Source organism: Acidobacteriota bacterium, from assembly GCA_016716715.1.
Lineage (GTDB): Bacteria > Acidobacteriota > Thermoanaerobaculia > UBA5066 > UBA5066 > Fen-183.
In genome coordinates, this window is record JADJVE010000007.1 from 1 (window position 1) to 112,806 (window position 112,806).

Sequence of the window (112,806 nt, forward strand, 5' to 3'; positions counted from 1 at the left end):
CGAAGCCGCTCGGCGATTTCCGCGTCTTCAAGGTTCGGAAGGACGTGACCCGGTCGGCGCGCTCGGGCCAGCCCCACGACTTCTTCGTCCTCGAGTGCTCCGACTGGGCGAACGTCATCGCGCTCACCGATTCTCGTGAAGTCGTCCTCGTCCGGCAGTTTCGCGCCGGGACTCGCTCGGTCACGCTCGAGATCCCGGGCGGGAGCGTCGAGAAGGGGGAGACCGCGGCCGCGGCCGTCCGCCGCGAGCTGCGCGAGGAGACGGGCTACGCGGCGCGAGCGTGGAAGCGCATCGGCGTCGTCCACCCGAACCCCGCGATCCAGGGGAACCGCTGCTTCACGTACCTCGCGACGGGCTGCCGCAGCGTCGGCGACCTCATGCCGGACGAGGGCGAGGACCTCGCGGTGGAGCTCGTCCCGCTGCGGAAGATCCCGGGCCTCATCCGGAAGGGCCGCATCACGCACTCACTGGTGATCGCGGCGTTTCACTTTCTTTCCCTTCGCTGAGACTTCGCGGTCCGGGACGGTGACGGGCCCGGACCCGTCCAACGCGAATGCGACGCGCGCGAGGCGGGTTGGGGTCTCGGCCTCCAGCCACGTCACGGCCCGGCGGTCCCGCGTGAGGGCGAGGGAGCCCGGCACGGGCAGCAGTGGCGAGTGGAGGATGCGGCGCGTCACGGCCGCCTTCGGCGCGTCGGGCCGCGACGTGACGACGAGGGCGAGGTCGCCAATCTGTCCCTCGATGCGCACGACTGCGGCCCCCGGCCCCTGAGAGAGCCAGACTTCCTGCGGGAACGGAGCGGCGCCGGAGCCGCGCAGGCGCCGCACGGCTTTCGCCGCCTCCCGAAGGCGCCGGGCCTTGGCCGGGTCGGGCTCGAGCGCCTCGAGCCGTTGGCTCGCGTCCGTCAGCCGGCGGTCGAGCGCCGTCAGGTCCTCCATCTTCCCGGCCGCGAGGAGGAGGCGCGCGAGATCGGGAGCCGCGCGTTCCAGGCGGCGCGACACGCCCTCGGCGACCCGTGCGGACTGGACGGATTCCGCGAACGTCAGCCAGGCGACGGCTTCCTCCCACTTCGCGATCAACGTGACGCCGGGCAGCGGAAAGCGCGCCCGCAGGGCGCCGGCCAGCGCGCGCTCGCGGAGGTCGAGGAGCGGCCCGGAGGCGTCGGCGGGGATGTCGCCGAGCGCCCGGCGGAAGGCCTCGCCGTCGTAGACCCGGATCTTCCTGCCGAGCTTCGGGTCAAACGGCGCCGTGAACCCGACGCCTTCGGGCGCCGAACCCGGCCGCGGCGCGAGGCGTTCGGCCGTTTCGCCGAGGAGGACCTCCGCGCCCGGGTCGGGCGTCCCGTCGGCCCGCAGCCGCCCCGCGCCCCGCGCCAAGAGCGCCGCCGCGAGCGGCAGCCGGGTGTCGTCGGCCGCGAGGTAGCGGCCGACGACGACGAGATTGCGCCCTCCGTCCGGGCCTGTGAAGAGATCCTCGCCGGCCGCGAGAAGGCGTGCTGAGGCCAGCGCGGCGAGGAGAGGCAGCAGGAAACGGCGGCGGCGCGACATGGCGGCCTCAGTCCGCCCGCTTTGCGAGCGCCGACTGGCCGTTTGCCACCCGCTTGCCGGCCTCCTTGCCGAGGATGTCGGCCGTGAGGTTCGGCATCACGATGACCTGCACCTTGTCGCCGAGCTTCTCGGCGAGCGTCTTGTTGACCCACGTCGGGTTCTTCTCGATGAGCTCGACCTCGCGCTTGAGGTTCTCGAATTGCGCGAGCGAGGTCTGCCGGATGGCGAAGGCTTCCGCCTCCGAGAGCGTGCGGCGGCGCGAGGCTTCGGCCTCCGTCTGGATCTTCATCGTCTGCGCGGCCGATTCCGCCTCGCGCAGGCGGCGCGCCTTCTGCGCGTCGGCCTCGAGCTCCTGCTGCTTGATCGCCTTCTCCTTGAGCGGGAGGATGTACGTCATCGCGTCGGACTCGGCCTTGGCCTCGATGAGCCGGCGGTTCGCGGCGGCTTCGGCCTCCTTGTCCGAGCGCGCCTTGCGCGCTTCGGCCTCGAGGCGCTGCTGCTCGACCTCCTGCTTCTTGAACCGGAGGTTCGCCTCGGTGCGCTCGACGAGCTGCGACTGCTCGAGGAGCGCGAGGCGCCCGCGCTCGAACTCCACGGGAAGCTTGAGGTCCCCGACGAGTACGTCCTTGAGGATGATCCCGGCCTCGGCGAGGCGCTCGCCGGCCAGCTTCGTGGCCCGGGCGGCGAGCTCCTCCCGCTTGCTGGCGAGAAGCGACGGGGCGTCGTACTCGGGCGCGAGGGAGCGGAACGCGGACGCGAGAACCGGCCCGACGACCTCGGCCCCCGGGTTCGCGGGCAGGCCTGCCCAGCGCGCGAGAAGCTGGTTGCGGTCGAGCGCCCAGCGCGCCTGGATCACGAGCCCGACCGCGAAGCCGTCCCGCGTCGGGACGGTGAAGGTGGCCGAGGACCCGGAGAGGAGCTGGTCCGAGACGCGCATGCGCGTCAGCACGTAGAACGCTCGCGGCAGGAAATGGCTGCCCGGCGCCACGATCCTGGTCCCGCCCGTGAACTTGCTCACGACGAGGCCCGCCTCGCCGGGGGCGACGGACTGGAAGCTGCGCTCGGTCCAGCGCGCGCCGGACCAGACGGCGAGGACGAGCGCCGCGCCGAAAAGCAGCGGGCGCGCCGGCAGGCGCCGGATCCAGAGAAGGAAGAGGGGGAGAGGAGGCTCTGAAGGGTTCGGAGGGTTCGGAGAGTCGGGAGGATCTCGAGGGTCGGGAGGATTCTGGAAGATGTCGCTCATGTCGTCTCCTTCGCGGCGGGGAGCCGCATGTGAAGGAGCAATCCACGAAAGGTGCCAACGAACGAACGCGCTCCGGCGTGCCCCAGCCGCTGCGGCTTATATTCCTATTCGCAGAAATCTTCTCCGAATCGCATAATGTGATTGCGCCGAGGCCCGCGTGGGCAGGGCGGGACGAGGCGGCACGCGTCGTGAAATGGGCGAGGGCAGGCGCGAGAACACCCCGCGCCGGGAGGTTCACATGGTCCGCCGCTACGTCGCCCCGATCCTCAGGCTCCTCGCGTTCCTCGGACTGCTCGCGTCCCCGCTCCTCCTCGCCGCGATCGCGCGCGCCGAGGGCGCGGAAGCGGCCGCTCTCAAGGGCACGCGCCTCGTGGCCCTGCGCTCGGTCGTCCTCGCGGACCGCCCGGACGACCGCGTCGCCCGCGGCGGGCGCGTCGCGGCCAGCGCTCCCGCGACGCTCCTCGAGCGCGTCGGCGGCAAGGTGCTCGTGACGTCACCGGGCTGGGGAGGCTCCGTCGCCGTGAAAGGCTGGGCAGACGCTTCGGCGTTCTTCGTCCTCGACGATCCCCAGACGAAGGCCGAGGATCTCGTCCGGAACGCGCGCCTCCTCCTCGACTCGCGCGACCGGCCGGTCCTCGCTGCGGCCTACCTGGGCGAAGCCGTGCGGCGTGAGCCGGCCAACGCCGACGCCTGGGAGTTGCTCGGCCACGCCGGCGAGCTGCTCGCGCAGGGCGCCCGCCGCTCCGAGGACGGCCGCGCGCCGTCGTCGATCCTCGTGGCCGGTCTGTGGAACCTGAACGTCGTCTCCGCCGGCGACGGCGCCACGTTCCGCTACGACGGCGAGGCCTACCGCCGGGCCATGGCTCTCGCGCCTCCGGCCGATCTGGCCGAGCGGGTGCGCCTGCGCCTCCTGACGGCGTGCGGCTCGATCGCGGACGCGCGCGGCGTCTTCGACCCGAAGGCGGCCTCGCGGCGCGAGAAGGACCTCGGGGAGTTCCTGGCGTCGTTCCCGGCCTCACTCCGCCGGACGGCGCTGCAGCTCGAGCGTGCGCGGCTTCTGACGTCACTCGCCGAAACCGCGATCCGGACGGGCGACTCGGAGAACTTTCCTCTCTACCGCGACGCGGCCATCGAATCCGCATCGGAGGTCTCCTCGACGGCGACGGACGCCTCGCGCCGCCGCGCCGCCGACCGTCTCGTCGCGCGCCTCACGAAGTCGCTCCCGAAGCGGGTCGTCTCCGAGAAGCCCGTCGTTTCGGCGGGCGGCCTGAGGGCGCAGTTCGTCTCGAAGGGCGGCGCGACGCTCCTCGTCGTGACGAGGCCGGACGGGAAGGACGCGATCCAGCCGTTCACGGTCGTGGGCGCCGATCCGGCGAGCCTCACGTTCGACTCCTCGGGCAGGAGGCTCGTGTGGGACGAGGCGCCGGTCTCCGGCCGCCGCCGGACGCGCCTGCTCGACCTCGCCCGCGCCAAGGTGTTCGACCCGGCCGCGGCCGCCGAGCCGGAGATCCTCGCGACGGGCGGGGCGAGCGCGCCGGACGCCGGAAACGCGGATCGCTACACGACGTCGCTCGGCTTCTCGCCGGACGGCCGGCTGCTCCTCGTCGTCTGCGAGGGATTCACCCCTGACGGCACGCGCATCCCGAAGCGCCACGTTCTCTGCGACGTGGAGGGCGGCAGGCGGCCCGTCTTCGTGGACCGGCCGTTCTCGGCGCCCGGCGTCGTGGACTGGTCGCGGCTCGCGCAGATGGGCGATCGGCTGAGCGGATAATCCGGGACGATGACGAAATCGCACGAGGTCGAGGACCGGAGGCTGCGGCGCAAGACCGCAGCCTTTCGGTTGAAGCACGACGTGGGGAAGGCGCTCCGGTGGAGCGCTCCGGAGGAACGAGAGACGGATCCCACGGCGCTGCGCGCGCGCCTCGCCGCCGACCTCCTGTCCCCTGCGAGCGGTGGCGCCGCGCAGAGGGACGTCGTGAAGAGTTTCTTCGAGTGGAAGAGGGAAGAGGGTGCGATGTTCGATTCGAGTGACGCCGACCTGCAGGCGCTGGAGGTTGCGATGACGACCGTCGCGCGCCTCGCTCCGGACCTTCTTCCACTCAGAGAAATCTCCTTCTCCTCTCTTCAGTCCCTGGATTCAGCGTGCCTCGAGGCGTCGCGGGCCTGTACGGCGTTCTACCGGCGAGTTGCCGTGGAGGAGGGGCCGGAGGTCCTGCGGCCGCTCGGCGGCCTCGGGGGCGGATCGTGAAGGGCGGGCTGCGGCTCCTCGTCGTCGACGACCAGCCCCGCACGGCGGAGCTGTTCCGAAAGTTCGCGCCGGACCTCGTCCTCGCGGGCCCGTCGGAATCGAAAGCGTTCGCCGCGAGCTGGGCCGAGGCCGAGGCCGCGCTCGCGCGAGGCGGGCGCCTGCCCGACGCCGTCGTCCTCGACCTGCGCTTCGACATCGCCGACGAGGAACTTCTCCCGGACAGGAGGCCGCTCGGCGAGTCGGCCGCGGGGAAGCGCGAACGCCGCGAGAGGCGGGACCGCCAGGGCCTCTACATCCTCGAGCGCCTGCGCCGCCGCGCGCCGGACCTGCCCGTCATCCTGACGACCGCGCACGAGGACATCCCGTTCGAGGACGAGGCGCGTCGCCTGCGTGCCGACGCGTTCACGTACACCGTGGGCGAGGACGAGACGACGGGCGAGGGCCTCGTCCGCGTCGTCAAGCGCGTCCTCGCCGACCGCGACGCGCCGCTCTCGACGGGGCGCTTCTTCTGGGGCCGCGGCCCTGCGATGCGCGAGCTGAGGCGGCGGATCGCGTCGCTGGCGCCGACGCCGCTGCCGCTCCTCGTGACCGGGCCGACCGGCTCGGGCAAGAACTTTCTCGTGCGCGAGGTCCTGCACCCGCTCTCGGGCCGCAAGGGGCCGCTCGTCTCGTTCGACTGCGCGACGGTGCCCGACACGCTGCTGCAGGCCGCGCTCTTCGGCTCCGTGCGCGGCTCGTACACGGGCTCGGTGGGGGACCGCCCGGGCGTCTTCGAGGCGGCGGCCGGCGGGACCCTCTTCATCGACGAGATCGAGAACCTCTCCCTCGACGCGCAGAAGTCGCTCCTCACCGCGCTCAACGACGGCGTGATCCGGCGCGTGGGAGCGACGGCGTCCGTGCCGCACACGGCCCGCATCGTCGCGGCGTCGAACGTCGACCTGCGAAAGAAGGTCGAAGGCGGGACGTTCCGCGCCGACCTCCTCATGCGCCTGAACCCCGCGCTCGCCCTCGCGCTCCCGCCGCTCTCCGAACGGACGGAGGATCTCGAGGATCTCGCCGACGACCACGCGGCGGCGTTCTTCGCCGACCCGGGCCACCGCGCCGAGATCCTCGCGCAGGTGCGCGCGGCCGGCGCGCCCGAGCCCGAGAAGGGCGACGCGTTCGAGCTGGCGCGCGGCGACGAGGAACTCTCGCGCAGCCGCGCGCCCGTCGTCTTTTTCCTCCCGCACAAGGCGTGGGCCGCGATGGCGAAGCACCCGTGGCCGGGCAACCTCCGGCAGTTCGGGATGGTCCTGTCGGATCTGCTGGCCGCCACTCTCTACGGGAAATCGGCGGCGTCTCTCGACCGCGCAGAACGCGTCATCTTCGCATTCGAGAACCGGCTGCTGTTCGACCTCCTCGCCGAGGCGCGGCAGGAAGAGGCCGATCCCGGCCGCGAGGACGTCCTGACGCTGCCGCGCCCGAAGGTCGCGAACGTCGAGGACTACCGGCGGGAGCTCGAGCGTGCGGCTTTCCGCCAGCTCTTCCACGAATGCCACGGCGACTTCGCGCGCATGGCCGAGCGAATGACGGGCTCGGCCGCGGACGAGAGGGCGGTGCGCCTGAGGTTCAACAAGCTCGGCCTCTCCGCGCGGCAGGAGGGCTGACCTCCGTGCTCGGCCCGGTGCTCGCGCTCGCGCTGGCGGCGGTCCCCGCCCCCGCCGGGTGCGAGGACGACGCCGAGCATCTCGCTCAGGCCGCGGCGGGGCTCGTCGCGGCTTCGCCCCGGGACGCCGAAGCGGTGGCGCAGGCGCGCGACTTCCTGCGCCGGGCAAGGCTCTCCACGCTCTGGCCGCCGCTCTTTCTCACGCTCCGTGCCGCCGACCTCGCGGCGGCGGCGGGGGACGTGGACGACGAGGCGCGGCTCCTGCAAGCGGCGGCGCGGGAGGCGCCGGATCTGCTCTCGGCGCCTGACCGCCTCGTTCTCGCCCGCCAGGCCGAAGCCCGCGGCGACCGCCGCGACGCGATGCTGCAGTACGGCCACGTCCTCGCCGCGCAGGGCCGGCGCGGCCGGCCGGCGGGAACGTGGATCGGCGAGCGCATCCGCCGCCTCGACGCCGAGGAAGAGGCGAAGGGCGTGCCCGTGCGCCCGGGCTTCGCGCCGCCCTCGGCCGACGCGCGCGCCGCCTTCGCCGAAGGGAAGACGTTTCTCGCCCGCGGCGCGACCGCCGGAGCGCGGGGCGCGTTCCGGCGCGCCCTCGGAATCTCGCCCGGGTACGTGGAGGCCGCCCTTGCGCTCGGGACGCTCGAGGAACGCGAGGGGCGCGATGTCGAGGCCGCGGCGGCTTTCCGGACGGCTCTCGCGGCGGACCCGGACCGGTTCGACGCGGTGCTGGCGCTCGCGAACCTGCTCTGGAACGAGCCCGATCGGCCGGCGAAGGAGGAGTCCCTCGCGCTGCTCGACCGGGCGATCGCGCTGAGGCCGGAGATGCCGCGCCTCTTACGCGAGGCCGCGGATCGATGGGCCGCGTGGGGTGATCCGGCGCGGGCGCTGGAGCGGCTGGACGCGTGGCGGGCCACCGCGACACCCGCGGGCCGCCAGGCGACGGATCCGCTGCGGGAGAAACTCGTCGCGAGCCTGGCGCGGCCCGCGGGACACGCGGCCGGAGACGGGCCCTTCGCCGAGACCTCGCCCGCGGCGCCGTCCTTCCGGCTCGCGCAGGTGTACCTCCGCCGCGGCGACGCGTCCGGGGCCGAGCAGGCGCGCCGCGAGCTCGAAGAAGCCGTCCGTCTCGATCCCGCGTTCGTGCCGGCCTGGGAGCTGCTCGCGACCGTGCGCGGTCAGGGCGGCGACACCGCGGGCGCCGAGGCAGCGCTGACGAGGGCTCTGGAGGTGGACCCGTCCCGCGCGTCTTCGTGGGAGCGCCTCGCGGCCCTCCTCGAGCCGCTGCCCGGCCGAGGCGGCGACGCGACGGCCGCGTGGCAGAAAGCCGAACAGGCGGGCTCGCGCGAGGCGATGTGGGCGCTGGGTCGCCGGGCCGCGTCCGACGGGAGAGAGCTCGAAGCGGTCCGCTGGTGGCGGCGTTACGTCGCCGAGGCGCCGGACGGCCTGCATCTCGACGAGGCGCGCGCGGCCGTGGAGCGGATGGACCGGCGATTCCAGACGCTGCGCGGCGGGGGAATCGGCCTCGTGGCGTTCGGCGTCGTCCTCGGGGCCGGGCTGCTCCTCAGGCGGCGCCGCGGCCTCACGCTGGCCGAGTGGCTGCGCCGCGATCCCGGAGCCACGCGCGAAGTGCGGCCCGTCCTCGGCCGGCTGTCGCACGAGGTGTTCAAGCATGGCGGCCTGCTGCTCGGCGGCGCCGAGGAACGCCTGGGATCGGGCGACGACTTCCGCCCCAGCGCCGAGATCCTCGCGGCCCGTCTCTACGGCTCGGGCGCGGGGCCCGGCCTCGTGGCCGAGGGACGCGCCGCGCTCGACGACCTCGCGGCGCTCGCGCGCCGCCATGGCGCCGCGCTGAACCTCAAGCACAAGGACCCGGTCTTCGCTCCCGTCGCCGCGGCGCTCGACGCCCTCGACGCCGCGCACGACGACCTCGCGTCGCTCGCGGCGGGCCGGACGCTGCCCGCCCGGCGCCGGTCGTCGCTCGCCTCGCGCCTCGGCCGGGCGGCCGAGGCGCTGAATGCCCGCACGGCGCAGGATCTCAACCGGCTGCTCGACTCGGCCGGCTCGATGCAGGCGTCGTGGGAAGCGCTCGAGGCCCTCCTCGCCTCCGTGGCTCGCGAGAAGAAGCTCCCCGCCCCGGCGCTCGAGCCGATGGGGCTCTTCGCGGAGGCGGGTGCACCGCTGCGCGTGAAGCTCCCGGGGGCCGAGTGGGAGACGATCTTCCGGAATCTCTTCGCGAACGCTCTCGAGTCGCCGCGTCTCGGTCTCCTCGCCGAGCAGCGGCGCGATCCCGTGACGGGGCAGGCGCAGGGGCGCTTCGTCCTCTTCGACGCCGATCCCCGCCCTCTGACGGCCGAGATGATCCGCGGGCGCGCCGCCGAGCGCGGCCTGGGCGTCGTGGCCGACACCGTGAGGCGCTGGGACGGCGCCGTCGACGTCGTGCCCGGCATCTCCGGCTACGCGAAGGGCGTCGCCGTCGAATTCGCCGTGGTCGAGGAGACCTCGTGACGGCCGCGCGAATCCTCGTGGTCGAGGACGGGCGCGAGTACGTGGACGGTTTCGCGCGCCTCGCGGACGCGAAAGGCGCGGACGCGGCCTTCGTGCGCGCGGGCAGCCTGACCGAGGCGCGCGAAGCGCTGGCGCAGGGAAAGCCCGACGCGGTCTTCCTCGACGTCGTCTTCGACCGGACGCCGGAAGCGGAACTGGCGGGCGACCTCGACGCGCTCGTCGCGCGCCACGGCGGCGACCGCGCCCGCGCCGTCCGCCACCTCGCAACGCACCAGGGGTTCTACGTCCTCGACGCGCTCGCGGACGCCCTCGCGGGCATCCGCGTCGTCCTCGCGTACGACTTCACGGGGGAAGAAAAGAGATTGGCTTCGCTCCGGGAGCGCTTCCCGGCGCCTCGGTGGACTGCCTGACGGGGGCTTCTCTCGGCACCGCCCTAGAGGATCTTCTTAGATCTCGGTGAAGACGAAGCGCTTCAGGACCTGGATGCGGGCGTTCGCGTGCTCGGGGTCCATGAGCCAGATGGCGCCGGCCACCGACGACAGCAGCGAGTTGCCGTCCTGCGGCGTGAAGCAGAAGCCCACGATCTCCTTGCCTTCGTCGGCGACGGCGAGAGTCGGTGTCGAGATGACCGTCTGCGACAGGATGCGGCCGTAATACCCGTGGTCGCGGCCGAACGAGAAGACCTCGTTCGCGCTCTTCCTCTCCGTGAGCGCGACGAGCGGGTTCGCCTTGAGGCGCTCGAGGACGTGCTTCTTGTCGGTCTTGTCCTTCAACTCGAAGTTGAACCAGACCGAGTGCATGTACTGCGTGTTGAGCTTCAGGGCCGAGGAGAAGACCTTCGGCTTGAGGTGCAGCGTCTCGTACAGGTGGAAGACGTCGTGCGCGTGGTGCGTCCCGAACTCGTCGTCGTCGTGCTTGGAGAACGTCGGAGCGGGGGAGTAGTCCTTCGTCTGGGAGATGTCGTTCGACCGGCGCATGCAGACGAACTGCGCGCGCTCCATCGTGAGCTTGCCGAGGTCGTCCATCCCGAGCGTCTTGATCAGGATCGCGAGGTTGTGCGTGTTGCACGAGACGATCTGGAGAAACTTGTCTTCTCCGGGGATGAGCGCCGAGTCGTTGATCCCGCGCGCGTACATCTTCCCGAACCCGAACTCGGAGCCCTGCGCGAGGAAGCCCGCGGGGCCCTTGAGGTTCTTGTACACCTGCTCCTTGTTTTCGTTGCCCGCCGGCGTGCAGTCCAGGACGACCGTCGCGCGCTCGAGCGCCTCCTGCGCCGTGTACGAGATCTTGTGGCCGAGGGCCTCGAAGTCGGCGACCTTGTCGTCTTCCGCGGCCAGCAGCGCGCCGCGCTTCATGAGGTGGTTCACTTTCGCCCGCTCGGTCTTCATCGGCGTGCGCTTGTGAAAGGTCACTTCGTCGATCCCGAGGTGCTGCTTGAAGTCGGTGAAGAGCCCGATGAGGGGCTCGCCGATCGTGCCGGTGCCGACGATGTGGACGATGTTTTTCATGTGCCGCTCCTGCCGCGATGGTCCTGGGGAGGCGAAGTTTATAGGAGCCCCCGTGCTAAGGTCGTTGCACGTGACAAACGCCCCGGACGCGACGCTCCAGACCGTGTCGATCCCGGGCCCCGCGGGGCGGCTCGAGGGGCTTCTCAGGTCCCCGGCCGCAACCGCAGGCGCCGCGGTCGTCGCCCATCCCCACCCCCGGCACGGCGGGACGATGCACACGAAGGTCGTCCAGCGCACGGCGAAGCTTCTTTCGAGCCGGTTTTCCCTCGCCGCGCTGCGCTTCAACTTCCGGGGAGTCGGGACGTCCGAAGGGACGTACGACGACCTCCGCGGAGAGACGGACGACGTCGTCGCGGCGGGAACGTGGATGCGCGGGCGTCAGCCGAACGGGCCATTCGTCGTCTCGGGCTTTTCCTTCGGGTCCCTTTGCGCGCTCCACGCGTCTCCACGTCTCGCTCCCGACGTTCTCTTTCTGATTGGACTGCCGATCGACCGGTGGGACGGCGCGGCGCCCGCCGCGGAGCCCTGGCGCGTCGTGTGGATCCAGGGCGAGGACGACGAGTTCAGTCCCCTCTCGAAGGCCCGGAGCGTCGCCGGCGCGCGCGGCTGGACGTTTCTCTCCGTGCCCGGCGCGGACCATTTCTTCGCGGGGAAGCTGCACGAGTTCGAGAAGACGGCAGGCGACGCGCTCGGGCAAGCGCTCACAGGAGTCTGATGGTCGAAGAGAACGAGAGAGATCTGCTCAGAAAGGTCGCGTCTGCGGCCGTCGCGCGCGCGATGGGCCTGCGCGGCGCGCTCGCGCCCGCCATCCCCGAGGGGAGCGCGCTTCTCAGGCCGGCGTCCGTCTTCGTCACCTGGGTGAAGGACGGACGCGTGCGCGGCAGAAGCGGAGCGGCCGCCACGGCATCGCCTCTTCACATCCTCGTGGAGCAACACGCGGTAGAAGCGCTTCTCCACGACCCGCGCGTCCCACCCGCAACCGCGAAGGAACTCCCGCGCTACACGCCACAGATCTCCGTTCTCTCCACCTTCGAAGAAATCCTCTCTTCCTCCGAAGTCCTCGTGGGGACGCACGGAGTCGTTGCCGAGAAGGGAAAACGGTGGGGAGTCGTCCTGCCGCAGGACGCGGAAGGGCTGAGCTGGGACGCCGACCGCCTCCTCGGGCAGGCCTGCCTGAGGGCGGGCCTGCCCGAGGAAAGCTGGAAGTCGGCAGGGTCGGTCCGTCTCCGCCGGTTCACGGCCGAGACGTTCTGACGCCCGCCGGGGTTACTTCTTCGGGGCGGGAGCGGCCGCGGCGGGCGGCGCGTCCTTCTCGATCGAGAGGAGCTGGACCTCGAACACGAGCGTGGCGCCGCCCTTGATGCGCGGCGGGCGGCCTTCGTCGCCGTAGGCGAGCTCGGACGGGCAGACGAGACGGGCCGAGCCGCCTTCCTTCATGAGCTGCACGCCCTGCGTCCAGCAGGGGATGACGCCGTTGAGCGGGAAGGTGACGGGCTCGTTGCGGTCGATCGAGCTGTCGAAGACGGTGCCGTCGATCAGCGTGCCCTTGTAGTGGACCTTGACCTTGTCGGTCGGCTTCGGCGTCGCGCCGGTGCCCGCCTTCGTCTCCTTGTAGACGAAGCCGGACGCCTGCTTCTTCGCGCCGGGCTGGGCCGCTTCCTTCTCGAGGAACGCGGCGCCGGCCTTCTTCTCGCCCGCGGCGGCGGCCGTCATGCGGCTCTTGGCGAGCTCGTTCAGCTTCGGGCCGTACGTCTCGATGTCGACTTTCGGCGTCTTGCCGAGGACGCCGTCGGAGAGCCCCTGCGAAACGACCGCGAGCTCCGCGGCGGAGAGCTTGAAGCCCATGAGGTTGCGGGAGATGACGAGGCCGAGCGCGTAGAGCGTCTTGTCGGCTTCGCTCGCGGGTGCGCCGGCGACGGCCTTGGCCGGCGCTTTCGGGGCCGCGGGCTTGGCGTCCTGGGCGGCGGCCGGGAGCGCCAGGGACAGGGTGAGACCGGAGGCGATGAAGAATCGCCGCATGTGTGTGTCCTCGCTTTCTGTGGTGGGCGGCCGGCTGGGCGGCCGATCCGGGATGGTAACCCCGTCAGGGCCGGCTGAGAACGAAAAGCAGCAATCCCGCGGCGACCGAGGCGTTCAGGGATTCGACGTTTCCTCCGAGCGGGAGCGTGAGCCGGCGGTCGAGCGCGATTTCGAGCTCGGGCGAGATCCCGTGCCCCTCCGAGCCCAGGACGAGGACGAGGGGACGCACCTTCGCGGCGGTCCCCGGCGGCTCGCCGCCGTGCGCCTCGGCGCCGGCCAGGGACGCGCCGAGCGCGCGCGCCCACGCGATCGCGTCGGAGGGCGCGACGCGCGGGACGATCGGCACGCGCAGCGCGCTGCCGGCCGACGCGCGCAGCGCGCGCGGCGAGAACGGCCATGCAGAGCCCGGCGTCAGGACGACGCCCGTCACGCCGAACGCCTCGGCGCAGCGCACGATCGCGCCCACGTTCGCGGGGTCCTGGATTCCGTCGAGAAGCAGGAAGAGGGGAAGAAGAGGAAGAGGAAGATTTCTTTGAAGGTGAAAGAGAAGAGAGTTGCGCCAGAGTGCGGTGGGGGGGCGGCGCGAGAGCCACGACGCCTCGCGTCGACGGGAGATCCGAGAGTCGCCTGAGAACGCGCGGGGATACGACCGTGACGGGCGCGACGGGCGCACCGGGCGCGGCGCCGCCGGCCGCATCGGCTCCTTCCCCGCTTACCCTTCTAAGAAAATCTTCTTCTTCTTCTCTTTCGTCTGGTCCCGCCTCGACGAACACCTCATCGAGCGCGACTCCCGCGTCGAGCGCCTCCTCGACCATCCTCTTTCCCTCGAGGAGCATGCGGTCGCCTTCGGCGACCGCGCGGACGGCGGCGGCGATGCGCGGGTTCGTCGGGGACTCGATGCGGGGCATGCGGGCGGAAGTCTAGCCCGCGTCGTGCTTAAATCCCGCTCGATGAAATCGGAGATCGGGGCGGCCGGGGCGGCCATCGTCGCAAAAGCTTCGCCGCTGACCGCGCTCTGGACGTTTCCGTCCGTGCTGTTCTCGGCGTTCCTCGTCGCCTGGGGCGCCGAGGCTGCGCAGTTCCTCGTGTCGCAGGGGCTCGCCCTCGCGATCCTCGCGTGGCTCCAGACGCTGCCCGAGTTCGCGGTCGAGGCCGTCATCGCGTGGGAGGCCGGGAAGGATCCCTCGAAGGTTCACCTCGCGATCGCGAACTTCACGGGCTCGATTCGTCTCCTCGTGGGCCTCGGCTGGCCGCTCGTCTACTTCGTGGCCGCGTACTTCGCGCGACGGACGGGAAAGCGCAAGACGTGGATCGCGATCGAGTTCGACGACGAGCACGCGCTCGAGGTCATGGGCCTCCTGCCTCCGCTCGCGTGGTTTGCCGTCATCTGGTGGAAGGGCTCGCTCGGCCTGTGGGACGCCCTGATCCTCTCGATCTGCTACTTCGCCTACCTCTTCGCTCTCCTGAGGCTCCCGCCGCGCACGGGCGACGTCGAGGAGATCGAAGACCTGCCGGCGGTGTCGAAGTGGGCGCTGCGCCAGGGGCCGGGCCGGCGCGGCTGGGCGATCGCCGGGATCTTCGTCGTCGGCGGACTGATGCTCGTCGTCTCCGCGCATGCGTTCGTCGAGTCGATGCTCGCGCTCGCGATCGCGGCGGGCGTCGCGCCGTTCGTCTTCGTTCAGTGGGTCGCGCCGTTCCTCTCGGAGTTTCCCGAGAAGCTCTCCGCGTTCAACTGGGCCCGCCAGATCACGAAGGCGCCGATGGCCGTGATGAACCTCGTCTCGTCCACGATCAATCAGTGGTCCATCCTGACGGCCCTCATCCCGGTCATCTACTCGTTCTCGCGGGGGACGCCGTCGGCGATCGTCTTCGACGAGCACCAGCGCGTGGAGATCCTGCTCACGATTCTCCAGAGCTTCCTCGGCTGGCTTCTCCTCGTGAACCTCAATCTCCAGGCGTTCGAGGCGGCCATCCTGTTCGTGTTCTGGTTCGTCCAGTTCGCCGTGCCGTCGACGCGCGGCACGATGCTCTACGTCTACGCGGCGTGGTGCGGATTCGAGATCCTGATGATCGCGATCGGCCGCCGCAATCCGCGGGCGATCGGCGCCGCGTGGAGAGTCCTGAGGGGCCAATGAGATTTGCGAGCCGCGCGTCCCGCGTCGCCGCGTCGGCGACCCTCGAAGTCATGAGGACCGCCGCCGCGCTGCGGGCGAGCGGGGTGGACGTCCTCGACCTCGGCCCCGGCGAGCCGGACTTCCCGACGCCCGACTTCGTGAAGGCCGCCGGGATCTCCGCGATCCAGTCCGGTTTCACCCGCTACACGGACGCGTCCGGCACGCCCGAGCTGCGCGCCGCCATCGCGGAGCGCTACGCGCGCGAGTGGAAGGCTCCGTGGGGGCCGGCCGACGTCGTCGTGACGAACGGCGGCAAGCAGGCGCTCCACACGGCGATCCTCGCGCTCTTCGAGGAGGGGGACGACGTCCTCGTCCCCGTCCCATACTGGGTGTCGTTCCCGGAGATGGTCACGCTCGCCGGGGCGCGCCCGGTCTTCGTCCCGACGTCGCAGGAGAACGGCTTCCGCCTCACGGCATCGGACGTCGAGGCCGCGGCGACGCCCGCGACGCGCGGAATCCTCGTGAACTCGCCGACGAACCCGTCGGGCGCCGTCATCGAACCCGCCGAGATCGAGAAGATCGTGCGCCTGTGCGCCGCGCGCGGCTGGATGTTCCTCTTCGACGAGTGCTATGACCGGTTCGTCTTCGAGGGCAGGCACCTCTCGGCAGCCGCGCTCGCCGCCGAATTCCCGGAAACGGTGGTCCTCGCGGGCACGTTCAGCAAGACGTACGCGATGACGGGCTGGCGGGTGGGTTACGCGTGCGCCGCGAGGCCCGTCGCCGAGATGATCGGCCGGATCGTCGGCCACGCGACGTCCAACGTGTGCTCCGTTGCGCAGGCCGCCGCACTCGAGGCCCTTCGCCGCCCCGACGAGAGCGCGAAGGCGATCGAGAGGATGCTGGCCGAGTACCGGCGCCGCCGTGCGTACCTGATCCCGGCGCTGAACGCGCTGCCGGGCTTCCGGTGCACGCCGCCCGGCGGGACGTTCTACGCATTCCCGGACGTGTCCGCCTGGTACGGGAAGACCGTCGGCGGTGTCGCGGTCACGGGCTCGGCGTCGTTCGCGAAGGCGCTCCTCGACGGCGCCGCCGTCGCCGTGACGCCCGGCTCGGCGTTCGGCGAGGACCGCTGCGTCCGGATCTCCTTCGCGACGTCCATGGAGCGCCTCGAGGAGGCCCTGAAGCGGCTCCGCGGCGTCCTCGGTTGACGCCCGCTCAGCGGTAGACGACGTCGGAGGCGGCCGCCGGCCGGGAGGGCGCCTCGACCATGACCTTGTTTCGGCCCGCTTCCTTGGCCGCGTAGAGCGTCGCGTCGGCGCGTGCGACGAGCCCCTCGAGCGTCGAGTGCTCGAACGGCGGCACGTGGACCGCGATGCCCGCCGAGATCGTGATCGGCCGGGCGATCCGCGGGGGCTCGAGCGACGCGACGGACTTGCGGAGGCGCTCGAGCGCGCGCACGGCCGCGACGGCGTCGGCCTCGACGAGCAGCAGGACGAATTCCTCGCCGCCGTAGCGGCCCGCGAGGTCGATCGCGCGGATCGTGCGCGTGATCGCTCCCGCGACGGCCGAGAGCGCGGCGTCGCCCGCCGGGTGCCCGTGCGCGTCGTTGAAGGCCTTGAAGTGGTCGAGGTCGAGCATCGCCACCGCGAGCGGCCGGCCCGTCCGCTCGGCGCGGGCGATCTCCGCGCGCGCCCGCTCGCGGAACGCGGCGCGGTTCAGGAGGCCCGTGAGAGGGTCCGTCGTGGCCCGGGCGAAGAGCCGGCGCTCCTCGTCCGCGACCGTCGGCAGGAGGAGCACCGTGAACAGGATGAAGCCCGCGCCGAGCGGCGGGACGACGGTGCGCGCGAGGAGAAACGCGTGCCGCTGGGCCGTCTCGGCAAGGCCGGCCAGCGCGAGGACGCTCGCGGCCGCGAAGAGAAACGCCCGGGTCCGGCGCGAGCCCTGGCCGAGGTCGTAGAGAAGCCCTGCGGCGAGGGCGGCGACGAGGACCGCGGACGCGTTGTCGAGCGCGTGGGGCCTGTCGGGCCGGACGATCGGGAGGACGAGGACGGCCGCGGTCGCGAACGCGAGAGCCGAATAGAGCGCGAGGGTCCGCCGGGCCCGGGAGGCGACCACGAGCGTGAGCGCCACGAGCCCGAAAGCGGCCGCCGTGAGCGCGCAGAAAAGCGCGGCAATCTGCCCGGCCGAGAGCGTCATGTTGGAGACGATTCTACGTTCGGCGTGCCATCATCGCGGGGGAGAATCCCATGAAGCGACTCGTTCTCATGGCCGCCGCGGCGGTCCTCTTTTCAGCCCCGCCCGCGACCTCTGCGACCTCCTACAAGCTGCCCCCGAAGGAAGTCGTTCAGATGCTCGACGCCCCCGGCCCGCCGCAGGCGCGGCTGAGCCCCGTCGGCGATGCGGCTCTCCTCGTCGAGATCGAGCAGAACCCGCCCCTCTCCGTCGTCGCCGAGCCGTTCCTCAGGCTCGCCGGCGTGCGACTCGTGCCGGCACGCGGCGCTCAGCAGCACCTCCTGTCGGCGTCCGGCCTCACGGTGCTCTCCCTTCCGGAAGGCCGGAAGACCCGAGTCGTCCTCCCCGCGGGCGCGCGTATCGGGATGCCCGTGTTCTCTCCGGACGGCAACGTGTTCGCGTTCACGCGCGATACCGACGACCGGACGGAGCTGTGGCTCGGCGAGACGAAGTCGGGCGCCGTCTCCTCCGTGGCCGGGGTCCGCGTGAACGACGTCGCGGGCGAGGCCCTGCATTTTTCGAACGACGGGAAGACCCTGTGGATCCTCGCGGTCCCGCAGGATCGCAAGCCGGCGCCGCCCGAGCCCGCGGTGCCGCAGGGGCCGGCGATCGAGGAGACGGCCGGGAAGACCGCCCCGACGGCCACGTTCCAGGACCTCCTGAAGAGCTCGCGGGACGAGGATCTCTTCGAGCACTTTGCGACGTCGCAGATCGTGAAACTGGACGTGGCGTCGAGGCGCTCCGCGGCCGTCGGCGCACCGGGCCTCTTCACGCGTCTCGACCCGTCTCCGGACGGGCGGTATCTCCTCGTGGCGCGGATGAAGCGGCCGTTCTCGTACCGCGTCCCGTACCGCGAATTCCCCCACGCCCTGGAGATCTGGGACGGGGCGGGCCGCGTCCTGCGCGTCGTGGCCGATCTCCCGCTGGCCGACCAGACGCCGCGGCAGGGCGTCCCGACGGGTCCGCGCCACGTCGAGTGGCAGCCCATGGAAGAAGCTTCGCTCTTCTGGACGGAGGCCCTCGACGGCGGCGACCCGCTCCGGAAGGTCCCGTTCCGCGAATCGCTGCGCACGCTGCGCGCCCCCTTCGCGGGCGACGGGCGGGAAGTCCGCCAGCTCGTCCACCGGCTGCAGGGCGTCGAGTGGACCGTGACGCCGGGAACGGCGGTCGTGACCGAGTTCGACCGCAGCCGCCGCTGGCGGACGACGTCGGTGATCGACCTCGACAACGCCTCCACGCCGGCGCGCGCCCTCTTCGACCTGTCCGCGCAGGACGCGTACAAGGACCCGGGCCGTTTCGTCACCGGGACGTCGCGCCGCGGCCGCCGGACGATCCTGCAGGAAGGCGTCGTGGCGTTCCTCTCCGGCGAGGGCGCGACGCCGGACGGCGCCCAGCCGTTTCTCGACGCCGTGGACCTTTCCAGCGGGCAGACGCGCCGCCTCTTCAAGTCGTCCGGCGACGCGCTGGAGCGCTTCGTGGGGTTCCTCGGGGAGAACCGGACGAAGATCGTGATCCGGCGCGAGAGCCCGTCCGAGCCCCCGAACCTCTGGCTGGTCGACCTCGCGCAGCACACGCGCGCGAAGCTCACCGACTTCAAGGACCCCGCGCCGCAGTTCGCCGGCGTGAAGAAGGAGATCCTCAAGTACACGCGCGCCGACGGCGTCGCCCTCTCGGGCACGCTCTACCTGCCCGCGGGCTACGAGGCCGGCAAGCGCCTCCCATGCCTCGTGTGGGCGTATCCGCTGGAGTACTCGGACGCCGGCACGGCCGGGCAGGTGCGCGCCTCGCCGAACTCGTTCACGCGGCCCATGGGCGCCTCGCCGCTCTTCTTCCTGACGCAGGGTTGGGCCGTCCTCATGGATGCGACGATGCCCGTCGTCGGCGACCCCGAGAAGATGAACGACACGTACGTCGACCAGATCACGGGCGCCGCGAAGGCGACGATCGACGCGCTGGACGCCCGGGGCGTCGTGGACCGGAGGAAGGTCGTCGTCGCGGGCCACAGCTACGGCGCGTTCATGACGGCGAACCTCCTCGCGCACAGCGACCTCTTCGCGGCCGGCATCGCGCGCAGCGGCGCCTACAACCGCACGCTCACGCCGTTCGGCTTCCAGACCGAGCGCCGCAGCCTCTGGGAGGCGCCCGAGACGTACCTCAAGCTCTCGCCGTTCATGGTGGCGGACAAGATCAAGGCGCCGCTGCTTCTGATCCACGGCGAGGCCGACAACAACTCGGGCACGTTTCCGATCCAGTCCGAGCGCCTCTACGTTGCGATCCAGGGCACCGGCGGCACTGCGCGCCTCGTACTCCTCCCGTTCGAGGGGCACGGTTACCGGGCGCGCGAGAGCGTGCTCCACACGCTGGCCGAGATGCTGGACTGGGGCGCGCGCTGGACGGCGGACAAGCCGGCGTCTCCGCCGAACTAGGGCTTCGGCGGGAACGCCTTCGCAAGGAGGTGCTTCTGCACCTTCCCGAGGGCGTTGCGCGGCAGCTCCGGCAGGGCGACGACGTCGCGCGGCTTCTTGTAGTCCGCGAGGTGCTCCGCCGCGAAGGCCGCCACCTCGGCGCAGGCCGCGCCGGGCTCGCAGCCGTCGGCGAGAACGAGCGCCGCGGCGATCCGCTGGCCCCAGACGCGGTCCTCGAGGCCGACGACCGCGGCGTCCTTCACCTTCGGGTGGCGCCGGAGCACGTCCTCGATCTCCCGCGCGGCGATCTTGTAGCCGCCGCTCTTGATGACGTCCACGGATTTGCGACCCACGATCGTCACGGATCCATCCGGCGCGCGGCGCGCGACGTCGCCCGTGAGGAACCAGCCGTCGCGGAACGACGCGGCCGTATCGGCCTCCCGGCCCCAGTAGGCGCTCATCATCCCGTCGCTCTTCACGACGATCTCGCCCAGCTCGCCGTCGGCGGCGTCGCGTCCGTCGTCGTCCACGATGCGCACCGAGCTACCCGGCGTCGGACGACCCACGGTGCCCGGCCGGCGCTCTCCGCCGTAGGGGTTGGAGAGCGTGAAGAGCGTCTCGCTCATCCCGTAGCGCTCGAGGATCGCGTGACCCGTCTTCGCGCGGAACGCCTCGAAGTCGGCCGCGGGCAGGGGAGCGCTGCCGGCCGTGAAGAGGCGGGCCTTCCGCAGCGCGGCGGCGGCTTCCGGATGCGCGTCGAGGTGCTCGAGCAGGCGGACGTACATCGTCGGCACGCCCATGAAGACGGTGGCGCCCTCCCTCGCGAAAGCCTCGACGACGCGCGCAGGATCGAAGCGGGGCTCGAGGAGGAGCGTCAGGCCGTTGACGAGCATGCCGGTTACGCCAAGGACGAGGCCGTGGACGTGAAAGAGCGGCAGAGCGAGCAGCAGGCGATCCTCGGGCGCGAAACGCCAGAGGCCCGTCACGGACGCCGTGTTGTCGGCAAGGGCTCGGTACGACAGAGCGACACCCTTGCTCTTGCCTGTCGTGCCCGACGTGTAGATGAGTGTGGCGATGTCTTCGTCTTTTCGGGGAGGAACCGAAGAGAAGATTCTCTTAGAAGGTGAAGAGGGGGAGGGCCCCGTGGCGGGGAACGCATCGGCCACGGAAAACACGTGGCGCAACCCCGGCAGCTCTTTCATTCTAAGAATCTCTCTTAGAACCTCGGTGCTCTCTTCACTCTCGGCTCCCATCAGCACCGCCACCGCTCCGGAGTCCTCGAGGATGTGCCGCGCTTCGTCGGCCTTGTAGCGCGTGTTGATCGGGACGTGGATGACGCCGGACTGGAGGTGGCCGATGAAGGCGGCAATCAGCTCGGGGCACGTCTCCGCGAACACCGCCACGCGGTCGCCGCGGCGGATGCCGAGGGACTCCAGGTGGGCAGCGTAGCCGCTCGCCCACCGGTGCATCTCTTCGAATGAGTGAGAGCGGCCGCCCCACACGACAGCCGGATGCGCCGCGCGGCGCGTCAGCGAGCCGAGAAGTCGATCATGGGCGCCGCCGGTGGTCATGCCCTCTTCACCTTCTAAGAAGATCTTCTTCTTCTCTTTCTTCTCTTCAGACCGACGCATGCCCGAGATATCGCTCGCGGACGCCCGGGTCCGAGCGGAGCTCTGCCGAACGCCCCGCAAGCGTGATCGTGCCGGTCTCCATCACGTACGCCCGGTCCGCGAGGGCCAGGGCGTGTTTCACGTTCTGCTCGACGAGGAGGACGGTCACGCCCCGCGCCCGGATCTCGCGCAGCGTCGCGAAGACCTCGCGGACGAGGAGGGGCGACAACCCGAGCGCCGGCTCGTCGAGGAGGAGGAGCCGGGGCTGCGCCATGAGGCCGCGGCCGATCGCGCACATCTGCTGCTCGCCGCCGGACAGCGTTCCGGCCTTCTGGTGGATGCGGCGCTTCAGCACCGGGAACATCGCGAAGACCTCCTCGAGCGTCGCGTCGCCCTTCGCGCGCGCCACGCGAGGGTAGGCGCCCATCCGGAGGTTCTCGAGGACCGACATCCCCGGCCACAGCTGGCGGCCTTCCGGGACGAGGACGAGGCCCCGTGCCGCGAGTGCATGGGCCGGAGAGCCGCCGACGTCCGCCCCGTCGAAGACGATACGGCCCCGGCGCGGGGCGAGGAGGCCGGCCACGGTTTTCAGCGTCGTGGACTTCCCCGCGCCGTTCGCACCGATGAGCGTCACGACCTCGCCCGGCTTCACGCTGAACGACACGCCGCGGACGGCCTGCACGTCCCCGTAGAAGACGTCGATTTCCTCGACGGCGAGGAGGCTCACGACGCGGCCTCCTCGTCGCCGATGTAGGCGGAGATGACGGCCGGGTCCGCGAGGACGCCGTGCGGCGGGCCCTCGGCGATCTTCTCGCCGAAGTTCAGGACGAGGATGCGGTCCGTCACCCCGGCGACCGCGTGGACGTGGTGCTCGATCATGAGAACGGTCACGCCCGCGTCGCGGATGCTCCGCACGAGGGACATCGCGGCGACGATCTCTGAGGGGTTGAGGCCGCCCATGACCTCGTCGAGGCAGAGGCAGGCGGGCTCGGCGGCCAGGGCGCGCGCGATCTCGAGGCGCTTGAGGTCGCCGATGGGGAGGGTGGCCGCGAGATCTCGCGCCCGCGAGGACAGGCCCGTGCGCTCGAGAACCTCGGCCGTGCGCCGCCGCGCGTCGCCCCCCCGGCGCCTTCCCGCGCCGAAGTGCGCGCCGATCGAGACGTTGTCCTCGACGGTCATGTCGCGGAACGGCCGAACGATCTGGTGGGTCCTGACGAGCCCGCGCCGGACGACGGCGTGGTTCGGGAGGCCGTCGGTGCGCCGGCCGCGGAAGCGGATCTCTCCGGCGGTCGGCGCGAGCGCGCCCACGAGGCACGAAAAGAGCGTCGTCTTGCCCGCGCCGTTCGGTCCGATCACTCCGTAGATCTCGCCGGGTGCGACGTCGAACGACACGTCGTCGAGCGCGGTCAGGCCGCCGAAGCGCTTCGTGAGGCCGCGGACGGAGAGGAGCGTCTCAGGCGGCACGCGCGGCCTCCGCCGGGGCAGCGGGCGTCCGGCGCACGCGCGCGACGAGGCGGCGCGCGAGCCCGACGAGACCCTTCGGCTCGTAGAGCATCACGAGGATGAGGAGTCCCCCGTAGATGAAGAGGTACGAGTCGCGGAGCGCGGGAACGGAGAGCAGCTTGATCTGGAGCGTCGAGAACACGATCGCCCCCAGGACGGGCCCCGCCACGGTCCCGACGCCGCCCACGATGGGCGCGAGGACGATGGCGAGGCTCAGCCGGAAGTCGAAGACGGAGCCGGGCGCGATGTACTGGAAGTTGATGGCATAGAGCGACCCCGCGAGGGCGACGAGCGCGGCCGACAGGGCGTGCGCGCCGAGCTTGAAGCGCGTGGAGTCGACGCCGAGCGACTCGGCGGCGTCGATGTCCTGCTTGATCGCCGCGAGCGCGTGGCCGAACGCGCTTCTCCTGACGAGCGCCGCGATGACGACCGTGACGATCGCGAGCGCGGCCATGGCCTCGTAGTTGAGCGTGAAGTCGAAAGAGCCCGCGGGCATCCTGAGGCCGCTCGACCCGCCCGTGAACGAGACGCTCGAGGCGACCACGCGGACGGCCTCGCCGACGCCAATCGTCGCGATCGTGAAGTACGGGCCGCGCAGGCGGAACGCGGGAAGGCCGATCACGACCGAGAACAGCGCCGCGAGGACGGCGCCGAGCGGCAGCGTCCAGAACGGGTTGATCCCCTTCAGCGACAGAAGGACCGTCGTGTACGCGCCGATCCCGAGGAACGCCGAGTAGCCGAGCGAGACCTGGCCCGCGAAGCCGCCGAGGATGTTCCACGCCGAGGCGAGGATGACGGCGAACGCGAGGTTCCAGACGTCGTTCAGCGTGCCGCGCTCGAGGAAGAGGGGCGCCGCCAGCGTCCAGACCGCGAGGGCCGCGCCCGCGGCGAGCGGCAGCCGCTTCACTTGAACACCGCCCTCACGCGCGCGGCGAGGCCCGGCAGGCCCTGCGGGAACGCGACGAGGGTGACGAAGAGGAGCGTGAAGCTCGCAGCGTCCTGCAGGGAGGTCGGCAGCGTCGTCCACGAGCCGAGCCCGTTCTCGAGGAACGCGAGGACGAGCGCCCCGGCCGCGACGCCGGTGACGCTCTCCATGCCGCCGAGGACGATGATGCAGAACGCCTTCAGGAGGAAGCTCCGGCCGAAGTCCGGCGTGAAGGCATAGAGCGAGGACAGCATCCCGCCCGCCACACCCGCGAACGCCGTCCCGAGGCCGAACGCCATCGCCGAAATGCGGTCCGCGTCCACGCCCGCGAGGAGGGCCGCGTCGCGGTTCTGCGTCACGGCGCGGATCGCCTTGCCGAGGTACGTCGCCTTCAGGACGACGTTCAGGAAGACGAGAGACAGAACGCTCCCCGCGAATACGAACAGCGACGGCACGCCCACCCGCACGCCCAGCACGGGCACCGATTTCATCGTGTAGGACGTCAGGATGGACTGCGTGTCGCCCGTCCAGATCACGTACGCGAGGTTCTGGAGGACGAGCCAGACGCCGAAGAGCAGCAGGAGAGACTCCATGGACGGCGTCGACCCCGAGCGGGGGAGCCGGCGCACGACGAGCCGGTAGAGGACGACTCCGATCAGGAAGAAGAGCGGCCCGACGACGAGAAGCGAGAGGAACGGGTCGAGGCCGAAGCGCGTAAAGAGCGCGAGCGTCGCGTAGGCCCCGAGCATCATCAGGCCGGCGTGCGCGAGGTTGATGATGCGCATCACCCCGTAGATCACCGCGAGGCCGTACGCCATCGTCGCGTACAGCGCCGCGGAGATCACGGTGTTGACGAGGACCCCGGCAATGTCCTGCAAGAGGCCCCGAGATTAGCAGGCTAGGCGAGGCTCGCCGCGTCGATCACGAAGCGGTAACGCACGTCGCTCTTCATCATCCGGTCGTAGGCCTCGTTGATCTTGCCGGCGGGGATGACTTCCACGTCGGCGGTGATCTTCTTCGCGGCGCAGAAGTCCAGCATCTCCTGCGTCTCGGCGATCCCGCCGATCATGGAGCCCGCCAGTTTCTTGTTCCCGAAGATGACGGACATGGCGGAGATCCGGGCGGGCTCGGGCGGCACGCCCACGACCACCATGGCGCCGCCCGTCCGCAGCATCCCGAGGTGGGCGTCGAGGTCGTGCGGGACGGAGATCGTGTCGATGATGAGGTCGAACCGTCCGGCCAGCTTTTTGAACGTCCCTTTGTCGCTGGTGAGCTCGAACGCATGCGCGCCGAGGCGCTTCGCGTCGGCTTCCTTCGACCGCGACGTCGAGAGCATCGTGACCTCGGCGCCCATCGCGGCGGCGTGCTTGACGGCCATGTGGCCGAGGCCGCCGAGGCCCACGACGCCGACGCGGTCGCCCGGCTTGCAATTCCACTGGCGCAGCGGCGAGTACGTGGTGATCCCGGCACAGAGGAGCGGCGCGGCGGCGGCGAGGTCGAGCCCGGCGGGCACCTTCACGGCGAAACGCTCCTTCACGACGACGCGCTGCGAGTAGCCGCCATAGGTCGGCGTCTTGCGGTCCATCTCCGTGCCGTTGTACGTGAACGCGGCGCCGCCGAGGCAGAACTGCTCGAGGCCGCGCTTGCAGGGGTCGCACGCGAGGCACGAGTCGACGAAGCAGCCCACGCCGGCGAGGTCTCCGGCCTTGAACTTCGTGACGCCCGGACCGGTCCGCGACACGCGTCCGACGATCTCGTGGCCGGGGACCATGGGGTAGATCCCCTTGCCCCATTCGTCGCGCACCTGGTGGATGTCGGAGTGGCAGACGCCGCAGAAGAGGATCTCGATCTCGACGTCGGTGGCGCCGGGCTCGCGGCGGTCGATCGTGAGCGGGACGAGAAGGGCGTTCGGCGCGGGCGCGCCAAAGGCACGGACGGTTGAGGACATGGATTCTCCTTGTGGGCTCTACGCCGCCTGAGGGCGGCCGGATGGAGAGTCTAGCGGGGCGGCCCGAGCGTCCGGACGTAGCGCGCCGTGGCGACGGCCGCGACGAGGGTGGGCGCGACGAGAACGATGAGAGAGACGGGCAGGAAGACGTCCGGCGGGAACGGCCTGAGGACGTAGAGCGCCCATGCCGCGAGCACGCCGCAGAGGCACGCGACGATCAGGCGACGCCCGAAATACGCGTTGGCGTCGTACCAGATTTCTTCGCTCGAGAGGGTGGCCCGGGTCCGGAATCCGTACACGACGTTGGGCGGCACCTTCCCGAGCGCGAGCGGAATCGCCACGAGGATCAGGACGATCGAGAGCCCTAGGACCGTGAAGAAGCCCTTTTCGAAGACGGTCATTCGACGCCTCTACTCCTTCTTCGGCGGTCCCGGCGGCTGGGGCGGCTGGTCCCGGTGCCACCAGGCGTCGGGCGCGGCGGGCTCGGGCTGCAAGGGGCCGACGTTGTCGGCGGACACCTTCGCGAAGATGAAGTTCTCGGACGGAACCGGCTCGCCCGCGAGGCGCCGGAGCATCGCGAGCTGGCCGGCGTGCGTCATCGCGTCCGAGAGCGGCCCCTGCAGGAACTGCTCGTCGGAGATCCGGGCCACGAGCAGGGGATCCGTGAAGTCGTCGCGCAACGCCTCGAGCGTCGCGTGGAAGCGGGCGACCTCGTCCTCGAACGTCGCGAGCCGCGGCGGAGCGAAATCGCCCCCGTGGAGCATCGTCCGCGCGTAGCCGACGACGCCGGTCATGTGCCAGACGAGCTCGTGCGGCGTCCGGACGTTCACGCCCGCGCGGAACTCCCCGAAGCCGGCCGGAGCGCCGCGCAGCGCCTTCTGCGCGCGGTAGGCGAGGGCCCCGAGGAAGTGCCGCAGGAGGCGCCGGGACTCGGTCACGCGCCGACTCTAGCGAATCGGGCGTCCCTCACGCCATGAGGGCCTTGATGTGCTTCGACACGGCCCTCAGCTGCGCCGCGTCGGCGCCGCCGAGGACGGACCGGACGATGGGCGCCATCACGCGGACGGCCCCCGACACTCCGAGGCTCGCCGTCTGCCGCGCGACGAAGCCCAGCTTCGCGTCGGCGACGGCTTTGAGGAAGTAGTGGTCCATCCCGGACTCGGTGAGCGTGAGGACGAGCGCGCACAGGTCGTCCGCGTGCCGCGTCGGATCGGCGTCGCCGTCGATCTTCGTCAGGATCTTCAGCGTGCGCGAGCGCAGGGCGGGTGGGAGAGGGAACCGGAGGGACGTCTTCGATGCGGGCATTTGCCTCCTCACTTAAGTTCGAATTCGACGAGGACTCCACTCTCCTTGCCATCGTTGACGAATGTGTGCGTGACCGCCGCCTCGACCCAGTGGAGGTCGCCGGCCTTGACCGGATGCGCCATGGAGGCGTTATCGGGCGACGTCATGCGCAGGTTCATGTCGGTCGCGGCGACGAGCAGGTACGGGCGCGCGTGGGTGTGCTGCGCCGAACCGGCGCCGGGCGCCAGCTCGTAGCGGTAGACGCGCATCTGCGGGTTTTCCGCCGCGGGCGCCGAGATCGGGGGCGCCGCGGCACCGGCTGGCCGCTTCAGGATCTGCACGTCGATGACGTCGAACAGCGTGGTCCCGACATTCCTGACCCGGTGCGTGAGCGCCTTGGGCTCGTTGTTCCGCGCCGACACGAAGCCGGCAGCCCTGGATTCGGGCGCGCCCGCCGGCATCCCGGGGCTGTCCGACGTCACGGTCGCCCTGCTCAGGCGGACGGCCGCGTCGTCGTGGGCGTGGATGTGCATCCCGGAGGCCTTTCCGGGCTCGAGGGTCACGCGAAAGGCCTGGACGTAGTCGTTCTTCAGGACCGTCCTGTGTTCCGGCTCCTGTTCGACGGGAACCGCGCCGTCCGGCGCTGGCGACGCCGCGGCTGCGGCGGCGATCAGGGCGATGATGGCGACGTTCATCTCTTCGCTCTCCTCGAGGACTTCGATTTGCCAGAGCTGTTCAGGTCAACCGCCTGGCGAAAGAGCGCTTTGAAGGCGGACCCGTCGACTTTCTCTCCCTCGTGGATGTCGATCGCTCGGCGCGCGTTTCCGTCGAGGCTCGAGTTGAAGAGACGGGCCGGATCCTTCAGGGACGCGCCCTTGTGGAAGGTGAGCTTCACGACGCTCTTGTAGGTCTCGCCCGTGCAGATGATGCCGTCGTGCGCCCAGACCGGAGTGCCCATCCACTTCCACTCCTCGACCACGTCCGGGTCCGCTTCCCTGATGAGCTTGCGCATTCGGCCGAGGGTCTCCCCGCGCCAGTCACCGAGTTCGGCGATTCTCTTGGAGATGAGCTCCGATGCCGACTTGTTCTGGCTCGAACCCGACTGCTTCATGAGCTATCCGGTCTTCAAAGGCCCGGCGATCTTGTAGGTGCTGAAGTTGATGCCGGACGGGAATGCTTTCGTGCTGACGAGCTCGAACGAGCGTGGCGGGGTTCCCTCGGCAAAGAAGCGCTTCCCCGTGCCCAACAGGACCGGATAGACGGCCAGCAGGACTTCATCCGCAAGCCCTTGTTCGAGCAGCGGCGATGTCAGCGTGGAGCTACCCGAGAGGACGAGGTCCGGGCCGTCCTGCGCCTTGATGCGGCGAATGCCCTCGACGATGTCCGGTCCAAGGCCCTCGAACGGGCCCCATTCGAGACTCTCGGGGCGGTGAGTCGCGACATATTTTTTTGCCGCATTGAGGACGTCCGCCATCGGACTGCTCGGCGCCTTTGGCCAGAAGCCCGACCAGATGTCGTAGGTGCGACGGCCCAGCAGCAGATCGAAGCTCCCGCCATACGCCGCGAGCATTGCATCCCGGCCAGCGGGGGTCCGATAGGGCGCGGTCCAGTCGCTGTAGGGGAAATCGTCGTCGTCGACGGAATGCTGGATCACGCCGTCCAGCGAAATGTGTTCGATGATTCTGAGCTTTCTCATTTGAGTCTCCGCGCCGTCACTTCGCTGGCTTCCGGCGAGGCCGTTTCATCGCCGCAGTCGACTTGATGATCAGTGTGCCACGACCCCTGGAAGGCAACGGAACACTGGCCCGGTCAATCGTAGCGGCGATCAGCGCCTCTACATCCGGATGCGCCAACTGTTTTGCAGCCTCCACCCGGATGAAGCGGGTCTGCCTACCCGATCCCATCAGGAGCTTCTTCGGGTCGGGCAATTGAGGTCCATGCATGAAGTACAGACGCACACCGTCGGCACGCGCGGCGGTTGAGACGATCGAGTCCACGCCGCGATCCGTCGGCGAATACGCGATGACGAGGGAGGTGCCGTAGTCGTACACCAGCTCGTTGGCAGCTGGCAGTCGCTTACGCACAGCGGATCGGACCGAGCGGATGAGCCGCTGGTCCCTGGGATCGAACCTCTCGATGAAGGACCGAAGGCGTGCTTCCGGTGTGCCCTTCGCGCTAACGGAGCCGGCCGCCATCTCTTCCTCCAGATTCATGTACGGAGTGCTGCAAGAGTTCCGCCCAACGCTCTGGCTCGGCGGCGGGACGCGCAGCGAACCGTCCGCTGCAACCGGTTGTCACGCGGGGCAAGCCCGCACGCCGCCGCGCAGCACCAAAGACTTCGAACGAGACAGTGTCGCAGGTTGATTCCCCATCGGCCGAGAGGTTTCGGCGACTTGGTCTGCTATGCGTCATCGTATGCTCTCTCCAGTGCCGCCACGTCCAGCTTTACCATCTTCATCATCGCTTCCATCACACCCTGTACCTTCTTTGGATTCTTGTCGCTGATGAGCTCCATGAAACGCCCGCCGCGACTGCCAAGTGATGCCGAATGCCGGATCGGTCAGCGGCCACACTGCGACGGGGGGCCGCCCGGCGCTGACCAGCTTGTTCCAGTACTCGTCAACTTCTTCCTGATCTTCGCAGTCGACAAAGAGCGAGATACCTTCGGAGAATCTGAAGTACGGGCCGCCGTTGTAACCCATGAAGGACTGACCACCGATGACGAATTCGGCGGAAGTGATTGGGCCGTCTTTACCAGTGCGGGCGACGTTCTTTATCTCAGAGCCCGGGAATGTGGTGGTGTAGAACGCCATTGCCGCTTCGGGGTGGGCCGTGGAAAGGCAAGGGGGGTCTCACTTGGACATCCGTGTGTCTCCCTTTGTTGGGGTCTCCGCCTCAACGATATCGAGTTCAGCGGCGAGAAGGAAGGAGCGCAGCGACTGACGCCGAGATGGGATGAGAAGGCCGGTCTCCCCGACGCAGTCGGAAGATCCGCTGCAAGGGAAAAAGGGCTCGAGGCCCAGAAGGGAGACCGGCCGTGAAGAAGCGTAGCACCGGGAATGGGGCCGAGGTGACGGGAGCGTGGACGGCGGGGATGGACCTGGGGGATCGGACGAGCCACATCTGTGTGCTGGACGAGGGAGGGAGGGTGGTCGAGCGGGGCAAGGTGCCGACGACGCAGGAAGGGATGCGGAAGCGGTTCGAAGGAGCGGCACGAATGCGAATCGCCATGGAGGTGGGTACGCATTCGCCGTGGGTGAGCCGGCGTCTGAAAGGATTTGGGCACGAGGTGCTGGTGGCCAACCCGCGAAAGACCCGACTGATCTACCAGAGCCGCGGAAAGCAGGATGCTGTGGATGCCGAGGCGCTGGCGAGGATCGCGCGGCTGGACCCGAAGCTCCTGTACCCCGTGGAGCACCGTCCCGAAGGCGTCGCAGAGGATCTGGCCGTGCTGCGCGCGCGCGACGTGCTGGTGAGAACACGGACGCAGCTCGTCAACCACGTCCGAGGAGCGGTGAAGGCCACGGGACACCGGCTGAAGAAATGCTCGGCTCGGACATTCTCGGAAAAGGCCGTGGACGAGATTCCCGAGGAGGTCGGCGAAGCGTTGTCGAGCGTCGTTGCGACGATCGAAGCCGTGTCGAAACAGATCCTGCAGCTCGACAAACGCATCGCCGAGCTGGGGAAGAAGAAGTACCCGGAGACGGCGCTCTTGAGGCAGGTGGGAGGAGTGGGCCCGATCGTGGCGCTGGCCTACATCCTGACGCTCGAGCATCCAGGCCGATTCCGTAAGAGCCGGGCCGTCGGGCCGTACCTCGGGCTCGTGCCGGCGCGAAGCCAGAGCGGGGAGAGCGACCCGCAGCTGCGCATCACGAAAGAGGGAGACGCGTTCTTGCGCCGCCTGCTGGTTCAGTCGGCGCAGTACGTCCTCGGCCCATTCGGGCCGGATTGCGATCTCAGGCGAGCCGGCCTTTCGTTGTCGGCTCGTGGAGAACGCAACGCGAAAAAGCGGGCCGTCATCGCCGTCGCACGAAAGCTGGCCGTGCTGTTGCACCGGCTGTGGAAGAGCGCGGAAGTCTATGAGCCGCTGCGCAAGGCCCGTGCACTCCAGGACGCGACCGTGGCGGCGTAAGCAACCAGCGAAAGGGAACAGCAAGAGGATCCGATCAAAGTGATATCCCCATTCGAGTCAACGCCCCGTCAGGGCAACTGCGCAGCGGACTCTGGTCCCCACGGGCTTCGGCCCGTGACGGAAACACCGACGCCGAGATTGCAGCGCCCTCTCGGACTAGACCCCCTCATGCACCAGGCCGAAACGACGCGGCCCACACGAGTGCGAATGGAAGCGCGGCGAACAACTCGAGCTTCGGGACTCCCGGCGATCTCAGCCTCTGTTGACTACGACCGGCCTTCTCATGGAAGTCCGCTGCAATGAGGTGTTAGGCGGCAGGCCGCACGCTAGTCGCTGCAAGGGGATCGCGTGAAGGGTACAGAAGGCGACTCGGGCCCGTTATTTGGCCAGGGAGTAAAGGTCTCCCAGCAAGCACGGCACAGGGCCTCGTAAGAGAAGTCATAGAGCGTGTGTACAGGGCTGTTGCGCAGATCGGCAATACAGGTTTGTCGAATCCACTCGGACGTGTTGATACCGGGGGCGTAAGAGAAGCCGAATGTAGGCTCGCCCGGGCACTGTGTCGGCGGGAACGTGAGTAGGCCTCTGAGGTCGGCGACGAGGCACCTCAGGCGAGTCGCATCGTCGGGCAAGAGCGTGCCTTCATACAGACCATCGGGAATGCGCCAGTGGTGGGTTGTGCCTAACCTCACCCTTCCAGAAATCAGGATCGTTACATCGAACGCGGGCCCGTTACGATCGAACTGGTTGATAACGATGTGGCGGAGCGGGCAAGGCTGGGGCGAAGACGAGGGTGCCGAGCTCATGAGTGCGGCAGAGAGAATGAGATACGCGTTGAGGAACATTCTGGGGGTCTCTTGGCGCCTAACGATATCGAGTTCAGCGGCGAAGAGGAAGGAGCGCGAGCGACTGACGATGAGTCCGCTGCAATGAGGTGTTAGGCCGCTCCTGGCCGGGTGTGCCGCCCGGGAGGCTACTAGGCTCCCGCGCTACCGAGCGCGAGCCTATTGACGGAGGGCACGAAGCCACTCGCCTGATAGGACGAAGCGTGGAAACGTGACCCACTGCTCCAGGAAAATGCGAGAGATGGCATTTGTGGGGCCCGTGAAGGGCTCGGGTGGAACCTGCTCTTGTTTGTGGCCGCGCCCCTGCAGGGCCACTGAGACGACCATGATGACAAGGGAGACGGCTCCTAGAAACCATGAGCGTGAAAGGAGTGCCACCACAAGGCTGACGTTCCCGAGGAGAAAGAGCGGCACTACGACGATGTGAATTAGGAGATTGGTATGCGAGCGGTGAACACGGGGATAGCCAGCCCACTGCCAACGAAGCAACTCCGTGACGCCCATACCCCTCCAGCTCTTAGCGGCCTAACTAGTATTAGACGGCAACCGGGTATCCATATCTAGTGACGTTTCCACGGTTTTCGCCCGGATGTATGTGCAGGTAGTGATATTTCTGTCTCCATATCTGTAGACTTTTTAGGGGTATGCGGACCGAGGAACGCGATGCGGGTGGGCTCGATCCCGAGGCCTAGCGCCCGGTCGTACCGCATGCGCCAGCGCGCAGCCTTCGGCACCCACTTCCCGCCCACGGCCCGGATCTTCTCCCTGAGATCCGCCTCCCACGATTTCACGTCGACGTGTACGTTCCGCCTTGGCGAGACCTTCCACGGAGCCGTGGCCACGACGATCTCGACGGTGGTGAAGCGGGTCGGGGGCGTGTCGCTGTAGCGATAGCGGACCGAGATCAGGCGGTCGCCGTAGTCGCGAACGAGCTTGGCCGTTCCCCGGGTGCCCGGCCGCATCGTGCAGCCGACGGCGCTGTCGAAAATGCTGTCGAACTGGCCCATGTCGCCTCCCCGCCGTCAGCGCCCCTTGCACCACTCGTCCGGCAACGCCTTGATGAAGCGCGTCACGACGACGGTTCGCTCGGCGCCGTCACCCTCCATCTTCGGGCGGTCGAGGATCGAGCCCTCGAACGTGACGTAGAGCTTCGCGCCGGGCTCCTTCACGGTTTTCCGGTAGCCCCTCTCCATCGCGACGAAGTCGGCTTCCATCGCGACGGGGTAGCACCGCGAGGTGCGGCACTCGGTGAAACGTGCGGCGTCCGCCATGTACGTCATCTCGCCGGCGAGATTCAGCGTGAGGTCGGCGGGCCGCAGGGTGCCATCGCTCTTCAGGGCGTAGGGGAGGCTCGACACGATTGGCCTGCCATCGATGTCCAGCGCGCGGAGCGTGTCCGGGCCCGTGATCTCGACCTGCAGCGGCATCTCGCCGCCACGCGAGAGGACGAGTGCCTTGCGCTCTTTCTCAATACGCCACGTCCCGATCTCGTCGCGAACGGCGCTGCGGCCGAGCCATTCGCGGTGCAGGTGGAAGACGCCGTCCGGCCAGACGTCGAGGTGCCAGCGGACCGCCTCGCAGTCGGCGCAGGGGAGATCCCCGGTGAACGTGGCCGGCAGGTGCAGGCCGTGGGGGGCTGCGGGCGTGGGCGGCCCCCCCGCGTGCGCGGCGCGGAGCAGCGGCGCGGCGAGGAGAAGCGTCGCGACCACCCCGCATGCCGAAAGCGCGCGCCGCGCCGGCGTTCTCCTAGAATCCATCCGTCACCTCACGAGGGAGCCCGGGGCTTCGTTCGAAAAACCATACCAGACGGGTGAACGGGCCGTCATCGCGCGTTCGCCGGAGGGGAACGAACATGACGAGGACGCTTCTCTGTGCTCTTCTGCTCGCGACGGTCCCGGCGGCAGCCGCGGATGCGCCCGGCCTGAAGGGCAGCTGGGTGCTTTCCGGCCTGGCCGGGCAGACGCTCGTGACCGGCTCCACGGTGACCCTGCGCTTCGACGGCACGCGCGCCCTGGGCAGCGACGGTTGCAACCGCTACACGGCTCCGTACACGGCGTCGGCCGGCGCGCTCAAGGTCGGCCCCAGCGCCGCGTCCACGCGGAAGGCGTGCCCGCAGGACCTGATGGACCAGGCCTCGGCGTTCCTGGGCGCGCTCACGCGCGCGAACGCGTATCGAGTCGAGTCCGGGCGGCTGCAGCTCACGGCGGACGGAGCCGTCCTCGCGACGTTCGCGCCCCAGCCGCGGTCGCTCGCCGGCACCTCGTGGCGGGTGACCGGGTACGACAACGGCAAGCAGGTCTTCACGAGCGTCCTCGCCGGGTCGAACCTGACGATGGAGTTTTCCGCCGACGGCAAGGCCGCCGGCTCGGCCGGCTGCAACCCCTACAGCGTCCCGTACAAGGCGGAGGGGGAAAAGCTCTCCCTCGGGCCCGCCGTCACGACACGGAAGATGTGCGCCGAACCCGAGCGCGTCATGGAGCAGGAGCAGCTGTTCCTGAGGGCGCTCGAGACGGTGGCCTCCGCGCGCGTGGAAGGCGACCGCCTCGAGCTGCGCACGGCGGACGGCGCGCTGGCGGTGACGGCGATGAAATCCTCCAAGTAGCGAGGCGAGCCCAAACGGCCTGGTCCCTATCAGGGAAGGCGGGTTCGCCCTGGTATCGGGGGCTCGGCCGGCCGAAGGCATTTCCGCAGGCTCGCGTCGAATGCCGCACCCATCGCGTCCATGGACAAGTGGGCTTCCACGAGGCGCCGGGCGTTTGCCGCGACACGCGCGCGGAAGGGCTCGTCCGCGAGCACGCCTCGCAGGGCCTGAACGACGGAGTCGGTGCGATGGACGTCGTAAGCGGCGCACGTTTCTCCCGGCCTGATCAATCGGGCGGACGGTGCGGCCGCCGAACTCGCGACCGGCAGCCCCGCTGCGAATGCTTCCATGAGAACGAGGGCCACCGGGTCGTCGAAAACAGAGTGAAAGAAAAGGGCGTCGTGCCGGGCGTATTCCGTTGCGAGCGCCGCCCTCGGAACCGGTCCGCGCAGCGTCACGACGTCGTCCAGGCCGAGTTCGCGGACCAGCTTCTCGATCAGCGTCCGGTAGGCCGGCGAACCCTGCGCGGCGATCGCGGTCACCGTCGCGCCCGGCAGGAGCTCGCGGAGCGCCGGCAGCGCCTGCAGGAGGAGGTGCAGGCCCTTCTCGGGTGACAGCCGGCCCACCCAGAGGATGCGGTTGCCGCCCGGCGCCGGCCGCGGCTCGGCCGGAGGCAGTGGGACGCCGAAGTAGATCGTCTCGGCGCGGGCATCGGGGAAACCGGCGCGCACCGCCTCGGCGCGCCACCCCTTGCTCGCGAAGATGGCCCGCGTGAGGCTGGCGGGCTTCACCGGGCGGAACATCCCGGGAGCGCGGCTCGCGCCGAGGTAGAGGGCCGCAAGGGCGCGGCCGGCCGCCCAGCCGGACCCGCGCAGCTCGTCGGCGAGCGCGCCCATGCTCACGACGACGAAGGGCCGCGCCTTGGCCGCCGCGAGGTCTCCTGCGAGCCGGCACAGGCCCGGGGGCGCGCCGTCGGCGTGCACCATCAGGACGTCGAAGTCCTCCGCGAGGATCTGACTCCCGGCGGCCTTCAGGTTGCGCGAGAGGGAAACGTAGTGCTCGCGGGGCATCGCGATGCGGGACATCAGCCGCCGCAGGCCGACGGGAACGGAGTGGAACCAGGCGCGCAGAGCCGGCGAAAAGGCGTGACCGCGGCTGAGGCGCGAGTGGAGCTGCGGGCTCTCCCAGCCGTCCGCCGTCCGGACGCGCCACCCGCGCTCCTCGAGGAGCGTCCGGATCTCCTCGACCACGAGGCTCTGCCCGCCGACGATGCCCGGGTCGGCGGGGACCGCGAGCATCAACAGGCGGGGCGGGGTCACGGCGGCGTCAGGCCCATGAGGGCCCGGGCCTCGGCGAACGTCGCGAGGGGGCGCTCGGCCGCGCGCGCGAGGTTCGCGACACGCGCCACGAGCCGTTCGTTGGTTGCAGGGTCGCTCTTGCCCGCGTCCATGTAGAGGTTGTCCTCGAGGCCGGTGCGGACGTGCCCGCCGGCCAGGACACCGAGCGCGTTCATCGGGAACTGGAAGCGCCCGATGCCGGCGGCCGACCAGAACGCGCCCTGCGGCAGGCGCTCGACGAGGAGCGCGAGGTTGAGCGGCGTCGCGGCGAGCGTCCCGAGGGAGCCGAGAATCAGGTTGAAGACGAACGGGGGCTTCAGGACGCCGCGGCCGATCAGCACGCGCGCGTAGTCGAGCATGCCCGTGTCGAAGACTTCCAGCTCGGGAACGATGCCGCGCTCCAGCATCTCACCGGCGAGCTGCTCGATCATCTGCGGCGAATTGACCGACGCCTGCTTTGGAAAGTTCATGGAGCCGAGCGTGAGCGAGGCCAGCTCGGGTTTCAGGCTGCCCTCGAGCGTGAGGGCGGCGCGTCGAGCCTCGAAGGTGTTGTGCGTGCGCCCGCTCGTCGTGACGCACACGATCGCTTCCGGCACGGCCTCCTTCAGGCGGGCTGCGATGTCCGAGAAGACGTCGGCGCGCGGCGAGGGGTCCTCGTTCGCCTCGCGTGCGTGCACGTGGAAGACGCGCGCGCCGGCCGCCGCGCCGCGGGCCGCGTCGGCGGCAATCTCCCCGGGCGTCAGCGGCACGTGCGGGCTGTCGGCGCGCCGGGGGACCATCCCGGTCAGCGCGAGGCCGATGACGAGCGGAGACTGCGCGGGCGGCCTCACAGGCTCCTCACGCCGGACTTCGCGACGACCGCCGGAACTCCCGTCACGAGGACGCCCGGCGGCACAGGCTTCACGACGACGGCGCCCGCACCGACGACGGCGCCGGCGCCGATCGAGACGTGGTCGCGCACGACGGCGCCGACGCCGACGTACGCCGCCTCGCCGACCGTCACGCCGCCCGCGATGTTCGCGCCCGGCCCGATCGTGCAGAACGGCTCGAGGCGCGCGTCGTGCCCGATGAGCGCCCCCCGGTTGACGATGACGTTCGGGCCGATGACGGAGCCCTGGGACACGATGACGCCCGCGTTGATCACGCAGCCGGCTTCGACGCGAGCGCGGCGCGAGATCACGGCGGACGGATGGACGATGGACGCGGGGAAGTGGCCGCGGGCGGTCATCGTCTCGACGAAAGTCCGGCGCTGGGTGCTCACGATGCCGGCCACGATGGCGCACGCGCGAAGCGCGTCGGGCACGTCGTCCACCCAATGGACCGGCAGGCCGGCGTGGCTTGTTCCGGCCGCCGGTCGCTCGAGGCTGACGACGAAGCCGAGCGGCTCGTAACCGCCCGCGGCCTCGGCGATGTCGAGCGTTTCCGTGGCGAAGGTGCCGCTGCCGAGGATCAGGAGCTTCTGAGGAGCCATTGGCAAGGAGTCCTTTTCTTTCCGCCGGGAGTCAGGCGCGCGGCCGCGAAGGCCGCGCGGGCACGCCCGCGATTATCCAGTAGGGCTCGTGGAGACGCGTCACGACCGCGCCGGCGCCGACGACGGTGCCCTCGGCGACGTCCGCCAGGACGACCGCGCCCGTGCCGATCCAGACGTCGTTTCCGATGCGGACCTGCACGGGTTCTCCGGGTTGCCGCGTCATGGGGATCCCGCCGCGCGCAATCCCGTGCTGCCGAGCCCCCTGCGCGACGTTCACGTTCGTGCCGAGCATCACGTCGTCGCCGATGTCGGCATTCATGAGAGCGCTGTACGGCCCGATCGTCACGTCGTTTCCGACGCCGGTCTCCGGCCGCCAGATGACCGCCATCCATCCGATGGAGAGGCCCCGGCCGCAGCGCCGGAGGGTACGGCGGTACCAGTGCCGCCGCAGCCAGATCCCCGGGGATCCGGGCGCGAGGGCGAGAACGCAGCTCCCGGTCTCGAAGCTCACGAGACGGAGGCGATAGAGGGCGACGAGCGCCAGGGCGGGGAGAGCGCAGGCAGCCTCGGCGGCGCGCGCGAGCGCGCGGCGCGACGTCAAGCTCCCGCTCCGGGAGCGGGGGCCCGGAGCGCGACCCACAGGGTCCGCCACTCGCTCGGGCGCGCGCTCGCAGTGGTCCAGATTCCCAGCGTGCGTCTTGCGAGGGCCACCATCAGCGCATTCTGGACGACGAAGCCCATCGCAACAGCGGATGCGGCGCCCGGGGCCCCGAACGGAGGGGTCAGGGCGAAGAGCAGGATGAGCGTGAGGGCGCTCCCGAGGAGCGACGCCCGGAGGACACGCGCCTGGTGTCCCGACATCAGGAGCGTCGTCGCGGCGAGGCCGGAGAGAGAGTTGACGACGTAGCCGCACGAGAGGATCAGCACGAGCGGGAGGCAGGCGCGGTAGGGTGCGCCGAAGAGGGCCGTCAGAAACCACGCGCCGCCGATCGCGAGAGCGATGGCCCCGGTGGCTACGAGCGCCCCCGTGACGGTCGCAGCGCCGCGCACGAGGCGCTGCAGTCCGGGCAGATCGCCGCTTGCGTGGAGCGCCGCGGCGCGCGGCATGAGGAGCGTGCGCGCCATGGCATCGGGCTGGAGGAGGAGCATCGCGACGCGGCTCGCGATCCCGTACACGGCGACTTCGGCGCGGGGGCGAAACGCGCCGAGGACCCAAAGGTCGGCCTGGCCGAGCACGAGCCAGAGGCCGGTATTGAGCCAGACCGCGCGCGATTCACGCCACCACCAGGAGAATGGAGACGGGGCGGTCGGCGCCGGCGTGAGATGCCGGCACAGAGCGAGGCGCCCATAAGCGGAAGCGCCGGCGAGTCCGAGGGCGAGCGCGGCGATTGCTCCCGGGACGGCCAACGGAGGACGGAGGGCATCAAGGGCCCAGATCGCAGCGAGCCCGAGCCATCCGCCGAACAACTCGCTCAGGAGCGCCGCGGCCCGGAGATCACCGAACCCGCGCAGGAGCTCCGCGAGAAGACCTGAGACGGCCAGCGCAACGATCAAGCAGGCCGCCGCCATAGCCGCGGATATCTCGCCCGTTACGAGCGCGGCGGCCGCGAGGAATGCCGCGCTCGCCGCGAGGCCGCCGCGCAAGCCCCAACCGAGGGCCGCGTGAGCGAAGTCGCTCGCCTCGACGCTCCGCCCGTTGCGCCGGCTGACGGCGATGTGGCGCAGCGCGACCGGTCCCAGCCCGAACGAGGCCAGGACCCCCATGGCCGCGGCTGCGCTGGCCCAAAGAAAGTAGCTTCCGAGCTGGGGTGCGGGCAGGAGGTGCGCGAGCGTCGCATTCAGGGCGAGCGCCGAGAGCAGGGCCGACGCCCTGCCCAGCAGCACCCATCGGCTGTCCGTCACCCAGGCGCGCACGGCCATCGTCTTCAGGTCGGCCGCGGCGGAGAATGGACGCCGCGGAGCGGCCTCACCCCTTCGGGATCGGCGCGACCGGCGGGCCCGTGCGGGCGTCCTTCGGCCAGACGAGGTCGAGCTTGCCGTTCGCCTTGTTCTGGGTGACGACGAAGGGAAGGACGGCCTGGCCGGTCTTGCTGAACTTGAAGACGCCGCCCGGCAGGATCGAGTCCTTGATCTCGAGCGACGCGAGCGCGGAGCGGATCGCCTCCGGCTTGAGCGAGCCGGCCTTCTTGATCGCCGTGAAGATCGCGCGGACGGTCTCGTACGCGCAGGCGTGGTACCACTGCGGCGTCGTTCCCGTGGCGGCCTTGTACTTCTCGGTCCACGCCTTGACCTGCGGGTAGGGCAGGAGGTCGGACCACCAGCCGCTCGCGAAGATCCAGTCCGTGGCTGCGCCAAGGCCCTTGCGGGCGGCCTCGTCCGAGCCGCGCGCGCCGTACGTGACCATGAGGTGGTAGAGGCCCATCTGCGTGTACATGCGCTGCATCGAGATGTAGTCCTCGAGGTGGGCGTCGCACATGAAGAGGTCGGCCTTGGCCCCCTGAACACGCGTCAGCAGCGGCTTGAAGTCGGGCGCGTACATCTCGAAGCTCTCGTCGAGCGCGACCGAGAACTCCTTCGGGTGCGCCTTGGCGAAGTCGTGGATGCCCTTCTGGAAGTCCTTGCCGTGCTCGGTGTTCTCCCAGACGATCGCGATCTTCAGCGGCGGCTTGAGCTTGCCCTCCTTGACGAGGTCCGAGAGGAATTCCATCTGCGTCGTCGCCAGGTTCTCGACGGGGGAGAGCGTGCCAAAGACCCACTTGCTGCGCCCGTAGATGCTCGTGGCGCCCGCGCCGCCCGCGACGTAGGGGATTTCGTAGCGGTCCGGGACGACGCTCTGGGCCTGGACCAGCTGCGAGCCGTAGCCGCCGACGACGGCGTGGACCTTCTGCTGGGCCATGAGCTGCTCGACCAGCTGGGCGCTCTTGCTGGCCTCGGACGTGTCGTCCAGGAGGCGCAGGTCGACCTTCATCTTCTTCCCGCCGACATCGAGGCCGCCCGCGTCGTTGATCTCCTTGACGGCGTACTCGGTGGCCTGCTTGTAGGCGCCGCCGATCTTCGACTCCTTCCCGGTGACGGGCAGGACGGCGCCGAGGCGGATTTCGTCCTCGGCGCGGGCCGGGAAGGCCGCGAGAAGCGCGGCGGCGAGGACGGCGAGAAGGCGTGAGCGGCTATTCGGCGTCATCGAATCCTCCAGAACGGAACCGCCCCTCGTGGAGAGGGGCGGGGGGTTTCAGTCGGACGGCGCGGACGCGCCGGGGGTCAGAAGTAGTAGGCCTGCATCTGGACCGTGACCTGGTCCGTGATGAAGTTCGACGAGCTGGCGGGGCAGGGCGACGTGGCGACGGCGCACTTCACCGAGACGCGCTGCCACCAGATCTTGATGTTGAAATTGCTCTCGGACTTCGTGTACGGGTAGTAGTTCACGCCGAACGCGAAGCGGCTCTCGTTCTTGTACTCGTTGACGGCCTGGGTGAACGTCTTCTGCTCGTAGCGGGCGATCGGGGCGATCTTCAACTTCTTGAAGTAGGCGCCGGCCTCGATCTGGAACGTGCTCTCCTCGGGGAGGGCCGTCAGGAACGTGCCGCCGTTCGCGTACTGGTACTGGATCGTGGACTCGAACGAGCCGACGGGCACGGGGAAGTCGAGGTACATGTCGGCCGACGCGTACCGGTAGTCGCCCTGCGTGTCGTAGGCGCCGCCGATCGCGAGGATCTTCTTGTTGCCGTAGTTCACGCCCGCGTAGGAGGGCAGGTTGTAAACCTCGGTGTCGAAGAAGTTGTACTGGAGCCGGTTCACGAAGCGCGGAGAGTTCTTCACGCCCGGCTGGCGGAGCCCCGACACGATCGCCGAGCGGTACTCGAGGCGGTCGCAGAGGAACCAGCCGCGGAACATGACGCCGGTGTCGCGGCCGGACTGGTTCTGGAGGGCGGTGCTCGTGAGGAACGCGTAAGCCGAGAGGTCGAGCATGAACTGGTTCGGGCTGCTCTTGAGGCCCTCGCGGCTGATCGGCGACCGGATCGCGCCGAACTGGACGTTGAACTCCTTCGCGAGGCGCCACTCACCGACCGCGTCGAGGAGGTTGAACCCGGTGCCGGGAGACTTGGTGCCGGTCGTCGAGCCCGCGGCCTGCGTGGACTTGCCGAGGTTGAGGTTCTCGGTCTCGGCGAAGAAGAACAGGTTCTTCGCGACCTGCCCGCCGATGATGAACCGCAACCGGCGGATGAACAGGTTCTGCTGGAACCCGTTCGAGCCGTCTCCGGTCGCGTTGATGGTCTCGGTCCAGTCCGCCTGAGGCTGGATCAGGAATCCGAGCTTGAAGTTGACGTTGTCGTTGACCTTGACCATGGCCTGCCCGTGAGCCGGGAAGGCTGCGCCGATCAGGGCGAGGAGGGACGCAGTGACGAGAACGGAAGCGAGCCTCCGGGGTGCGGGGTGCGCGCAAATCGGCATGAGAACGAGTCTCCTCTTCGGCCGGTCGTTAGGCGTGGGTAAAGCATAGTCCAACCGGGCGACCTGTCAATCATTTGCCGGAGGGACCTGCGCATTTACGCGCAGAGAAATACGACCGCGAGCAATCCGGCCGCGAACGAGGCCAGACAGGCCGCCACGACCCCCGGCCAGCCCCACGCCTGCCAGGCGAATCCGGGCAGGACGGAGCCGAACGTCGCCCCGAGGTAGTAGAACGTCGTGTAAAGGGCCCCGGCGCCTCCCTTCGCCTGCCGGGCGGAGGCATTTACGAAGGCTGGGGCGGTGCCCTGGACGAGGAACATGCCGACGCAGAGGGCTACGAGGCCGAGGACGACGGCCGGCAGCGAGGCGGCGAGGGTCGAGAGAACCGCGGCGGCGGCCACGAGGAAGCCGGCGGCCATGATCGCCCGGCGCCCGAACCGCTCCGACGCACGGCCCGCCAGCCACGAGGTTGCGATTCCGGCCACGTAGACGAGGTAGACCCCCGAGACCTTCGCCGTGGAGAGGCCGAACGGCGGCGCCGTGAGGTAGTACGGCAGGTACGTGAAGATCGCGATGAACCCGAAGAAGACCGTGAAACCGATCACGAGGCCGCCGGCGATCCGGCGGTCGCGGAGGTGCCCGGCCATTTCCCGGAACGCGCCCGCCAGCGAGCGGGCGGGGCCGGGCGGCGAGGCCGGAAGGTGGATCGCCATGCCGAGCGCGGCGACGAGCGTCACGGCGCCGAAGACGAGGAAGGGCGCGCGCCAGCTGAAGTGGCTCGCGATCCACCCGCTCGCGACGCGGCCGGTGAGCCCGCCGAGGGCGGAGGCGGCGACGTAGCTGCCGACGGCGGGCCCGAGGGCGGCGCCGGCGTAGGCGTCGCCGATGTACGCCACCGCCACCGCGGCGACGCCCGGCATGAGAAGGCCCTGCAGGGCGCGCAGGCCGACGAGGACCGGGAAAGAGGGAGCCGCAGCGCAGAGCAACGTGGGCACGGCGAGGGCGGCGCAGCTCGCGACCATCACGGGCTTGCGGCCGAAGGCGTCCGCGAGGGGCCCGTAGGCGTTCGAGACGAGCGCGATCATGAGGACCACGACCGAGACCGTGAGGGCGGCCGTCGGCGCCGTCACCCCGAACTCGTGAGAGAGCAGGGGGAGGATCGGCTGCGTGACGTAGAGGTCCGCGAACACGGCGACGGACGCGAAGAAGAGGGCGAGGAGGCGCATGGAGGTCGAATCCATTCTCCCTCGGCGCCGTCGCGGCTGCCGCCGTAAACTGGACCTGACGAGACGAAGGAGTCCGAACATGCTCGCGCAGAAGAAGATCGCCGTCATCGGGTCGGGAACCATGGGCCGGAGCATCGCCTCGGGCCTGCTGCGCTCGGGGAAGGTCAAGGCGCAGGCGCTGCGCGCGACCGCGCGCACGAAGGCCAGCGCGGAGAAGGTCGCGAAGGAGTTCGGGTTCCCGTGCACGACGGAGAATACGAAAGCCGCCGCGGACGCCGACATCGTCCTCCTGTGCGTGAAGCCGAAGGACGTGGCGAAGGCCGTCGAGTCGATCAAGGGCCGGCGCAAGAAGCCGCCGCTCGTCATCTCGATCGCGGCCGGAATCAGCACGGGCTTCATCGAGGGCCACTTCGGCGACGCGACGCCCGTGCTGCGCGCCATGCCGAACACGCCGTGCCTCATCGGGAAGGGCATGACGGTGCTCTCGAAGGGGAGCCACGCGACCGACGCGGACGTCGCGCTCGCGACGGAGATCTTCGAGCCGCTCGGAAAGGTCCTCGAGCTCGAGGAGAAGCACATGGACACGGTGACGGGCCTTTCGGCGAGCGGCCCCGCCTTCATCTACATCATCATCGAGGCGCTCGCGGACGGCGGCGTGATGCGCGGCCTGCCGCGCAGCGTCGCGACGACGCTCGTCGCCCAGATGACGATGGGCGCCGCCGAGATGGTCCTCACGACGGGCCGGCATCCGGCCGCCCTCAAGGACGACGTCACGACGCCCGCGGGCTGCACGATCGCCGGCATCCTCGCGCTGGAGGACGGGCGCATCCGGTCCGTCCTCGCGCGCGGCGTCGAGACGGCGGCGAGGGTGGCGGGAGAGCTCGGGAAGTAGCGGGCGTCAGGCAGTCTCGTCGAGGATCGCGAGGGCGACTTCTTCGACGGCGGCCGCGACGGCGGGCGTGACGCGGTCGCCCGGGTCGACGCGCTCGGCCTCGATGCCGTAGACCGTGAGGGAGGCGGGAAGACGGCCGAGGACGCGCGCCGTCTCGATGCCCTCGGCGACGCCGGGGGAGTGCGACGAGATCCAGCCCACGTCGCCCGGGACGGGGCCCTCCGTCGCGTCGAAGCGAAAAACCGTCCCCGGCGGATGGCCGGAGCACAGCGCGTCCACGACGACGACGTGGTCCGCCGGACGCCAGTGCTCCATGAGGGAGAGCCCGTCCTGCGTGTGCTCGACGGCGCGCACGCCGCGACAGGCGCTGAGGCGGCGGGCCGCGAGGAGGCCCGCGGCGTCGTCGCCGCGGAAGTCGTTGCCGACGCCGATCACGAGGAGCGGCACGTCAGTCCCTGTCGATCTTCAGCTTGAGGAAATGCGTCGCGCAAGAGATGCACGGGTCGTGGTTGCGGACGACCTGCTCGCAGAGGAGCGTCAGCCGGTCTTCCGCGAGGTCGAGGTGGTTCTGGACGAAGCCGCGCAGGTCGGCCTCCATCGCGCGCAGGTTCTGCGCCGTGGGCGGGACGATGCGTGCCTCCTTGATGAGGCCGTCGCCGCCGATGCGGTAGCGGTGAAAGAGCAGGCCGCGAGGCGCCTCGGTGGCTGCCGCGCCGACGGCTTCGCGCGGGACGACTTCGACGAAGGAGGGCCCGGGCGGCTCGTACGTGCGCAGGATCGCGAGCGCCTCGTCGATGGCCCAGAGCGTCTCGACGCAGCGCACGAGGATGCTCTTGAAGGGGTTCCGGCATTCCCTGCCGAGCCCGGCCTCCTGCGCGGCGGCCTGGATGGCCGCGGGAAGACGGTCGAAGTTGAGGGTGTAACGGGCGAGCGGCCCGGTCTGGATGATTCCGCCGCCTTTCCTCCGCGCGTGCAAGGCATTGGACCTCTGAACGTGCTCTTCCTCGAAGTGCTGCTCCCACTCGGACGCGGCGATGTCGAGGCCCTCGCTCGAGACGATCCGCCCCTCGTTGAGCGGGTACTCGGACGAATGGCGCAGCGAGACGAGCTCGTGGTGAAGGTCGAGGTCGGGGAACGTGAACCCGGAAGCCCACTTGAGGAGAGCGACGGCCTCGCCGCGCGCCGTCTCGAGCTTCGGGACGAGCGGCGCGAGCTCGGCGGCCGACGGCGCGCGCCAGAAGCCGCCGACGCGGACGTTTACGGGGTGGATCTCGCGCCCGCCGACGGCCGTGACGATCTCGTTGCCCGCCTTCTTCAGACGCAGGCTGAGCGTGACCGCCTCGGGGTGGTCCTTCGCCATGTGGAGGGCGCTCTCGTAACCGAGGAAGTCGGGTGCGTGGAGCATCGCGGCGTGGAGAACGTGGCTCTCGATCCACTCGCCGCAGTAGAGAAGGCGGCGCAGCGCGCGTACGCGCGGGCCGGGGTCGGCGCCGCAGGCGGCCTCCATCGCGTGGACGGAGCTCATCTGGTACGCGACGGGGCAGATCCCGCAGATGCGCGCGGTGAGATCCGGCGCCTCGCCGAGGGCGCGGCCCTTGAGGAACGCCTCGAAGAAGCGCGGCGGCTCGTAGATGTCGAGCCTGACTTCCTGAACCTTTCCCGCGCGCACCCGCACCTTGAGGCCGCCCTCGCCCTCGACGCGCGCGAGGGCGTTCACCGTGATCGTCCGGACCTTACTCATGGAGCTCGCTCTCCTTGCGGAACGCCTCGGCGCTCGCGTTGAACGAACGGAACGCGCGCACGAGGGCCGGCGGCGGCACGCCGAGCTCGCCCCAGAGCGCGGCGAGCGACGCGGTGTTCGGCGACTCCATCGGCCCGAAGCAGGCGAAGCAGCCGCGGTGGTAGGAGGGGCAGAGGGCGTCGCAGCCCGCCTGCGTGACGGGCCCGAGGCACGGCGTCCCGGACGCGACCATGACGCACGGCGTGCCGCGGCGCTTGCACTCGAGACAGACGCTGGAAGCCGGGGTCACGGGCTTGCGCCCCGCGAGGTACGCGCTCACGACCTCGAGGAGCTGGACCTTGCTGATGGGGCAGCCGCGCAGCTCGAAGTCGACGAAGACGTGGTCGCGGATGGGCGTCGACTTGCCGAGGACCTCGAGGAACTGCGGCGAGGCGTAGACGGCCTTCGCGTAGTCCGCGACGTCCGTGAAGTTGCGGAGCGCCTGGATCCCGCCCGCCGTCGCGCAGGCGCCGATCGTCACGAGGAACTTCGCCTGGCGGCGGATCTTGTGGATGCGCTCGGCGTCGTGCGGGGTCGTGATCGAGCCCTCGACGAGGACGAGGTCCCAGGGCCCCTTTCCGACGGCGCGCGAGGCTTCGAGGAAGTTGTCGATCGAGACGGCGCCCGCGACGGCGAGGAGCTCGTCCTCGCAGTCGAGGAGCGAGAGCTGGCAGCCGTCACAGGACGCGAACTTGAAGACGGCGAGCGTGGGCTTCGCGTTCTCCATTCAGAGCTCCCGCCGGGACATGAGGTCCCAGACGTCGACGCAGGGGAAGACCGGGCCGTCCTTGCAGATGAACTTCGGCCCGCACTGGCAGTGCCCGCACAGACCGACGCCGCACTTCATGTTTCGCTCGAGCGAGAGCCACACCTTCGCGGCCGGGACGCCCCGGCGCTCGAGCTCGAGGACCGTGAACCGCATCATCGTCTCGGGTCCGCACACCATCGCGACCGTGTTGTACGGGTCGAAGGGGACGCGGGGGATCAGCGTCGTGACGACGCCGACGTTGCCGCGCCAGTCGCCGATCGCGCGGTCGACCGTCACGTGGACGTCGAGGTCGAAGTCCCCGCGCCACTCCTTGAGCTGTTTGCGAAAGAGGATGTCGTCGGGGGTGCGGGCGCCGTACAGGAGAACGACGCGCCCGTATCGCTCCCGGTGGGAGAGGATCTCGTAGAGGGCCGGGCGGAGCGGGGCGAGGCCGATGCCGCCGGCCACGACGACGACGTCGCAGCCTTTTGCGTCCTCGACCGGCCAGCTCGTCCCGAACGGGCCGCGCACGCCGAGCGCGTCGCCGCGCTTGAGCTTGCCCATCCCTCTCGTCACCGCACCCACGACGCGCGTCGTGTGGACGAGCCGCTGCGGAAACGCCGGGTCGCCGCTGATCGAGATCGGCACCTCGCCGATCCCGAAGACGTAGAGCATGTTGAACTGGCCGGGCGCGAACGGGAACGCGCCTCCGCCCTGCGGGAGGAGCTCGAGCGTGAACGTGTCGGCCGTCTCGCGCTGCGTGCGCTCCACGACGTACGGGACGGGCTGCATCGGGTCCGCCGGCGGCCGCGGGGCCGCGGCGACGGGCCGTGGCGCCTCGAGGACCGAGCTCACCGATGCCTCCCGGCCGGCTCGGTGGCGTAAACGTCGAGGAGCTGGAGGCGCGTCGCGTCGAGGCGCTGTCCCACGATGTCGGCGAAGCTCTTGAGCAGCTCGTAGCCGAGGTCGTGGTCCTCCTCGCACTTCTGCCTCAGGCACCGGCCGTCGAGCGCGATGACGCGCGTGAGCTCCTTGGCCTGCGCGCTGAAGCGCCAGCGGTACGGCGGCACGAGCCAGGACCAGCCGAGGATGTCGCCCTCGCCGATGGTCTGGATCGTCACGGTGCCGCGCGGCGGGGCACCGACCTCCACGGCGACCTTGCCGTGCCGGACGATGAAGAACATGTGCGCTTCCTCGCCCTCGCGGAACAGGAACTGGCCGGCCTCGAAGCGCTCGTTCCGCGCGCACCCCGCGACGGTCCGGATGTGCGCGGGCGTGAGGCCCTTGAGGAACGGGTGTTCGGCGAGCAGGGGGTCGAGTGCTTCCATCGTTTCCTCCGTCAGGCGGCCGGCGCGGGCCGGGCCTCCTGGAGAACGCGGGCCTCTTCCGTGAGGTCGATCCCCACGGGGCACCACGTGATGCAGCGGCCGCAGCCGACGCAGCCGGTCTCGCCGAACTGGTCGACCCACGTCGCGAGCTTGTGCGTCATCCACTGGCGATAGCGGGCCGACGGGCTGCGCCGGATGCTGCCGCCGTGGATGTAGGAAAAGTCGAGCGTGTGGCACGAGTCCCACCGCCGCCAGCGCTCGGCGGACGCCCCCGTCAGGTCCGAGGTGTCCTCGACGGTCGCGCAGAAGCACGTGGGGCAGACCATCGTGCAGTTCGCGCACGAGAGGCACCGCTCCGCGATCTGCTCCCAGCGGGGACTGTCGTTGCTGGCGGTCAGGAGATCCTTGAGGCCCGCCGTGTCGAGCGTACGGCCCATTCCGGCTTCGGCGCGGCGGGTCGCCGCACGGGCCGCTTCGATGTCCTCGGGCTTCGCGGGGCGCGAGTCGATCCGCTGGAGGAGTTTCGCGCCCCGATCGGTGCCGAGCTCGACGAGGAACTCGTGCCGCCCGCTTTCGAGGAGCTCCGTGAGCGCGAGGTCGAAGCCGCCGGCGGCGCGCGGACCGGTCCCGAGCGAGGAGCAGAAGCACGTGCCCTCGGCCTCGCCGCACTGGACGGCCACGATCAGGGCTTTCTCGCGTCGCGCCCGGTACGCCGGGTCGGAGTACGGCCCCTCGAGGAAGACGCGGTCCTGGCGGGCGATCGCGGCGAGATCGCAGGGCCTCACGCCGACGAAAGCGTCGGGCCGGGCGTCGGCGGCGCGGCTCTCGACGTGAAGCGCCTTCTTCTGGCGGGTCACGCCGAAGAGGCGAAGGGAAGCGGGGAAGAGGAACTTTTTCCACGCGTGCGGCCCGACGGTGTAGCCGAAGAGCGCTCCGTCGCTGCGCTTTCGGAGGCGGTAGCGGCCGTTCGTCTGTTCCTGTCCGACCCCGCTCGGAAGCCGGGCGGCGGAGGCGATCTCGTCGTAGACGATCGCTCCATCCTTTACGGTCGGCCCGAGGACCCTGTAACCCGATTCCAGGATGACGTCGAGAAGCGCAGAAATCTCTTGCGCCTCGACCACGCGGGACGAGGCGCCGGGCGCCTCCTCGGAGGCATTCATGCAGGACCCTCCTCTATAGAGATGGGGCGGCCCGGAATGGGTGTCAAGGGAGCGAGATGCTTCGGGGCACCTCCCGCGGTTCTATGATCGACGCGAGCTTCGGGAGGTCTTGAATGAAGGACTCCGTCTCGTTTCGCCTCAACGGGAAACCCGTCCAGCTCGACGTCGACCCCGAGCGCTCGCTGCTCTGGGTCCTGCGCACGGACCTTGGCCTCACGGGGACGAAGTTCGGCTGCGGCGAGAGCCTCTGCGGCGCCTGCACGGTCGTCGTCGGCAAGGAAGCGGTCCGGACCTGCCTCCTGCCCGTGAAGGCGGTGCGCGGCAAGGACGTCACGACGATCGAGGGCCTCGAGAAGAACGGAAAGCTCCACCCGCTCCAGGATGCGTTTGCGGACACGGGCGGGCTGCAGTGCGGCTTCTGCACGCCCGGGATGATCATGAACGCCTACGCGCTGCTCCTGAAGAACCCCAAGCCCTCGCGGCCCCAGATCATCGCGGGGATGGAGGACAACCTCTGCCGCTGCGCGGCTCACCACCGGATCGTTCAGGCCATCGAGAAGGCGGCAGCGGGAGGCGCGTCGTGAGCGGCGCCCGGCCTCCCCTCGTGATGCCGCCGACCCCTTCGGAGACTTCCTTCAGCCGCCGGCGCTTCATCCGGCTCGTCGGGGGCGGGATCATCGTCCTCTTCAACGCGGACCTGTCCGATCTCATGGGCCAGGAGACGCGCACGCGCGGATACCCGACCGACTTCAACGCGTACCTGAGGATCGCGGCCGACGGCCGCGTCACCGTCTACACCGGGAAGATCGAGATGGGGCAGGGCATCGTCACGTCACTGGCCCAGATGGCGGCCGACGAGCTCGGCGTCGCGCTCGCGTCGATCGACATGGTCATGGGCGACACGGCCCTCTGCCCGTTCGACAACGGGACGTACGGGTCGATGTCGACGCGCTTCTTCGGCCCGGCGCTGCGCGCGGCCGCGGCCGAAGCCAGGGCCGTGCTCGTCGTGCTCGCGTCCGAGAAGCTCAAGGTGCCGAAAGAGGGGCTCCGCGTCGAGGACGGCGCCGTGTTCGCGGCCGCGGACCCGAAGGCCCGCATCACGTTCGGCCAGCTCGCGAACGGCCAGAAGATCGTCAAGACGCTCGACGGCAAGGCCGTCCCGAAGTCCGTCGCCGAGTTCCGCGTCATGGGCAAGCCCACGAAGCGCCTCGACGCACGCGCGAAGGTGACCGGGAAGGCGCAGTTCGCCGGAGACGTTCGGCTGCCGGGCATGCTTTACGCAAAGGTCCTGCGCCCGCCGGCCCACGGGGCGACGCTGAAGACCGTCGACACGTCCGCCGCCGCGCGCGTCCCGGGCGCCGTCGTCGTGAACGAGGGCGGGCTCGTCGCCGTCCTGGCGCCCGATCCGGAGACGGCCGAGAAGGCGTTCGCCGCCGTCAAGTCCGACTGGGACGTCCCGAAGCCGGAGTTCGACGACCGGACCGTATTCGACCACCTCCTGCAGTCCGGCGGTGCGGGACAGGAGTCCGAGCGGAAGGGCGACCTCGCCGAGGGCGAAAAGTCGGCCGTCTCCCTCTTCGAGGGCAAGTACCTGAACGGATACGGCGCCCACGCCGCGATGGAGACGCACACGGCGCTCGCGCAGCTCGAGAACGGCACGATGACCGTGTGGAACTCCACGCAGACGCCGTTTCCGAATCAGGCCGCGATCGCGCAGGCGATCGGGTTCGCGAAGGAAAACGTTCGCGTCATCACGCCGTTCGTCGGCGGCGGATTCGGCGGCAAGAGCGGCGGCGGCCAGCAGGCCATCGAGGCCGCGAAGCTCGCGAAGGCCGCCGGGAAACCGGTGCAGGTGTGCTGGACCCGCGCCGAGGAATTCTTCTTCGACGCGTTCCGCCCGGCGGCCGTCGTGAAGATCCGGTCGGGTCTGGACGCGCAGGGCAGGATCTGCCTGTGGGACTACGGCGTCTGGGCCGCGGGCTCCCGCGGCGCCGAGCAGTTCTACGACGTCCCGAACAACCTCATGCGGACGTACGGGCGATGGGGCGGCGACAACCCGAAGATGCACCTCTTCGCGACGGGGCCCTGGCGCGCGCCGGGGGCGAACCTCAACGTCTTCGCACGCGAGTCGCACCTCGACGTGATGGCCGCCAGGGCGAAGATCGACCCGCTCGAGTTCCGGCTGAAGAACACCTCCGACAAGCGCATGCGAAGCGTCCTCGAGGCCGCGGCGGCGCGCTACGGCTGGAAGAAGGCCGCCGGGCCGTCGGGCCGCGGCGTCGGGATCGCCTGCGGCATCGACGCCGGGACGTACGTCGCCCTCGTGGCCGAGGTGAAGGTCGATGCCGCCAGCGGGCGCGTCCGTGTCGTGCGGATCGCGTGCGCTCAGGACATGGGCATCGTGATCAACCCGGACGGCGCGACGATGCAGATGGAGGGCTGCATCATGATGGGTCTCGGCTACGCCCTCACGGAGGAGGTCCGCTTCAGCGGCGGACGGATCCACACGCGGAACTTCGACACGTACGAGATCCCGAAGTTCTCGATGATGCCCGCGCTGGACACCGTGCTCGTGAAGAACGACGAGCTCTCGCCGCAGGGAGGCGGCGAGCCCGCTCTCGTCCCGGTCGGGGCGGCCATCGCGAACGCCGTGTTCGACGCGACGGGCGCGCGCCTCACCGAGATGCCCATGACGCCGGAGCGCGTGAAGACGGCGCTGGCCGCGGTCAGACGCCCAGGTACGCCTCCTTGACGTGCGCGTCGTTCAGGAGGTCTTTCCCCTTGCCCTCCAGGACGATGCGCCCGTTTTCGAGCACGTAGGCCCGATCCGCGATCGCGAGGCTCTTGAAGACGTTCTGCTCCACGAGGAGGACCGTGACGCCGGCGTCATGGACTTCCTGGATCACGCGGAAGATGTCCCCGACGAGGATGGGGGAGAGGCCGAGCGACGGCTCGTCGAGCATGAGGAGGCGCGGCCGGGACATGAGGCCGCGGGCGATGGCGCACATCTGCTGCTCGCCGCCCGACATCGTGCCGGCCGCCTGTTTCTCCCGCTCCTTGAGGCGCGGAAAGATGCCGTAGACCTTCTCGAGCATCTCGGGGCGCGTCTTCTTCGCCTCGGGCGTCAGGGCGCCGAGGAGGAGGTTCTCCTTGACGGTCATCTCGGGGAACAGCCGCCGCGCCTCCGGCACGTGGGCGATGCCGAGCCCGACGAGGTCGTAGGGGGCGCGCGTATGGAGCGCCTGCCCCTCGTAGGTCACGGCGCCCTTCTTCGGCCTGAGGATCGAGGAGACGGTGTTCAGGCTCGTCGTCTTGCCCGAGCCGTTCGCGCCGATGAGGGCGACGATCTCGCCCTTCTGGACGTTGAAGGACACGTCCCAGAGGACCTGGACGTCCCCGTAGAACACGTCGACGTTCTTGACCTCAAGCATGCGCGGCTCCCAGGTACGCCTCGATCACTCTCGGATCGTTCGCGACTTCCTGAGGCGTGCCCTGGGCGATCCTCTCGCCGTAGCACATGCAGAGGAGGCGCTGCGAGATCGACATGATGACGCGCATGTTGTGCTCGATGATGAGGATCGTGACGCCGCTCTCGTGGATCTTGCGGACGATCGAGATCGTCTTTTCGACCTCGGCGGGGTTGAGACCCGCGAAGTTTTCGTCGAGGAGGAGGAGCTCCGGCTTCGTCGCGAGGGCGCGTGCCATCTCGAGCCGCTTGCGCATCCCGAGCGGCAGGCTTCCCGCCGTCCGGTCCCGCCAGGCCTCCATCTCCGTGAACGCGGTGGCCTCGAGCGCCATCGCGCGGGCCTCGTCCCGGTGGTCCGTGCGCGAGAACGCCGAGACCATGACGTTCTCGAGGACGGTCAGGCGCGCGAGCGGCTTGACGACCTGGAACGTCCGCGCGAGGCCGCGCCGGCAGATCTCGTAGGGCTTCAGGCCGTCGATGCGCTGGCCGTTGAAGAGGATCTCGCCTTCCGTCGGGGCGTAGAAGCCGTTCACGACGTTGAAGACGGTCGTCTTGCCGGCGCCGTTCGGGCCGATGAGCCCGAAGATCTCGCCCTTCTCGACCGTGAAGGTCATGTGGCCGACGGCCTGGAGGCCGCCGAAACGCTTCGTGACGTCCTTCAGCTCGAGGAGGCTCATGCGGCCTCCTTCAGCGGGCCGCCGGCCGGTGGGGCCGCGAGACGCCGCTTCCGGCGCTGGAGGGTTTCCCGGAGCGTGCCGACGATGCCCTGCGGGAAGAAGATGATGATCACGATGATGAGGAGGCCGAAGAAGACGAGGTGCCCGGACTTCAGGTACGTGCGGAACACCTCGGACATGAGGATGTAGATCGCGGCGCCCACCGCGGGTCCCCACGTCGTCGCGACGCCGCCGAGCATCGTGACGAGGATCATCATGACCGAGATGTCGTGGATCGAGAACACGATGCCCGGGTCGATGAACCCCATGTAGTTCATGTAGAAGCTGCCCGCGACGCCCGTGAAGAACGCGCTGAGGAGCAGCGAGATCAGCTTGTACTTCGTCGCGTTGATCCCGAGCGATTCGGCGCAGTCCTGGTCCTCGCGGATCGCGAGGAAGTAGAAGCCGAGCTTCCCGTGCATGACGAACCGGATGAGAGCCATGCTCACGGCCGCGAGCGCGAGGACGATCCAGTAGTACCAGCTCTTGGAATTGAAGGCCGGAATGAAGAGGATTCCCTCGGCGCCGTTCGTGAGCTGCTTCCAGTTGAGCGCGATGAGGCGGAGGACCTCGGCGAGCGCGAGGACCGAGAGCGCGAAGTACGGGCCGCGCAGCCGGAAGCAGATCCAGCCGATAACGGCCGAGGCGGCGGCGGCCGCGAGCCCGCCGAGGAGGAGGCCCCACCAGGCGGCGGCCGGGGACATCCCCGTCTTCACGAGGATGCCGGTCGTGTAGGCGCCGATTCCGAAGAAGGCGGCGTGCCCGAAGGAGACCTGGCCCGTGTAGCCGCCGAGGAGGTTCCAGCTCTGGCCGAGGACCGTCCAGAGGAGGCAGAGGATCAGCATGTGGAGGACGTACGGGTTGCTCACGACGGCGGGGACGACCGCGAGGAGCGCGAGGCCGCCGAGCGACAGGAGCGTGGCGCGGCTCATCGTCAGGCCCTGCCTTTTCCGAGGAGCCCCTTGGGCAGGAAGATCAGGACGAGGACGAAGATGATGAAGCCGAACGCGTCCTTGTAACCGAGCGAGACGTAGACGGAGCCGAGCGATTCGGCGAGGCCGAGGACGACGCCGCCGAGGACGGCGCCCGCGACGTTTCCGAGGCCGCCGAGGACTGTGATGATGAAGGCCTTCAGCGTGAAGGGCCCGCCGATCTGCGGAAAGAGGTAATAGACCGGAGCGAGAAGCGCTCCGGCCGCGCCCACGAGGGCGGAGCCGAGGCCGAACGTGATGTACGTGATCCGCTTGGTGTTGACGCCCATGAGAGACGCGGCGCGGGCGTCCTGCGCCGTCGCGCGGATCATCCGGCCGAGGTCCGTGTAGCCGAGGAACAGGAACAGGGCGCCCCCGAGGGCGAGCGCGATCGCGAACGCGACGAGCATCGGGAAGCTGAAGGAGAGCGAGATCGTCTGGCCGGCCATCTTGACGTCCCAGTAAATCGTCTTCGACGCGTAGGAAACGGGGACGGAGCGGTAGTCGGCGGTGAATGCGAGGAGCGCGAGGTTCGAGAGAACGAGGCCGATGCCGACCGTGAGGAGCACCTGGTTCTCCGGCAGGATCGACTCGGCCTCCATGACCGGCGCGATGAGCCATTTCTGGAGCATCGCCCCGAGGACGAAGAGGGCGGGGATGACGATGAGGAGCGAGACGTACGGGTCGATCTTCCCGATCGTGAACGCCCAGAACGTGATGTACATGCCGACCATCATCAGCTCGCCGTGCGCGAGGTTGATGATCTTCATGACCCCCATGATGAGAGACATCCCGAGCCCGATCAGGGCGTAGAGGCCCCCGAGCAGGATCCCCGAGATGAGGACCTGCGCGAGCAGCTCGATCTGACCGGCGACCTGTGGCGTCACGGCATCACTCCCGTCGGCGCCGCCGCGTTACTTGCGGTCGCGCCAGCGCGGCGCCGGATAGACGTACGGGGCGGAGGCGAGGGCCTTCGGCCACACCGTCTCGAACTTCTTCTTCTGCCACTGACCGACGAGCGTCTCCATCCTGTTCTGGTTCGTGAACTTGTCCCAGGCCTGGAACTTCACGGGGCCGAAGGCGGTCATCATGTCCGTCGCGGCCAGCGCGTCGCGCAGGTCGTCGCTGGACATGGACTTGGCCCGGGCGAGGACGTCGGCGAGGACGAAGGCCGTCGAGTAAGCCTCGGCGGCGTGATAGCTCGGCGCCTTCTTGTAGAGCTTCTGGAAGTTCGCGTCGAACGCCGCGGCGCCCGGGTACTTCACCTGGGGCGTCCAGAGCGAGGCGGACATGCAGAACTCGGTCGCGTCGCCGGCATTCTCGAGGAACTCCGGAAGCGTGTGGCCCGCCGCGCCGCCGATGAAGGCCTGGGCGTTGAGGTCGAGCTCCTTGGACTGCCGCATGAGGAGCGAGGCGTCCATGAGGTACGACACCATGTAGACGATGTCGGGGCGGAGCGACTTGACCTTCTGAAGAATGGGCTTGAAGTCGACGGCGCCGGCCTGATAGCCCTCGGCGAGGACGACCTGCATGCCGTGGGATTCGGCGTACTCCTTCATGGACTTCGAGGTCGAGGTCCCGAAGTCCGTGTTCTCGAAGAGGATTGCGACCGACTTGGGCTTGGCGACCTCCTCGAAGAAGGAGAAGACGCCCTTGGCGTAGAGGCCCGCGGGCGAGTTCAGGCGGAAAATGTACTTCCAGCCCTGCTGCGTGATCTTGTCCGCGGCGCCGGTGTCGACCAGGTAGGGGACCTTGTACTTCTCGGCGATGCCGGCGACGGCGTACGAGCACTGGCTCGTGTACTCGCCGACGACGATCGGATACTTGTTGATCGTGATGAACTTCTCGACGATCGCCGAGGCGGTGTCGGGTTTTCCGCCGGAGTCCTGGATGTCGAAGGCGAGCTTCGTTCCCTTCACGCCGCCCTTGGCGTTGATCTCGTCAGCCGCCATCTGGTAGGCCTGCTTCTTCATCTCGCCGAACTTGGCTTCGGCGCCGGTGAGGGGGAGAGGCACGCCGACGGTGAAGGTCTTGCCCTGCGCGAGGGCCGGGGACGCCGAGAACGCGGCAAACGCCGCGACGGCGAGCACTGAGAACATGCGCCGGTTGGTCATGTAAGGCCTCCTCTTGAGTTTTCGGGTTCCGAAGCGACACCGTTATGTCGAGATTCGTTCTCGAACGCGATGATTCGAATGAATCAGATTGCGGCCCAAAAGATGCGCCGGGGCACGGGCCCCGGCGCGGAGAGAGGCGTGGGCCCCGGCGAAGGGACCCGGCCCCGGGAATCAGTCGGCTTCGACGCGGGCGTCTCCGTAGGCCTTCGTGAGCTCGGCCTTGAGGATGTCCGGCTTCGGGCACTCGACGCGCATGATCAGCTCGCGCTTGCCGGCCGGGACCTTCGTGTTCGAGGCCAGGATCGACAGGATTTTGCCGCCCGCCGTCCGGCAAAGGTCGGCGACCTCGCGGATCGAGCCGGGCTTGTCGGGGATCAGGAGGTCCACCCGGAGCCGGCCCTTGCCGACGCCCGTGATCTCCACGAGGGCGCGGAAGACGTCGCCCTCGGTCAGGATCCCGACCATGTTGCCTTTCGCGTCGAGGACGGGAAGGCCCTCCACGCGCTTCTCCATCATGATCTGCGCGGCCCGCTCGATCGGGGTATCCGGCGTCACCGTGATCGGCTTCTTCGTCATGATGTCGCCGATCTTCAGCTTGTCGAGGACGTAGTGGAGCTCCCAGATGTCGAGCGTCGTCGCGCGCGAGGGGGAGACGTCCTTGAGGTCGCGGTCCGAGACGATGCCGACGAGCCTGCCGTCGCCGTTGACGACGGGGATCCGGCGGATCTTCTTCTCCTTCATCAGGTGGATCGCCGCCGACAGCGAATCCGTCGCCTTCAGCGTGATCACCTTGGCGGTCATCCATTTTTCGACGCGCATGCGGGGTCCTCCAGACGTGCGCCATTACGCTCCCCGGAGCGTGATCCCGGCGATAGTTCGTTTGAATCAGGCGCCGGCGGAGGGAGCGGCGAGGCCGAACCGCTTCTCGACTTCCTCGGCGGGCTCGGGGCGCGCGAAGAGGTAGCCCTGGACGTCCTCGCAGGCGAGGGCGGCCAGCAGGGCCGCCTGCTCCTCGGTCTCGACCCCTTCGGCGGTCACCGCGAGCCCGAGGTTCCGCGCGATGGACACGACCGTGGCGACGATCGCGTGATCCTTGTCGTCGGTCGTCATCCCGGCGACGAAGGACTGGTCGATCTTGAGGCGGCGGATCGGGAAATGCTTCAGGTAGTTCAGCGACGAGTGGCCCGTCCCGAAGTCGTCCATCGAGATCTGGATCCCGAGATCCGCGAGCTCGGACAGGACCCGCCCCGTGTGCGCGACGTCGTGCATCGCGATGGACTCCGTGATCTCGAGGTCGAGGACCGAGGGCTCGAGCCCGGACTCCCGGACGATCCGGCGCACGTTCGCCGCGAAGTCGCGCTGCTGGAACTGGCGCGGCGAGACGTTCACGGAGATGCGCATCGGCGGCACCCCGGCCGCCTGCCACGCCCTCAGCTGCTCGCACGCCCTCCGGAGGACCCATTCCCCCACGCGCGCGATCAGGCCGACGTCCTCGGCGAGCGGGATGAACTCGCGTGGCGACAGGATGCCCTTCTCGGGGTGCCGCCAGCGGACGAGGGCCTCGACGCCGACGATCGAGCGGTCGCGCAGCCGGAGGATCGGCTGGTAGTGAAGGACGAACTCGCCGCGCGGGAGCGCACGCCTCAGTCCCGACTCGAGCGCGGCCCGCTCCTGGGACTGCTCCTGCATCTTGCGTGTGAAGAACTGGAAGCTGTTGCGCCCCGTCTCCTTCGCGCGATACATCGCGGTGTCGACGTTGGTGACGAGCGTCTCGGCGTCGGGGCCGTCGCCCGGGTACATCCCGATGCCGATGGACGCCTCGATGAAGAGCTCGCGCTTCTGGACGAGAAACGGCTCGGCCAGGATGCCGAGAATCTTCCGCGCCATTCCGCCCGCGTCCGATTCCCGGGTGATTCCGTTGAGGAGAAGAAGGAACTCGTCGCCGCCGACGCGGGCCACCGTGTCGTCCTGCCGAATGCAGCGGCGGAGCCGGTCGGCGACCTTCACGAGAAGCTCGTCGCCGGCCGAGTGGCCGAGCGTGTCGTTCACGCGCTTGAAGTGGTCGAGGTCGAGGAACATGACGACGAGCGACTGCCGCCGGCGCTGCGCATGCAGGATCGCGAGCGAGAGCCGGTCGTTGAACAGAACCCGGTTCGGGAGGTCCGTGAGGGCGTCGTGGTTCGCCTGGTGCCAACGCTGCTGCTCGGCGCGCTTGCGGTCCGTGATGTCGATGAGGCTGCCGTCCATCACGGTGTCGCCACCCGGCTCGTCCATGAGGCTCTCGTTCGCGAGCACCCACACGGGGCTCCCGTCCCGGCGCCTGAGGCAGATCTCGAAGTTCACGAGGACGCGCTGCTGTTTGAGGCGCGAGACGAAGGACTCCCGGTCGCCGGGGTCCGAGTAGAGGTCGAGCGCCGTGATCTTGAGGACGTCCTCGCGGGACGGGTAGCCGAGGATGCGCGCGAAGGCCGAGTTGCAGTCGAGGATCTTCCCGTCGAGGGTCGTGCGATACAGGCCCGCGAGATTCCGTTCGAAGAGGAGGCGGTAGCGCCTTTCCGAGGCGGTCACCGCCGAGTCGCGCCGCTTGAGCACCCGCGCGACGAAGACGGACGCCGCCACGCCGAGCCCCACGAGGAGCAGCGTCATCGCCCCGACGGCGACGAGAAGGCGCGTCCGGAAGGCCCGGGACGCCTGCCCGAGCGTTCCGGAAAACGAGTCCTGGACGACGGCGCCCTGGTCGTTGAGGCGTTCGAGGCGAAGGTCGTACGCAGCGCGGGCCTCGGGAGTGAGCCGTCCGGCGACGACGTCCTGGTGGATGACGATGCCGAGCGCCTCGAGCTCGTCGACAACCGCGTCGCCGCGTTCCCAGATCTGGAGCGCCCGCTGGATGTGCTCCGTGTCCCGGAAGCGGCCGAGGATGGCCACCATGTCGTCCGCGTCCGCCGGGGAGTTCAAGCCCTCCAGGAACCCCTGGAGCGCAGCATGCGGATCCGGCATCGCGCCCGACATCGCCTGGCGCGCCTTCCGGTCCCCTCGGGGCACGGCGAGGCGGGCGTTGAAGCTGCGGTAGTAGGACTCGTCGCCCGTGTCGAGGTAGCGAGCGAGAAAATAGACGGCGTCCTTCTGCGCCTTCGACCAGGTTGACTGGCCTGAAACGAACGCCCGGATGCCCGAGAGAGCCGCCATGCCCGAAAGGCCCGTCGCGAGAATCGCCGCGATGATCGAGACGAAAAGGACGACGAGCAGCGCGACGAGGCGCGACGCCTGCGCCGGGGAGTCGCCCGGAACCAGCCCGGAGCGCGGTTCCGGACTCGCGGGAGACGTATCGCGGGGCACGCGCGATTATAGGGAGGGGGAGCCGGGAGCCTCGCCGACGTTGAGGCCCATCGTTCCGAACATGCGGTCCTCATACCGGGCCGACGAGAGCCCGGCCCGTTCCATGAGGTCCCGGACGCCGCGCTGCGCGGGATAGCGCTCGAGCGATTCGGGAATGTAGCGGTACGTGTCCGGGTCGCCGTGGAAGAGCCAGCCGACGACGGGCATGGCGCCCCTCAGAAACCCGCCGTAGAGCGATTGCGTCACGGGGTTCGCGGGCTTCCCGAAGTCGAGGACGACGACCCGGCCTCCCGGCGCGAGGACGCGCCGGACCTCGCGAAGGCACTCGAGAGGGTCCGCGACGTTCCGCAGGCCGTAGCCCATCGTGACGGCGTCGAAGCTCGCGTCGGAGAACGGCAGCCGCAGCGCGTCGCCCTGCGCGAACGCGGGCGCTCCGGCTGCGGCGGCTCTTCGCGCACGGGCGACGCCGAGCATCGGGAGCGTGAAGTCGAGCCCGAAAACGCGCGAGCCGGCGGCGGCGCCGGCTCCGGCGAGGAACGCGAGGTCGCCGGTGCCGCAGCAGAGGTCGAGGACGCGGACCGGCCCCGTGCGGCCGGCGAGCGCGAGATCGACGGTGTCGCGCTTCCAGAGACGGTGGAGGCCGAGGCTCATCACGTCGTTCAGGAGGTCGTACCGCCCGGCCAGCCGCGAGAACATGGCCCGCACCTTCGGGCCGCGCTCGGCGTCGTACGAGAGATACTTGTTCGCCACGGAGGGATTGTAGGTGGAGCGCTTTCTCGTCGACGGCCCCGCGCGCGCGCCGCTCACGCTCGTCCTCGCGCACGGCGCGGGGGCGCCGATGGACTCTCCGTTCATGAACGCGGTCGCGGCCGGCATCGCAAAGAACGGCTTTCGAGTCCTGCGATTCGAGTTCCCCTACATGCGCGCCCGGCGTGACGAAGGGCGGAAGAAGCCGCCGGACCGCGGACCGGTCCTCGAGCAGGCGTGGCGCGACGCGATCGGCGAGGCGGCCGGGAAGAAGGGGCCGGCCTCCGTCGCGATCGGAGGCAAGTCGATGGGCGGGCGGATCGCGAGCATGGTGGCCGACGAAGCGGGCGTGGCCGGTCTCGTCTGCCTCGGGTACCCGTTCCACCCGCCGGGACAGCCGGAAAAGCTCCGCGTCGCGCACCTCGAAGGGCTCGAAACCCCGACGCTGATCGTCCAGGGAGAACGCGACGCCTTCGGAACCAGGGACGAAGTCTCCCGCTATCCACTTTCAAAGAAGATCCGAATTCTCTTCCTCCCGGACGGAGACCACTCGTTCAAGCCGCGCGCGGCGTCCGGGCGGACCGAGAAGCAGAACCTGGACGAGGCGGTCGCCCTCGTCAGCGGATTTCTCGGGTCTCTCCGATCCGCATGACCCAGGCGCGGTCGTCGGCGTAGGCGTCGGCGCGGGCCGCGGCCCGGAAACGCACCGGCGGCTCGAACGGAGGCTCGTCCGTGAGGACGATCGTTCCCCAGTGCATCGCGACGAGCGTCGAGGCGCGGATGTCGCGGCCGGCGGCGACGGCTTCCTCCGGGTTCAGATGAACGGACTTCATGATCGACGCAGGCTCGTAAGCGCCGATCGGCAGGAGCGCGACGTCGAACGGACCGTATTCCGCTCCGATGTCGGCAAACACGGGGCCGTACCCCGTATCGCCCGCGAAGTAGAGGCGGAGGGACGGCGAGACGATCGACCACGAGGCCCAGAGCGTCGCGTTCCGGTCGAAAGGCGTGCGGCCCGAGAAATGGATGCTGGGGAGGGGGAGGCAGAGGAGAGAGACCGAAGAGGAAGATTTTCTTAGAAGGGTGCCCGAGCCCCATCCCAGCTCGCGGACATCCGAGTACCCCCGCGACGAGAAGAACGAACCGAGCCCCGAAGGCACGACGGCGGCGGCGCTCCATTGCCCCCCCTCTTCACCTTCAAAGAAATCTCTCTTACGGACCTCTCGTCGAGGTGGTCGTAGTGGTTGTGGGAGATCACGATCGCGTCGATTTCGGGGAGGTCGTCGATTGAAAGGCCGGGCGGGACGTAGCGCTTCGGGCCGAGGCCGGCGATCGGGCTCGCGTAGTCGGACAGAAACGGGTCCGTGAGGATCGTGAAGCCGCCTGTTCGGATGAGGAAGCACGCGTGGCCGAGCCACGTGAGGCTTTCGGGACCTGCGGCGGCCAGCATCGCCCTGGCCTCGCCGGCCGGGACGACTTGGCCCGCGGGCACCGCCGGCGGCCGGTCCAACGCGCGGCGGAGGAAGAACGGAACGAAGTCGGAGAGGCCGGCCGTCTGGCTCGGGCTGCCCTTGGGGTTCCGAAAACGCACGCGGCAGGATACCGGCCCGCCCGCGGGTTAGCATCACGTCCGTGCGTCGGGTTCTCGCGGCCGCTCTCCTCGCGGCGTCGTCCTTTTCCTCCGCCGCGCCGGAAGCGTTCGACGAGAAGGCCGCCGGCCGGTTCGCCGACCTTGCGCTCGCGTGCGTTCACGAAGGAGTACCCGAACAAGATCGCGCACACGATGATCGGCGACGAGGACGCGAAGCCTCCGCGCGTCCTGACGCCGGTCTTCTACGGCTGCTACGACTGGCACTCGGCCGTGCACGGCCACTGGCTTCTCGCGCGGCTCGCGCGAACGTTCCCGGCGGCCCCGTTCGCGCCGCGCGCGCGTGCGGCGCTCAAGGCGTCGTTCACGCCGGAGAAGGTCGCGGGCGAGGTCGCGTACCTCTCCGCTCCGGGCCGCGCGACGTTCGAGCGGCCCTACGGACTCGCGTGGCTCCTGCAGCTCTCGGCGGAGCTGCGCGGGTGGGACGACCCCGAGGCGAGAGCATGGGCGAAGACGCTCGAGCCTCTCGAGAGCGCGGCCGTGCGGCGCCTCGCCGACTGGATTCCGAAGCTCGCATACCCGATCCGCGAGGGCGAGCACGCGCAGACCGCGTTCGCGTTCGGGCTCGTCCTCGACTGGGCGCGCGCGTCGGGCGACGCGGCCATGGAACGCCTTCTCTCCGCCCGCGTCCGGGACCTCTACGCAAAGGACCGGGCCTGCCCGATCGGGTACGAGCCGTCGGGGCAGGACTTCCTCTCGCCCTGCCTCGCGGAAGCCGACCTCATGCGCCGGCTCCTCGCGCCGCCCGCGTTCGCCGGCTGGCTGCTCGCCTTCCTGCCGGGCATTCCGGGCGACGGCGGCGCCGCCTGGCTGCCGGTCGGGACCGTGACCGATCCGACCGACGGCAAGCTCGCCCACCTCGACGGCCTGAACCTCTCCCGCGCCTGGATGCTCGACGGGATCATGTCTGGGCTCCCGCCGAAGGACGGCCGCCTGCCGGCCCTGCGGGCCGCGCGCGAGGCCCACGCCGCGGCGGGCCTCGCCGCCGTGACCGGCGCGCACTACGAAGGCGGCCACTGGCTCGGGACGTTCGCCGCCTACTTCGCGACGCGGCGCGGGATCGCGGAGGCGGCGCCATGACCGCGGCGACGCTCGCGCTCCTCTTCGGCTCGGCCGTGGGAGCCGGGATCATGAACGCGCTCGCTGGCGGCGGGACGCTCCTCACCTTTCCGGCCCTCCTCCTCGCGGGCGTGCCTGCGATCCGCGCCAACGCGACGTCGACCGTCGCGCTCGTGCCCGGCGCCGCCGCGAGCCTCGCCGGATACCGCCGCGAGGTGGGCGCGCACTCGCGCTGGCTCACGACGCTCCTCATTCCGAGCCTCCTCGGAGGCGCGATCGGCTCCGTGCTCCTCCTCATGACCCCGGAGAAGATCTTCGAGCGTCTCGCCCCGTGGCTCGTTCTGTTCGCGACGCTCCTCTTCTTCTTCCAGATCCTGTGGGCGCGCCGCCGCCCCGAGGCGCACGCGCCGGAGCCGTCCTCGTGGGCGCTCGCGTCGGTCGCCCAGTTCTTCGCGGCGATCTACGGCGGGTACTTCGGAGCAGGAGTCGGGATCGTCATGCTCGTGATCCTCGGGGGGCTCGGCCTCACGGACATCCACGCGATGAACGGGCTCAAGAACTTCTTCGGGATCTGCATCAACAGCGTCGCGGCGCTGTACTTCATCGTCCGCGGCGCCGTGGACTGGCCGCTCGCCCTGCTCATGACGGCGGGAGCGATCCTCGGCGGGTTCGTCGGCGCGAACTTTGCACGCCGGATCGGCAAGGACAAGGCCCGCGTCGCGGTCGTCGCGATCGGGCTCGGGATCACGATCGTCCTCTTCCTTCAACGCCACTGAACGCCTGCCGGGGGCGGAAGCCCGGCGCCACGAAAGGAGACACACATGCCGGCACGCACTGCCAGCGCCGTCTGGACCGGAGACCTCAAGAGCGGAAAAGGCACGATGAAATTCGGGGGCGGCGCCTGGGAAGGCGCCTACTCGTTCCAGTCGCGCTTCGAGGAGGGCGCGGGCACGAACCCGGAAGAGCTCGCGGCCGCCGCCCACGCGGGCTGCTTCTCGATGGCCTTCTCGAACGAGCTTTCCAAGGCGGGCTTCGTCCCGACGCGCGTCGCGACGACCGCAAAGGTCCACCTCGAGAAGGGCGACGCGGGCTTCTCGATCACCCGCATCGACCTCGCCTGTGAGGCGCAGGTGCCCGGGATCGACGACGCGAAGTTCCAGGAAGTCGGGGCGGCGGCCAAGAAGGGCTGCCCGATCTCGAAACTCTTCACGGGGGCCCAGATCAACCTGGACGCGAAGCTCGTCTAGAAAGATTGAAGATTTCTTAGAAGGTGAAGAGGGGAGGGCGCCGAAACAGTCGGCGCCCTTTTCGCGTATTGGAGTCAAACCCGCAGGAAACAGGAGGCATCAATGATGAAACCGCGCCGCAGCATTCTTACTTTCAAAGAAATCGTTCTTCTTTGTCTTTCTCTCCTCGTTCTTCCGTCGGCGCTAGCCGACGACAAGGCCGCGGCGGCGGCGAAGCCCGCCGCCGCCATGAGCCAGGACGACATGATGAAAGCCTGGATGGCGTTCGCCACGCCGGGCGCGCCGCACAAGGCGCTCGAGATGACGGTCGGGTCGTGGGACGTGAAGACGAAGATGTGGATGGCGCCCGGAGCGCCGCCTCAGGAAACCGCCGGCACGTCGGAAAACAAGATGATCCTCGGCGGGCGTTACCTCGAGCAGCGCTACGAGGGCACGATGATGGGTCAGCCCTTCAGCGGGATCGGCGTCACCGGCTTCGACAACTACAAGAAGAAGTTCGTTTCCACGTGGATCGACTCGATGGGAACCGGGATCATGTCGATGGCCGGCACGGCCGACAAGACGGGGAAGGTCATCACGTCGTGGGGAACGATGGACGACCCCGCCGAAAAGCGGACCATGAAGGCCAAGACTGTCGTGACGATCGTCGATGCCGACCACCACACGTACGAGTCGTGGCACGCGCTGGCCGACGGGAAGATGACGAAGGACCTCGAGATCCACTACACCCGCAAGAAGTAGGTCAGAGACTCCGGAGGGCCTCGAGCGCGGGCTCGAGCGCCTGGCGGCGCCTGAAGAAGTCGGCCCACGGGTCGCGCTTCTTCAGGCGCGCCGCGAAGTTCCCGAGCGTGAAGTCCTCGGCCCGCAGCGACGGCACGACCTCGCCCCACGAGAGCGGCGTCGAAACCGGAGCGTGCGGGCGCCGTCGTACCGAGTAGGGCGACACCACGGTCTGCCCGAACGCGTTCCGGAAGGAATCGAGGAAGACGCGCCCTTTTCTCGCCGCGATCCGCATCTCCATCGTGAGGTCCTTCGGCCAGGCTGCCGCGAGGCGCGTTCCGAGCGTCTTCGCGAACCAGGTGACGGCCTCGGTGTCCGGTCCGCGGACGATCGGCACGAAGACGTGGAGCCCCTTTCCGCCGGAAGTCTTCACGTACGAAACGAGCTCGAGGGCGTCGAGCGCCTGCTTCACCTTGAGAGCCGCGCCCACGGCATCGGTGATGAGGCCCGAGTCCGGGTCGAGGTCGAAGCAGACCCAGTCGGGCTTGTCGAGCTCGTCGGCGCGGCTGCCCCAGACGTGGGTGGCGATGCAGCCGAGGTTCGCGAGCGCGAGCTGCGTCTCCAGCTTCCCGCCCACGACCGTGTTCGTCACCTTGCGGTCCTTGCCGTGGCGCACGACGACGGTCGGCGTGCCGGGGGGCATGCTGCCGGGCTTTTCCTTCTGGTAGAAGCATTCGCCCGAAAGGCCGTCCGGGCAGCGCTCGAGCGAGAGCGGCCGCTCGTCGACCCACGGGCGAAGCTTGTCGAAGACGCCCGCGTAGAAGGCGACGAGGTCGCCCTTCGTCCAGCCCTCTTCGGGCCAGAAGACCTTGTCCGGGTTGGAGACGGGGACGGGGAACGAAGAAGAAGATTTCTTTGAAGGTGAAGAAGGGCGGGCCACTGCGGATGTGCGCGGCCGGGAGTGCCATACCGCGGGGGCGTCCTTTTGCTTTCGCTGGAGGAGCTTCGGGTTCTTCAGGAGCTTCTCGACCTCGGCGACGGGGTCGCCCGTCGAGGCCTTCTCGACGTCGCCTCCCTCGTCGATGGCGATCTGGGTCAGGAGCCGGTTCGAGACGACCGAGCGCGGGCGCGTCTCGGCGACGTCCTCGTCCGAGGCGAAGTCGTCACGGTGCTTGATCAGGAGCCAGGACGGCTTCGAAGAGCCGCCCCAGCCCTTCGTCCGGACGAGGACCCAGGAGCCCTTCAGCTTCTCGCCGTGCAGCGTGAACTTCAGGTCTCCCTTCTTGAGCGCCGCGTCCACGTCGGGCGACTCCGGCGTCCACGTGCCGCGGTCCCAGACCATCACCGTTCCGCCGCCGTACTCCGCGGCCGGGATGATTCCCTCGAACGCCGCGTACTCGAGCGGGTGGTCCTCGACGTGAGACGCCATCCGCTTGACGGCGGGATCGAGGGCCGGGCCCTTCGGGATCGCCCACGAGAGGAGGACGCCGTTCCATTCCAGCCGGAAGTCGTAGTGGAGGGCGGTCGCCCTGTGCTTCTGGACGACGTAGGCGAGGCCCTTGCCACTCTTTCTCGGCGCTCTCGCGCCGGCAGGCTCGGGCGTGACGTCGAAGCGGCGCTTCTTCCGGTATTCCTCGAGGGGCATCGAGGGGACGATACGGGGAACCCGTGCGGACCGCCAGGTTCGCTGCTTCTGCGTGCTAGGATCGTGCGTTCTCAGGACGGTCGCGGCTCCGTGACGAGGCTTGCTCGGGAGCCAATGGAGGAGGTCGACGGCGGGCGATGGACGACACCCAGCAGCCTGTCGACCCGGACGTAAAGGAAGCCCTCCTCGAGCTTCAGCGTTACCTGTCCGACAGCCTCGCGCCGCTCATGGTGGCCGAGTCGATCAACCTGCTCCTTGACCACCCCGCCACGCTCACCGCGACCGAGGTGCAGGCCTGGACGATCGCGCAGTTCCGCGGCCGCAGCCAGAACGTCGCGATTTCCGATTACCTCTACCACGCCGTCGAGAAGCTTCACGCGATGGGCCAGTTCGACCTTGTCCCGCGCGATCCGCTGCGCCGGTACCTTCAGGACCTCTCCCAGCAGCTTCTCGTGTTCTGCCCTCCGGCCGACCGGGACCTGCTCCGGCAGAACCTGGGCCGGCTCGGCCAGGCGGAGAGCGTCCTCTCGGCGCCGGTCGAAATGCTGCGCCGGCAGGGAACGACAACGGGAGCTCCCACCGTCACACGCCCGGTATCGGGCGAGCACGGCGTTGCGCTGACCGCCAACACCGTTTCCGACCTCCGGCACCTCTCGATGCTGCTCGAGCGCCTCGGCCCCCTCGATGCGCTGCCTCCGGCCGGAAACTACGGCGCCGCCGGCAGGGGAGAGGCGGGCCCCTTCGGAGCCGCAGCCGGCGCCGCCGCAGCGCCGGCCCCGGCGGGCACGTCGCCCCCGGCCGCTCCGTTCGGCGCGATGGTCCAGTCCCCGCGCGAGGCTCTGGTCTCCCAGATCCTCGCCGTGGCCGCGATGGCGGCGCGCTCGGACGGAGAGCTGGGCCAGGCCCTCGAGCGCCTCCGCGCCGCCGGAGTGGACGTTCCGTCCGGCGACGTCATCCGGACTCTCGGGCGCTCGATCCCGCCGTGGCCGCTGTCCCTGCCGTCCGAGCCCGTCGAGGAGGCCCTGGCGTCCGCCCGCGCGTCCGCCACGCAAGCCATTCGCCGCGTCGTCACCCTCCCCAAGGACCAGGAGGAAGTTGGAAAGCGCTTCCACGAGATGGTGGCGGCGGCGGTCGAGCAGCTGAACCAGGGCTCGCTGACGCGGGCCTCGCGGATGTTCGACGTCGCCGAGAAGCTCATCGTCGAGAACAAGGTCAGCCCGCTCTCGCTCGAGACCACGCGGAAGAAGGCGCAGGATTCGGTGGACCTCGAGCGTGTTCGCAGCCTCGGCGAGGACGCGCGGAACCAGCAGCCTCTCGCGCGCATCCTCTCGTTCTTCCCGGGGTTTTCGGTCGGCACGCTCATCCAGGAGCTGCATGTCGAGGAGAAACGGGAACGGCGCCGCCTCCTCCTCTCCCTCCTCGAGATCTACGGACCCGAGGCGCGCGCGGCCGCGCTCGAAGTCCTCCGCCAGCTTGCCGCCGTCGGCACCCCCGAGCAGGACTGGCACTTCAAGCGGAACCTCCTCTACCTCCTCCGCAAGACGCCGCGGCCGGCGGATCAGACGCCGGACGCCGAGATGGACGCCGTCATCCCGTTCGCCGACCCTTCGCTCCCGCCGCCCATCGTCAAGGAGGCGATCGCGGGCCTCGCGGCCATCAAGCACGAGCGTTCCGAGGCGGTGCTCGTCACCCTCGTGCAGGGCCTCGAGACGATGCTCGCGAAGAAGGGCGACGCCCCGTTCGACGAGGCCGAGCTCCAGCCGCTCCTCGACCGCGCGGTCGCGGCGCTCGCGCGATTCGGAAGCCCGACGGCGCGGCGCGTCGTCGTCGAGCACGGGCTGAAGAGGAAGAGCGGTCTCGGCGACGTCGGCGCCCGGCTGGCTGAGCTCGCGACCCAGGACCTCACGGACGACCCGGAGCTCGTGAGCCTCCTCCTCAAGAGCGCGCGGGCCGAGATGCCCTTCAAGGTCTTCGGCCTCACGCTGAAGAAGCGCGAGGACCGGCTGTCCCCGATCGTGGAGGCGCTGTCCGGCACCCCCGCGCCGGGCGTCCGGAAAGTGTTCGAGGAGATCGTCGAGAAGCACGCCGACACGCCCGCCGCCCGGGCCGCTTCGCGTGCTCTCGCCGCCTTCGACGCGCCGAAAGCGGCCGAGGAGGGGCAGGCGAGTCTCATGGGCGACCTCGCGATCTTCGAGCTGCCCGCGCTGCTTCAGAGCCTCGCGTCCACTGAGGTGACGGGCGCGCTGTCGCTGCGCGACGTCGGCGGCGGAGTGGTCGGCAAATTCCTGCTCGAGAGCGGGAAGATCCGGTCCGCCGAGGCATTCGGCCTCAAGGGCGACGACGCCTGCTTCCAGCTCTTCGAACGCCCCACCGGCGGCACGTTTTCGTTCGTGCGCCAGCCGGCGCTGCCGCCTCTCCGCGAGGGCGAGAGCCTGCGCGAGGTCGTGTCGATCCTTCTCGAGGGCATGCGGCGTTACGACGACTTCCAGCGCTTCTCGGCGCTCGTTCCCGACGACCTCGTGCTCGCGCCGACGGGGACGAAGCCGTCGACGGAGCCGGAAGAGGCGGACGGCGCGCTCCAGAAAGCGGTGTGGACGAAGGCGTCCGGCGGGGCGACCCCGAAAGCAATCGAGTCGGCGGTGGCCGCCGACTCGTACCGGATCCGGAGATTGCTGGTCAGGTGGGTGGAAGAGGGGAGCCTGAAGGCCGCCTAGCCTTCCTTCTCTTCGTACTGCTCCTTGAGCGACTTGACGACCGTGGGATCTGCGAGCGTCGTCGTGTCGCCGAGGACGCGGCCCTCCGCGACGTCGCGCAGGAGGCGCCGCATGATCTTGCCGGAGCGCGTCTTCGGGAGGTCGACCGTGAAGAACAGCTTGTCCGGGCGCGCGATGGGCCCGATCTTCTTGACGACGTGGGCCTTGATCTCCTGCTGGAGGGCGGACTTCGTGTCGGCGGCTTCCTGCGTGCGCCCTTTCTCCTTGAGGATGACGAAGGCCGCGATGCCCGTGCCCTTCATCTCGTCCGTGATGCCGACGACCGCGGCCTCGGCGACGGCCGGGTGGTCGACGAGAGCGGATTCGACCTCCATCGTGCCGATCCGGTGCCCGGCGACGTTCATGACGTCGTCGACGCGCCCCATGAGCCAGAAGTAGCCGTCCTTGTCGCGGCGGGCGCCGTCGCCCGTGAAGTAGATGCTCTTGTCCCACTTCGAGAAGTACGTCTTGACGTACCGGTCGTCGTCGCCCCAGAGCGTGCGGAGCATCGAGGGCCAGGGCTTCGTGAGCGCGAGGTAGCCGCCGCCGACCTTGATCTCGTTGCCGAGCTCGTCGAGGATCTTCGGCTCGATCCCCGGGAACGCCACGGTTGCCGAGCCGGGTTTCGTCTTCGTGAGGCCGGGAAGAGGGGTGATGAGGATGCAGCCGGTCTCGGTCTGCCACCACGTGTCGACGATGGGGCAGCGCCCTTTTCCGATCGTCTTCTGGTACCAGATCCACGCCTCGGGATTGATCGGCTCGCCGACGGTGCCGAGCAGCCGGAGGGAAGACAGGTCGTGCTTGTCCGGGAACTCCGTGCCCCACTTCATGAACGTGCGGATCGCCGTCGGGGCCGTGTAGAGGATCGTGACCCCGTGGCGCTCGATGATGTCCCAGAAACGGTCGCGACCCGGCGTGTCGGGCGCGCCCTCGTACATGAGGCACGTGGCGCCGTTCGCAAGCGGGCCGTAGACGACGTACGAGTGGCCGGTGACCCAGCCGATGTCGGCCGTGCACCAGAAGATGTCGTCTTCCTTGAGGTCGAAGACGAGCTTCGAGGTCGCGAGCGTGCCGGTCATGTAGCCGCCGGTGGTGTGGACGATGCCCTTCGGCTTGCCGGTCGTGCCGGAGGTGTAGAGGATGTAGAGAACGTCCTCCGCGTCCATGGACTCGGGCTTGCACCACACGGGGGCGTCGGCCATGAGGCGGTGCCACCAGTGATCGCGGCCTTCCTTGACGTCGATGGCCGTGTGCGTCCGCATGACGAGCACGACGTTCTCGATCGTGGGCGTGTCCTCGAGGGCCTCGTCCGCGATCTTCTTGAGCGGGACGACGTTTCCGCGGCGCCATCCGCCGTCGGCCGTGATGAGGAGCTTGGCGCCCTGGTCGTTGATGCGGTCGCGGAGAGCCTCGGCGGAGAAGCCGCCGAAGACGACGGAGTGGATCGCGCCGATGCGGGCGCAGGCGAGCATGGCGATCGGGAGCTCCGGGACCATTCCGAGGTAGATCGTCACGCGGTCGCCGCGCCGGATCCCGAACTTTCGGAGCACGTTCGCGAACTTGTTCACCTCGATGTAGAGCTCGCGGTACGTGAGCGTCCTGCGGTCGCCCGGCTCTCCCTCCCACACGATGGCCGCCTTCGTGCGGCGGAACCCGTCGATGTGGCGGTCCAGGCAGTTCACGGAGGCGTTGAGCTTGCCGCCGAGGAACCACTTCGCGTGCGGCGGCTTCCACTCGAGCACCTTCTTCCACGGCTTGTCCCACTTGAGCTGCTTCGCCCACTCGGCCCAGTACGCCTCCGGGTTCTTCGCCCCCTTGGCGTAGAGCGCGGACGACTTCGCGTTCGCCTTGGCGGCGAAGGCTTTCGGCGGCGCGAAGGTGCGCTTCTCGCTCAGGAGGACGTCGATCGTGGCGGGGGCGGCGGATGCGGCAGGGGCCGGCGACGCCTTCTTCTTGGCGGGCTGCTTCCGGGCCATGGCGTGTGCTCCTTCTGATCTTCTTTCGCGGAGTGGCGGCCAGCCGGGCTCACGCGGGACGGGGAGACCCCCGCCCCGCGGAGCCTCGCGGGATCAGTAGTAGAAGAGCTGGACCTGGACGGTGTACTGGTTCGTCGTGGCGGTCTTCGGGTCGTTCGGGAGCTGCTTGCGCGTCCAGCCGCCCTTGAGGTTGAAATTCGCGCCGTACGGATACCAGCCGAGGCCGAGCTGGAGGAAGTTCTTGTTCAGCGAGTCGCAGCCGGCGGCAGGGCAGCCCGCGGTGCCGTTCTTGTAGTTCTGGGTCTCGTAGCGGGCGAAGGGCATGAGCTTGATGTCGCCGCCGGTGTAGAAGCCGGCCTCGGTGAAGAGGACGTCCTGCTTGAAGAGCGCGGTCGTCGGGAACGTCACGCCGCCGTCGTAGTGAATGTAGTCGACCTGCGCCGTGATTCCGCCCTTACCGATGGGATAGTCGAAGAAGACGTCTCCCGCGTACGCCGAGTAGTCGCCCTGCGTGTCGTAGCTGGCGCCGAATGCGAGGACCTTCTTCTTGCCGAGGTACGTGCCCGGGTAGAACTGGGCCTTCTCGACGTCGAACACGTTGTACATGACCCGGCCCGTGAACCGGAACGAGTTCTTCACGCCGGGGGCTCGGAAGCCGGAATAAACACCCGCGCGGTACTCGAGGTGGTCGCCCGCGAGGTAGCCCATCGCTTGAAAGCCCGTGTCGCGGCCGACGGAGGACTGCGTCGAGGCGCTCTCCTGGAAGGACCACGTTCCGTAGTCCATCGAGACGAGGTTCACGGCGCTGGAGTTGCAGTTGCGGCAGAGTGGAATGAGGATGAGACCGCCCTGGAGGCTCAGCGCGTTGTCGATCTTCCAGCTGAGGAAGGCGTCCTGGACGATGAAGCCGGTGCCGGGGGCCTTGGTGCCGGTCGTGCTTCCGACGGCCTGCGTGGACTTCCCGAGGTTCGGGTTGTCCGTCATGAAGAAGAACGTGACGTCCTTCGCCACCTGGCCTCCGAGGAAGAACCGCGCTCGACGCAGGAAGAGATTCTGCTGAAAGCCGGCCTGGCCGCCCGTGGCGTCCGACTGGCCGTTCCAGTCCGCCCATCCCTGCAGCAGGATGCCGAGGCGGAAGTTCACGTTGTCGTTGACCTTGATGATCGCCTGGGCGCTGGCGAGACCGGGCAGGAGCGCCACGACCACGGCCAGGGCGACGAGAGCCACGCGAGCGGAAAGGATCCTTGAACGCACACCTTCCTCCTTACACGTCAGCACGCCGAAAGAGCGGCACGAACGGAAGCGCATCAATGTGAAAACGATAAACACCCAGTGGATTCCGCGTCAACTGGAATCTCTGTCGAGACGTTATCTCTTTTGGGCGCTCCGGGGCGCCGTCTCGCGTTAACGCCGGCCCCCCGGAAGGACCCGGGGCCGCACGACGGCGAGCAGGATCCCTGCGAGATTGGACAGGACGGTCAGGGCGAGAGCGATGAGGAGGAGGACCATGGCCCTCGAGGGCAGCTCCTCGAAGCCGGCGGCGGGCGGCAGACGCGACCGAAGGGCGAAAAGCGGCATGAGCAGGAATGCCGCCGCGGCCGGAACCGTGAGAAGGAGAGCCGCGAGGATGCGCCCGAGGCGGGGCAGGACTCCGGGCGCGCTCCCGCTCACCCTCTCGATCCGGATCCAGAACGCCACGAACCCGGCGAGGGCGACGAGAAGGGTGGGTGGAAACACCCAGGCCGGGATGTAATGAAACGCCGCGGCGGCGTAGAGGCCGCCGAAGAGCAGGATGCCGATCAGGTTCGTCCCGAGGAGGTTGAGCATGCTCAGGCGAGGCCCGACCCGATCAGGATCATGAGGGTGCGGGAGAGGAGCCAGACGCAAATGAGGAGCCCCAGCGTGACGCCTCGAACGCGGGTCTCAGGCGTGCCCGGGGCGAGGAAGGACCGCGCGGGCACCGTGAGCGGGTGGGTCATGATCGTCAGAAAGGCGAGGAGCTTGCTCTCCGGGTTCCGGATGAGCTTCGCGACGAGCATGTGGAGCGCGAGATAGATCGTCGCCATGAAGGCGAGGAACCACACGAGGTAAACGACGCGGAAGGCGACCTCTCGCATCGGCGGAGTCTAGCCCGGGAGCCGGGACGGGCGGGGCGGCCATCCGCCCCGCCCGCCGGCCACTCGAGGCGTCAGTGCGCGGCGGCCCCTCTCCCCGTGATGTCGGGAGCCGTCGTGATCGCCTGGCCCGATTTCGGATAGCGCACGCTCGTGACGAGGTCCTGGATCTCCTTGGGCGGCGCGTCCGTCATCAGGGAGACGACCCAGATCGTCAGGAATCCGAGCGGGATGCCGAACACCCCCGACGCGATCGTCGTCGTGCCGAACCAGGAGAGCCCGTAGAAGCGGCTGCCGACCATGTAGAAGACGGTCGTCAGGAACCCAACGAGCATTCCCGTCACGGCTCCGACCTTGTTCGCCCGCTTCCACCAGATGCCAAGGACGAGCGCCGGGAAGAAGGCGCCTGCCGCGAGGCTGAACGCCCAGGCGACCAGCTCCACGATGATCGCGAGCCGGAAGGTCGCGACGCTCGCCGCGATCAGGGCGGTGACGACGAGGAGGACCTTCGTGATCATGAGCCTCTTCATGAGCGAGGCGTTGCGGTTGATGACGTTGTAGTAGAGGTCGTGCGAGATCGCGTTCGCGATCGTCAGGAGAAGGCCGTCGGCCGTGGACAACGCTGCGGCGAGGCCGCCCGCCATGACGAGGCCGGTGATCACGAACGGCAGGCCGGCGATCTCGGGCGTCGCGAGGACGACGAAGTCCGTGCTCTTGACGACGAAGTCCGCGAACTGGACGACCCCATCACCCGCCTTGTCGACGACGTCGAAGAGGCCCGCGGGCTTCCAGAGGTGGATCCACGCGGGCAGCTCGGTCATCTTCGACCCGACGAGCTTCGTGTACACGATGAACCGCGCGAACGCCGCGTACGCCGGAGCCGTGAAGTACAGGAGGAAGATGAAGAACAGGGACCAGCCCACCGACGTTCGCGCCTGGCGGACCGACGGGGTCGTGTAGTAGCGCGTCAGGATGTGGGGGAGCCCCGCCGTTCCGACCATGAGGCAGAACGTGAGCGCGAGGAAGTTCCACATGCCGACGCCCTTCGGCACGGTGAGGTAGTTCGCCTTGAGCGCGTCGTCGCTCGGACCCGACGCGGGCGCCTTCGCCTGGACCGCCGCGGCCTTCGCCTTCGCGACCAGCTTGTCTTTTTCCTCGACCGAGATGCCCGGGGCCTTGGACTTCGCCGTGGCGTCGTCGGCCTCGGCCTTCCAGAGAGCACGCGTGGCCTTCTCCTGCGGGTCGCGCGTGATCTCGACCGCTTTCACGCCGTTCGACTGGAGGAGGCGCCCGTACATGAGCTGGGGCACCGGGATGCCGAACGTCGTCCAGCAGAGGTAGACGACGGGGACGAGATACGACGTGATCAGGATGATGTACTGGGCCACCTGCGTCCACGTGACGGACTTCATCCCGCCGAGGACCGAGCAGAAGAGGACGCCGATCAGCCCGACGAAGACGCCGATGTTGAAGTCGAGGCCGATGAACCGCGAGACGATGAGGCCGACGCCCGTCACCTGCGCGATGAGGTAGGTGAAGGAGCACGTGATCGCGGCGACGACGCCGATGATCCGGGCCGCGTTTCCGCCGTAGCGCGCGCCGAGGAAGTCGGGGATCGTGTAGGCACCGAATTGCCTGAGGTAGGGTCCGAGAAGGACCGCCAGGAGAAGGTAGCCTCCGGTCCACCCCATGACGTAGGCGAGGCCCGCGTAGCCCTGGGCCGAGAGGGCGCCCGCCATCGAGATGAAGGACGCCGCGGACATCCAGTCCGAGCCGGTCGCCATGCCGTTGTAGATCGCAGGCACGTTGCGCCCGGCGACGTAGTACTGGTCGGCGTCGGACGTCCGGGTCACGATGCCGATGACGACGTAGATCCCCAGCGACAGGGCCATGAAGATCCAGCCGATCCACTTGTTCGGCAGGCCGAAGAACTTCTCGGCGAGGCCGATGAGGACCGTGACCGCGAGGAACGCGACGGTGTAGTAGGTGAAAATCTTGCGCAGACTCATGGTTACTCGTCCCCCTCGCGGATTCCGAACTCGAGATCCTTGGCATTCATGAGCTTCGCGTACACGACGATCTCGACCACGAATATGGCGAGCGAGCCCTGGGCCGCCATGTAGTACCCGAGCGGGAAGCCCAGGAACGAGTACGCGTTGAGCGACCCGGCCCACAGGCTCGAGATCAAGAACGTCACCACGAACCAGATCGCCAGGAGCACGATGGTCAACCGCAGGTTGTATCGCCAGTACTCCGCGCGTTTTTCGTCGGTCATCTCGGACATGAGATTTCCCCTCCCTCGGTCAGCCGGATCCGGATGGCGTCCATCATCAAACGTCCTCCTTGTTTCTGAAGCAGACGGAACCGTGAAGTGGCAAGAAACGCCGCGAGCGGCTGCTCGCGTCGTCTGGCGTCAATGGCTGCAACGATCGACCCGAGGTGCTCAACGAACTCCCTCCGGACGTCCCGACGTAGTGGATGAACTCGCGTAGCCTTTGACATGTCGTTTCCAATGTCAAGGGCATTCTCCCGGCCACGGTGCCGCGGGTTAACGCGGCGCGCGATCGGCGAGTTCCTAGAGAAGAGTCCGGAGCGTGCGCGCTCCGAGCTTCGTGACGAGCAGAAGGAAGAGCTCGGCCGTCGCGACCGCATCCGTCAGGGCGTCGTGCGACGGGTACTCGGGGAGGCCGAGGTCCCGGCGCGCGGCGGCGAGATTGAACGAAGGTTCCCGAACTTTCGACGCGAGGCGCTCGACGTCGGCGAGCCTCTCGAGAAGACGCGCCGTGTCGACCACTCTCGGAGCCGGCCACGGCCGCCCCGCGATCGTGTACGCCGCCTTGAGGAACGCGACGTCCACCGCCGCGAAGTGCACGAGGAGCACGCCTTCCCGGAGACGCACGTCCACTTCTCCGAGGACGTCGTGAAGGGAGGGGGCGTCGTGAAGATCCGCAGGGATGAGGTTGTGCGCCTGCAGTGCGCGGGAGTCGGAGACGTGGGCGGTGGAAGGCCGGACGAAGCTCGAGTAGGTCTCGGAGAGGCGGATCGTGCCTTCCCGGATCGGGACCATCCCGACGGCGAGGATCGGGTCGCGCTGGGTCGCGAGGCCGCCGGTCTCGAGGTCGAGGGACCAGAAGAGGATGTCCGAGTAGGCGGGCGAGGGGCCGAAGAACCGCCCGAAGACGCTCATGCGAACGAGACGTGATATCGCTGGCCGGCGTCCTGCTGAGCGTCCCGGATGGCGAGGAAGACTTCCTTTAGGTGTCGGCGTTCGACGGCCGAGAGCGAGTCCAGCGCGATCGAATTCAAGGGTGTCCCTCCGGACGCGACCGCCCGAAGCTGCTCGCGGAGCCGCAGACCCAGGAGGAACGGAAATGCCTGGGAAAGAGTCGCCGCAGCCTCCTGGGGCAGGAGGCCCGTCTCCGCCGCGGCGGCGAGCCTCTCTAGCGTGTTCGTCGCGGTGGCCCCCGCATCGAGCCCGTAGACGCGGGCCAGGCCCACGATCGGCGCGATGCCCGACTTCTTCAGGTCGAGGCGTCCCGCCTCGTCGCGCAGGGTGCGGAACGGGCCCAGCTGCGGCCGGAACCTGAGGGCGGCGCCCGCCATGCGCGAGAGGAACGGCGCGTTCGAGCTCGCCTGCGTGATGAGGCGCGAGATCGGCGAGAGGTCGAGGGAGCCCCCGGCTCTCCGGAAGTCGAAGAAGATCGCGGCCTTCAGGATCGCCTCGGCCTCGGGCACCTCGAGCCAGCTCCGGAAACGCGAAACCCAGTCGGCCAGCGGGCCACGCCAGACGGTCGCCATGTAGCCGCCGGCACAGGGCGGAAAGCCTGACGCGACGAGGTCGGAGACGACGCTGGCCGCGAACTTGGCGAACCAGGCGCCGGCGCTTTCGTCCGCCCCGTCGGCCCAGATGAGGGCATTGTCCTGATCCGTGAGAAGAGCTTGCTCGAAGCGCCCCTCGGAACCGAAGACGATCCAGGCCCACGAGGCGGGCGCGGGGCCGAGATCGGCCTCGGCGAAAGCGAGGAGCCTCTTCACGAGAGCGTCGTTGAGATAGGAAACCAGACGGGCGATCTGGGTCGGGGGCAGGCCCCCGGCAGAGAGGCCGGCGACCATGCGCGCAAGATCGGCGCCGTAGCCCGGAAGTCCGTCGCGGTCGCGGATGGACTCCACGCGTTTCAACAGCTGGAGTGGGCCGAACGTCTGTTCCTTGAGCAGATCCGTGCCTGTGATGATTCCCATGACGCGCCCGTCCTTCGTGACGGGCAGGTGGTGGATTCCTGCGCCCACCATCGCATGCCAGGCGCCGTAGATCGGCGTGTCCGACGGAACCGTGGTCAGGTGAAACGTCGCGATGGACGCCACGGGCGTGTCGGGGCCGAGCCCCTTGGCGAGGACCCGGTTCCGGAGGTCCCGGTCCGTCACGATCCCGGGCGGATCCGACGCGACGAGGACGGAAGACACCCGGCTCGCCTCCATCGCCCGCGCCGCGTCGCCCGCGGTCGCGGTGACCGGCACCGTCACGAGCGGACGGCGAACGAGCGAGCCGACGGTCGCATACACGTCGAGGCTGAACGTCGCGTCGCCGGGGAACGCGGTCGCGGTGCGGAGCCTCGTGGCGAGCCCTTCCGTGAAGAACCGGGCGAACCCGGGCTCGGAGAGGAGGCTCCGGAACACCTTTTCGGGAATGCGGTACGCGAGGAGGTCGTCGGCCACGACGACGTCGAACGCCACGCTTCCGGTGAGGAGCGAGGCGAACCCGAAGAGATCGCCTTCCTCAAGGTGGTCGGCGACCGTTCCTCCCTTTTCGAGGCGTACCGTGCCCTTGCGGATGAGCCAGAGATGGACGCTCGGACGACCGAGCTGGGACAGGACGCGGGTTCCCGAAGGAAAGTAGCCGACGTCGAGGGAGCGGGCCGCCATCTCGAAGCTGTCGACGTCCAGCGAGTCGAACGGCGGAACGCTCCGCAGGAAGCCCCGGGGATCGAGCGGGGGAGTCCCCGGAACGCTCGCCGAGGCCATCAGCCCTTCGGGATGCCGAGCTTTTCGAGATTCGCCTTCACGTCGTCCACGGAAGTAGCTGTCTTCAGGTAGTCGACGACGGCGTCGACGGGAGTCGGCTTCGGGCCCTCGGTATTCATGCCCGGCAGCGAGGCGATGAACTTCTTGCCGGCCTCGCTCTTCTGGTCGAAACGGAAAAGCTCGGGGCCGGGAACGAGCCCGCCGAGCTTCAGCGTCGAGATCGTGAGCCAGAGAGGGTCGGTCGCGTGCTGATTCGTGGAGATCTCGCCGTGAATCAGGATGCGCTCACCGCTCTCGAGCTTCATGTGACAGCGGGGCCCCATGGCATCCTTCTTGTAGCTGACGATGTGCCCCATGGCGCGTCTCCTTTCTCCAGGCCCATTCACCAGAGCAGGCGTCAACGAACTCTCGGCGCAGAATACGCCGGTTCCGGAGCCGGACGCGTTCCCGTGGCGAACGGGGGCCCGAAGTCTCACCCCCGAATTGATGCAACCGAATCATGGCCCGGCGGATGCACGAGCCTTAAGTTGAAATGCTTCTTGATTTAAGCTGAGGGAAGGGCGCACAGCCGCTTGGCTGGCGGATGGAGGACAAGAATGAGCACAGCGGCACCCGCGGAATCAGGCAACAGGGTCATCACGTCCGCCGAGGAGAGGCGCGTCATCGTCGCGTCGTCGGTCGGCACGGTCTTCGAGTGGTACGACTTCTACCTCTACGCCACTCTCGCCCCGTTCTTCGCGAGCCTCTTCTTCCCGAAGGGAAACGAAACGGCGGCCCTCCTCTCGGCCTTCGTCACGTACGCGGCGGGATTCCTCGTCCGTCCGTTCGGCGCCCTCATCTTCGGGCGCGTCGGCGACCTCGTCGGCCGCAAGTACACGTTCCTCGTGACGATCGCGGTGATGGGCGGCGCGACCGCGGCCGTCGGGTTCCTGCCGACGTTCGCGACCATCGGATGGTGGGCGCCCGCGATGCTCGTGACCCTCCGCCTCCTGCAGGGCCTCGCCCTCGGCGGCGAGTATGGCGGCGCGGCGACGTACGTTGCCGAGCACGCTCCTGACCACCGGCGCGGCTACGCGACGAGCTGGATCCAGACGACGGCGACCGTCGGGTTCTTCATGGCCCTCCTCGTCATCTACGCCTGCCGGGCGTGGATTCCGGCCGCGGACTTCGCGAACTGGGGATGGCGCATCCCGTTCGTCCTCTCGCTGGTGCTCCTCGCGATCTCCATCTACATCCGGCTCAAGCTGCAGGAGTCGCCGATCTTCCAGCGCCTCAAGGCGCAGGGGAAGCGCTCCAAGTCGCCCATCAAGGACAGCTTCTTCAAGTACCCGAACAACAAGTACGCGGCGCTCGCCCTCTTCGGCGCCACCGCGGGCCAGGGCGTCGTCTGGTACACGGGCCAGTTCTACGCGCTCTTCTTCCTCACGATCACGCTGAAGATGGACTGGCAGACGGCGTACACCCTGATCGCCCTGTCCCTGCTCCTCGGGACGGGGTTCTTCATCGTGTTCGGAGCGCTCTCGGACAAGATCGGCCGCCTGAAGATCATTCTCTTCGGCTGCCTGATCGCGGCCCTCACGTACATTCCTCTCTTCAAGGCCCTCACGCACTACGGGAACCCGTCCCTCGAGAAGTACCAGGATTCGGTTCCCGTCTCGATCGCGGGCACGAATTGCCAGATGCACATCTTCGTGACGCCGTTCACGAAGTTCTCTCCGTGCGACAAGGCCCAGGACTTCATCGCGAAGCAGGGACTGTCGTTCACGACGCTCCCGCCGCAGGGTGACGACGTCGTCATCAAGATCGGCAGCGTCGAGATCAAGGGCTACGACGAGGCGAAGCTCAAGGAAGCCATGAAGACGACGGGCTATCCGAGCCCGGCGTTCAAGAAGGCCGAGATGAACTTCGGGATGGTTCTCCTGATCCTCTTCATCATGGTCATCTACGTGACGATGGTCTACGGGCCGATCGCGGCCTTCCTCGTCGAGCTGTTCCCGGCGAACATCCGGTACACGTCGATGTCTCTCCCGTACCACATCGGCAACGGCTGGTTCGGCGGCATGCTTCCCCTCATCGCCACGGCGTGGGTCGCCGCGTCGGGCAACATCTACCAGGGCCTCTGGTACCCGATCATCGTCGCCATGATCACGGTCGTGATCGGCGGTCTGTTCCTGCGCGAGACGAAGGACGTCAAGATCCACGAAGAAGTCTGACCGAAGAATTCCTTTGAAGGTTCATGGGCCGGGCGGCACGTCGCGCCCGGCCCTTTTTATTCGCGGGCCTCCCGTTAAACTCCGACCGTGGCCGACGAAAGACCTTCGATTTCCCCCTTTCTAAGAGAATTTCTTCGGTCCGAAGCGGCCTCCGGTGTGCTCCTCCTCGTCGCGGCCGTAGCCGCGATCGCGCTCGCGAACTCGCCGTTCGCGGGCGCCTACTCCCACGCGACGCACCTTCCGATCCAGTTCGGCGAGGGGTCCTGGCGCGTGGACTCGACCCTCTCCCACGCGATCAACGACGGCCTGATGGCCGTGTTCTTCCTCGTCGTCGGGCTCGAGATCAAGCGCGAGTTTCTGACGGGGGAGCTTTCCGGGAAGGGCGCCGCGATTCTCCCCGTGGCGGCCGCGTGCGGGGGAGCGGCCGTCCCCGCGTTGATCTACGCCGCGTTCAACGCCGGGACGCCCGCGGCGCACGGCTGGGGCATCCCGATGGCGACGGACATCGCCTTCGCCGTGGGCGTCCTCGCGCTCCTCGGCCGGCACGTGGCGCCCGTGTTCAAGGTGTTCCTCACGGCCGTGGCGGTCGTCGACGACCTGATCGCGGTCCTCGTGATCGCGTTCTTCTACACGTCCGGACTGGACCTCCGCGCGCTCGCCGTCGTCGCCGGCGCGTGCGCGGTCCTCTACGCCCTCAACCGTGCGGGCGTCCACGCCCTCGCCCCGTACCTCCTCGTCGGGGTCGTCCTCTGGGCCGCGATGGCGAAATCGGGCGTCCACGCGACGATCGCGGGTGTCCTGCTCGGGATGAGCATCCCCGCGACGGGCGCCGAGACGTCCCCGCTGCGCCGGCTCGAGCACGCCCTCCATCCCTGGGTTGCGTGGGGGATCATGCCGGTGTTCGCCCTCGCGAACGCGGGCGTGACGGTGCCTGCGGAGCAGGTGGGCGCGATGCTCACGTCGCCGATCGCGCTCGGGATCGTCCTCGGCCTCTTCTTCGGCAAGCAGGTCGGGATCTTCGGGACGACGTTTCTCCTGGCCCGCTTCGGCGTCGGTTCGCTTCCGCTCGACGCGCGAGCGCGCCGGTCGCTGTGGGGGGTCGCGCTGCTCGGCGGGATCGGTTTCACGATGTCTCTCTTCGTGAGCGGCCTTGCTTTCACGGACGAGGCGATGGTGGACGTCTCGAAGGCCGCGATCCTCGCGGGCTCGTTGATATCGGGTCTCGGCGGGGCGGCCGTTCTCGCGAGCGTTCCGGCGCCGGTGGCGGGAGACGCGGACGCCGGTTAGACTCCCGCGTCGAGGATGGCCATCTTCGGGAAAAGCTCGCAGAGCCCGGCACACGCGGGCCGAGTCGAGCCGGCGCGCGGGCCGTCCGTCATCGGGCCCCACACTCGTATCCAGGGCGAGCTCCTCGGAGACGAGGACGTCCTGGTGGAAGGCCGCGTCGAGGGGCGCGTCCTCCTCGCGCGCGAGTTCCGCGTCGCCCCGGGCGGGGTCGTGGTCGCGGAGGTGCACGCCGGCACGGTCGTGATCGCCGGCGAGGTCATCGGCGACGTGAGCGCGACCGAGCGCGTCGAGATCCTGCCCTCCGGCTCCCTGGAAGGAAACATTCGCGCCCCGAAGGTCGCCGTGGGCGACGGGGCGCGATTCAAGGGAAGCGTCGACATGAGCGCCGGGGCCCCTCCCGGCGACGACGCTCCCAGCTGATCGAAAGGAACTCCGCACATGGCACCGTCCGCACCCGTTCACGGCAACTGGATTGCCGGCAAGCACGTTCCCGCCCGCTCGGGCCGCACGTTCGAGAACCGCAACCCCGCCGACGTGACCGACCTCATCGGCCGCTTCGCGGACTCCGACGAGCGCGACGTCAAGGACGCCGTCGACACGGCGGCCGAGGCTTACAAGAGCTGGCGCCTCGTGCCCGGCCCGCAGCGCGGCGAGATCCTCTACCGGCTCGGCGAGATCCTCCGCGACCGCAAGGAGCAGTACTCGCGCGACATGACGCGCGAGATGGGCAAGGTCCTCAAGGAGGCCCGCGGCGACGTCCAGGAAGCCATCGACATGGCCTTCCTCATGGGCGGCGAGGGACGGCGGCTGCACGGGCAGACGACGCCCTCCGAGCTCCCGAACAAGTTCGCCATGTCCGTACGGGCCCCGATCGGCGTCTGCGCGTTCATCACGCCCTGGAACTTCCCCATGGCGATCCCGGCGTGGAAGTCCACGGCGGCCCTCGTGTGCGGGAACACGGTCGTCGTGAAGCCCGCCACCGACACGCCGCTCTCCGTCGTGAACTTCGCGAAGGCGCTCGAGGACGCGGGCCTGCCGCCCGGCGTCTTCAACGTCGTGACGGGATCGGGCTCGAAGGTCGGGATGCCGCTCCTCAAGGACCCGCGCGTGAAGGTCGTCTCGTTCACGGGTTCGACGTCCGTCGGGCGCTCGATCAACGAGGCCTGCGCGCCTTCGTTCAAGCACGTCCATCTCGAGATGGGCGGCAAGAACCCGATCATCGTGATGGACGACGCCAACCTGGAGCTCGCCGTCGACGGCGCGATCTGGGGCGCGTTCGGGACGAGCGGGCAGCGCTGCACGGCGTCGTCGCGCCTTCTCGTGCACCGCAAGGTCGTCAAGAAGTTCACGGCGATGCTCGGCGAGCGCGCCGCCGCCCTGAGGGTCGGCAACGGGCTCGACGAGAAGAACGAGATGGGCCCGGCGATCAACGAGAGCCAGCTCGACACGGTCCTCGACTACATCTCGATCGGCAAGGATGAGGGCGCGAAGCTCGTCTCCGGCGGCAAGCGCCTGACGGGAAAGGGTCACGACAAGGGCTGGTTCGTGTCGCCCACCGTGTTCGGCGACGGCGACCGGAAGATGCGGATCGCGTGCGAGGAGATCTTCGGGGCCGTCACGGTCGTCGTGCCGATCTCGTCCCTCGAGGAAGCGATCGACATCTCCAACGAGTCGGAGTACGGCCTGTCGTCGGCGATCTTCACGCAGGACATCAACAAGGCGTTCGTCGCGATGCGCGACCTCGAGGCCGGTATCTTTTACGTGAACCTGCCGACGATCGGCGCCGAGACGCACCTGCCGTTCGGCGGCACGAAGCAGACCGGCAACGGGCACCGCGAGGCTGGTCTGGCCGCGCTGGACGTCTTCAGCGAGTGGAAGTCGATTTACGTGGACTACTCCGGAACGATCCAGAAGGCGCAGATCGACGTGCCGGCGGGCGAGGCCTCTGCGAAGAAGAAGAAATAGCCGGGGATTTTCTTAGAAGGTGAAGAGGGCGGAGGCCTCGCTCAGGCGAGGCCTCTTGCTTTTTGGTACGCCGGAATCGCCGCCGCCAGGATCTCGACGGCCGCCTTCAGGTCCTCGTCCTTGAGGACGTACGCGATCCGCACCTCGTCCTTGCCGAGGCCCGGCGTCACGTAGAAGCCGCTCGCGGGCGCGACCATGACGGTCTTGCCGTCCTTCTGGAAATCCGTGAGGAGCCAGGCGGCGAAGTCGTCGCTGTCTTTGATCGGGAGCCGCGCGACGAGGTAGAAGGCGCCCTCGGGCTTCCGGAGGAAGACGCCGGGGATGCCCGAGAGGCCCGTAAAGAGCGTGTCCCGGCGCTTCTGGTACTCGGTGACGACGCCCTTGTAGTAGTCCGGGCCGAGCGCGGCGGCCGCGGGCGCGATGTACTGCGCGAGGCCGGGCGGGGAGAGGCGGCCCTGCGCCATGCGGTTCGTGGCGGCGGCGAGCTCCTCGTTGCGCGTCACGAGCGCGCCGAGGCGGATCCCGCAGGCCGAGAACCGCTTTGAGAGCGAGTCGACGACCACGACCTCGTGCTCGAACCCGGCCAGCGAAAGCGCGCTCTCGGACACGCGGCCGTCGTACAGGAACTCGCGGTAGACCTCGTCCGAGACGAAGAAGAGTCCGTGATCGCGGCAGAACTCGGCCACGAGGCGGATCTCGTCCTTCGTGTAGACGGTGCCGGTCGGGTTGTTCGGGTTGCAGAGGAGGACGATCCGCGTCTTGGGCGTCAGCGCCTTCTCCCACTCGGGGCGGCCGGGCAGGTGGAAGCCGTCCTCGCCGCGGGTCACGATGGGCTTGAGCGTGAGCCCTGCCATCGCCGCGAACGAGCGGTAGTTCGTGTAGAGCGGCTCGACGGTGAGGATCTCGCCGCCGGGGTCCGAGCAGGCCATGAACGCGAAGAGCAGGGCCTCGCTGCCGCCGGTCGTGGCGAGGATCTGGGACGGCTCGAGCGAGACGCCCAGCCGTCCGTAGTACGTCTTCAGGAAGTCGAGGTACTCCGGCGTGCCGTTCGACGGCGAGTAGGCGTAGACCTTGTCCTTCAGCTCGGCGAGGCGGCGCCGCATCGGCTCGGGCGTCTCGAGGTCGGGCTGGCCGATGTTCAGGTGCAGGACCTTCACGCCGCGGGCCCGTGCGTCGTTCGCCAGGGGCATCAGCTTGCGGATGGGGGAGGCGGGCATGGCAAGACCGCGCGCGGAGACGTGGGCGGCCGTACGGGTGGTGCTCATGGTCCGCCAGACTAGCAAAAGCGCGAAGGTAGACTCCCCGAATGTCGCCGGCGGTCTGGATCCTCCCGTTCGCGACGCTGCTCCTCGCCATCGCGCTGTTTCCGCTGCTCCTGCCGGAGCGGTGGGCGCATTTGAAGTTCCAGGCGCTCGTGGCTGGTGTCGTGAGCCTTCCGGTGGCGGTTCGCTTCGTGGTGCACGGCCCCGGAGCGCTGGCCGAGATCGCGCACTCCTACGTCTCGTTCGTCGTCCTCCTCGGCTCTCTGTACGTCGTCGCGTCCGGAATCGTCGTCGACGGCGACGTCCCGGCCACGCCGCGCACGAACACCCTGCTGCTTCTCATGGGCGGCGTCCTCGCGTCCGTCATCGGGACGACGGGCGCCTCGATGCTCCTGATCCGTCTCGTCCTCGACGTCAACGTCGAGCGAAAGAACGTTTCGCACACCGTCCTGTTCTTCATCCTCATCGTCTCGAACATCGGCGGCTCGCTGACGCCGATCGGGGACCCCCCGCTCTTCCTCGGTTACCTGGCGGGCGTTCCGTTCTTCTGGACGCTCGTCCTCCTCAAGCAGTGGGCCGTCGCGCTCGGCATCCTCCTCGCGGTCTACTACGTGATCGACCGGCGGCTTCACGCCCGCGAAACGCACGCGGCCATCCTCGAGGACGAGCTCACGATCCGCCCGATCCGGATCTCGGGAAAGTGGAACTTCGTCCTCCTCCTCGGCGTCGTCCTCGCGACGGTTTTCCTGCCGTCGCCCTGGCGCGAGATCGCCTCCGTCGCGTGCGCCGGGGCGAGCTTTCCCCTGACGACGAAGGGTCTCCGGGCAGGAACCGGGTTCTCGTGGCATCCCATCCTCGAGGTCGCGGTCCTCTTCGCCGGGATCTTCGTGACCATGGAGCCGGCGCTCGTCATCCTCCGGGAGCGCGCTCCGACGCTCGGGTTGACGGAGCCGTGGCAGTTCTTCTGGGCGACGGGCGCTCTCTCGGCCTGGCTCGACAACGCTCCGACGTACGCCGCGTTCTTCGCGCTGGCCCGCGGCCTCGGCCGGCCCGAGGTCGCGGGCGTGCCGGCTCGGGTTCTGGAGGCGGTGTCGGCGGGGGCCGTCTTCTTCGGGGCGATGACGTACATCGGAAACGGGCCGAACTTCATGGTGCGGTCGATCGCGGTCTCCCGCGGCGTCGCAATGCCTTCGTTCTTCGGCTACGCCTGGCGGGCCGCGGCGATCCTGCTGCCGCTCTTCGCGCTCGAGACCCTGCTCTTCTTCCGCTGAGCGGATGCCGGCGTCAGGCCGGAAGGCGGAGCCCGGCGGCCGAGAGCAGGCCGGCCAGGTCCGGCGGGACCGGCGCCGTAAAGCTCATGGCCGCGCCGGTAGCCGGGTGCCGGATTCCGAGCCGCCACGCGTGCAGCGCCTGCCGCGGGAAAGTCTTGCACGCTTCCTTCAGGCCCTCGTCCTTCAAGCCTTTCCAGCGCGGCGAGCCGTAGACGGAGTCGCCGACGATCGGCAGGTTCAAGGCCTTGAGGTGGACGCGGATCTGGTGAGTTCGGCCCGTGACGAGCCTGCATTTGAGGAGAGAGAGACCGGAGAGGGGACCCGAGGATTCGGAGAGGATTTCATAGAAGGTTGAAGAGGCGCGGCCCTCGCTCTTCGACGTCGTCATTCGCTTTCGGTCACGCGGGTCGCGCAGGATGCCGAGGTCGATCTTCCCCTTGTGGACGGGCGGGTGACCGTAGACGACCGCCAGATAGTCCTTTTCCAGGAGTCTTTCTTTCATCGCTTTCCCGAGCACGGACATCGCACGCTCGGTCTTCGCGATGATCAGCACCCCCGACGTGTCCTTGTCGAGCCGGTGGACGAGGCCGGGGCGATCCGCGGGGCCCGCCCAGTCCTTCGAGCGGTGCAGGAGCGCGTTCACGAGCGTCCCCTGGCGGTGGCCGACGGCGGGATGTACGACGAGGCCGGAGGGCTTGTTCAGAACCAGGATTTCGGAATCTTCGAAGAGAATGGAGAGAGGGATGTCCTCGGCGAGGATGTCGGGCCGGGGCGGGGGAGGCGGCGGGAGGACGATTTCGATGACGTCCCCCTTCTTCACCTTCTCAGAAGTTTTCTTCGGTCTCCTCCCCGCGATCGAAACCGATCCCCGTTCGATCCACTCCTGGATCTTCGTGCGCGAGGCCTCGGGCAGGTCCGTCAGGTGGCGCAGGAGGACGTGGTCGAGACGCTCGCCGACGTCGCCCCGGTCCGCGCGGATCGTCCGGGCCGGCCGCGGCTCGTCGCTCACGCCGGTTTCGGGGCGGGCGGGATCCGGCGGCGCAGCGCGAAGATCGCGAGGCCCGCAACCACTCCGCAGAGCGCGATGAACTGCGAGGTCGACATCACGCCCAGGACCTCGCCGCGCGGGTCGCCCCGGAAGATCTCGATCGTGCCGCGCAGGAGCGCGTACCCGAAGACGTACCGGGCGAACGTCTCACCCGAGAACGCCCGCCGCTCGAAGCGTACGAGAAGCACGCAGAGGAGGAGCGTGCCGAGGACCTCGTAGACCTGCGTCGGGTGGAGGGGGATCCCGAGCGGGACGCCGACGTTCTCGTGGGCGACGGGGCTCGTGAACGTGACGGCCCAGGGGAGGGCGCATTCCCGGCCCCAGCAGCAGCCCGCGAGGAAGCAGCCCACGCGCCCGAGCGCCTGCCCGAGGGCGGCGGAGGGCGCCGCGGCGTCCGCGAACGTCCAGAACGAGATCCCGCGGCGCCGGAGCAGGATCGCGGTCGCGAGAACCGCGCCGATGAGGCCGCCGTAGAAGACGCCGCCCGCGCGGGCGAGCGACGCGAAGTCGCTCCACGAACGGACGTAGGACGGCCATTCGACGATCACGAGGAGGAGCTTGGCGCCGACGAGGCCCGAGAGGAGCAGCCACACGCCGATGTCCGACGCCGTCTCGGCCTCGATGCCGAACGACGGGGCCCGGCGGCGCATGAGCCAGAGCCCGGCGACGAAGGCCATGGCCATCATGAAGCCGTAGCTCGGGAGCGCGAACGAGCCGATGCGGAAGAGCTCGGGATGCATCCGGGTCAGCTCCTCGCGGCCTTCGGCGCCGGCTCGGGGCGGCGCCAGATGTCCCACGCCAGGAGGACGACGCCCACGGAGATGGCGCTGTCGGCGACGTTGAAGGACGGCCACTCCCAGCGGTCGACGTAGAAGCGCAGGAAGTCGGTGACGGCCGAGAAGCGGACGCGGTCGATGAGGTTCCCGACGGCTCCGCCCATGATCAGGCCGAGCGCGCCCTGGAGAAGGCGGTGTTCCGGGGGCGTCGTCAGCGACCAGGCGAGAACGCCCGCAAAGACCGCGAGGGCGAGCAGCGTGACGAGAAGCGGACGCGCCGAGCCCGCCGAGGCGAGGACCCCGAACGCGGCGCCCGTGTTCTGGAGGTGGGTGAGGTCGAAGAAGCCCGGGATCACGGGGATCGTCCGGTAGAGCGGGATCTTCCCGACGACGAGCGCCTTCGTGGCCTGGTCGAGGACGACGACGCCCAGCGCGAGGGCGAGATAAGGGAGGCGCCGCGTCACCGTGAGATTCTAACCGCCGACGACCGCGCGGCAGCGCGCGCAGACGCCGTCTTCGCCGGGCTCGACGTCCTTGCGGACCTGCCAGCAGCGCGGGCACTTGGCGCCCTCCGCCGGGCGGGCGAGGACACCTTCGGCGTTCGCGTCCCGCACGACGGACGAAGTCCCGAAAACGTCCCGAAGATTTTCTTCCGAAAGGTGAAGAGAGGCGAGTGCCTCGTCCAGGCCGGCGGAGCGCCCGACCACCGCCTCGGCCTGCGCCGCGGAGCCGACCTTGTTCTCGCGGCGCAGCGGCTCGAGGGCCTGCAGGAACTCCGCCCGCAGCGCGAGAACCACTCCCCACGCCTCTCTTTCACTCGAAGAGATCTGCGAAACGCTCAATTCCCCCCAGCTCATCAGAAACAGCGCGGACGGGTCCTTCGCATTCCCGGGCAGCGATTCGAAGATTTCCTCCGCCGTGAACGGGCAGATCGGGGCGAGCGCGGTTGCGATCGTCTCGACGATCTTCCACGCGGCCGTCTGTGCGGACCGGCGCACGGGGTCGTTCGGCGCGAGGACGTAAAACGCGTCCTTCCGCACGTCGCACCAGAACGCGGAGAGGTCGGTCGTGACGAGATCCAGGAGGCGGCGAACCACGGCGTGGAACTCGTACCGTTCGTAGGCCCCGCGCGCTTCCGTCGCGAAGCGGGCCGCGGCGTCGAGAGCCCACCGCTCGAGAGGCTCGAGCGTCCCGTCCGGGACCGCGTCCCTCGAGGGGTCGAAGTCGAAGAGGTTCGAGAGGAGGAACCGCGCCGTGTTCCGGATCTTCCGGTACGCCTCGGCCGTCCGCTGGAGGATCTCCTTCGAGAGCGGGTCGTCGTTCGTGTAGTCGAGCGACGCGACCCAGAGGCGGATCACGTCCGCGCCCTCGGTCTTGAGCAGGTCCTGCGGCTCGATCGTGTTCCCGAGCGACTTCGACATCTTCCGGCCGTCGCCCGCGACGACGAAGCCGTGCGTGAGCACCGTGTCGTACGGCGCACGGTCCGTCAGCGCGACGGACGTCAGGAGCGACGACTGGAACCAGCCGCGGTGCTGGTCGTGGCCCTCGAGGTACATCACCGGCACCGGCGGCTGCGCCGTGTACGGGTCCGCGAGGCCGTAGTCGCCCGAGCGGAGCACGGCCGCGTGCGACACGCCGGAGTCGAACCAGACGTCGAGGATGTCCTTCAGCTTCTCGAAGTTCGTGCCGCCGCAGGAAGAGCACGAAGATTCTCTTAGAAAGTAAGACGGGGGGAACGCATCGTCGTACCAGGCGTTTGCTCCGTGCTCGCGGAACGCTTCCCTTACCCTTTCAAAGAAATCTTCTCTTTCTCTTTTTTCCTTTTCGGTGACGTTCCCTTCGACCCGCGGGAAGTGGGAGACAACGCCTTTCTGTTTGCAGTCCGCGCAGCGCAGGAACGTGATCGGCGAGCCCCAGCGGCGCTGGCGGGAGATCGTCCACTCGAGGCGGTTGTCGACCATCGCGCCGATCCGGTTCTCGCTGTAGGACGGGATCCACTCCACGCGGCCGCGGATCTCGCCCATCGCGCGGTCGCGCAGCGCCCCGAGGTCGATGAACCACTGGTGCGTCGCCCGGAAGATGACCGGGTTCTTACAGCGCCAGCAGTGGGGATAGGAATGCGGGGATTTCTTCTGAGAAAGAAGAATGGCTCCGGAAGCGTCCCCCGCGGTCATGGCCTCCAGAACTGCCGTGCTCGCGTCGTCGGCGGGTGTTTTCGGCGTCACGACCCTTTTTCCTCGAAGGGATTCCGGCGCGTTGACGTCGTAGTAGCCGCCCTCGTCGACGGGGCAGAGCGCCGGGTCGTCCACCTTGAAGCCGGCGCGCCGCACGACCTCGTAGTCGTCGCGGCCGTGGCCGGGCGCCGTGTGGACGAGGCCCGTGCCGTCCGTCGTCGAGACGTGCTCGCCGAGGAGGAAGCCGAAATTGTCGTTCGGATCGTTCGAGAAGGGCCTCGTGTACAGAAGCTTCGCTCCGGCAAGGGCCGCGCCGCTTTTCTTCGAGCGGGGAAGAGGGGCGGCGTCGCGCCAGCCGAGCTCGGCCGTCACCTTCGTCACCAGCTCCTCGGCGACGAGGTAGGCGACGCCCGGCTCCGATTCCCTTTTCAGAAGAACGTATTCGATCTTCGGACCCAGCGCGATGGCCCGGTTTGCGGGAAGGGTCCAGGGCGTAGTCGTCCAGATGACGGCGTAGACGCACGGCGAACCCGCGGCCTCGAGGGCGGCGCCCCACGCGCCTTTCGAAGAATCTTCTCTCACGGGCATCGCCACGTAGATCGACCAGTCCGTCTTGTCCTCGTACTCGATCTCGGCCTCGGCGAGCGCCGTCCTGTCGTGGACGCACCAGAGCACGGCCTTGAAGCCGAAGGAGACGAGCCCCTTCTCGACGAACCGCCCGAACGCCCTCGCGATCTCGGACTGGTAGGAGAAGTCCATCGTCCGATACGGCTTCATCCACGCGCCGAGGACGCCGAGGCGCATGAAGTCGGTTCGCTGGACGTCGATCCACTTCTCGGCGTAGGCGCGGCACGCGTCGCGGATGGCGACGTCCGACATTCCGCGCTTCTTCGGGCCGAGCTCCTTGTCGACCTTGAGCTCGATCGGGAGGCCGTGGCAGTCCCATCCCGGCACGTACGGCGCGTCGAAGCCGGCGAGCGTCCGGGACCGCACGACGAGATCCTTCAGGATCTTGTTCATCGCCGTGCCCATGTGAATCCGGCCGTTGGCGTACGGCGGGCCGTCGTGGAGGAGGTACCCGGGAGCGCCCTTCCGCGCGGCGCGGATGCGGCCGTAGAGGTCGCCCTCCTGCCAGCGGGCGAGGCGCGGAGGCTCGCGCTTCGGGAGATCCCCTCTCATGGGGAAGTCCGTCTTCGGGAGCAGGAGCGTGGATTTCCAGTCGCGGCCCATTCGAGCCGCGGAGGTTACATGATTCAGATGGATCAGGCGGCGCTCCGGAGCCCTGTTCGTCCCTTACACTCCGCCGCGCATGACGTCGCTCAAGACCGGTGTCGTCGGCTGCGGCTATCTCGGCCGCCACCACGCCCGCATCCTGTCCACTCTCGAGGGTTCGAGCCCGGCCGGCTTCGTCGAGACGGACGACGCCGCGGCGGCGGCGATCGAGGCCGCACACGGGGCCACGGGGATGGTCCGCAGGCGGTCGATCCGGGATCTCCTCGACGAGGGGGCGACGGCCGTCGTCGTCGCGTCGCCCACCGTCACGCATGCCGCCGTCGCGGAGGAGCTCCTCCTCGGAGGCGCCGACGTGATGGTGGAAAAGCCGATCACGGCGACGCTCGCCGAGGCGGACCGCCTCGTCGCGATCGCCCGCGAGCGGGGTCGCGTCCTGCAGGTCGGGCACATCGAGCGCTTCAATCCAGCCGTCGCGGCGGTCCGGCCGCTCGTCACGGACGTGAAGTTCATCGAGGCGCACCGCCTCGGGGTCTTCGTCGCGCGCGCGCTGGACGTCGACGTCGTCCTCGACCTCCTCGTCCACGACCTCGACATCGCGCTCGACCTCGTGGGCCGACCGGTCGTCGAGATCCGCGCCGTCGGCGTCCCGATCCTCTCGAACAAGATCGACATCGCCTCCGTGCGGCTGTCGTTCGAGGGCGGGTGCGTCGCGAACCTGACGGCCTCGCGCGTCTCGCAGGAAAAGACCCGGAAGTTCCGGTTCTTCCAGCCGGACTGGTACTTCTCCATCGACACCCAGAACCGCGACGTGACGGCTTTCCGCCTCGACCGCATGACGGGCCCGCCGCGCATCGTGCCGTGGCCGGTGGCCGTCGAGCCGCAGGACGCGCTCACGGCCGAGGACGCGGCGTTCCTGAAGGCCTGCCGCGAGCGCAGCGAGCCCGAGGTGACCGGCGAGGCGGGCCGCGCGGCGCTGAAGCTCGCCCTCGACATCCTCGAAGAGATGGGCCGGAACCGGTGAAGATGAAGACGAAGAAGACCAGAGAGAAGAAGAAGAAAGAGATTTCTTCGAGTGGAAGAGGGAGAGGGACGCCGCGCATCGGTCTCATCGGCGGCTCCGGGCTCTACAACCTGCCGGGGTTGAAGGTCACGGGTGAGATCCGCCTTCGCACTCCTTTCGGCGCCCCCTCCGACTCTTACCTTCTAGGAAATCTTTCTTCCGTCCCCGTGGCATTCCTCGCGAGGCACGGGCGCCACCATTCGCTCCTGCCGACCGAGGTCAACTACCGCGCGAACATCTGGGGCTTTCGGAAGCTCGGCTGCTCGTGGCTGATGTCGGCCTCCGCCTGCGGCTCGATGAAAGAGGCCTGGAAGCCGACCGACATCGTCCTGCCGGATCAGTTCATCGACCTCACGAAGCACCGCGCCTCGACGTTCTTCGGCGAGGGCTGCGTCGGGCACGTGTCGTTCTCTCACCCCGTCTCGCCGGCGCTCCTCGACGCCCTCGAAGCGGCGGGGAAGGCCGAGAAGGCCGTCGTCCACCGCGGCGGCACGTACGTCTGCATGGAAGGGCCGCAGTTCTCGACTAGAGCCGAGTCGCTCCTCTATCGGTCCTGGGGCGTCGACGTCATCGGCATGACGAACGCCACGGAGGCGAAGCTCTGCCGCGAGGCGGGGATCGCCTACGCCTCGGCCTGTCTCGTGACGGACTACGACTGCTGGCACGAGGAGGAGGGCCCGGTCAGCGTCGAGGCCGTCCTCGCCGTTTTGAAAGAGAACGCGGGGACCGCGAACCGCGTTCTCGCGAACGCCGTGGGCCGGCTCGATCCGGCCCGGCCGAGCGACTGCGCCGACGCCCTCGCCTTCGCCATCCTCACGCACCCCGCGCGCGTTCCCGCCCGGACCCGGAAGCGGCTCGCGCTCTTCACGCAGAAAGGACGTCCATGACGCCCGCGCGCATCGTCGTCACCGGATCGGTGGCCTTCGACTACCTCATGACGTTCCCGGGGAAGTTCCTCGACGTCGTCGTCCCGGACCGGATGAGCCGCCTGTCGGTCTCCTTCCTCGTGGATTCGATGCGCCGCGTGCGCGGCGGCGTCGCGCCGAACATCGCGTACGGCCTCGCGCTCTTCGGTCTCAAGCCCGTGATCATGGCGACGGCGGGCGTCGACGCCCTCGACTACGCCCGGTGGCTCGCGGAGGAGGGCGTCGACACGTCCGAGCTCCACATCAGCGACGACCTCTTCACGGCTTCGTTCTTCGTCTCGACCGACGAGGTTCAGAACCAGATCGCGACGTTCTACATGGGCGCGATGGCCCGGGCCGTGGACCTTTCGTTCCGCGCCTTCGGGCCGGGGACCGTGTCCCTGGCCGTGATCGCGCCGAACGCGCCCGAGGCGATGATCAAGTACGCGGGGGAGTGCCGCACGTTGCGCATCCCGTTCGTCTTCGACCCGAGCCAGCAGGTCGCGCGCCTCAGCGGCGACGAGATCCTCGCCGGCCTCGACGGCGCCGCCGTCCTCGTCGCGAACGAGTACGAATTCGGCGTCATCGAGAAGAAGACGGGACTCTCCGAGGCCGACGTCCTGAAGCGGGTCCCGGTCCTCATCGTCACGCGCGGAGACGAGGGCTCGACGATCGCGATCCGCGGCGACGGCACGGAGGAAGCCTTGACCCACCGGATCCCGCCGGCGAAGCTGCGGACGACGGCCGTGGATCCGACGGGCGTCGGGGACGCGTTCCGGGCCGGGCTGCTCGCCGCCCGCCAGCGCGGGCTGCCCTGGGAGGTCGCCGGGCGGGTCGGGAGCGTCGCCGCCGTGTACGCCCTCGAGACGATCGGCGCCCAGCCGAAGCGCTACGTCATGGGCGATTTCCTCGACCGCTACCGTGAGAACTTCGGGGCCGACGGCGTGCACGGAACCGTGGACCGCCTGCTCGCGGGATCTTGAGCTTCATGGAAGCCGCTCGGCGGGTTACACTCCGCATTCCCATGAGCGTCATCGAAGGACACCTCACCTCAGCCGGCCGCCGCTTCGGCATCGTGGCCGCACGGACGAACGACGTCGTCGTCTCGCGGCTTCTCGACGGGGCCCTCGACGCCTTCCGCCGGACCGGCGCCGCGGACGTCGTCGTCGTCCGCACGCCGGGGGCCTGGGAGCTCCCGCTCGCCCTCCGCGACCTCGGCCGCTCCGGCGGGTTCGACGCCCTCGTCGCCCTCGGCGCCGTGATCCGCGGAGGGACGCCCCACTTCGACTACGTCGCCGGGGAAACGGCCAAGGGAGTCTTCCAGGTCTCCCTCGAGCTCGACCTTCCGGTGTCCTTCGGCGTCCTCACCTGCGACACGCTCGAGCAGGCGCTCGAGCGCTCCGGCGCCAAGGCCGGCAACAAGGGCTTCGAAGCGGCGATGGCCGCGGTCGAGTCCGCCGACCTCCGCGCCCGCCTGAAGACCCCGGCCGCCAAGCGCCGCGCGCGCTGACGGGCCGCGGAGGGACGCGTGAGCGGCCGCCGTCGCAAGTCCCGCGAGCTGGCCCTCCAGCTCCTCTACCAGAACGACCTCGCGGGCACCTTGCCCGCGGAAATGTTTCGGCGCACGGAGGAGTTCGTCGAGGCCCGGCCCGACGTGCAGGAGTACGCCGCGCGTCTCGTCGAAGGGACGCTCGCCCGACGTGACGAGCTGGACGCGAAGCTCTCCGAGCGCTCGGAACACTGGCGCCTCGGGCGCATGGCCGCGGTGGACCGCAACCTGCTCCGTCTCGCGCTCTACGAACTCCTCTTCGAGAACGACACTCCGGACGCCGTCGTCATCGACGAGGCGGTCGAGATCGCGAAGAAATTCTCGACGCCGTCTTCGGGCCCCTTCGTGAACGGAGTCCTCGACGGGATCCGTCGTGCCACCTACGGCCCGCGCCCCGCGGCCCCCGGGGACCCGGCGTGAAGCGGTTCGTCCTCGCCCTCGCGTTCATGGCCGCCGCGCCGTCGGCTCTCGCCGAGGGCCCGCGCACGGAGTGGGCCCAGTACCGTGTGGCCGGCGACGCGCCGTGGCGCTTCGCGCGCCCGGTCGAAGCGGCCGGCTATCGGGTCGTCCTGTCCAGTCCGGACGGGCGCGCTCTCGAAGCGCGGGTGGTCGTCGACTCGTCGCCTTTCGGCGCCGACGCGCCGTTCCCGCCGCCTCTCGACGCGCTCGAGCCCGAGGCCCGCGCGACGCTGGCCGAGCCCCGTCCGGAGGACGCCGCGCTGGAGGCGGCCTCGTCGCGGCTCCTCGCCGGCGCCGCGACGACACTCGAAGCCGTCGAGCGCGTGATTGCATTCACGTCGCGAAACGTCTCCTACAAGCTGCCGGACGGCAACGAGACGGCCGCCTCGGCGCTGCGGTCGGGCCGCGGCTCGTGCGTGGGCCGCTCGCTCCTCGCAGCCGAGCTTCTCCTGCGCGCGGGCGTGCCGGCGCGGCAAGTGACCGGCCTCCTCGTCGCGGCTGAACCGGCGGAGCTGACCCCCGAATCCCGGCTCGTCTACAACGCGGGCCTCGGCGGCGTCCGCCACCGATGGATCGAGGCCTTCGTGCCGGGCCTCGGCTGGGTGCCGTCGGACCCCGGCGGGCTTGCAAACACGGTCACGGCCCGGCACCTCGCTCTCTCCCGCCAGCCGGCCGCGTCGTTCCACGCCGGCGTTCTGTCGCGCTCGGCCGAGATCCGCCGCCCCGTCCTCGAGGGCGGCGAGGGCCGCATCACGCTCGCGCGCCCGCGCGGCCCCCTCGAAGGCGCGCCCTTCGATCCCGCGCCCCTCGCGGCTCCGCGTCCCGCCGGCCGGGACGACCGGCGTTGACTGCCGGCGCGGGCGCCCCCGGCGCGCCGCTGTCGATCCTCGTCGTCCTTCCTTCGCCGCCGCAGCGCCTTCTCGCCGTCGCCGCGCTGCGCGCGGCCCTGGAGCCGGGCGGACGCACGGTGGTGGCGGCCGAAGCCGGCTCGGCGTTCGAGGCGCTCTGGCTCGTGGCCCGCGGGCGGCCCGCCCTCGCGCTCGTCGCGCTGGACCTGCCGGTCCTTTCCGGCGACGAGCTCATGGCCCTCCTGCGCGCGCACCCGGAGCACCGCGAGCTCCCGGTGATTGCGGTCGCGGCGGCCTCCGACGCCGACGCGCTGGAGAGGTCCTCCGCGGCAGGCGCGGCCGCTCTTCTGCGCACGCCGTTCGATCCTCCCGCCGTCGCCGCCGCGCTCGCAGCCGCCGGCATTCCGGGGAGCCTGCCGTGAGTCGGCGCCCCTTCATCTCGGTCGTCCAGGAGACCGCTTCTCCGAAGGCCGAGGTGCGGCTCCACGCGGCGGCCGTGCTGTCCGGACTCGGCGGCACGGAGGCCGAAGAGGCGCTCGCGGGCTTGCTCTCGGATTCCGACCACCGCGTGCGTGCCCGCGCCGTGGAGGGGCTCGCGCACGCGGGACCGGCCGGCCGCGCGACCTGCACGGACATCCTGCTCGACCCGGCCTCGGGCGTGGCGGGAATCGCCGCGGCCCGCGCGCTCGCGGCGCGGGCCGGCGCCGGGGGCGTTCTTCTCGAGGCGCTCTCGAGCCCGTCTCCGGTCGTCCGCCTCCGCGCGGCGCGGGAGCTTCCGCCGCACGCGTCCGGGCCCGCCGTCGTCGCCGCCCTCGAGGCGGCCGTGCGCAGCGAGACCGACGCCGACGTGCACGCGGAGCTCCTTCTCGCTCTCGGGCGCACCGGCCGCACGGAAGCCGTGCCCGTTCTCCTTCGCGCCCTTCGCGACGGCAGTTCGTTCGACCGGGCCCACGCCGCGTGGGCGCTGGGCCTGCTGGGCGACCCCCGGGCGGCGGCCCGGCTCCTGCCGCTTCTCGACGAGCCGGGGATCGGCGCCTGCGCGCTGGCGGCGCTGTCGCGTCTGCCGGCGCCCGAGGCGGCGGAGGAACTAGCGCGGCGCGGAGCCCGGGACCCTGCCGCGGGCGCCGATCTTCTCGTCGCGCTCTCGAAGTCCGTCTGCAGCGCCCCCGGGGCCCGTCGCGCGGCGCGTGAGCTCGCTCTGGCCCTCCGTGACCGACGCCGCTCAGGCGGCACTCGTGGCGCCCGGTCTCCCGCGGGGCGCCGCGGGCGCCCTCGCGCGCCTCCTCGCCCGCCTCGACGCTGCGGGAGCGGCGGCGCTCGTCGTCCGTCAGGGACCCTATCCGGACGGCTACGGCCCGCTCGCGGAGCTTCCGCCCGAGCGCCTCGTCGAAGCGGCGCGCACCGCCCTCGTCGTCGACGACGCCGAGCCCGCCCTCGTGCTGCTCGTGCACGGCGGCGTGGCGGTGGACCCGGCGCGACTGCTCGCCCACGCGCATCCGCGCGCGAAGACCGCGGCGCTGAACCGGCTCGTGCCGGGCTCGACCCCGCTTCACGATCTCCTCGAGATCCTCGCGGACGACGATCCGGACACGGCCCTCGCGGCCGCGTGGGCGGTCTCGCGCGAAGCCGGGCGCGAGGACGGGGACCGCGCGCGAGCCGCCGCGACGGCGCTCCACGACCGCGCGAGCGGCCACGACGGCCCCGGGCGGGCCGCCGCGCTCACGGCGCTGCGCGAGCAGCCGGGTCCCGCGGCCGACGGCGCGCTGCGCTCCGCCTTCGGATCGGCGGATGCGGGCACCCGCGCCGCGGCTGCCGCGGCCGCGGCGTTCCGGCCCGAGCTGACCGAGCGCGACGTCCTGCCTCTCCTCGAGGACGACGACCCCACGGTCCGCGCCGAGGCGCTCCGGACGCTGACCCGTCTCGCGGGCGACGGCAGGTCGGCGATCGACTCACGGCGGATTCTCCGCTTCCTGAACGACGACGCCCCGGTGGCGGCCGCGGCCGGATCGCTCCTGGTCACCCTCGCGGGTGCCGAGCGGCCGCGGCTGGCCCGCGAGATGCTCGCGCAGAGAGGCGCCGTGCGGCGCGCCGCGCTCGAGACGATCGGGGATCTCGGCGACGCCGCAGCGGCCTCGGCCGTGGCCTTCGCGGTTGTCCACGAGGACGTGTCCACGGCCCGCGCCGTGCTCGAGGCCGCGGCGGCCGCGCCGCCTCCGGTCGCCGCCGACGCGGTTGCGAACGGCCTCACGGACCGCCGCCCCGAGGTTCGCATCGCGGCCGCCGGCGCCGCGGCCCGGGCGGGGGAGGACCTCGCGGCCGCTCTCGGGATCCCGCTGGCCGAGGCGCTGGACCGCGAGTCCGATCCGGAGGCGCGCGCCGCGCTGCTGCGCGCCGTCGCGGCGTCGGGGCGCGCGGACGCGATCGGCGCCGTCACGCGCGCTCTCGGCACGGAGGCCGACCGGTCCGAATCGCGCTTCGCCGCGGAGTCCCTCGCGCGCCGCTTCCCTGAAGCGGTCCGCGGCGCCTGGGGCGCCGCGCCGCCACGGGCGGGCCGGGCGTGGGGTGCGGCGATCGAGGCCGCGCGCCGTCCCGGCGCCCCGGCTCTTCCGGACGACGACGCCGACGCTCTCCGCCTTCTGGCGGCTCTCGCGCGGATGCGCACGGGGCTCGACCTCGACGCCGAGACCTTGCGGCCGCGGCTGGCGCTGCTCCTCGCCGCCGAAGGCTGGGCCGCGGGCTCGTTCCGGCAGCTCTGGCGCCGGATGCGTGATCTGCCCGCGGCCCACGCCCTCCTCGCGCGGCTGGTGGACTCCGTCGCCGACACGACGTCGCGGTTCTTCGGCGACCCCGGGGCGCTCGACGCCCTCGCCGGCGAGATCGCGCCGGAGCGGCTCCTGGCCCTCGGGGCCGACGGCACGCTCGACGTCTGGTGCGTGGGATGCGGCACCGGCGAGGAAGCCTGGTCGGCGGCGATCCGGCTCGCTGAGCGCGGTTTCGGGCCGAATCGACGGGTCCGGATACGCGGCACGGACCTTTCTCCGGCCGCGATCCGCCACGCGAAGGCGGGCGTCTACGGCCCGCATGCGCTGCGCGGCGTCGCGGAGGCGGTCCGGACGCGTCACTTCCAGCCGCTCTCGAACGGCCGCTACCGCGTGCGCGAGCCCCTCCGCGAAGCCGTCTACTTCGAGGCGCGCGCCCTCGCCGACGAACCTTCGGGCGCCGGCAAGCACGACGCGATCATCTGCCACGGTCTCCTCGCGCAGCTGCCCGCCGCGGCTCGCCCGGAGGCCGTCGAGCGCCTCGGCGCGTGCCTGAAGCCGGGAGGCTACCTGCTGCTCGGGCGCGAGGACCACGCGTACGCCGCGTCCGCGCCGCTCGCGCCGGTCCTGCTCGGGAGCGACCTCGCCTACCGGACGCCGGGCGCGGTCGTTTACACTCGCGCGCTCTCATGACGAATCCCACCGTCCCCCCCTCGCGCAGCGACGAAATCCGGCGAATCGAGACCAAGTGGCGCGAGCGCTGGGAACAGGATCGCGCCGCCTTCGTGGACACGGGCAAGCCCGCGGGCGACGGCACGTATCTCCTCGTGATGCTGCCGTACCCCTCGGGCGACCGGCTGCACGTCGGGCATGCCCGGACGTACTTCCTGACGGACGCGCTCCACCGCTATCTCCGCCAGCGCGGGCGGACGATCCTCTGCCCCATGGGCTGGGACGCGTTCGGGCTGCCGGCCGAGAACTACGCGATCCAGAAGGGGATCCACCCCCACACCTCGACGCTCGCAAACATCGCGGCGATGAAGGAGCAGTTCCGGGCGTGGGGCGTCCTCTACGACTGGACGAAGGAAGTCACCACCTGCGAGCCGGCCTACTACCACTGGAACCAGTGGTTCTTCCTGAAGCTCCTCGAGAAGGGCCTCGCCGTGCGGCGGAAGTCCGCCGTGAACTGGTGCCCCTCGTGCGAGACGGTGCTCGCGAACGAGCAGGCCGAGGGCGGCGTCTGCGAGCGCTGCAAGACGCCGGTCGTCCAGCGCGAGCTCGAGCAGTGGTTCCTGAAGATCACGGACTACGCCGAGAGCCTGCTCGCCGGGCTCGACACGCTCGGGAAGTGGCCCGAGAAAGTCGTCACGATGCAGCGCAACTGGATCGGGAAGTCGGTTGGCGCCGACCTCGACTTCGCGATCCCCGCGCTCGGCGAGAGCGTGCGCGTCTTCACGACGCGCCCCGACACCGTTTACGGGGCGACGGCTCTCATCCTCGCCCCCGAGCACGCGCTCGTCCCGCGCCTGATCGCGAATCATCCGGACAAGGCCGGGCTGCAGGCCTGGGTCACGTCCGTTCGCGAACAGGAGCGCATCGCGCGCGAGGCCGAGGGCGCAGAGAAGGACGGCCGGGACACGGGCGTCAAGGCGATCAACCCGTTCACCGGGCAGGAAATCCCGGTGTGGCTCGCGAACTTCGTCATCGCGGACTACGGCACCGGCGCGCTCATGGCCGTCCCCGCGCACGACACGCGCGACTTCGAGTTCGCGACGAAGTACGGGATTCCGATCGTGAAAGTCATTGAGGAAGAGAAGAAAGAAGATTTGCTTAGAAAGGAAGAGGGGCAGGCCGACGCCCCCAGCGGCGACGGCGCTCCTTCGGCCGCTTATACGGGCGAAGGCCGCCTCATCGCCTCTGGCCCATTCTCAGCAAAATCTTCTTCCGAGGCCCGCGAGCTGATCGCTCAGGACGCCGCTTCGCGAGGGATCGGCGGCCCGCGCATCCGGTACCGCCTCCGCGACTGGCTCATTTCCCGCCAGCGCTACTGGGGAACCCCGATCCCCATGGTCAAGTGCGAGAAGGACGGCTGGGTGCCGGTGCCGGAGAAGGACCTGCCGATCGTCCTCCCGGCCGACGCGCCGTTCACGGGGAAGGGCGGAAATCCGCTCGAAAAGGTCGCCTCCTTCGTGAACACGACGTGCCCGAAGTGCGGCGGCCCCGCGCGGCGCGAGACGGACACGATGGACACGTTCGTGGACTCGTCCTGGTATTACCTCAGGTACCTCGACCCCGCGAACGACAAGGCACCGTTCGACGCGGCCCGCGCCGCCGAGTGGGCGCCCGTCGACCAGTACATCGGCGGAATCGAGCACGCGATCCTCCACCTCCTGTACGCGCGCTTCTTCGCGCGCGTCATGAAGGACCTCGGTCTCATCACGTTCGAGGAGCCGTTCTCCGCGCTGTTCAACCAGGGAATGATCACGCGCCAGTCCCCGACCGGGCGCGTCGAGAAGATGTCGAAGTCGCGCGGCAACGCCGTGTCGCTCGACCCGCTCATCGCGGAGAAGGGCGCCGACGCCGTCCGGGCGTTCGTTCTTTTCCTCGGACCGCCCGAGAAGGACGCCGAATGGAGCGACGAGGGCATCAGCGGACCGGAGCGCTTCCTCGGGCGCGTCCGGATGGCCGTGGAGCGCTTCGTCGCGACGGGCGCCGACGTGCGCGGCGAGCCCGCGGCGGCCGACACGCCGGCGGCGCGCGCCCGACACATGGCCGTCAAGAAGCTCACGGAGGACTTCGACGCGTTCTCCTTCCACACGGCCGTCGCGCACCTCATGGAGTTCGGCACGCACGCGGCCGGCCTCGTCGGCGACGCGAAGGCCGACAGGGGAGAGACCGCGGCGACGCTCCGCGCGCTCGTCGCGCTCCTCCATCCCATCGCCCCCCACCTCTCCGAGGAGCTGAACGAGAAGCTCGGCGGCACGAAGAGCCTCCTCGTCTCCGGCTGGCCGGCGTTCGACCCGAAGCTCGCGGTGGAGGAAATCGCGACGATTGCCGTGCAGATCTCAGGGAAGGTGCGGGGCGAGCTCAAGATCCGAAGAGGATCTTCTGAGAAGGAAGTCGTAGCGGCGGCCGAAGCCGAGCCTGTCGTGGCTCGCTGGCTCGAGGGCAAGCAGCGCGTGAAGACCATCTGGGTGCAGGACCGGCTACTGAATCTCGTCGTGCGATGAACCAGACAGTGCCGCGCCGCGCCTCTTGTTCTTCCTCTTCACCTTTCAAAGAAATCTTCCTCTTCTCTTTCTTCCTCTTCTTCCTTTTGTCCCTGACGAGCTGCGGCTATTCGCTCGTCGGCACCGGTGCGAGCGCGATCCCGGCGACCGTCAAGACGGTCTGGGTGCCGACGTTCATCAACGACACGACGGTCGTGACCGCCGAGCAGAAGCTCACCGATGCGGTCTTGCGAGAGCTTTCGGTCCGCGGACGCCTGAAACCGGTGCCGGATCGCACGCAGGCGGACGCGGAGCTGATCGGACGCCTGACCTCGCTGAGCCTCACGCCGGTCCGCTTCGACGATGCGGGCCTCGCGGTCGAGTATCAGCTGACGATCACGGCGAACGTCTCCCTCGCCGAGAAGTCGACGGAGAAGGTCCTGTTCAAGGAGCCGTCGTTCGTGTTCCGCCAGCCCTACAACGTGCCGGGGAGCTCGAAGTCGTACTACGACCGGGAGCGGGAAGCGATCGAGGCCCTGGCGCGACCGTTCGCCCAGAGCCTCGTCACGACCATCCTGGAAGGGTTCTAGGGGTCCGCGGGTTTCAGGCCGGAGTGCCTGAACCGCCCATCCGGGGATAGACTGAGCCCCGGAGAAGTCCATGAAGACCGCCGCGATTCGCCCGATGAAGACCGTGACGCTGAGCCAGCTCAGGAGCCGCGCCCGCAAGACATCGCGTAGCGGCGAGGCCGTGCTCGTGACCGAGCGCGGAAAGCCTCTCGGCGTCTTCCGCCCTCTCCCATATCCCGACCAGTCAATCCCGCTCGACGAGCGCCGCAAGCTCTATTTGAAGACCAGCAGGAAACTTGCCCGGCAGTTGGATGCGAAGGGCATCACCGAAGAGCAGCTCCAGCGTGATTTTGAAGCCCTTCGAAAGAATCGCCGCAGACAGTAACGTCATCCTCTCGGCCGCGGTCGCCCGCGCGGCAGCGCGCGTCTTCCAGCGCGCGAAGGGGCTCGAGATCGTGACCACCAACGCGAATTTCGAGGAGATCCAGACGCATCTGCCCACGCTGGCACAGCAATACGCGCTGGACGAGGCCGACGTGGTCGAGAACCTCCGGGTTCTGCCCTTGAGGATCTACCCGCCCGTCTTCTACGAAAGCCACCTCGCCGAGGCCCGTCGCTACCTCGGCAGACGTGATCCGAGTGACGTCCCGCTGGCCGCCCTCGCACTCAAGCTCGAAATCCCGATCTGGTCCAACGACCGCGACTTCGAGGAGGTACCGCTCATCGTTTACCCGACCGCCAGGCTGCTGAAGATCCTCGGCCTCTGATGGCGAGGAGCACTCGCACGAGTCTTTGAGGCGCCCGGCCCCCGAAACCTCATGAGATCGAGATCTCGGGGGCTGGTCCGGATCTAGCAGCCCCTACTTCGCCTTCTTGGCGGCCTTGGGAGCCTTCTTCGGGGCGGCCGGCGCGGGCGGCGCTCCGGCGGCCTTCGCGGCCTTGTTCGTCGTCTTCGTGATGCGCGACTTCAGGCGCGAGGCGGTCTTCTTGTGGAGGACGCCCTTGCGGACGGCGACGTCCAGCTCGGACATCGCGTTCGAGAGCATGCCGCCGACCTGGCCGCCTCGGTCTCGGCGGTCTTGCGGAGGTTCTTGACGATGTTGCGGACGCGCGTGACGACGGAGCGGTTGCGGGCGCGGCGCTTCTCGCTCTGTCCGGCGCGCTTCTTGGCCTGTTTGGTGTTTGCCATTTCGGGGGAGGTCCCTTTCTCTTTCTTTCGTGTGCTTACCGGGCGTCGCCGCCGAGCGCCTTGAGCCGCTGGCGCGCGCTCTTGGCCTCGTCGGATCCCGGGAACTGGTTGACGACGTAGTTGAGCTCGACCATCGCCTGGGCCTTCTCGCCGAGTTCGAGGTGGGCGAGTCCCTTCTTCAGGTGGGCGGCGGCGGCCTTGTCGCTCTGCGGATACGTGCGGAACAGCTTGTCGTAGGCCGCGATCGCCTCGTGCGGCTTCTTCTGCGCCGACCAGCACTCGCCCGCCCAGTAAAGGGCGTCGTCGGAGAGGTCGGTGCGGGGGAACTTCTCGGCGTAGTCCTCGAAGCCCTGGCGGGAGAGGTCGTAGCGGCCGCGCTGGTAGTCGGCCGTGGCCTGCGCGAAGAGGTCGGCGGGGGAAATGCCCCCGCCCTTCGGCGCCGACGCCGCGGCAGCCGCGCCCGCTGCGGGAACCGCGACGAGGCCGCCGGCGGCCGTGGGAGCGGCGGCCGGGGCCGCAGCGCCGCCCGGTCCGGGCGGGGCCAGTGCGGAGGCGGCGGCGGAGCTGGACCGGGACTGAACTTCGGCGATCTGCTGCGAGAGCTGCGAGAGCCGCCGGTTCGTGTCCTCGAGCTTGCCGGCGAGCGTCTGCATCTCGCGGGTGAGCTCGTCGAACTTCGCCCCGAGATCGGCGTTCGACCGCAGGAGCGTGGCCGACTGCTTCGCGAGGGAGTCGTTGAGCTTGGCCATCTCGTCCTTGGAGGACGACTGCTTCTGGAGCGCATCGACCTGCTTTTCGACGACGCCGACGTGCTTGTGCAGACCGTCGATATCGCTGCTGCTCACGCACCCGGCCGCGGACGCGAGAAGGCCCGCGGCCGCGAGCGCCCCGAGCCCCCTCACGCGCGTCACTTCGCCGTCACGACGAAATGCCCGCGGCGGTTCTTCGCCCACGAGTCCTCGTCGTGTCCGGTCGCGAAGGGGCGCTCCTTGCCGTACGACACCGACTTGACGCGGCCGGCGTCGATGCCGAGGGAGACGAGGTACTCCTTGGCGGAGTTCGCGCGGCGGTCGCCGAGCGCGAGGTTGTACTGCGCCGTCCCGCGCTCGTCGCAGTGGCCCTCGATCGTGAAGAGGATCGTCGGGTGGGACTTGAGCCACGCCGCGTTGGCGGCGAGGACGTCGCGGGCGTCGCCGCGGAGGTCGGCCTTGTCGTAGTCGAAGAACACGGGTTTCAGGTAGCTCGAGACGCGGTCGAGGGACATCGCCTTGATGTCCTCTTCCGCCGAGCGCGGCGTGGGCTTCGGCGTCGGGGCGGGCGTCGGCTCGAGGGTGACGACGGTGGGCGTCGGCGTCGTCGGGGGCGGCGGAGGCGGCTCCGGCGCGGGCTTCGGGGAGCAGGCCACGACGAGCGCCACGGCCGCGAGAGCAAGGGTTCCGGTCTTCACGAGGTTCTTCATGGGGCAAGTCCTTCCGTTCTGAGAGAAAAAGATGCGAATGATTCCCGGAGGCGTGACTTCCGCCCCGGGAGAGAGGTTTCTATTCTAGCGTCTTGATCCACGCGGGCGAGAAATTGTTCCCCGTCGACGTCACGATGCGCATCGCGGAGCCGTCCGCGTTCGCCACCGCGATCTGCGTCGAGCTGCCCCGCATGACCTCCCACGCCACCTTCGTGCCGTCGGGCGACCACGTGGGGTTCTCGTGCGCGCCGGGGCCCTCGGAGATCTGCAGGGTGCGGCCCGTCCCGATCTCCATGACGCAGATCTGGAAGTCGCCGTCGTTGCGGCACGCGAACGCGACCCGTCCGCCGTCCGGCGAGAAGGCCGCCTCGTCGTTCCAGCTCCCGGCGAGCGAGACGCGGCGGACGTTCGCCCCCTCGAGATCCATCATGTAGATCTGCGGCGAGCCCTGGCGATTGGACGTGAAGGCGAGCTCGCGGCCGTTCGGGGACCAGCGGGGCGTGGAGTCGATCGCGACGTTCTCCGTGAGCCGTTTCAGGTTCGATCCGTCCGTCTGGACGGTGTAGATCTCCGGATTCCCCTTCACGCTCCCGCAAAACGCGATCGTCTTGCCGTCCGGCGAGAACGAGGGGGACGCGTTGAGCTGCGTGGAGAGAGGGATACGGAATTTGTCGGCGCCGTCCCGGCCGATGAGAAACACTCCCGGATTGTCCTTTTCGTACGACTGGTAGACGAGTTTCTTCCCGTCCGGGGACCAGTCGGGGGCGAGAGAGAGCGTGCGCGAGTTCGTGACCCGGCGCTGGGTCTCGCCGTCGAAGTCCATCGTGTAGACCTCCTTCACGCGCGGCTCGTCGCGGTCGGAGACGAAGGCGATCTTCGTGAGGTACGGTCCGGGCTTTCCGGTGAACTGGCGCGTGAGGTCGTTTGCGAGCGTGTGGGCGATGCGCCGGGAGGCCGCGACGGGGCCCGAGTACTTCTTTGCGAGGATCGGCTGGAGGGTCCCGAGGTCGTAGAGCTGGGCCTCGATGACGATCTGCGTGTCGGTCTCCTGTGCGAGCCGCGTGTCGAGGAGGTATTGGGCCGACGCCGCTCTCCACTGGTCGCCCTCCGCACGGTTGCGCGGCGGGCGGAGGCCCTTCGGGTAGAGCGTCGGGTCCGAGACGAGGAAGACGCGCGAGCCCGACAGGTCGTCGTTGAGCGTCGTGAAGAACGGGTCGACGGCCCCCTTCTGTAGCTCCGGCTTGAGCGAGGCGATCGTGACGGGGATCGCGAGCGGGATCCGCGCGCCCTTGGCCCCGAGGATGTCGATGACGACGTTGCTCGGAAGCGACGAGACCGGCGGCGCGACGGGGCCGGTGCCGGGCTTTCCGTTGGCCGGCGTGGGCTGGGCATGTGCGCCCGCCGCGGCGGCGGCGAGGACGGCGGCGGCCAGGATGCGGATCGGTGTCGGACGGTTCACGAAGCCTCCCATGACGACGGTTCTCAGCGGAATCGCAGGTGGACGCCGAGCTGCTCGTTGCGGTAGTCGTTCGGCAGCGGCGGAAGCGGGTTCGCGGCGTAGACGGCGCGGACGGCGGCGCGGTCGTAGTAGCTCGCCCCGGAGCCGGATTCGACCTTCACGTCCGTGACCTGGCCCGAGCGCTGGATGCGGAAGGAAACGGTGCAGAGCGACCCGTCGGGAGCGTCCGGACGGAACCAGTTCGCGCCGATGAGCGAGACGAGCTGCTGGACGTAGTACGAGAACGGGAAGTCGGCGTCGAACGCGGCCACGTCGGCGCCGAAGCTCAGCGACGCGCCTGTCCCTCCGGCGGTTCCGCTCGGGAGACCCGGCGCGCTGGGAAGGTCGACCGCGGGCGCGCCCTTCCCGGGGGCCGCCGCGGGCTTCGGGGGCGTGGGCTTGACCTTGGCGGACTTCAGGGAGGGCATCGCGTTCGGCGACGGCTCGATCTTCTCGACCTGTTTCTTCTCGATGACGGGCCGGGCCTTCACGGGCTCGGGGACCGGTTCGGCGACCGGAGCAGGCGCCACCGGAGCGGGCGCGGCCTCCGGCCGTCCGAGTGCGGCCGGGCTGACGACGCGAACCGGGAGCGAGATGGGAATCGCGACCGGCACGCGCCGCTGGCGGCTCGTGAGGATCACGGCGGCGGCGAAGGCGGCGTGAGCGAGGATCGAAAGCCCGGCCGCGAGAGAGAGGCGCCCGGCCGCCGCGCGCGCGCCGCGAGAGGATCTCCGAGACCGTGAGCGGAGCGCCGACGGCCGCCGTGTTCACGGCCACGTCGCGGCCTCTTTCAACGACGGTCCTCCGACTTCAGCTCCGTGACCATGCCGAGACTCTCCACCCCCAGCCGGTTGAGCGTGTCCATCATTTCGACCACCGAACCGTAGGGAAGGTTCCGGTCCGCCTTGAGGTAGACGGACTTGTCCCGGCGCCGGGAGAGGATGAGCTGGAGACGGTCCTTGAGTTGCGCTTTGGCGACGGGCGTTTCGTTGAGGTAGTAGCCCCCGCTCTTCGTGATCGACAGGATCAGGGGATCCTCGGGAGTCTTCGGGAGATTCTGGGCGACGGATTTCGGCAGCTGCACTTCCACCCCCTGGTGGAGGAGTGGCGCCGTGACCATGAAGATCACGAGGAGGACGAGCATGACGTCCACGAGGGGCGTCACGTTGATGTCGTGGAAGGCGTCCGCGTCGTCGTCCAACCGGAATGACACGGCAGCCTCAGGTGAAGTGGCGCTCGGCCAGGTTCATGAACTCGAGCGCGAAGTCCCGCATCTCGCCGCGCGCCGCGCGGACGGGGGCGGTGAAGTTGTTGTACGCGATGAGGGCCGGGACCGCTGCGACGAGGCCCGCGGCGGTGTTGATCAGGGCTTCTGCGATCCCGGGCGCCACGACGACGATCGACGTCGAGCCCTTCGACGCGATCTGCGAGAACGAGATCAGGATGCCCATGACCGTGCCGAAGAGGCCGATGAACGGCGTCGCGGAGGCGGTGGTCGCGAGGAACGAGAGCCCCCGCGTGAGGCGCGTCGTCTCGACGCCGGCCGCGCGCTCGAGCGCGCGCTCGATGGAGGCGAGACTCTTCACGAAGAGCCTGCCCGTGTCCGCGGGCGCCACCTCGCGGCCGTCCTTCACCTGCTGGTCGAGCTCGGCGTAGCCCGCGCGGAAGATCCCGACGAGCGGGCTCGGTTCGCACGTGTCGCAGATGCCGAGAACGTCGGCGAACTTGCGGCTCTTGCGGAAGTGCGCGAGGAACGCGCGCGAGCTCGCGCCCGCGCGTGAGAAACTCCAGATCTTGCCGATGATGATCGCCCACGACACGAGCGAGAAGAACGCGAGGACGACGAGGACGGCCTTGGCCGTCGGCCCGGCGTTGAGGAACAGCTGGACCAGGTTCGATCCGTTCGATTCGGACATGTGTGTTCTTTCGGCCTCCCTCGAAGAAGGGGGATGGGATCCGCGACGGTCCGGTCGCCGGCCGTCCCGTCAAGGTAGCACGGAAACTCGAACGGGGTCAAAGCGTTGGGCCGCTCTTGCGGCCCTCGTTCTGGGTGTCGCGAACGCGGGCCGGGCGGCGCCGCCGCCGCTCCCGCCGGACGTCCTCCCGCTCTCGGCCGTCCACGCCGGGATGAAGGGCTGGGGCCTCACCGTGATGAAGGGCAGCGTGCCGGAACGCTTCGAGGTCGAGGTGCTCGGAGTCCTCCCGAACACGCTCGGGCGGACGCGGATCCTCGTCAAGGTCTCGGGCCTCGGCCTCGAGAAGACAGGCGTCATCGCGGGCATGAGCGGCAGCCCGGTCTACCTCGACGGCAAGCTCGCGGGAGCCGTCTCGGCGACGTGGGCGTTCGGCAAGGACCCCGTCGGACAGGTGACGCCGATCGAGAACATGCTCGAGTCCGTTTCGGGCGGCGCGCCTCTCTCGGCTCCGCGCGCCCGCGCCACGTCGTCCTCGGCCGCCGCGTGGGACGCCCTCGCGGCGGCCCACGGCCTTCCGCCCGACGAGCGCGTCGCAGCGCTCGCGAAGATCTCCGCCGCGTACCGGCCGGCCGCGGGGCGCGAGGCCTCCTCCCTGCTCGCTCCGGTCTCGGCCGGGCTCCCGTCCGCGACGCTCTCGCGCTTCGCCGAAGATCTCGGGCGGCTCGGCCTCCCGGCAGCGTTTCTCGCGTCCGCGGGCGGCGCGGGAGGGAGCGGCCGCGCGGCGGAAACGGCGGCCGCGCCCGAAAAGCTCGTGAACGGAGGCGCGCTCACGGCGTTCCTCCTCGACGGCGACCTCCAGCTCGGCGCGACGGGCACGGTCACGCGCGTCGCTCCGGACGGGACCTTCGTCGCATTCGGCCATCCGTTCCTCGGAATGGGGGAGATCGAGCTCCCCGTCGCCACCACGGACGTCGTCGAGGTCTTCGCGAGCTCGATGATGTCCTTCAAGCTCGCCTCGCCCCGCGCGCCGGCGTACCGGCTCACGAGCGACCGCGACCCGGGCGTCTCGGGCCGGATGGACCGCGTCGCACCGATGGTCCCCGTGCGCTTCCGCCTCGAGGCCGCCGGCGGGCCGGCGAAAGAGCTTCGCTGGGGTGTCGCGCCCGCGCCTGCCATCTTTCCGCTGCTGCTCGCCATGTCGACGGACGTCGCGCTCGTCCTGAACGACCCGACTCCCGCCCAGAAGACCGTGTCGCTGCGCCTCTCGATCGGCACGGCGGCGGGTCCGTTCGTCTATGAGGACGTCCTGTCCGGCCCCCGCGCGCGGGAGATCGCGATCCTCACCACCATCGCGCTCGGGGGCCTCGTCGTGGACAACGAATTCGAAGACCCGAAGATCTCCGGCGTCGAGATTTCTCTCGCGAACGTGCCGGGCGAGCGCCGCTTCCGCATCGTGGATGCGGGCGTGTCCGCCCGCAAGGTGGCGCCGGGCCAGACGCTCACCGCGAGCGTCCGCCTCGCCGGCCGGCGCGGCGAGGAGGAGACGCGCGTCGTCACGCTTCGCGTCCCGCGCGAGGCGCCCGACGGCCGCGCCACCCTCGTGATCGCCGACGGAGCCTCGACGTCCGCGGCGCGGATCGCGCTCGACCCGGCGCCGCCCCGGAGTCTCGCCGGCCTGCGACGCATGGTCGAGCGCCTGCTGCCGGCCAACCGGCTCGTGGCGACGCTTCTCGTCCCCTCGCGCGGCGCCACGACGGGCGGCGCCACGCTGACGGCGCTGCCGCCGTCCGCTGCCGCGATCCTCTCGGACGGCGAAGGGGCCGACCCGAGCCGCTCCGCCGTCTCGTCCCGCCTCCTCGCCGAGGACATCCTCACGCTCGACCGCCCCGTGGCCGGAAGCCTCCGGATCGAGGTCGAGATCGAAAGGCCGCGCTCGTGAAACGACTCCTCGCCAGCTTCGCGCTCGCCCTCGCTGCGGCCGCGCTCCCGCTCTTCGCCGCCACGTCGCGCGTCGCCATCACGGCGGGCGCCCGGGATTTCCTCTCCGGCGAGGCGAAGGGAACCGCGGTCTCCGCGGACGGCCGTCTCACTCTCGCGCCGCCCCTGTCCCCGCGCGCGTGGCCGGCCGACGGCGCCGACGCCGCGGTCTTCGCGGCGGCGGGCGACGCCTCGGGGCGCGTCTTCGTCGCCACGGGCGGAGGCCTCGGCCGGCTCTACGTCTCCGACGTGAAGGGCGTGACGCTGCTCTTCACGGCGCCCGAGCCGAATCTCACGGCCGTCGCCGTCGCGCCGGACGGGTCCGTCGTCTGCGCGTCGTCGCCGAACGGAAAGATCTATCGCGTGAACCCGAAGGAGAGCGACCCGGCGAAGGCCGGGACGGTTCTCGCCGACCCGAAGGAAGCCGCGATCTGGGCGCTCGCGTTCGGCCCCGATGGAACGCTCTACGTCGGGACCGGCAACAAGGGCCGCGTCTACCGCAAGACGGCGGCGGGCGCTCTCGAGCTCTTCCACGAGATCGAGGACGTGCACGTGCGGACGCTGCTCGCCGGGCCCGACGGGACCGTCTACGCCGGTACGTCCGACCGCGGGCTCGTCGTCGCGATCGGCTCGAAGGGCGCGCGCACCCTGCACGACTTCTCCCGGCCCGAGGTCACCGGCCTCGCTCTGGACGGCAGGGGCGTGCTCTACGCCGCGGCGTCGCAGACCGACGCCTCCGCGGGCCGGGCGGTGGCGTCCGACGTGCGCCCGAGGCCGACACCCACGCCCACGCCGGCGCCGGGCCCTGTCGAGGAGCCTCCGAAGGGGAGCGTCTCGATCGCCGCCACGACGGCGGCGGCGCGCCCGCCCTCCACGGTGTCCTCCGCGAACAACTCCGAGATCGTCGCGATCGCGCCCGACGGCTTCGTCGAGCCCGCGTGGACGTTCCCGGACGAGGCCGTCTTCGCGCTGCGGTTCGACGCCGCGAGCGGCTCGCTTCTCGTGGCGACCGGACCGCGCGGCCGGCTCTACGCCTGGAAGGATCGCGCGGTGCGCCTCCTCTCCCAGACGGGGGAGAAGCTCGTCGTCTCGGCTCCGGCCGCGGGAAGCGCCTTCGCGGCCGTGACGAATGGCGCCGCCGGAATCCTGCGGCCCGCGGGCGCAGCGGTGCCCGGATCGTTCGTCTCCGCCGTGAAGGACGCCGTGCGCCTGTCCACGTTCGGCCGGGTCCGCTGGGAAGGCGTGACGCCCACCGGCTCGTCCGTGGCGCTTTCGGTGCGTTCGGGCACGAGCGAAAAGCCCGACGCGACGTGGTCGGCCTGGGTTCCCGCCGGCCCGGCCGGCGAGGCGAAGCTCCCGGTCGCGCGCTTTTTCCAGTGGAAGGCCGACCTCTCGCCGAACGCGAAGGGCGAGTCTCCGTCCGTCGAGCGGATCGACATGACGTACGCCGAGAGGAACGCGCGGCCGGTTCTCGAGAACGTCGCCGTCCTCGAGCCGGGCGTCGTCTTCGGACGCGCCGGTTCGCCGGGCGCGGGTGTCCTCTCGGTCACGAACCCCGACGAGAACGGGATCTTCGCGGGCCTCGAGCAGCCGCGCGACGCGGCCTCGTCCGAGGGCCCCGGCCGCCGCCTCTGGCGGAAGGGCTACCGCACGATCACGTGGAAGTGCGTCGACCCGAACGGCGACGTCCTGCGCTACGAGGTCGAGGCGCGGCGCGAGGGCGGGCCGTGGTTCCTGGTGCGCAAGGACGTCGAGGAGTCGTTCCTGTCGTTCGACACGACGGCCCTCGCCGACGGCCGCTACCGCTTCCGCGTGACGGCCTCCGACCGCCTCTCGCAGCCCGAGGGCGAGGCGCTCACGGCCTCGGAGGAGAGCGGCGTCGCTCTCGTCGACAACACGCCGCCGGTCGTCAAGCTCGAGAGCCGCAGGGAAGAGGGCGGCGCGATCGAGCTTCACATTCTGGCGAC

At 69.5% G+C, this 112,806-nt stretch carries 108 protein-coding genes and 3 pseudogenes (1 of these 111 only partly in view); 42 read left to right on the forward strand and 69 right to left on the reverse strand.

Going from position 1 to position 112,806, the window contains the following annotated elements; all coding sequences use genetic code 11:
• A partial coding sequence (locus IPL89_12170; protein ID MBK9063931.1) for an NUDIX hydrolase occupies positions 1-506 on the forward strand: 506 nt, incomplete at its 5' end.
• Here IPL89_12170 and IPL89_12175 read toward each other — a convergent pair.
• Together IPL89_12175 and IPL89_12180 are read right to left on the reverse strand one after the other, a co-directional pair.
• Positions 465-1,547: a hypothetical protein gene (locus tag IPL89_12175; protein ID MBK9063932.1), complete on the reverse strand. Its 1,083-nt coding sequence runs from the start codon at positions 1,545-1,547 to the stop codon at positions 465-467. The two genes, IPL89_12170 and IPL89_12175, sit on opposite strands and share 42 nt — an antisense overlap.
• A 7-nt stretch (positions 1,548-1,554) precedes the next feature.
• Complete coding sequence (locus IPL89_12180) at positions 1,555-2,790, reverse strand: hypothetical protein (GenBank protein MBK9063933.1); 1,236 nt, start codon at positions 2,788-2,790, stop codon at positions 1,555-1,557.
• Positions 2,791-3,028: 238 nt separating this feature from the next.
• Here IPL89_12180 and IPL89_12185 point away from each other — a divergent pair, with 238 nt between their 5' ends.
• The 5 genes from IPL89_12185 to IPL89_12205 are packed head-to-tail and all read left to right on the forward strand — an operon-like array spanning position 3,029 to position 9,598.
• On the forward strand, positions 3,029-4,561 hold the full coding sequence (locus IPL89_12185; GenBank protein ID MBK9063934.1) for a hypothetical protein: 1,533 nt from the start codon (positions 3,029-3,031) through the stop codon (positions 4,559-4,561).
• A gap of 9 nt (positions 4,562-4,570) precedes the next feature.
• The gene (locus tag IPL89_12190; GenBank protein MBK9063935.1) at positions 4,571-5,038 is read left to right on the forward strand and encodes a hypothetical protein; all 468 of its coding nucleotides are present in this window, start codon (positions 4,571-4,573) and stop codon (positions 5,036-5,038) included.
• Complete coding sequence (locus IPL89_12195) at positions 5,035-6,684, forward strand: sigma 54-interacting transcriptional regulator (protein ID MBK9063936.1); 1,650 nt, start codon at positions 5,035-5,037, stop codon at positions 6,682-6,684. Before IPL89_12190 ends, IPL89_12195 begins: the two co-directional genes overlap by 4 nt.
• Positions 6,685-6,689: 5 nt before the next feature.
• Entirely contained in the window at positions 6,690-9,188 is a 2,499-nt protein-coding gene (locus IPL89_12200) for a hypothetical protein (protein MBK9063937.1), read from the forward strand.
• Entirely contained in the window at positions 9,185-9,598 is a 414-nt protein-coding gene (locus IPL89_12205; protein MBK9063938.1) for a response regulator, read from the forward strand. Before IPL89_12200 ends, IPL89_12205 begins: the two co-directional genes overlap by 4 nt.
• 36 nt (positions 9,599-9,634) lie before the next feature.
• Here the strand turns inward: IPL89_12205 and IPL89_12210 are convergent, their stop codons facing one another.
• Positions 9,635-10,696, reverse strand: coding sequence for a hypothetical protein (locus IPL89_12210; GenBank protein MBK9063939.1), 1,062 nt, complete (start codon positions 10,694-10,696; stop codon positions 9,635-9,637).
• Between the two features lie 70 nt (positions 10,697-10,766).
• Here IPL89_12210 and IPL89_12215 point away from each other — a divergent pair, with 70 nt between their 5' ends.
• Positions 10,767-11,411: an alpha/beta hydrolase gene (locus IPL89_12215; GenBank protein ID MBK9063940.1), complete on the forward strand. Its 645-nt coding sequence runs from the start codon at positions 10,767-10,769 to the stop codon at positions 11,409-11,411.
• Complete coding sequence (locus IPL89_12220) at positions 11,411-11,950, forward strand: AMMECR1 family protein (GenBank protein ID MBK9063941.1); 540 nt, start codon at positions 11,411-11,413, stop codon at positions 11,948-11,950. Before IPL89_12215 ends, IPL89_12220 begins: the two co-directional genes overlap by 1 nt.
• Positions 11,951-11,962: 12 nt before the next feature.
• Here IPL89_12220 and IPL89_12225 read toward each other — a convergent pair whose 3' ends face one another.
• Entirely contained in the window at positions 11,963-12,715 is a 753-nt protein-coding gene (locus IPL89_12225) for an FKBP-type peptidyl-prolyl cis-trans isomerase (GenBank protein MBK9063942.1), read from the reverse strand.
• A gap of 64 nt (positions 12,716-12,779) precedes the next feature.
• Positions 12,780-13,181, reverse strand: a complete 402-nt coding sequence (locus IPL89_12230) for an RNA methyltransferase (protein MBK9063943.1) — start codon at positions 13,179-13,181, stop codon at positions 12,780-12,782.
• An 88-nt stretch (positions 13,182-13,269) separates the two neighbouring features.
• On the opposite strand from IPL89_12230, the gene IPL89_12235 reads away from it, so the two are divergent.
• Entirely contained in the window at positions 13,270-14,850 is a 1,581-nt protein-coding gene (locus IPL89_12235) for a hypothetical protein (GenBank protein ID MBK9063944.1), read from the forward strand.
• Complete coding sequence (locus IPL89_12240) at positions 14,847-16,037, forward strand: pyridoxal phosphate-dependent aminotransferase (protein ID MBK9063945.1); 1,191 nt, start codon at positions 14,847-14,849, stop codon at positions 16,035-16,037. The genes IPL89_12235 and IPL89_12240 overlap by 4 nt, the downstream gene beginning before the upstream one ends.
• Positions 16,038-16,044: 7 nt before the next feature.
• On the opposite strand, the gene IPL89_12245 is transcribed toward IPL89_12240, so the two are convergent.
• Entirely contained in the window at positions 16,045-17,025 is a 981-nt protein-coding gene (locus tag IPL89_12245) for a GGDEF domain-containing protein (GenBank protein ID MBK9063946.1), read from the reverse strand.
• A 68-nt stretch (positions 17,026-17,093) separates the two neighbouring features.
• Here IPL89_12245 and IPL89_12250 point away from each other — a divergent pair, with 68 nt between their 5' ends.
• Positions 17,094-19,487 (forward strand): S9 family peptidase, encoded by a 2,394-nt coding sequence (locus IPL89_12250; protein ID MBK9063947.1) that lies wholly within the window; start codon positions 17,094-17,096, stop codon positions 19,485-19,487.
• On the opposite strand, the gene IPL89_12255 is transcribed toward IPL89_12250, so the two are convergent.
• From IPL89_12255 to IPL89_12320, 14 genes are all read right to left on the reverse strand, one after another.
• Complete coding sequence (locus IPL89_12255; protein MBK9063948.1) at positions 19,484-21,097, reverse strand: AMP-binding protein; 1,614 nt, start codon at positions 21,095-21,097, stop codon at positions 19,484-19,486. The genes IPL89_12250 and IPL89_12255 overlap by 4 nt on opposite strands.
• On the reverse strand, positions 21,084-21,803 hold the full coding sequence (locus IPL89_12260) for an ABC transporter ATP-binding protein (protein ID MBK9063949.1): 720 nt from the start codon (positions 21,801-21,803) through the stop codon (positions 21,084-21,086). The genes IPL89_12255 and IPL89_12260 overlap by 14 nt, the downstream gene beginning before the upstream one ends.
• Positions 21,800-22,540: an ABC transporter ATP-binding protein gene (locus IPL89_12265; protein MBK9063950.1), complete on the reverse strand. Its 741-nt coding sequence runs from the start codon at positions 22,538-22,540 to the stop codon at positions 21,800-21,802. The genes IPL89_12260 and IPL89_12265 overlap by 4 nt, the downstream gene beginning before the upstream one ends.
• Positions 22,530-23,486 carry a branched-chain amino acid ABC transporter permease gene (locus IPL89_12270; GenBank protein ID MBK9063951.1) on the reverse strand — a complete coding sequence of 319 codons (957 nt, stop codon included), beginning with the start codon at positions 23,484-23,486 and terminating at the stop codon, positions 22,530-22,532. The genes IPL89_12265 and IPL89_12270 overlap by 11 nt, the downstream gene beginning before the upstream one ends.
• Positions 23,483-24,382 carry a branched-chain amino acid ABC transporter permease gene (locus IPL89_12275; protein ID MBK9063952.1) on the reverse strand — a complete coding sequence of 300 codons (900 nt, stop codon included), beginning with the start codon at positions 24,380-24,382 and terminating at the stop codon, positions 23,483-23,485. The genes IPL89_12270 and IPL89_12275 overlap by 4 nt, the downstream gene beginning before the upstream one ends.
• A gap of 20 nt (positions 24,383-24,402) precedes the next feature.
• Positions 24,403-25,452, reverse strand: coding sequence for an NAD(P)-dependent alcohol dehydrogenase (locus tag IPL89_12280; GenBank protein MBK9063953.1), 1,050 nt, complete (start codon positions 25,450-25,452; stop codon positions 24,403-24,405).
• A gap of 50 nt (positions 25,453-25,502) precedes the next feature.
• Complete coding sequence (locus IPL89_12285) at positions 25,503-25,853, reverse strand: SdpI family protein (protein ID MBK9063954.1); 351 nt, start codon at positions 25,851-25,853, stop codon at positions 25,503-25,505.
• Positions 25,854-25,862: 9 nt separating this feature from the next.
• Positions 25,863-26,390 (reverse strand): hypothetical protein, encoded by a 528-nt coding sequence (locus tag IPL89_12290; protein ID MBK9063955.1) that lies wholly within the window; start codon positions 26,388-26,390, stop codon positions 25,863-25,865.
• Positions 26,391-26,418: 28 nt separating this feature from the next.
• The gene (locus IPL89_12295) at positions 26,419-26,757 is read right to left on the reverse strand and encodes a hypothetical protein (protein MBK9063956.1); all 339 of its coding nucleotides are present in this window, start codon (positions 26,755-26,757) and stop codon (positions 26,419-26,421) included.
• An 8-nt stretch (positions 26,758-26,765) separates the two neighbouring features.
• The gene (locus IPL89_12300) at positions 26,766-27,431 is read right to left on the reverse strand and encodes a hypothetical protein (GenBank protein MBK9063957.1); all 666 of its coding nucleotides are present in this window, start codon (positions 27,429-27,431) and stop codon (positions 26,766-26,768) included.
• Positions 27,428-27,847: a DUF1801 domain-containing protein gene (locus IPL89_12305; GenBank protein MBK9063958.1), complete on the reverse strand. Its 420-nt coding sequence runs from the start codon at positions 27,845-27,847 to the stop codon at positions 27,428-27,430. Before IPL89_12305 ends, IPL89_12300 begins: the two co-directional genes overlap by 4 nt.
• 3 nt (positions 27,848-27,850) lie before the next feature.
• On the reverse strand, positions 27,851-28,432 hold the full coding sequence (locus IPL89_12310) for a dihydrofolate reductase family protein (protein MBK9063959.1): 582 nt from the start codon (positions 28,430-28,432) through the stop codon (positions 27,851-27,853).
• A 16-nt stretch (positions 28,433-28,448) separates the two neighbouring features.
• On the reverse strand, positions 28,449-28,949 hold the full coding sequence (locus tag IPL89_12315) for a hypothetical protein (protein ID MBK9063960.1): 501 nt from the start codon (positions 28,947-28,949) through the stop codon (positions 28,449-28,451).
• Positions 28,950-29,144: 195 nt separating this feature from the next.
• On the reverse strand, positions 29,145-29,549 hold the full coding sequence (locus IPL89_12320) for a VOC family protein (protein MBK9063961.1): 405 nt from the start codon (positions 29,547-29,549) through the stop codon (positions 29,145-29,147).
• Positions 29,550-29,830: 281 nt separating this feature from the next.
• On the opposite strand from IPL89_12320, the gene IPL89_12325 reads away from it, so the two are divergent.
• The gene (locus IPL89_12325; protein ID MBK9063962.1) at positions 29,831-30,868 is read left to right on the forward strand and encodes an IS110 family transposase; all 1,038 of its coding nucleotides are present in this window, start codon (positions 29,831-29,833) and stop codon (positions 30,866-30,868) included.
• 1,001 nt (positions 30,869-31,869) lie between these two features.
• Here the strand turns inward: IPL89_12325 and IPL89_12330 are convergent.
• From IPL89_12330 to IPL89_12340, 3 genes are read right to left on the reverse strand one after another with little or no spacing between them, the layout of a single operon-like run.
• On the reverse strand, positions 31,870-32,214 hold the full coding sequence (locus tag IPL89_12330; GenBank protein ID MBK9063963.1) for a DUF962 domain-containing protein: 345 nt from the start codon (positions 32,212-32,214) through the stop codon (positions 31,870-31,872).
• 56 nt (positions 32,215-32,270) lie between these two features.
• The gene (locus IPL89_12335) at positions 32,271-32,717 is read right to left on the reverse strand and encodes a hypothetical protein (protein MBK9063964.1); all 447 of its coding nucleotides are present in this window, start codon (positions 32,715-32,717) and stop codon (positions 32,271-32,273) included.
• Between the two features lie 15 nt (positions 32,718-32,732).
• Positions 32,733-33,419, reverse strand: a complete 687-nt coding sequence (locus IPL89_12340; protein ID MBK9063965.1) for a copper resistance protein NlpE N-terminal domain-containing protein — start codon at positions 33,417-33,419, stop codon at positions 32,733-32,735.
• A 143-nt stretch (positions 33,420-33,562) separates the two neighbouring features.
• On the opposite strand from IPL89_12340, the gene IPL89_12345 reads away from it, so the two are divergent.
• Entirely contained in the window at positions 33,563-34,312 is a 750-nt protein-coding gene (locus tag IPL89_12345; GenBank protein MBK9063966.1) for an META domain-containing protein, read from the forward strand.
• Positions 34,313-34,341: 29 nt separating this feature from the next.
• Here IPL89_12345 and IPL89_12350 read toward each other — a convergent pair whose 3' ends face one another.
• The 8 genes from IPL89_12350 to IPL89_12385 all read right to left on the reverse strand — a co-directional run bounded on the left by IPL89_12350 (position 34,342) and on the right by IPL89_12385 (position 42,774).
• Positions 34,342-35,610 carry a glycosyltransferase family 4 protein gene (locus tag IPL89_12350; GenBank protein MBK9063967.1) on the reverse strand — a complete coding sequence of 423 codons (1,269 nt, stop codon included), beginning with the start codon at positions 35,608-35,610 and terminating at the stop codon, positions 34,342-34,344.
• The gene (locus tag IPL89_12355; protein MBK9063968.1) at positions 35,607-36,407 is read right to left on the reverse strand and encodes a 3-keto-5-aminohexanoate cleavage protein; all 801 of its coding nucleotides are present in this window, start codon (positions 36,405-36,407) and stop codon (positions 35,607-35,609) included. Before IPL89_12355 ends, IPL89_12350 begins: the two co-directional genes overlap by 4 nt.
• A 47-nt stretch (positions 36,408-36,454) precedes the next feature.
• Positions 36,455-37,099 (reverse strand): NeuD/PglB/VioB family sugar acetyltransferase, encoded by a 645-nt coding sequence (locus tag IPL89_12360; GenBank protein MBK9063969.1) that lies wholly within the window; start codon positions 37,097-37,099, stop codon positions 36,455-36,457.
• A gap of 31 nt (positions 37,100-37,130) precedes the next feature.
• On the reverse strand, positions 37,131-37,418 hold the full coding sequence (locus tag IPL89_12365; protein ID MBK9063970.1) for a hypothetical protein: 288 nt from the start codon (positions 37,416-37,418) through the stop codon (positions 37,131-37,133).
• A 278-nt stretch (positions 37,419-37,696) separates the two neighbouring features.
• The gene (locus IPL89_12370) at positions 37,697-39,019 is read right to left on the reverse strand and encodes a polysaccharide biosynthesis C-terminal domain-containing protein (protein MBK9063971.1); all 1,323 of its coding nucleotides are present in this window, start codon (positions 39,017-39,019) and stop codon (positions 37,697-37,699) included.
• Between the two features lie 46 nt (positions 39,020-39,065).
• Entirely contained in the window at positions 39,066-40,280 is a 1,215-nt protein-coding gene (locus tag IPL89_12375; GenBank protein ID MBK9063972.1) for an amino acid ABC transporter substrate-binding protein, read from the reverse strand.
• 77 nt (positions 40,281-40,357) lie between these two features.
• Complete coding sequence (locus IPL89_12380) at positions 40,358-41,548, reverse strand: hypothetical protein (protein MBK9063973.1); 1,191 nt, start codon at positions 41,546-41,548, stop codon at positions 40,358-40,360.
• A gap of 95 nt (positions 41,549-41,643) precedes the next feature.
• Positions 41,644-42,774 carry an MFS transporter gene (locus tag IPL89_12385; protein MBK9063974.1) on the reverse strand — a complete coding sequence of 377 codons (1,131 nt, stop codon included), beginning with the start codon at positions 42,772-42,774 and terminating at the stop codon, positions 41,644-41,646.
• Between the two features lie 79 nt (positions 42,775-42,853).
• Here IPL89_12385 and proC point away from each other — a divergent pair, with 79 nt between their 5' ends.
• Positions 42,854-43,666: a pyrroline-5-carboxylate reductase gene (proC, locus tag IPL89_12390; GenBank protein ID MBK9063975.1), complete on the forward strand. Its 813-nt coding sequence runs from the start codon at positions 42,854-42,856 to the stop codon at positions 43,664-43,666.
• Positions 43,667-43,672: 6 nt separating this feature from the next.
• Here proC and IPL89_12395 read toward each other — a convergent pair whose 3' ends face one another.
• From IPL89_12395 to IPL89_12420, 6 genes are read right to left on the reverse strand one after another with little or no spacing between them, the layout of a single operon-like run.
• A complete protein-coding gene (locus IPL89_12395) occupies positions 43,673-44,113 on the reverse strand; it encodes a hydrogenase maturation protease (protein MBK9063976.1) in 441 nt (146 codons plus the stop codon).
• A gap of 1 nt (position 44,114) precedes the next feature.
• Positions 44,115-45,407: a Ni/Fe hydrogenase subunit alpha gene (locus IPL89_12400; GenBank protein MBK9063977.1), complete on the reverse strand. Its 1,293-nt coding sequence runs from the start codon at positions 45,405-45,407 to the stop codon at positions 44,115-44,117.
• Entirely contained in the window at positions 45,400-46,173 is a 774-nt protein-coding gene (locus IPL89_12405; protein MBK9063978.1) for an oxidoreductase, read from the reverse strand. The genes IPL89_12400 and IPL89_12405 overlap by 8 nt, the downstream gene beginning before the upstream one ends.
• Positions 46,174-46,986 carry an FAD/NAD(P)-binding protein gene (locus tag IPL89_12410; GenBank protein ID MBK9063979.1) on the reverse strand — a complete coding sequence of 271 codons (813 nt, stop codon included), beginning with the start codon at positions 46,984-46,986 and terminating at the stop codon, positions 46,174-46,176.
• 59 nt (positions 46,987-47,045) lie between these two features.
• Complete coding sequence (locus IPL89_12415) at positions 47,046-47,522, reverse strand: cyclic nucleotide-binding domain-containing protein (GenBank protein MBK9063980.1); 477 nt, start codon at positions 47,520-47,522, stop codon at positions 47,046-47,048.
• Between the two features lie 11 nt (positions 47,523-47,533).
• Positions 47,534-48,682: a 4Fe-4S dicluster domain-containing protein gene (locus tag IPL89_12420; protein MBK9063981.1), complete on the reverse strand. Its 1,149-nt coding sequence runs from the start codon at positions 48,680-48,682 to the stop codon at positions 47,534-47,536.
• Positions 48,683-48,795: 113 nt separating this feature from the next.
• Between IPL89_12420 and IPL89_12425 the strand changes: the two genes are divergently transcribed.
• Both IPL89_12425 and IPL89_12430 read left to right on the forward strand, forming a co-directional pair.
• On the forward strand, positions 48,796-49,266 hold the full coding sequence (locus tag IPL89_12425; GenBank protein ID MBK9063982.1) for a (2Fe-2S)-binding protein: 471 nt from the start codon (positions 48,796-48,798) through the stop codon (positions 49,264-49,266).
• Positions 49,263-51,434: a xanthine dehydrogenase family protein molybdopterin-binding subunit gene (locus IPL89_12430; protein ID MBK9063983.1), complete on the forward strand. Its 2,172-nt coding sequence runs from the start codon at positions 49,263-49,265 to the stop codon at positions 51,432-51,434. The genes IPL89_12425 and IPL89_12430 overlap by 4 nt, the downstream gene beginning before the upstream one ends.
• Here the strand turns inward: IPL89_12430 and IPL89_12435 are convergent.
• From IPL89_12435 to ubiE, 8 genes are all read right to left on the reverse strand, one after another.
• A complete protein-coding gene (locus IPL89_12435) occupies positions 51,409-52,113 on the reverse strand; it encodes an ABC transporter ATP-binding protein (GenBank protein ID MBK9063984.1) in 705 nt (234 codons plus the stop codon). The two genes, IPL89_12430 and IPL89_12435, sit on opposite strands and share 26 nt — an antisense overlap.
• Complete coding sequence (locus IPL89_12440) at positions 52,106-52,825, reverse strand: ABC transporter ATP-binding protein (GenBank protein MBK9063985.1); 720 nt, start codon at positions 52,823-52,825, stop codon at positions 52,106-52,108. Before IPL89_12440 ends, IPL89_12435 begins: the two co-directional genes overlap by 8 nt.
• Positions 52,822-53,796, reverse strand: a complete 975-nt coding sequence (locus IPL89_12445; GenBank protein MBK9063986.1) for a branched-chain amino acid ABC transporter permease — start codon at positions 53,794-53,796, stop codon at positions 52,822-52,824. Before IPL89_12445 ends, IPL89_12440 begins: the two co-directional genes overlap by 4 nt.
• 2 nt (positions 53,797-53,798) lie before the next feature.
• Positions 53,799-54,698 (reverse strand): branched-chain amino acid ABC transporter permease, encoded by a 900-nt coding sequence (locus IPL89_12450; protein MBK9063987.1) that lies wholly within the window; start codon positions 54,696-54,698, stop codon positions 53,799-53,801.
• A 51-nt stretch (positions 54,699-54,749) separates the two neighbouring features.
• Entirely contained in the window at positions 54,750-55,949 is a 1,200-nt protein-coding gene (locus IPL89_12455; GenBank protein ID MBK9063988.1) for an ABC transporter substrate-binding protein, read from the reverse strand.
• Between the two features lie 171 nt (positions 55,950-56,120).
• Positions 56,121-56,768, reverse strand: coding sequence for a CBS domain-containing protein (locus tag IPL89_12460; protein MBK9063989.1), 648 nt, complete (start codon positions 56,766-56,768; stop codon positions 56,121-56,123).
• Positions 56,769-56,834: 66 nt separating this feature from the next.
• Entirely contained in the window at positions 56,835-59,285 is a 2,451-nt protein-coding gene (locus IPL89_12465; GenBank protein MBK9063990.1) for an EAL domain-containing protein, read from the reverse strand.
• A gap of 6 nt (positions 59,286-59,291) precedes the next feature.
• On the reverse strand, positions 59,292-60,035 hold the full coding sequence (gene ubiE, locus IPL89_12470; protein ID MBK9063991.1) for a bifunctional demethylmenaquinone methyltransferase/2-methoxy-6-polyprenyl-1,4-benzoquinol methylase UbiE: 744 nt from the start codon (positions 60,033-60,035) through the stop codon (positions 59,292-59,294).
• 13 nt (positions 60,036-60,048) lie between these two features.
• Between ubiE and IPL89_12475 the strand changes: the two genes are divergently transcribed.
• Positions 60,049-60,684, forward strand: coding sequence for an alpha/beta fold hydrolase (locus IPL89_12475; protein MBK9063992.1), 636 nt, complete (start codon positions 60,049-60,051; stop codon positions 60,682-60,684).
• On the opposite strand, the gene IPL89_12480 is transcribed toward IPL89_12475, so the two are convergent.
• On the reverse strand, positions 60,650-61,192 hold the full coding sequence (locus tag IPL89_12480; GenBank protein ID MBK9063993.1) for a hypothetical protein: 543 nt from the start codon (positions 61,190-61,192) through the stop codon (positions 60,650-60,652). The genes IPL89_12475 and IPL89_12480 overlap by 35 nt on opposite strands.
• A complete protein-coding gene (locus tag IPL89_12485; GenBank protein ID MBK9063994.1) occupies positions 61,108-61,623 on the reverse strand; it encodes an MBL fold metallo-hydrolase in 516 nt (171 codons plus the stop codon). The genes IPL89_12480 and IPL89_12485 overlap by 85 nt, the downstream gene beginning before the upstream one ends.
• Positions 61,624-61,664: 41 nt before the next feature.
• Here IPL89_12485 and IPL89_12490 point away from each other — a divergent pair.
• The 4 genes and pseudogenes from IPL89_12490 to IPL89_12505 all read left to right on the forward strand — a co-directional run bounded on the left by IPL89_12490 (position 61,665) and on the right by IPL89_12505 (position 64,727).
• Positions 61,665-62,760: pseudogene (locus tag IPL89_12490) on the forward strand (DUF2891 domain-containing protein).
• Positions 62,757-63,515: a sulfite exporter TauE/SafE family protein gene (locus IPL89_12495; protein ID MBK9063995.1), complete on the forward strand. Its 759-nt coding sequence runs from the start codon at positions 62,757-62,759 to the stop codon at positions 63,513-63,515. The pseudogene IPL89_12490 and the gene IPL89_12495 overlap by 4 nt, the downstream one beginning before the upstream one ends.
• 45 nt (positions 63,516-63,560) lie before the next feature.
• Positions 63,561-63,986 (forward strand): OsmC family protein, encoded by a 426-nt coding sequence (locus tag IPL89_12500; GenBank protein MBK9063996.1) that lies wholly within the window; start codon positions 63,561-63,563, stop codon positions 63,984-63,986.
• A 102-nt stretch (positions 63,987-64,088) separates the two neighbouring features.
• On the forward strand, positions 64,089-64,727 hold the full coding sequence (locus IPL89_12505; GenBank protein MBK9063997.1) for a DUF1579 domain-containing protein: 639 nt from the start codon (positions 64,089-64,091) through the stop codon (positions 64,725-64,727).
• A 1-nt stretch (position 64,728) separates the two neighbouring features.
• Here IPL89_12505 and ligD read toward each other — a convergent pair whose 3' ends face one another.
• On the reverse strand, positions 64,729-66,351 hold the full coding sequence (ligD, locus tag IPL89_12510; protein ID MBK9063998.1) for a non-homologous end-joining DNA ligase: 1,623 nt from the start codon (positions 66,349-66,351) through the stop codon (positions 64,729-64,731).
• A 137-nt stretch (positions 66,352-66,488) separates the two neighbouring features.
• On the opposite strand from ligD, the gene IPL89_12515 reads away from it, so the two are divergent.
• On the forward strand, positions 66,489-69,065 hold the full coding sequence (locus IPL89_12515) for a DUF4388 domain-containing protein (protein ID MBK9063999.1): 2,577 nt from the start codon (positions 66,489-66,491) through the stop codon (positions 69,063-69,065).
• Here the strand turns inward: IPL89_12515 and acs are convergent.
• The 9 genes from acs to IPL89_12560 all read right to left on the reverse strand — a co-directional run bounded on the left by acs (position 69,062) and on the right by IPL89_12560 (position 78,569).
• Positions 69,062-71,080 carry an acetate--CoA ligase gene (gene acs / locus IPL89_12520; GenBank protein MBK9064000.1) on the reverse strand — a complete coding sequence of 673 codons (2,019 nt, stop codon included), beginning with the start codon at positions 71,078-71,080 and terminating at the stop codon, positions 69,062-69,064. The genes IPL89_12515 and acs overlap by 4 nt on opposite strands.
• A 93-nt stretch (positions 71,081-71,173) precedes the next feature.
• Positions 71,174-72,307, reverse strand: a complete 1,134-nt coding sequence (locus tag IPL89_12525; protein ID MBK9064001.1) for a hypothetical protein — start codon at positions 72,305-72,307, stop codon at positions 71,174-71,176.
• A gap of 177 nt (positions 72,308-72,484) precedes the next feature.
• A complete protein-coding gene (locus tag IPL89_12530) occupies positions 72,485-72,907 on the reverse strand; it encodes a hypothetical protein (GenBank protein ID MBK9064002.1) in 423 nt (140 codons plus the stop codon).
• Positions 72,908-72,909: 2 nt separating this feature from the next.
• Entirely contained in the window at positions 72,910-73,197 is a 288-nt protein-coding gene (locus IPL89_12535) for a hypothetical protein (protein ID MBK9064003.1), read from the reverse strand.
• A 71-nt stretch (positions 73,198-73,268) separates the two neighbouring features.
• Entirely contained in the window at positions 73,269-75,203 is a 1,935-nt protein-coding gene (locus tag IPL89_12540) for a cation acetate symporter (protein MBK9064004.1), read from the reverse strand.
• A 2-nt stretch (positions 75,204-75,205) separates the two neighbouring features.
• Positions 75,206-75,469 (reverse strand): DUF4212 domain-containing protein, encoded by a 264-nt coding sequence (locus IPL89_12545; GenBank protein MBK9064005.1) that lies wholly within the window; start codon positions 75,467-75,469, stop codon positions 75,206-75,208.
• Positions 75,470-75,769: 300 nt separating this feature from the next.
• Positions 75,770-76,381, reverse strand: a complete 612-nt coding sequence (locus IPL89_12550) for a 3'-5' exonuclease (GenBank protein ID MBK9064006.1) — start codon at positions 76,379-76,381, stop codon at positions 75,770-75,772.
• On the reverse strand, positions 76,378-78,213 hold the full coding sequence (locus tag IPL89_12555) for a cyclic nucleotide-binding/CBS domain-containing protein (GenBank protein ID MBK9064007.1): 1,836 nt from the start codon (positions 78,211-78,213) through the stop codon (positions 76,378-76,380). The genes IPL89_12550 and IPL89_12555 overlap by 4 nt, the downstream gene beginning before the upstream one ends.
• On the reverse strand, positions 78,213-78,569 hold the full coding sequence (locus tag IPL89_12560; protein ID MBK9064008.1) for a hypothetical protein: 357 nt from the start codon (positions 78,567-78,569) through the stop codon (positions 78,213-78,215). Before IPL89_12560 ends, IPL89_12555 begins: the two co-directional genes overlap by 1 nt.
• 240 nt (positions 78,570-78,809) lie before the next feature.
• On the opposite strand from IPL89_12560, the gene IPL89_12565 reads away from it, so the two are divergent.
• The 4 genes from IPL89_12565 to IPL89_12580 all read left to right on the forward strand — a co-directional run bounded on the left by IPL89_12565 (position 78,810) and on the right by IPL89_12580 (position 83,678).
• Positions 78,810-80,426, forward strand: a complete 1,617-nt coding sequence (locus tag IPL89_12565) for an MFS transporter (GenBank protein ID MBK9064009.1) — start codon at positions 78,810-78,812, stop codon at positions 80,424-80,426.
• Between the two features lie 87 nt (positions 80,427-80,513).
• The gene (gene nhaA / locus IPL89_12570; GenBank protein ID MBK9064010.1) at positions 80,514-81,713 is read left to right on the forward strand and encodes a Na+/H+ antiporter NhaA; all 1,200 of its coding nucleotides are present in this window, start codon (positions 80,514-80,516) and stop codon (positions 81,711-81,713) included.
• Between the two features lie 15 nt (positions 81,714-81,728).
• Positions 81,729-82,133 (forward strand): polymer-forming cytoskeletal protein, encoded by a 405-nt coding sequence (locus tag IPL89_12575; protein MBK9064011.1) that lies wholly within the window; start codon positions 81,729-81,731, stop codon positions 82,131-82,133.
• Positions 82,134-82,151: 18 nt separating this feature from the next.
• Positions 82,152-83,678: an aldehyde dehydrogenase family protein gene (locus IPL89_12580; GenBank protein ID MBK9064012.1), complete on the forward strand. Its 1,527-nt coding sequence runs from the start codon at positions 82,152-82,154 to the stop codon at positions 83,676-83,678.
• Positions 83,679-83,719: 41 nt separating this feature from the next.
• Here IPL89_12580 and IPL89_12585 read toward each other — a convergent pair whose 3' ends face one another.
• Positions 83,720-84,943: a pyridoxal phosphate-dependent aminotransferase gene (locus tag IPL89_12585; GenBank protein ID MBK9064013.1), complete on the reverse strand. Its 1,224-nt coding sequence runs from the start codon at positions 84,941-84,943 to the stop codon at positions 83,720-83,722.
• A 41-nt stretch (positions 84,944-84,984) separates the two neighbouring features.
• Here IPL89_12585 and IPL89_12590 point away from each other — a divergent pair, with 41 nt between their 5' ends.
• Positions 84,985-86,211 (forward strand): sodium:proton antiporter, encoded by a 1,227-nt coding sequence (locus IPL89_12590; GenBank protein MBK9064014.1) that lies wholly within the window; start codon positions 84,985-84,987, stop codon positions 86,209-86,211.
• 13 nt (positions 86,212-86,224) lie between these two features.
• Here the strand turns inward: IPL89_12590 and IPL89_12595 are convergent, their stop codons facing one another.
• Genes IPL89_12595 through ileS form a run of 4 tightly spaced genes read right to left on the reverse strand, consistent with a single transcriptional unit; the run spans position 86,225 to position 91,439 of the window.
• On the reverse strand, positions 86,225-87,190 hold the full coding sequence (locus IPL89_12595) for an RluA family pseudouridine synthase (GenBank protein ID MBK9064015.1): 966 nt from the start codon (positions 87,188-87,190) through the stop codon (positions 86,225-86,227).
• Positions 87,191-87,216: 26 nt separating this feature from the next.
• The gene (gene lgt / locus IPL89_12600) at positions 87,217-87,999 is read right to left on the reverse strand and encodes a prolipoprotein diacylglyceryl transferase (protein ID MBK9064016.1); all 783 of its coding nucleotides are present in this window, start codon (positions 87,997-87,999) and stop codon (positions 87,217-87,219) included.
• A gap of 5 nt (positions 88,000-88,004) precedes the next feature.
• Positions 88,005-88,499, reverse strand: a complete 495-nt coding sequence (gene lspA, locus IPL89_12605) for a signal peptidase II (protein ID MBK9064017.1) — start codon at positions 88,497-88,499, stop codon at positions 88,005-88,007.
• Positions 88,500-88,508: 9 nt separating this feature from the next.
• Complete coding sequence (ileS, locus tag IPL89_12610; GenBank protein MBK9064018.1) at positions 88,509-91,439, reverse strand: isoleucine--tRNA ligase; 2,931 nt, start codon at positions 91,437-91,439, stop codon at positions 88,509-88,511.
• A 79-nt stretch (positions 91,440-91,518) separates the two neighbouring features.
• Between ileS and IPL89_12615 the strand changes: the two genes are divergently transcribed.
• The 13 genes and pseudogenes from IPL89_12615 to IPL89_12675 all read left to right on the forward strand — a co-directional run bounded on the left by IPL89_12615 (position 91,519) and on the right by IPL89_12675 (position 103,567).
• Positions 91,519-92,463 carry a Gfo/Idh/MocA family oxidoreductase gene (locus IPL89_12615; protein MBK9064019.1) on the forward strand — a complete coding sequence of 315 codons (945 nt, stop codon included), beginning with the start codon at positions 91,519-91,521 and terminating at the stop codon, positions 92,461-92,463.
• Positions 92,464-92,465: 2 nt separating this feature from the next.
• The gene (gene mtnP / locus IPL89_12620) at positions 92,466-93,389 is read left to right on the forward strand and encodes an S-methyl-5'-thioadenosine phosphorylase (GenBank protein MBK9064020.1); all 924 of its coding nucleotides are present in this window, start codon (positions 92,466-92,468) and stop codon (positions 93,387-93,389) included.
• Complete coding sequence (locus tag IPL89_12625; GenBank protein MBK9064021.1) at positions 93,386-94,390, forward strand: carbohydrate kinase family protein; 1,005 nt, start codon at positions 93,386-93,388, stop codon at positions 94,388-94,390. Before mtnP ends, IPL89_12625 begins: the two co-directional genes overlap by 4 nt.
• Positions 94,391-94,431: 41 nt before the next feature.
• Positions 94,432-94,917 carry a 6,7-dimethyl-8-ribityllumazine synthase gene (locus tag IPL89_12630; protein ID MBK9064022.1) on the forward strand — a complete coding sequence of 162 codons (486 nt, stop codon included), beginning with the start codon at positions 94,432-94,434 and terminating at the stop codon, positions 94,915-94,917.
• Positions 94,918-94,935: 18 nt separating this feature from the next.
• Positions 94,936-95,376 carry a transcription antitermination factor NusB gene (gene nusB, locus IPL89_12635; protein MBK9064023.1) on the forward strand — a complete coding sequence of 147 codons (441 nt, stop codon included), beginning with the start codon at positions 94,936-94,938 and terminating at the stop codon, positions 95,374-95,376.
• On the forward strand, positions 95,373-96,263 hold the full coding sequence (locus IPL89_12640; protein ID MBK9064024.1) for a transglutaminase domain-containing protein: 891 nt from the start codon (positions 95,373-95,375) through the stop codon (positions 96,261-96,263). The genes nusB and IPL89_12640 overlap by 4 nt, the downstream gene beginning before the upstream one ends.
• Positions 96,260-96,685 carry a response regulator gene (locus IPL89_12645; GenBank protein MBK9064025.1) on the forward strand — a complete coding sequence of 142 codons (426 nt, stop codon included), beginning with the start codon at positions 96,260-96,262 and terminating at the stop codon, positions 96,683-96,685. The genes IPL89_12640 and IPL89_12645 overlap by 4 nt, the downstream gene beginning before the upstream one ends.
• 74 nt (positions 96,686-96,759) lie before the next feature.
• Positions 96,760-97,197: pseudogene (locus IPL89_12650) on the forward strand (HEAT repeat domain-containing protein).
• A 274-nt stretch (positions 97,198-97,471) separates the two neighbouring features.
• Positions 97,472-99,715, forward strand: coding sequence for a methyltransferase domain-containing protein (locus IPL89_12655; GenBank protein ID MBK9064026.1), 2,244 nt, complete (start codon positions 97,472-97,474; stop codon positions 99,713-99,715).
• The gene (locus IPL89_12660) at positions 99,712-102,252 is read left to right on the forward strand and encodes a leucine--tRNA ligase (protein ID MBK9064027.1); all 2,541 of its coding nucleotides are present in this window, start codon (positions 99,712-99,714) and stop codon (positions 102,250-102,252) included. Before IPL89_12655 ends, IPL89_12660 begins: the two co-directional genes overlap by 4 nt.
• Positions 102,249-102,821, forward strand: a complete 573-nt coding sequence (locus tag IPL89_12665; protein MBK9064028.1) for an LptE family protein — start codon at positions 102,249-102,251, stop codon at positions 102,819-102,821. Before IPL89_12660 ends, IPL89_12665 begins: the two co-directional genes overlap by 4 nt.
• 70 nt (positions 102,822-102,891) lie before the next feature.
• Entirely contained in the window at positions 102,892-103,185 is a 294-nt protein-coding gene (locus tag IPL89_12670) for a hypothetical protein (GenBank protein ID MBK9064029.1), read from the forward strand.
• On the forward strand, positions 103,145-103,567 hold the full coding sequence (locus tag IPL89_12675) for a PIN domain-containing protein (GenBank protein MBK9064030.1): 423 nt from the start codon (positions 103,145-103,147) through the stop codon (positions 103,565-103,567). The genes IPL89_12670 and IPL89_12675 overlap by 41 nt, the downstream gene beginning before the upstream one ends.
• Positions 103,568-103,660: 93 nt before the next feature.
• Here the strand turns inward: IPL89_12675 and rpsT are convergent.
• The 7 genes and pseudogenes from rpsT to IPL89_12710 form a co-directional block, all read right to left on the reverse strand.
• A pseudogene (gene rpsT / locus IPL89_12680) lies at positions 103,661-103,989 on the reverse strand (30S ribosomal protein S20).
• 35 nt (positions 103,990-104,024) lie between these two features.
• Entirely contained in the window at positions 104,025-104,900 is an 876-nt protein-coding gene (ybgF, locus tag IPL89_12685) for a tol-pal system protein YbgF (GenBank protein MBK9064031.1), read from the reverse strand.
• On the reverse strand, positions 104,897-105,448 hold the full coding sequence (pal, locus tag IPL89_12690) for a peptidoglycan-associated lipoprotein Pal (protein MBK9064032.1): 552 nt from the start codon (positions 105,446-105,448) through the stop codon (positions 104,897-104,899). Before pal ends, ybgF begins: the two co-directional genes overlap by 4 nt.
• A 79-nt stretch (positions 105,449-105,527) precedes the next feature.
• The gene (locus tag IPL89_12695) at positions 105,528-106,907 is read right to left on the reverse strand and encodes a PD40 domain-containing protein (protein ID MBK9064033.1); all 1,380 of its coding nucleotides are present in this window, start codon (positions 106,905-106,907) and stop codon (positions 105,528-105,530) included.
• Between the two features lie 23 nt (positions 106,908-106,930).
• Entirely contained in the window at positions 106,931-107,587 is a 657-nt protein-coding gene (locus tag IPL89_12700; GenBank protein ID MBK9064034.1) for a TonB family protein, read from the reverse strand.
• Between the two features lie 149 nt (positions 107,588-107,736).
• Positions 107,737-108,090, reverse strand: coding sequence for an ExbD/TolR family protein (locus IPL89_12705; protein ID MBK9064035.1), 354 nt, complete (start codon positions 108,088-108,090; stop codon positions 107,737-107,739).
• A 76-nt stretch (positions 108,091-108,166) separates the two neighbouring features.
• Positions 108,167-108,862, reverse strand: coding sequence for a MotA/TolQ/ExbB proton channel family protein (locus tag IPL89_12710; GenBank protein ID MBK9064036.1), 696 nt, complete (start codon positions 108,860-108,862; stop codon positions 108,167-108,169).
• A gap of 211 nt (positions 108,863-109,073) precedes the next feature.
• Between IPL89_12710 and IPL89_12715 the strand changes: the two genes are divergently transcribed.
• Both IPL89_12715 and IPL89_12720 read left to right on the forward strand, forming a co-directional pair.
• On the forward strand, positions 109,074-110,801 hold the full coding sequence (locus IPL89_12715) for a hypothetical protein (protein MBK9064037.1): 1,728 nt from the start codon (positions 109,074-109,076) through the stop codon (positions 110,799-110,801).
• A protein-coding gene (locus IPL89_12720) for a hypothetical protein (protein MBK9064038.1) crosses the window boundary here: on the forward strand, positions 110,798-112,806 show its 5' portion. It continues 205 nt past the right edge of the window; only the first 2,009 of its 2,214 coding nucleotides appear in the window; the start codon lies at positions 110,798-110,800; its stop codon lies off the right edge, out of view. The genes IPL89_12715 and IPL89_12720 overlap by 4 nt, the downstream gene beginning before the upstream one ends.

Bases quoted from the DNA above. Each gene is read 5' to 3' on its own strand.
- IPL89_12175 (MBK9063932.1), bottom strand. From the start codon at position 1,547: ATGTCGCGCCGCCGCCGTTTCCTGCTGCCTCTCCTCGCCGCGCTGGCC.
- IPL89_12180 (MBK9063933.1), bottom strand. From the start codon at position 2,790: ATGAGCGACATCTTCCAGAATCCTCCCGACCCTCGAGATCCTCCCGAC.
- IPL89_12185 (MBK9063934.1), top strand. From the start codon at position 3,029: ATGGTCCGCCGCTACGTCGCCCCGATCCTCAGGCTCCTCGCGTTCCTC.
- IPL89_12190 (MBK9063935.1), top strand. From the start codon at position 4,571: ATGACGAAATCGCACGAGGTCGAGGACCGGAGGCTGCGGCGCAAGACC.
- IPL89_12210 (MBK9063939.1), bottom strand. From the start codon at position 10,696: ATGAAAAACATCGTCCACATCGTCGGCACCGGCACGATCGGCGAGCCC.
- IPL89_12220 (MBK9063941.1), top strand. From the start codon at position 11,411: ATGGTCGAAGAGAACGAGAGAGATCTGCTCAGAAAGGTCGCGTCTGCG.
- IPL89_12225 (MBK9063942.1), bottom strand. From the start codon at position 12,715: ATGCGGCGATTCTTCATCGCCTCCGGTCTCACCCTGTCCCTGGCGCTC.
- IPL89_12240 (MBK9063945.1), top strand. From the start codon at position 14,847: ATGAGATTTGCGAGCCGCGCGTCCCGCGTCGCCGCGTCGGCGACCCTC.
- IPL89_12245 (MBK9063946.1), bottom strand. From the start codon at position 17,025: ATGACGCTCTCGGCCGGGCAGATTGCCGCGCTTTTCTGCGCGCTCACG.
- IPL89_12250 (MBK9063947.1), top strand. From the start codon at position 17,094: ATGGCCGCCGCGGCGGTCCTCTTTTCAGCCCCGCCCGCGACCTCTGCG.
- IPL89_12255 (MBK9063948.1), bottom strand. From the start codon at position 21,097: ATGCGTCGGTCTGAAGAGAAGAAAGAGAAGAAGAAGATCTTCTTAGAA.
- IPL89_12280 (MBK9063953.1), bottom strand. From the start codon at position 25,452: ATGTCCTCAACCGTCCGTGCCTTTGGCGCGCCCGCGCCGAACGCCCTT.
- IPL89_12285 (MBK9063954.1), bottom strand. From the start codon at position 25,853: ATGACCGTCTTCGAAAAGGGCTTCTTCACGGTCCTAGGGCTCTCGATC.
- IPL89_12295 (MBK9063956.1), bottom strand. From the start codon at position 26,757: ATGCCCGCATCGAAGACGTCCCTCCGGTTCCCTCTCCCACCCGCCCTG.
- IPL89_12300 (MBK9063957.1), bottom strand. From the start codon at position 27,431: ATGAACGTCGCCATCATCGCCCTGATCGCCGCCGCAGCCGCGGCGTCG.
- IPL89_12305 (MBK9063958.1), bottom strand. From the start codon at position 27,847: ATGAAGCAGTCGGGTTCGAGCCAGAACAAGTCGGCATCGGAGCTCATC.
- IPL89_12310 (MBK9063959.1), bottom strand. From the start codon at position 28,432: ATGAGAAAGCTCAGAATCATCGAACACATTTCGCTGGACGGCGTGATC.
- IPL89_12315 (MBK9063960.1), bottom strand. From the start codon at position 28,949: ATGAATCTGGAGGAAGAGATGGCGGCCGGCTCCGTTAGCGCGAAGGGC.
- IPL89_12320 (MBK9063961.1), bottom strand. From the start codon at position 29,549: ATGGCGTTCTACACCACCACATTCCCGGGCTCTGAGATAAAGAACGTC.
- IPL89_12325 (MBK9063962.1), top strand. From the start codon at position 29,831: ATGGACCTGGGGGATCGGACGAGCCACATCTGTGTGCTGGACGAGGGA.
- IPL89_12330 (MBK9063963.1), bottom strand. From the start codon at position 32,214: ATGGGCGTCACGGAGTTGCTTCGTTGGCAGTGGGCTGGCTATCCCCGT.
- IPL89_12335 (MBK9063964.1), bottom strand. From the start codon at position 32,717: ATGGGCCAGTTCGACAGCATTTTCGACAGCGCCGTCGGCTGCACGATG.
- IPL89_12345 (MBK9063966.1), top strand. From the start codon at position 33,563: ATGACGAGGACGCTTCTCTGTGCTCTTCTGCTCGCGACGGTCCCGGCG.
- IPL89_12355 (MBK9063968.1), bottom strand. From the start codon at position 36,407: ATGGTCCCCCGGCGCGCCGACAGCCCGCACGTGCCGCTGACGCCCGGG.
- IPL89_12360 (MBK9063969.1), bottom strand. From the start codon at position 37,099: ATGGCTCCTCAGAAGCTCCTGATCCTCGGCAGCGGCACCTTCGCCACG.
- IPL89_12365 (MBK9063970.1), bottom strand. From the start codon at position 37,418: ATGAATGCCGACATCGGCGACGACGTGATGCTCGGCACGAACGTGAAC.
- IPL89_12370 (MBK9063971.1), bottom strand. From the start codon at position 39,019: ATGGCCGTGCGCGCCTGGGTGACGGACAGCCGATGGGTGCTGCTGGGC.
- IPL89_12375 (MBK9063972.1), bottom strand. From the start codon at position 40,280: ATGACGCCGAATAGCCGCTCACGCCTTCTCGCCGTCCTCGCCGCCGCG.
- IPL89_12380 (MBK9063973.1), bottom strand. From the start codon at position 41,548: ATGCCGATTTGCGCGCACCCCGCACCCCGGAGGCTCGCTTCCGTTCTC.
- IPL89_12385 (MBK9063974.1), bottom strand. From the start codon at position 42,774: ATGCGCCTCCTCGCCCTCTTCTTCGCGTCCGTCGCCGTGTTCGCGGAC.
- proC (MBK9063975.1), top strand. From the start codon at position 42,854: ATGCTCGCGCAGAAGAAGATCGCCGTCATCGGGTCGGGAACCATGGGC.
- IPL89_12400 (MBK9063977.1), bottom strand. From the start codon at position 45,407: ATGAGTAAGGTCCGGACGATCACGGTGAACGCCCTCGCGCGCGTCGAG.
- IPL89_12405 (MBK9063978.1), bottom strand. From the start codon at position 46,173: ATGGAGAACGCGAAGCCCACGCTCGCCGTCTTCAAGTTCGCGTCCTGT.
- IPL89_12410 (MBK9063979.1), bottom strand. From the start codon at position 46,986: ATGCAGCCCGTCCCGTACGTCGTGGAGCGCACGCAGCGCGAGACGGCC.
- IPL89_12415 (MBK9063980.1), bottom strand. From the start codon at position 47,522: ATGGAAGCACTCGACCCCCTGCTCGCCGAACACCCGTTCCTCAAGGGC.
- IPL89_12420 (MBK9063981.1), bottom strand. From the start codon at position 48,682: ATGAATGCCTCCGAGGAGGCGCCCGGCGCCTCGTCCCGCGTGGTCGAG.
- IPL89_12425 (MBK9063982.1), top strand. From the start codon at position 48,796: ATGAAGGACTCCGTCTCGTTTCGCCTCAACGGGAAACCCGTCCAGCTC.
- IPL89_12435 (MBK9063984.1), bottom strand. From the start codon at position 52,113: ATGCTTGAGGTCAAGAACGTCGACGTGTTCTACGGGGACGTCCAGGTC.
- IPL89_12440 (MBK9063985.1), bottom strand. From the start codon at position 52,825: ATGAGCCTCCTCGAGCTGAAGGACGTCACGAAGCGTTTCGGCGGCCTC.
- IPL89_12445 (MBK9063986.1), bottom strand. From the start codon at position 53,796: ATGAGCCGCGCCACGCTCCTGTCGCTCGGCGGCCTCGCGCTCCTCGCG.
- IPL89_12455 (MBK9063988.1), bottom strand. From the start codon at position 55,949: ATGACCAACCGGCGCATGTTCTCAGTGCTCGCCGTCGCGGCGTTTGCC.
- IPL89_12460 (MBK9063989.1), bottom strand. From the start codon at position 56,768: ATGCGCGTCGAAAAATGGATGACCGCCAAGGTGATCACGCTGAAGGCG.
- IPL89_12495 (MBK9063995.1), top strand. From the start codon at position 62,757: ATGACCGCGGCGACGCTCGCGCTCCTCTTCGGCTCGGCCGTGGGAGCC.
- IPL89_12500 (MBK9063996.1), top strand. From the start codon at position 63,561: ATGCCGGCACGCACTGCCAGCGCCGTCTGGACCGGAGACCTCAAGAGC.
- IPL89_12505 (MBK9063997.1), top strand. From the start codon at position 64,089: ATGATGAAACCGCGCCGCAGCATTCTTACTTTCAAAGAAATCGTTCTT.
- ligD (MBK9063998.1), bottom strand. From the start codon at position 66,351: ATGCCCCTCGAGGAATACCGGAAGAAGCGCCGCTTCGACGTCACGCCC.
- IPL89_12515 (MBK9063999.1), top strand. From the start codon at position 66,489: ATGGACGACACCCAGCAGCCTGTCGACCCGGACGTAAAGGAAGCCCTC.
- acs (MBK9064000.1), bottom strand. From the start codon at position 71,080: ATGGCCCGGAAGCAGCCCGCCAAGAAGAAGGCGTCGCCGGCCCCTGCC.
- IPL89_12530 (MBK9064002.1), bottom strand. From the start codon at position 72,907: ATGCTCAACCTCCTCGGGACGAACCTGATCGGCATCCTGCTCTTCGGC.
- IPL89_12535 (MBK9064003.1), bottom strand. From the start codon at position 73,197: ATGCGAGAGGTCGCCTTCCGCGTCGTTTACCTCGTGTGGTTCCTCGCC.
- IPL89_12540 (MBK9064004.1), bottom strand. From the start codon at position 75,203: ATGAGTCTGCGCAAGATTTTCACCTACTACACCGTCGCGTTCCTCGCG.
- IPL89_12545 (MBK9064005.1), bottom strand. From the start codon at position 75,469: ATGACCGACGAAAAACGCGCGGAGTACTGGCGATACAACCTGCGGTTG.
- IPL89_12550 (MBK9064006.1), bottom strand. From the start codon at position 76,381: ATGAGCGTCTTCGGGCGGTTCTTCGGCCCCTCGCCCGCCTACTCGGAC.
- IPL89_12555 (MBK9064007.1), bottom strand. From the start codon at position 78,213: ATGGCCTCGGCGAGCGTTCCGGGGACTCCCCCGCTCGATCCCCGGGGC.
- IPL89_12560 (MBK9064008.1), bottom strand. From the start codon at position 78,569: ATGGGGCACATCGTCAGCTACAAGAAGGATGCCATGGGGCCCCGCTGT.
- IPL89_12565 (MBK9064009.1), top strand. From the start codon at position 78,810: ATGAGCACAGCGGCACCCGCGGAATCAGGCAACAGGGTCATCACGTCC.
- IPL89_12575 (MBK9064011.1), top strand. From the start codon at position 81,729: ATGGCCATCTTCGGGAAAAGCTCGCAGAGCCCGGCACACGCGGGCCGA.
- IPL89_12580 (MBK9064012.1), top strand. From the start codon at position 82,152: ATGGCACCGTCCGCACCCGTTCACGGCAACTGGATTGCCGGCAAGCAC.
- IPL89_12585 (MBK9064013.1), bottom strand. From the start codon at position 84,943: ATGAGCACCACCCGTACGGCCGCCCACGTCTCCGCGCGCGGTCTTGCC.
- IPL89_12590 (MBK9064014.1), top strand. From the start codon at position 84,985: ATGTCGCCGGCGGTCTGGATCCTCCCGTTCGCGACGCTGCTCCTCGCC.
- lgt (MBK9064016.1), bottom strand. From the start codon at position 87,999: ATGCATCCCGAGCTCTTCCGCATCGGCTCGTTCGCGCTCCCGAGCTAC.
- ileS (MBK9064018.1), bottom strand. From the start codon at position 91,439: ATGGGCCGCGACTGGAAATCCACGCTCCTGCTCCCGAAGACGGACTTC.
- IPL89_12615 (MBK9064019.1), top strand. From the start codon at position 91,519: ATGACGTCGCTCAAGACCGGTGTCGTCGGCTGCGGCTATCTCGGCCGC.
- mtnP (MBK9064020.1), top strand. From the start codon at position 92,466: ATGAAGACGAAGAAGACCAGAGAGAAGAAGAAGAAAGAGATTTCTTCG.
- IPL89_12625 (MBK9064021.1), top strand. From the start codon at position 93,386: ATGACGCCCGCGCGCATCGTCGTCACCGGATCGGTGGCCTTCGACTAC.
- IPL89_12630 (MBK9064022.1), top strand. From the start codon at position 94,432: ATGAGCGTCATCGAAGGACACCTCACCTCAGCCGGCCGCCGCTTCGGC.
- IPL89_12660 (MBK9064027.1), top strand. From the start codon at position 99,712: ATGACGAATCCCACCGTCCCCCCCTCGCGCAGCGACGAAATCCGGCGA.
- IPL89_12665 (MBK9064028.1), top strand. From the start codon at position 102,249: ATGAACCAGACAGTGCCGCGCCGCGCCTCTTGTTCTTCCTCTTCACCT.
- IPL89_12670 (MBK9064029.1), top strand. From the start codon at position 102,892: ATGAAGACCGCCGCGATTCGCCCGATGAAGACCGTGACGCTGAGCCAG.
- pal (MBK9064032.1), bottom strand. From the start codon at position 105,448: ATGAAGAACCTCGTGAAGACCGGAACCCTTGCTCTCGCGGCCGTGGCG.
- IPL89_12705 (MBK9064035.1), bottom strand. From the start codon at position 108,090: ATGCTCGTCCTCCTCGTGATCTTCATGGTCACGGCGCCACTCCTCCAC.
- IPL89_12710 (MBK9064036.1), bottom strand. From the start codon at position 108,862: ATGTCCGAATCGAACGGATCGAACCTGGTCCAGCTGTTCCTCAACGCC.
- IPL89_12715 (MBK9064037.1), top strand. From the start codon at position 109,074: ATGAAGGGCTGGGGCCTCACCGTGATGAAGGGCAGCGTGCCGGAACGC.